Below are 115,343 nucleotides of genomic sequence, written 5' to 3'. Positions count from 1 at the left end.
TGGCCAATAATAAGGAAGGGACAATGGTGTAATAAAAGGAGGCATTCAGGATGAATATAAATGGAACTCCTGCCAGTACCCCGTTACCTATAAGAAACAGGATGGCTGCCAGTACACGATTCCCCTTGGAAAACACATATCCAAATACCCATACAAAGAAGGCCATTTCAATAGCAATGAGAACATGTAAAGGTCCCAACGGAAATCCAACGTATAAACTTGACAGCAAGTGTCCTCCCCCAGCAACGATTGCGCCCCATCTCCGATTGTAAAGGGATGCAATTAATAGTGCAGGCATACTATCTAAAGCAACCGTACCAATCACGGCAGGGATCTTTACCATTCCACCGATCGCAGAAAAACCCATAAACAAGGACAGTAATAAAAGAGTTTTAAGATTACTTTTCATTTTTTTTATGAACTTTACCTGTTGAAAATACGTTTGCGCTGCGAATATATTCGACACCTTTTACATTGCAGCGATAATTGATCACACGTGCCAAGGCAAAAAAGTAGTCGGATAAGCGATTGATATACTGCAATGTCACTATAGGAAAGTCCTCGTCCGTTTTTGAAAGTGACACCATGATTCTCTCTGCTCTCCTTGTAACCGTTCTCGCTATATGAATACTTGAAGAAGCTTTCACACCACCTGGTAAAATGAATTTTTCCAGAGGGGGCGCTTCCTTAGTGAAGCGATCGATCTTCTCTTCCAACGCCTGGACGGATTGGGGCTGGAGCTTGATCTTTTTATTTTTCGAAACGTTGGATAGGTCACCTCCGCAATCAAAGAGCTCATGCTGAATCGTCTCAAGATCCTCTAACAAATCTGTAAAACGCTCATCATGAAGTTCAGAAATGGCTTGTCCAACGAATGAATTAACTTCATCTAATGTACCATATGCTTCGACACGAATATCATCTTTATCTACTCTTCCACCGATTAAACTCGTTTGACCTTTATCACCAGTTCTTGTGTAAAGCTGCATACTAACCCTCTCCTTTATCCTTTTAATGGTGTAGCAAGTCCGTACCAAACCAGCCATACTTTCTGAGACATTTCCGCCAGATCTTGATAAACCCATCCTGTCATGTCCCGCCATTCCCTGGACAGCTTATCCATTGGGACAATCCCTTTCCCGATTTCTGAACCTATCCAGATTACCTTGCGATCAGGGTTTTCTTCTTCCCACTGCTTTAAGAATTGCATCAACATGGTCAAGGACTTTCTGATTTCAGACTCATTATTTAAAATGCTTGATCGAATTCCATACTCAAGTCCCTCTATTACAATGACAGATTTTGAAAAATCGATATCCTCCAGATGAATCCTTTCCCTATTAAATAATGAAATCCAGGTTGTATCAGTACTATTAAGATTAAAATGGACTTTCACCCATTTACTTTTCCCATTAAAGGAACCTCCCGTAACGAAGTACATGTTTGATTCCTCCAATCATTTTCTGTCTTCCATACAAATTCATACCCTTCCCCATGGTTGACCTCCCATTCCCAAAACGTTCTGTGAACATCTATAGGGGATAAAGTAGTTAATAGATGTCGAATGACTCCACCATGAGTAATCAGGGCATACCGCTTCCCATTATGCTCTTTTATCTGGGCTACTATCTGTGCCCAGGCTAAATCGACTCGTTTTCCAAATTGATCAATTCCTTCCCCATTTGGTGGGGGAATGGATGGGTCCAATAACCATTCTTGATAAACATCGTCATCCTTTAAGCTCTCATAGGTCAAACCTTCCCAGCCTCCGAAGTGTATCTCTCTTAAAAGGGATGAAGAGATTAATGGGGCATGAGGAAACAAAAGATGAGCAGTTTCTAAACAGCGATTAAGATCACTCGTAAAGCATCGTTCATAATTTTCAAAAAAGGTATTTCTCCTTTTAAGTGATTCGATTCCTTTTTTAGATAAACTAGAATTTGTCCAGCCGAGGTATTTCCCCTTTTCATTTTCATCTGTTAAACCATGGCGAATACATGCAACAACCATATAGTCATCCATAATAACAACTCCACTCCCTCTACACTGCCCCCGATTGTATCGCCGGTCATACCGCCAAACCATTTAATGGATCTGGAATAAACAAACCAGAATAAAGCTAACGTCACCAGGGTGAATAAAGCATAAAAATAAAAGCAATTTAAAAAGAAGCTGCCGATTCCACCCAGCATTAAACCAAAAACAATCCAAATAAAATCATAACGCGTCACATTCTTACTGAGACCATATCCCATTCCTGACGACTGGGCTGCAGGGATAAAGATTAGACTCGCCCCCATCATCATTCGACTTAAAAAGGGAATCGACACAAGGACCATACCCCTCAAAATTGGGGATTGGGATTGAAGGATGGTTTCATAAATAAATAAAAACCGGGATGAAAGCAATACCACCAGTGACAAAACGCCAAAGGCACCTACCCTTGGGTCTTTCATGATATCTAAACGCTTCTCCCTTTCTCTATAGGAAAAAAAAGCATCACTCGCATCCATATAGCCATCCAAATGGATACCACCCGTTAATACAATTGGCATTACCCAGATATAGAATGATATTCCCAAAGAGCTTATTTGGGTAAAAGAAGTCAGAAAAACATATCCTCCAAGGAGAATCGCACCTACAAATAAACCCAGCATTGGAAATGTACGAACCATCCACTTCATTTCCCTTTTCCCTATAGAGAATTCCTTTCGAATCGGCACAATCGTAAAAAACTGCAGGTTAAGGAGAAAACTTTTAAATAGGATCATGAGGCAACCGTCCTTCCTCATTCGGGCCCCTTTTTTTCACAACAGGGATTCCCGCCGTCATTTCAATTGCGACACATGCTTTCTTTACCATTCTTATATGTAATGAACCAAGTCGTTTCTGGAAAGTAAGAAGATCGTTTGAATCAATTGGAAGGTCAGAAACCAATTCATTACTAACCAGGATCAGTACATCAACTCTATTTAGTAACTGTAAGATAGACTGATAGATTTTCTCTTCTAGAGACTGACCTTTATTATCTCCATTCATATACATCTCATTTGTTAAGAGAGTAGTGAGGCAGTCCAACAAAACTACGGAGTGTCGAGGAATGTGATTGATTATCCCTTCTATCGAATTAGGGCATTCAATCGTCGTCCACTCCACAGTAGACGCTTGCCGGTCCTGCTGGTGTTTCAGGATTCTTTGCTCCATTTCCCTGTCAGTGTTCACTCCACAAGCAAGATAGACCAATGGAACATCAGACTTTTTCTTCTCTATTGCCCATTTTTCAGCAAAAGAGCTTTTGCCGCTTCTAACCCCTCCGGTTATAAAATATAGGGTTCCCAAGGCGATTCCCCCTCTCCACAATCACCCCTGTCATTGAAATAATTCTACTTTGTATGATCCAAATATCGTTGAATGGCTTTTTTCGTTACCTCATACACACCGCGGCCAATCAACTTCCCTATCGGTGTAATCGGCCCGGCAAACGGTTCAAGCTCACCTCTTTGACTGGAGGCTATCAGAATACTATCGGTCGGTGTACCGGTTGCAAGCTGACCTGTTCTTCTGTCCCTCACACTCATGTCTTGAAGGGCTCTCACTTTCGCTTCTGTTGAGGTTACAAGGGCTTCTATATATGCCTCATCTGATAGATTCCCATTGATGAAAACCCATGTATTAATCGTGCCCGGCCTTGAATCTATATCATATTGATAACTTGTTGAGACATCAATCGCATTCCCGACACCGGCTGTCACTACAACGAATACGGAATGACCCTGTACTTCGAAACGATCACATACCATATTATTTAAAGGAAGAGCTGTCATCATACCAACAGACAATGAGGGATCCAGCTGATTATGAACAAGAAATTCTTTCATATCCTCTTGATAATCCGGGCAATCATAATCTGCAGGGACTCTACGATTGATAAAGTGCTTATACCATCCTATTCCTGCACCAATAATCCCTAAAGACATACATTTTAGCGGATAAGGAGCAGAGAAGTATATGTACTCTGCCCCCACTCTGAGGTACCTTTCATCTAAAACAAAGTTCTCTGTCGCACTCTCCTCAGGAACTATCACCATTTGAGGTTTCGCCACTAAAGGATGAGCTTGTTTTTGAACCTTTGTATGATACACCTCTTCAATATATTTCTCTTTCAGAACCTCTTCCGGGTGATGGAGTAGTTTGGTTTTTCCTTTGTCTAAGAGAAGTAAGCGATCACAGTATAAACTTGCTAAATTCAAATCATGAAAGATCGCGATTACTGTTAATTTTTCGTGTACCGTTTGATTCTTAATTAAATCCAACAGTGACTTCTGATACGAAAGGTCAAGATGATTAGTAGGTTCATCAAGCAACAGGACTTGTGGTTCCTGAGCCAGGGCCTGTGCAAGGAACACCCGCTGCCGTTCTCCCCCGGACAACTCATGAAGGTAGCGGTGCTGGAAGGACGTAATGCCGGTTTGTTTCATAACCTTCTCGACGATCTCAATATCTCGTTCAGTCGTCCCTTTAAAAAAACCTTTTTGGTGAGCATATCTTCCGAGCATAACCGTCTCCCTCACTTCATATGAGAAGGATTCTGTCGATATCTGAGGAAGTACCGCTACTTCTGTGGCTAAATCTCTTGAAGAAAAATGATGCAGGTTTTTTCCTTTTAATGTGATATTCCCCTCCATTAATGGTAGGAGTCCCGTCATTGCTTTTAATAGCGTGGTCTTTCCACTGCCGTTAGGTCCAAGAATCCCAAAGAATTCTCCTTTGTCTATATGAAAATTCATGTCCTCCACGATTTTTTCATCGTTGTATCCTACTGTAACCCCGTTTATATCAATCATGGTGAAAGACCTCTTTTCTTTAGGAGAATATAAGCAAACATGGGAGCACCAATCAGGGCTGTTATCACTCCGATTGGAAGTTCTGTCGGTGCAATGATGGTTCTCGAGATAAGATCAGCCAGAACGAGAAAGCTTCCCCCTACTATGATAGACAAAGGAAGTAAGTGCCTATGATCATGACCCACCATCCTTCGCAGAAAATGAGGGACCACAAGACCAACAAATCCAATCGTACCTGAAACGGCGACAGCCGCTCCTGTCAGAATACTTCCAGCAATTAAGATGAAGAGTTTTCTCTTTTGTACGGATATCCCGATATGATGGGCTTGGTCTTCACCAAAACTCATGCCATTCAGTTCCTTGCTATTAAAGAACAACAAAATCACTCCAATGAGGAAAAACGGGAATATTATCGCAATGTAATCCCACCCTCTCATGGATACACTCCCAAGAAGCCAACCAATGATTTGTCTTAATTCTTCTCCAGTCAGGGCGATCATTAAGGAAATAAAGGACCCTAAAAAAGAGCTGAAAATAATTCCTGTTAAAATGATGGTTTCTACCTTCATCGTTCTTTCAACTTTTTGTGCAAACCATAATACAAGGAACACGGTAATAATCGAACAAAGAATACTGAGAAAAGGAAGCGTAAACTTTCCAATGAACGGAATGCTCCAATTAAAAAACAAGGTAATAACAGCGCCGACTGATGCTCCTGAAGACACGCCTAATGTATATGGATCCGCCAACGGGTTTCGCAAAAGCCCTTGAAAAGAAGCTCCGGCGATAGCTAAGGAGCTTCCAACCAATAATGCCAATAATACTCTGGGCAATCTAATTGAATACACAATGTTGGTAAACATGGGATCAATCTCTTCCGGTAGATGGTATCCAAACCATTTAGCTCCGACGATGAACAAAATGTCCTTTGGTGGGATTGAGATGGTTCCAATCGATATACCTGCGAGAAGAGTGAATAGTAAAAACGATACTGCCAATCCGTATGTTATCCATATCTTATTCTGTAAATAACTCCGGATAGATCGACTTTGCAATTTCCTCTACTCCTTCAACCAGTCTTGGGCCAGTACGTGTGACCAGGTCAGAATGAACGTCATGAACTTCTTCATTTTTCACAGCATTTACGTCTTTCCATCCTTCTCGGCCCATCACCTGTTTTTTAGGGTTTTCGCTGTAGTAACCGTATGTTGTAATGATGATGTCTGGATTTGAAGCGATGACTGCTTCTTGGTTTACTTGGACCCATCCCTCTTGGTCACTCATTACATTTTCGGCATTTACAAGTGATAGCATTTGATCGATGAATGTATTTTTACCAGTAGAATATATGTCAGGTGAAGGTGACACCTCTACATACACTTTTTTCTTCTCAGATACACCACTGACTTTTTCCTTAATGGATTCGAGATCAGCTTTCATCTCCGAAATGACGGATTCAGCTTCATCTTTCTTTCCGACCAATGTGCCGATGTTTTCCATCGTGGTGTACACTTCCTCAAAGCTATTGGCATCACGTACGATATATACCTTTACCCCTGCACTTCGAAGCTGTTCTAGCCCCTCTTCTGCCGAAACAGCTGTGGACTCATGAGCGAGAACCAAATCCGGATTCAGGCTGATGATCTTCTCGACGTTAAATTCCATTCCTCCTATTTTTTCTTTCGCCGCCGCTTCTTTTGGATAATTATCAAAATCTGAAACCCCTACAATTTCCTTATTCAACCCTAACTCGAATAAGATTTCTGTGTTGCTTGGAATCAATGAAACAATATGCTTAGGTTGCTCTTCCATCGTGACTTTATTATTCAGGGCGTCGTTTACTGACAAAGGAAAAGCAGATTGTCCCTGACTGACTTCACCGCTATTTTTTTTCTTTTCTACACTTTCACCATCAGTACCGCAAGCTGAAAGGAGTCCCAGGGATAATAGTAGTGCAAGAATGATTTTGAATGTGTGTTTCATACGTTTTCCTCCTGTAAATGAACTTATTCCCAGACAAAAAAACATCTCCAGTGGGACTAGAGATGTTGTGTAAAATGCATAAAAATGGCTTTCATACCGTCAGACATGCACATTACACCTTTCTATCCGCGTAGATTTGGTGCGAAAGACATTAGGCAGGTCTCCTGGCTCATGGTCATTGTTTGCTGCACCTTCCCATACCTATTGGTACAGTGGCATTCATACAGCTCACTTCCATTTACAGTGGCGGGACCGCGTTGGAATTACACCAACTTCCCTATTAAGAAGCTAAAAGTTTGCTACCGAAACTTCCGCTTCACCTAATCTCGTATCATATGTAATTGTTCCGTTCACATGAATTATACACAAGTTATCATCTTTAGTGAATTGATTTTTATGAATTTGTTGAAATTTGCAGAATGATTGAATCTACCTGCGTAATGCAAGTTGATTGTGTGCCCATGCCATAGAATAGGAAAATAGCTTCGGTTTATGTGGTTATCAATTACCCACTTAAAGTAATCCCTATAGGCAAGGAGACATTGAAGCTAATTGATTGTGGCTTCCCCCCATTCATGATAAAATCTGTTTCAAGCTATCGCCTTACTACTTTAGAGTGGCATATGTATAGGAGGTTTTCGCAATGAATGAAAAGAAAGAGGTCGCTACTTTTGCCGGCGGTTGTTTTTGGTGTATGGTAAAACCTTTTGATGAACTACCGGGTATTATTGATGTCGTGTCAGGTTATTCAGGAGGGCATCTTGAGAACCCTACCTATAAGGATATCAAAGCCGGTAACAGTGGGCATTTTGAAGCTGTTCAAATCACCTTCGATCCTGCTCTCTTTCCCTATGAAAGATTATTAGAACTATACTGGCCTCAGATTGATCCGACTGATGACGGAGGACAATTCCATGATCGCGGTGACCAGTATCGCACAGCCATTTTCTATCACAACGAGCAACAAAAACGCTTAGCAGAAAACACGAAGAAGGAAATAGAAGAAAGTGGCCGATTTAAAAAACCAATCGTCACACAGATCCTTCCTGCCTCAATCTTCTATCCGGCAGAAGAATATCATCAAAAGTTCTACAAAAAGAATCCCGATGAATATAAACAAGACCGGGCAAAATCTGGTCGTGACGAATTTATTGAGAGTCATTGGGAAAACCCAAAAGCTTAAGGACTTTAATAAATTTATCATTCCTGGAGAATGAAAAAAACTCCTTTTGCCAAACTAATTGGCAGAAAGGAGTTTTTATATGAAGAAAAATGATTTCGTCAAAGAAGATAAAGAGCAAGTCGTGGGATATGAAGGTCCAGGAAAACTGGTGAACTTTTTTGATCCCTATCCAGCTCAGGACGAGGCGAAAGTGAATAATTCGGATACGGTGGATAATCATAGTTCAGAATGAAAATATAAGGTGATGGTTATCATGCATCAAACCATCACCTTATATTTTTATCCAATAAAACGATTTACCTTCACTTGTTCTTCCAAGATCAATTCCGCTGTAAGCTGTCCGGAAAGAGTGACCATTGGCACCCCTCCACCCGGATGGGTTGAACCTCCCACAAAATACATATTTGAGAGCACTCTGCTCTTATTCGGAACCTTGAAACCTCCATTAAGCTTTCGGTCCGTGACCGTACCATAGATAGACCCACCATTAGCCCCGTAGAGACTTTTAAGGTCATTAGGAGTAAAAGTATATTCATATTCGATATGATCCCTTAAGTTTGTAACACCCATCTTCTCCAATTTATCCAGCACTTTGAAGCGATAGGATTCTTTGTATTGGGTCCAATCTTCCCCCTCTTTTAATGGAGGCACGTGTGTTAACACAAACATGTTTTCTTTTCCTTCAGGAGCCTGGGTGGGATCCGATTTGGAAGAAATGCCGATATAGACCGTTGGATCGTCCGCTATTTTATTTTCATCAAAGATCTGTCTGAATTCTTTCTTGGGATCTTTACTGAAGAAGAAATTATGATGAGCGAGATGTTCATATTTACGATCTACCCCGAGTAGCAGCACCAGCCCCGAAACTGTTGGAGCATATTTGCTTAATTCATCGACTTCTTTTGAAGATTCATGGTAATCAGCTAATAGGGATTTGTAGCAAGGGATTGCCTCTAAGTTTGATACAACGATGTCCGCCTTCAGCTCTTCTCCTATTTTCGTCCGGACTCCTTCAGTACGGCTGCCTGATGTAAGTATATCTTCCACTTCGCAATTTAAGCGGACCTCTACATCGAGTTCCTGCAACACCTTAGCCATTGCCTCAGCAATTTTGTACATTCCGCCCTTAACGTAATGGACACCAAGACCTAGCTGAACATGAGTGAGCTGTGACATGATGGCTGGCGCATGGTAAGGCGAAGACCCGACATACATGATAAGGAAATTAAATAACTGCTGTAAATGCTTGTCTTTAATAAATTTACGATTTGCAGCATCCATGGATTTCATTGGATCCATTTGCAGTAATTCTTTGACCGGATGCATTGAACGTAAGTCTTGCAAGCCATTGATGCTCTTTTTATAGAAGCTCTTCAATGTAAGTTCATACATTTTCCCACAGTAGCTTAAATAGTTAAAGAAGTTACTCGCATCCTCTATAGATGTCTTGTTCATTTCTTCAAGCATCGTCGGAAGATCCGATGATACATCCAGCACCTTCCCATCTTCAAAAAATGTCCTCCAGCCCGGTTCCACTCTCATAATATCTACATAATCATGAAGGTCGCGATTCGCATGGGCAAAGACTTTCTCCAGTACCCAAGGCATCGTAAGGATGGAAGGTCCTGTATCGAAAGAAAAGCCTTTTCCTTCTCTTTTATTTAATTTTCCGCCAAGCCTTTCCCCTTTTTCAACTATCGTAACGTCATATCCCTCTGAGGCAAGACGGATGGCTGTTGACATACCTCCTAAGCCGCCTCCTACTACTATTACTTTCTTCTTCATTTCATTTCCTCCCAACGAGAAAGATCGTTTTCGGCTGAATCGCCTATTCAGCTTTCCATTGTACCCATTTTGTTTAAATTCATACCATGAATTAACGTAGAAGGAATCAGCCCAAAACATCCTATCCTGAAGAATAAACGTATCACCTTCAACCAAAATGGTTAAAATGTCCATACAAATTAAAAGATTAGAGGGTGAAAATATGTATATTTGGTTATGGTCTGTTATTCTTACAGTTTTCCTTTTCACTAGAATCCCGACAGTCAAAAAGTCCATTCACGTTAGGAATAGCTTTCTCGTAAAAAAATGCTCCATCATCATTCCTGCCAGGAATGAAGAAAAGACGATAGGAAATTTATTATCGTGTATTCAGAAGCAATTTATTCAGCCAGTAGAAGTGATCGTTGTGAATGATGGATCAAAGGATCGCACGAAGGATATAGCTGAAGGATTCGGAGCAACAGTCATCGATTCCCCCCCTCTGCCAAGTGGGTGGAACGGGAAATCATGGGCTTGTTGGAATGGAGTGAAAGCATCTAAGGGTGAATTCTTATTGTTTGTCGACTCTGATACATGGTTTGAGCAAGCAGGACTGCTTAGAATATGCGAAACGTATCAACGACAGCAATGTCAGGGAGTTCTGAGCATTCACCCATATCATAGGATGAATAGTGGATATGAAACATTATCCATGATGTTTCATTTAATGGTGTTCGCTTCAACCGGTGTCACCCACCTCCTTTCAGGGTTGTTCAAACCTTCAGGTGGCTTTGGTCAGTGTTTCCTGTGTTCTAGAGATGTATATCAGCGAATCGGAGGCCACGAAGCAATCAAAGGAGAAATGGTGGAGCATTTTGCCTTGAGTCGACGTGCAAAAAAATGTGGTGAATCCGTAGAAGCAGTCAGCGGAAGAAATGCAATTTCCATGAGAATGTACGGTAACGGATTAAGTGAAGTATTCCGAGGGTGGTCGAAAAGTTTCGCTTCTGGGGCCAAATCGACAAATATCATATTATTGGGACTTTCTTCTTTGTGGATTGCCTCTCTCACTTCTTTCGTCATCCATTCGCCGGTAATGGTATGGACAAACCCATATACTTATATGATTCAGTACATTTTTTTAAGTGTTTACTTGTATTTCATAATTAGTAGGATAGGGAATTTCACCGTTTTTGATACGCTCTTATTTCCAATCCATGTCCTATTTTTCATTGTGACTTTTTCCCACTCCGTTTTGACTACATTTTTCACGAAAAACACGAAATGGAAGGATCGATATGTTTATATAGAAAAAGGGAAGGATGAAAAAATGAAATGATCATCCTTCTAAATATTTTTGCATGGGTAAGTATTCATTTATTTGTTTCCTATATAACTTCCAGAATGACCCCACATCAACTCCAGAAGTTGTCCGCCCCCTTTCAACCACTTCAAATGGAAGCGGGGGGTGGTATGTATAGGTTCGTAAGGATCCAAAAATGGAAGAAGCATATACCCGATGCAGGGGGATGGTTTCCGGGAGGATTGAATAAGAATGATATCGGGCTATTTTCTCATCAGGGTAGAGTTACCTTCCTTAACGAATTGAATCGTGCTGAATTATCTCACTGGCTGCAAATGTTACCGGCACCATTCTTTTATATTCTAAATAATGGCGTTGTGTCCTGGGTGATGTTTATATATGGAATTCTATTTAATCTCCCACTTATCCTCGTGCAACGCTACAATCGAATGAGAATTGTACAGATCATGGTACAACATGCTCTACCTGAGGAATTGAGACCACCAGGTAAGACTAAGACCCCACATTTTTAAGCATTTTTCAAATAGTGCATAAATTTATAAAAATTTGTCCATTTTAAGAAATAAGAACCGAGGAAGTCCTCCACTACAATAGGCCATAAATCGCCCGGTTTGCTCGGTTCCCTCATCCCCCCCACTCCTTCATCAATAAATCCCTTATGCAGAAAATTGTCGAACAAATAAGTCTCTTCTTTTTCTCATCAGTATGCTAAACTTACTTCATCAATTACGAGGGGGAAATAACATGCAAAAAACGTTCAAAACACTTTCATCTCAAGGAGGAGTGAACGTTTAGGTTCTTTAAACATGAAACGACGCTCCTTCTTCCAGGACATATAGTACAAAAATGGAAGTAGGAGAAATGAATGAATAAACAAACGATTGCATCCCATAATATCCGGATGCTATTTTGGATCTCTTTTTTTGGTACGATCAGTTTTCTTCAGCCGGTCTTAACTTTATTCTATTTTGAAAGAGGATTAACTTCTTCTCAAATTTTGATTCTGCTCATGTTTTGGAGTGGAGCTGTTTTAATTGGAGAAGTTCCAACTGGAATGTTTGCTGATCGGTTTGGGGCAAAGAATTCTTTTTTAGTTGGTTCTATGCTTAAAATCCTTAGTATTGCCCTGCTTTTATTCGCATATGAGCCATGGTTGTTTTTCTTGTACAGCTTTATGAATGGGTTTAGCGTGACTTTTTTTTCCGGTGCTGATGAGGCACTTATCTATGACTCACTCAAAGAATCCAATGAAGAAAATCGCATGGATCATGCAATGGGCAAAATTCAATCTGCCACATTTATCAGTATGTTGATTGCGGTTATAGTCGGTTCTTATTTAGCTAAAGATTTGGCTGACAGCCAATTTAATCTACTCATCGTCTTAGGTTTGGCATTCCATTTAATCGAGGTTATCTTCGTCCTCAAAATTAAGCAGCCCTCTAAGGACTCCTTCAAAAAGGAAAATCCTTTTTCTCAAATTAAAAGCGGTCTGCACGTGATTCGTCAAGCACCGGAGCTTTTGCTGATGTTTCTAAACGTAACATTGGTCTTCATTCCTGCAGGTGCTGTTTATCAATACTTTGATCAGCCTTTAATGAAGGAGGCAGGGTTGCCTGTTTATTTTATTGGTGTTTTTTATGCCATTTCAGCGGTCATGGGTTTTCTTGCTTCTAATTCCATTGGTTGGATGACTGCAAAGTTTTCGAGGGTGAAGCTTATGAGTGTATCTGGTTTTTTAGCGGTAGCGGGTTTACTACTATCCGCTATGTTTGGTTCATCTTTATGGATAGTTCTTGGATCCTTTTTCATATTAAGACTCGTTCGAGCCATCCGTTATCCGATATACTCTCAATTAAGCAATGATTTGATTCCATCCGGGATCAGGGCTACAACCATCTCCTTGCTATCCATTGTAGATTCCTGCTTGGACCTTATTGTGTTTGGAGTGTTATCCACAGTTGCAGTGACAGGATATTCCTCTGTATTGATTGGATGTGCCTTTATAGCATTAATCGGCACGCTCCTACCGATAAAACCTGTAAGAATTCATAAAGCCCAAAATAATGTGAAACACTCTGAATTGTAACATAAAGAAAGGAGTGCTGACAGATATGGTCAGTACTCCTTTCTTTACTCAGGGAGGGGCCATCCCCTCTGGCAAGCCCCTCGCTTTCTTTTTTACTTTTTCAGATAAGTCCAGCCTTCTTCTTGATAAACGCGGTTTTCTTTCATCAGTTTTCCAAGAGCCCGTTTAAAGGAAGCTTTGCTCATATTGAAGCGATCTTTAATTTCTTCCGGCAGACTCTTATCCCAATAAGGAATGGCTCCATTTCTTTGCTCCAGATACTCGAGAATGACCTCCGAATCATCCAGCATTTTGTCCTGCTTTAACGGTAAGAACGATACATTTAAGTTACCGTCATCCTTAACGTCGATGACTCTCCCTTCTACCAGCTCTCCCAGTCTTGGTTCCGCCTTGCGCTCATTTTCGTGAACAAAGCATCGATATCCCTGTTCGGATAAGAAGAAGGTTCCGACTCTCAGTAGTCGATACACCCGTCCTTGCACTTTTGCGTTCATCATTTCTGTAGATGCTCTTCTAGATACCTGTTCAATAATATTCTCAGTTGCTAATCGTCCGTACAATCGTTCCTGCTTATCTCGATTCAGAGTTAAAAACAGTTGATCACCCGGGTTTGGCCAAAGTTCCAGAAACTTTGGAAGATCATCTGCTGAAACCAGAATATCCTTAGGCAGACCAATGTTGACGAAAACGCCTAAATCCTCCCGTTTATCCACTACCTCAGCCCATCCGTAAGCACCTACTTGTACTTTAGGAATTCGCATTGTCGCTGTCAGGCGAACATCCTTATCATGATAAAGAAATACCTTCACAGTATCTCCTTCTTGAATTTCTTCTGTTATTTCAGAATGGTGAAGTAACACACGGTCTAAATCATTCGTTAGAAAGAAACCATACGGTACTTCATGATCAACGAATAAATCAACTACCGTACCTGGTTTTAAAGAAGACATTATTCTATTTCCTCCTATTTCAATTAAGTATTAACTTAAGTTCTCTCTACTCAACGTTTGTATTCACTAAATATAGCTTTTTTCAATGATTATGTATAGTACATGTGGCGATTTTAATAATAAACGATCAATTTAGAAAATAATGAATTCATGGACATTTTTTGCTTCCATTGACCTGATGAAAGTGACTTGATATGATGCTTCTAATTCAATTATAACAAAATCTCATACACCTTGTATAAGTTCAGGAATACGGCTTGAACGTTTCTACCAGCTACCTTAAATGGCTTGTCTACAAGAATAAAGTGATTCTTTCAGAATTATTTTATCCTGTGGACATAACTCTGGTTGCTTTTGAACCAGAGTTTTTTTATTTTTTCTACTTGGAGGGTTATTATATATGAAAACATTCTTTCAATTTGCTGAAAGAGAAACAACTTATAGAAAAGAAACTTTAGCAGGGGTAACGACCTTCCTTTCAATGGCCTATATTCTTGTTGTCAATCCAATCATTCTCAGCCAGGCGGGAATGGATAAAGGCGCTTTATTTACAGCTACTGCCCTTTCGGCTATTGTCGGGTCCCTTTTAATTGGAATTCTTGCAAACTTCCCGATAGGCATTGCACCCAGCATGGGACTAAACTCTTTCTTCACCTTTTCCGTATGCATAGGAATGGGAGTTCAATGGGAAATTGCACTGACAGGTGTATTTGTTGCTGGTATCATCTTTATGATCTTAAGTGTCATGAAAATACGCGAGAAAATCATCAATGTCATTCCACAGGATTTAAAATATGCGATTGCAGGTGGAATTGGATTCTTCGTAGCGTTTATAGGGTTTAAAAATGCCGGACTTGTTGTTGCCAATCCAGAAACCTTTGTTTCAATCGGAAATCTTTCTTCTCCTGCTACACTTCTTGCAGTCTTCGGATTCGTTATTACATTGATGATGTTAGTGAGAGGTATCCGAGGCGGAATATTTTATGGAATGGTCGCAACCACAGTCCTGGGTATGATCACCGGGAAGATCGACGTGCCACACTCCATTATTGGCAAGGTTCCCAGCTTAGAGCCTACATTTGGAGTTGTTTTTACTCATTTAGGTGACATTTTCACTCTTGAAATTATGGCGGTGATCTTCACGTTCCTATTTGTAGCATTCTTTGACACTGCAGGGGCATTGATTGCTGTTGCCAGTCAAGCGGGTATAATGAAAGACAATAAGATTCCGAATGCAGGTAGAGCTCTTTTAGCTGATTCTGCTTCAGGAGTCGCTGGAGCGATCTTTGGGACTTCAACGACAGCCTCCTTTGTAGAATCCTCTGCAGGAGTAGCCGTTGGAGGCAGAACGGGATTCACTTCCATAGTGATTGCATTATGTTTCTCTATTGCTCTTTTCTTTTCACCTATATTATCTGTTATTACACCTGAAGTGACAGCCCCGGCATTGATTATTGTCGGTGCTCTGATGGCCACTGAAGTAAGGCATATTAACTGGAGTCGCTTGGAAATCGTTATTCCTACATTTGTAACAATTATTATGATGCCTTTAACCTTCAGTGTTGCAACCGGGATCGCATTAGGGTTCATCCTTTATCCTTTAGCGATGATCTCGTTAAAAAAATGGAAAGATGTTCATCCGATCATGTACATCCTTTGTGCATTATTCATTGTTTACTTTGCTTTTTCTTAATGGGAAGAGAGTGATTGCCGGTTTATCACCTTTGCAATCACTCTCTCTTTTATTCTATGGAAGTTTATGAAAACTCCTCACCTTTTCGTCAGTAGGAAGCAGGAAGGTCACCATCCCTAGTAGTGGGAGAAAGCTGCAAAGGATCATGATGAAACGAATAGTGAAAAGGTCTGCCAATCCCCCGAAGATGACTGCACCGACAGCCCCCATACCGAAGGCAAGTCCAACGGTCAGACCAGACACCATTCCAATTTTCTGTGGTAAAAGCTCTTGTGCATACACAACGATTACACTAAAGCTTGAAGACAAGATGAACCCGATGCAAAAGATAAATGGATAGATAATACTTAATGATAAGTAAGGTAATGCAAGGGTTAACGGCGCTGAACCTAACATTGAAAAGAAAATGATATTCCTTTTTCCAAAACGGTCTGCAAGCGGCCCGCCCAAAAAGGTCCCCAGTACTCCCGCAAACATAAATACGAAAATGTATGCTTGTGCTTCTTTAATTGAAAGACCGTAATCTTCAATTAAATAAAACTGGTAGTAATTCGATAACCCGGCTCCATACCACGAACGGGCAAACACTAAAAACACTACTAATACCATTGCCCATTTAATTCTCGGATGAATCGGGATTTTCTTCGCATTTGTCTTGACATGACGTTTCATCTTTTCATTAGAACGTAATTGTTCAGAGTACCAATTGGATACATGAAATAAAACAATGACCCCTAAGATTGCTACAACGGAAAACCACAGTGCCCCTTTTTGGCCAAATGGAACAAAAATAAATGCCGTAATCAATGGGGCTAGTGACTGCCCTGAATTCCCACCAACTTGATATATCGATTGAGCCAGGCCCCTGCGGTTTCCGGCTGCCATATATGCTACCCTGGAACCTTCGGGATGAAAGATCGCAGAGCCGAACCCGATAAATAACACAGATAGAATGATCCAGATAAAATGACCGGATAATGCAAAGCCCACTAAACCGATTAAGCTTGAAAGCATTCCAAGTGGAAGTAGATAAGGTTTTGATCGTATATCCGCATAATAACCGAATACCGGTTGCAACAACGAAGAAGTCATATTGAGTGCAAATGCGATCCAGCCAATTTGGGTATAACTCAACTGCAAGGATTTTTCAATGATCGGAAACATGGCCGGAACAACTGCCTGTAACGTATCATTGATAAAATGACCGGAACTGATGGCTAATAAAATACCGTAAATGGTAGGATTCTGTTTGTGCAGGGTTTTCACAGCAGGTTGCGTCAAACATTGTCACTCCTCCCTATTATTTCGTTACTCTAAATAGTATACTGAATTCCCTGTCCATTTCCTACAGGCAAATAAAAAAAGCCGAAGCAATGTTCGACTTTTCACCATAGGATTATCCTCTGTTCGGAAATACCCGTTTCAGCATATCAGTAATTTCTTCTCCCAGACCCTCAATCGGTTTCCCATTCTCTGCTTTGTTCGCATAATCCCTCATGCGATCAGTGAAATCAGGATTAGTTGAAATATAAACATTATTTATATTTCCGTTTTGACTTTTCACTTGATCCGAGATCTTTTTCTCCAGGTTCTTTGAGACCTTTCCATTCATATTATCTTCAAGTACCGCTGCTACATATGCGTTTTGATCAGTTGTCAGCACATAAGCGCTTTTAACCTCTTTAAGACTAGCCACCTTATTCGCCTCTTTATCGGCAAGTGAATAATTCTCTCTCATTGTCCCGTCATTTACATACTCACGATTATTTACATAGTCACGATTTGCCTGATCATTTTTGTAGTTCACTTGTTCCAAATTACGCTCATTCATCTGTTGTCCTTCTTCGTTCATGTCATTCCCCATACCACAACCAGCTACAATCGTCATGAACATTATTCCCAAAAGGGAAATCAATAAATATTTTTTCATTTGATTACCTCCTAAATAGTATTCAACCTTACTATCCCCACACCTTTTTAAAACTATTCAGTGCTGGTCTTGTGTTTAATCCATCACACAATAAGGGAAAACTCAATACGAAGAATGTTTATGGAGGTGAAGAAATGTTCCAGGCTGCCTTATGGGGTGGGATTGCAAGTTTATCCTTACTAATCGGAGCTGTCATGGGGATTTACTTGCACATATCAAAACGAATTGTGGCCTATATTATGGCTTTAGGAACCGGGTTGATCATAGGTTCTGCCACCTTTGATCTACTAAGTGAGGCAGAGGGTAAGGCAAACCTGCTTCATCTAACATCCATGTTCTTATCAGGGGCCCTTTTATTCACTCTTTTCGAAATCTTCATTTCCAAGAAAGGTGGAAGTGAAAGGAAGAGGTCAAAGAAGAATCCCCATGGTCATTCAGGATTAGCCATTTATGGGGGAACCATCATGGATGCAATACCCGAATCGATCATTATTGGCGTCAGCTTTATAGGAGACCAATCAATACAATGGGTGTTTATCATCGCCATTTTCATCAGTAACCTTCCTGAATCATTATCAAGCAGCATCGGGTTCAAGCTAGACGATTATAGTACACGCAAAATTCTCACCCTCTGGGGAAGTGTTGTCGTTCTCTCCTCCCTTAGCTCCTTGTTAGGGTATATATTTTTACAAGATGCCTCAGAAAGCATCTCTTACATAATAGGCGCTTTTGGTGCAGGTGGATTATTGGCTATGGTTTCATCTACTATGCTGCCGGAGGCGTTTGAAGAAGGAGGGCCGATTGTTGGATTCCTATCGTCATTCGGTATAATCCTTTCTTTTATATTAACCCATATATCGTAGATACTTTGCTTAATTAATCCCCAAACTGAAAAGAAAGACGAACTGTAGCCAGTGCTTCAGTTCGTCTTTATGATTATTCATGTTCAATGGTTAATCCTTCTACAAAGCGCTTACTCATTTGTTTATCTTTCTTACGATTTTCTTTGCTGTTAAAAATGATATCAAAATCATAGTCATCTGGATATAATTCTTTGGCTGACACGTACAACTCCAATCGTTTATGATTAAGACTTCTTTTTTCTCCTTTTACTTGAACTGTGTAGTCTCCCTTTTCACCAGGTCCTTCATATACAATTCCGAACTCTCCATTCGGCGAAATTTTCACATTATCCCCTTTGTGAAATAATGGAACTGAACTGTTTCTCTTTGATGAATCGGATTTACTATGAAGCCTTTTTTTGTATTTATTTACAATAACCTGCTTCTCCATTTCTTTCTTCACATGATAATCAATTTCTCCAAAGTTATAGCTTTTCTTTTCTCTATAGGTGATTTCGTGGGCTTTTTCAATGATTTCAGGGTGCATTCCCAGTTTTAAAGCAATGGAAAATGCCTGACTTTCTCCTCCTTCCCCTACGATCAACCGATACGTTGGTTGCAATGTTTCAATATTAAATTCCATACTTCCATTCATAAACCCCTCGTGTTCTTCTGCAAAATGTTTTATTTCACTATAATGAGTAGTGGCGAGAATCGTTGCTCCCTTCTCATATAATTGATCCAGGATGGCGGTGGCCAGACCCATTCCTTCCAGGGGATCAGTACCTGAACCGAGTTCGTCCAACAGAACCAAGGTTCGATCATTTGTACCCTTTAGGATATCGATAATATTTTTAATATGGGAGCTGAATGTACTTAAATTTTGCTGAAGGCTTTGACCATCCCCTATATCTAAAAGAATATCTTGATAAATACTGATTGCACTTCCCTTTTCTGCCGGAATATGAAGGCCGCATTGGGCCATGAGTGTAAGAAGGCCCACCGTTTTGATGGCGACCGTCTTTCCTCCAGTATTGGGACCGGTTATGACTAATGCATGAAAGCCTTCACCCATCTGAATGGATAATGGTACTGCCTGTTTTCCAAGCAGGGGATGAACTGCATTTATCAAATGTATTTGATGATCTTCATTTACCATGGGGCTCACACCATCAATGGAACGGCTATATTTCGCTTTTGCGAATAATACATCATAATGTACCATTGTTTCAATCGCCAGTTTTAATTGTGGTTCATATGATTGAACCAATCCTGTTAATGTCCAAAGGATATTCTCGACTTCACGGTCTTCCTCCAGTTTATAAAACAATAGTTGGTCCTGCTGATTGCATAATTCCTCTGGCTCAATATATAAGGTTGACCCGGAAGCAGAAGTATCGAGTACCGCACCTTTCATTTTACCCCTGTATTCTTTCTTGATCGGGAGGACGTATCTGCCGTTTCTCTGGCTCACAATCGATTCTTGGAGGAACGATTTATACTTGGCAGACTTTACAATCGATTGGATTTTATCCTTTAAGCGGTCCTCTTGAATTCCAACTTGCTTTCTAATTCGCAGTAGCTCTTTACTTGCGTAATCATCTACTCTACCATTTCGGATGCATCGATTGATTTCTTCTCCAATTTCAGGGATATCTTCAATGGAATAGACATAAGAAGATACCCTAGGTGCCACCCATTGTTTATCCTGCATATATTTTTTCAGTTTTTTGCATGCATCCAGAAAATAATACAGGTTTGTAAGCTGATCCGGCCTTAAAGGTACTCCTTTATTAAGATTAGCTATAATGTTTTCTACCCCGTCCAGCGCATGAATCGGTATACTGGCACTCTTCTCCAGGATTCTAACGGCTTCTGTTACTTCATCTAAACGCATATCAATCTGGCGGATGTTTGTGGTGGGAATCATGTTCATCAGTACTGTTTTTCCTTCTTCTGTCAGAGCAAATCGGGTTAGCTCCTCTTTCACTGAGTTAAATTCTAATGTTTGAAACGTTTTTTCGTTCAATGTTTTCTCCTCCATATACAAAAATAGACCACAACGAACAATGTCCATTGTGGTCTTCCTTCACTCGTATACTAATTACCCCGTAATAGTAGCTTGTGCTTTGGCAAAACGTGTATCGTTCAAAACTCGAAGTTAGAAACGACTACATTGATTTCCCGCATTGTGCACAAAAAGAGCTGTGCACAAAGACACAGCTCTCCTAATAAAGGTTTGAGTATGCTATGACCATTGTTCTTAACTACACTTTGAAGGCACAACTAAATAAGCATTGATCAATAGCCTAATTTAAAGGCCACTGCCTACAAAATGTCCGTATTCATTTCACGGTTAGTTAAGAACGACACCTAACATATAACATACTCCCTTAATATACAGTATTTAAATTCATGATTAGTTTACGATGTATGGGATCCATTGTCAATAGGCTATTGCATAGACCGTTTATATTGGAACCTTTTCCATTGAAAACGGATAAAGCAACCGATACAGAATCCTGCAAGAGCAATTGATGCTGCCAAGAATACCATTCCTGAGAAAATATAAAAGCCTGTACTCCATCCAGCTAGAGTACTAATGATAGCTGCTCCTAGACAGCTCACGGCAATGATATTATTGAATTGCTGTTGATCAGCGTCTTCAGCTGGATAGGATGACAATTCTTTCTTTAAGAAATGCCTCCCTGTTTTTATGACAGGATTGAACTTGAATAGTACAGACGTCAATCCCACCAGGAATGGAAGTACTAAGAAGAAATCCATTTGAAATACCCATGAAAAGGCAACAGATGTAACGATAAACCATTGATTTAATTGAACGAGCGGTTTTGGTATTGAATTGAATGTATCCACTTTTAATCCATACCTTCCTTATTGGAATTGTTGTAATTATAGTGTAATGGATACAGCAGTAAAAATCAAAAGAAAAAACCGAAAGCAGCTGCCCATTTTTTGGCTACTTTCGGTTCTTATCATTTATAGGTTCCTTAGTATTTCTGCATGACGCTGTTCATCATATGCAGCCCTCATGAATCTGCGTTTGGCTCTTGGCTCGGTAAGGCGGTTTGAAATGGATAAATAAAAGGATACCGTATCACTTTCATCTTTAATGCTTTCTCTTATTCCTTGCCGGTAATTCGAGGGAAGGTCTCTTGGATTGACTAAATTAATGGAAGGGTAGCGACCGGTCAGTTGTAAATACGATTGTGTAAATCCATTAAAATGACGGATCTCATCTTGTCTTATTCCCAGGATCGCTTGTTTGGCTGTATCATTCGGAGCAAGCTCAGCCAGCTGTGTATAGTAAGAAATAGCTTTGAACTCATCATTAATGGCTTTTTGTATATCCCTTCTCAACTGTCGATCGATTTGACGGTCGTCATGATTTTCAAAGTAATATGGATATTGATTGTACATCATACATCTCCTCCTAAAGCATTGCCTTTTACAGACTATGATAGAAGCCCATCCATAGTGATGCTCTGCGTCATTTCTTTAACTCGTATCGATGCTGTAACTCTTCAGGAGCCATCTTCACCATAAGCTGAAGTACAAACGTAAACACTGCCAAATCATCAACAATCCCAAACAATATAAAAACATCGGGAATCAAATCAAACGGCAGCCAGAAATACCCCGCCACAAGCCCAACTGACAAGACCTTCTTAAATAGCGAAACCTCTTTAGACCGAAAAAAATCAACCAAAAAAGGAACCGACCTGCGAACATTAAAAAGAAACCTCACCCGCTTCACAAACCTCATCATTCGCTCTCATCACCTATCTTTTTTTATTAAGTTATCATAGCACAACAAACAATGGAAAGGTTTCAGCATTTCAGAAGAGTCTGCTAATATATAGCATCGATTTTTGGCTCATTTCCGCCAAGTGATAAAGATGCCCTGGCAAAAATGCATTTTTGCCAGGGCATCTTTATCACTTGGCGACCTTTCAGCTTTGCTGAAAGGCGAGGGAAACGGACGTTTCCCTCGAATGAGCCAAAAATCCTCCCATACAGAATAACTCTCTCAATAAAAAGTGCTACCACCCACCACAACCTCAACTTCCTTCTCTCCATTCCAAGTCCTTCATACCCTTATGTAAATAGCCGGTTAATTTATAACTGTTCCTCCCAATACTCTATCTTTTTAACGTACTCGCGTGTTATAATCTTTTAGATTGAGTATTAGGAGGTATATCACACATGATTCAAGTATCAGATGTAAGCTTACGTTTTGGTGATAGAAAACTATTCGAAGACGTGAATATAAAGTTTACTCCAGGAAATTGCTATGGCCTTATCGGAGCAAACGGTGCAGGTAAATCTACATTTTTAAAAATTCTCTCTGGAGAAATTGAAGCTCAGACTGGCCACGTATCGATGGGTTCTGGAGAGCGTCTTGCTGTATTAAAGCAGGATCACTTTGAATATGAAGAATATGAAGTGCTAAAAGTAGTGATTATGGGTCATACCCGTTTATATGAAGTAATGCAAGAAAAAGACGCCATCTACATGAAAGAAGACTTCTCTGACGAGGACGGTATGAGAGCTGCTGAATTAGAAGGAGAATTTGCCGAGCTGAACGGCTGGGAAGCTGAATCAGAAGCTGCAATCCTCCTAAAAGGCTTAGGGATCAACGAAGATCTTCACTCGAAACAAATGTCTGAACTAACAGGTGGAGAAAAAGTAAAAGTATTATTAGCTCAAGCACTATTTGGAAAACCGGATGTCCTTTTACTGGATGAGCCTACCAACCACTTGGACATTCAAGCGATTCAATGGTTAGAAGACTTTTTAATCAACTTTGAGAACACAGTCATCGTCGTATCCCATGACCGTCACTTCTTAAACAAAGTATGTACACATATCGCTGACCTTGATTTTGGTAAAATCCAAATCTATGTAGGAAACTACGATTTCTGGTATGAGTCCAGTCAATTAGCCCTTAAAATGGCTCAGGATCAGAATAAAAAGAAGGAAGAAAAAATCAAGGAACTTCAAGCGTTCGTTGCAAGATTCAGTGCTAACGCATCTAAGTCAAAACAAGCAACTTCCCGCAAAAAATCGCTGGAAAAAATCACATTGGATGATATCAAACCAAGTTCACGCCGTTATCCATATGTTCAATTCAAGCCTGAGCGCGAAATCGGAAATGACGTCCTGCGTGTAGAAGGACTTACAAAAACGATCGATGGAGTAAAGGTTTTAAACAATGTGAATTTCATTCTTAATAAGGATGATAAAATCGCATTAGTCGGTGCGAACGAGATTGCAAAGACGACTTTATTCAAAATCCTCGCGGGAGAAATGGAGCCTGACAGCGGCTCATTCAAATGGGGAGTTACAACGTCTCAAGCATACTTCCCAAATGACAACTCCAAGTATTTTGAAGGCAATGAGCCTTCACTTGTGGATTGGTTACGTCAATACTCACCAGAGGATGAGAGCGAAACATTCCTTCGCGGATTCTTAGGTCGTATGTTATTCTCAGGTGAAGAAGTATTGAAGAAGCCAAGTGTCCTTTCCGGAGGAGAGAAAGTACGTTGTATGTTATCGAAAATGATGCTAAGTGGATCAAATGTTCTTTTATTAGACGAACCAACAAACCACTTGGATCTAGAATCCATCACAGCACTAAATAATGGTTTGATTAATTTCAAGGGCGCCATGATTTTCGCATCTCATGACCACCAGTTCATTCAAACCATCGCTAATCGCATTATTGAGATCACCGAAGATGGTGTTATTGATAAAGAAACGACTTACGATGAATTTCTTGAAATGAAAGCTTCTATGAAAGCTTAATATACAATAAAAAAGCAGGTAGCCAGACGGCACCTGCTTTTTTTTATTCAGTCACTATTCCCATCACTGATGATGTCCGTGTTTGACCAAGTATCCTTTAATCTGAAAATAGCTTATTTTTTTAGGTAATTCCTCTTTAATGGGCTTTAAGAGGCCGGCCCCTACTTTCGAGACTGCATCTTCAATAAGTTCTTCTTCTTCTTCTGTAAAAAGGATATTCCAGTCATGCGTGATGCCTTCCTGATAGGAACGGATAATGTGATTTTCAATCGTTGCCGTGCTCATTCCCCGCTCTTTCGCAATTTTTTTTATATCCATATTATCTTTGAACAACTCATAACTGATTAAATGGGAAGCTGTTTCAGACTGACTTTTCTTCCGTGATCGCGAAGGCTTGGCGACATGAACTTGATGTTCAGGATTCTCCCGTAAAAAAACGGAAATTCCGTTTATGAATATTTCTCCATACCGACTCAGCTTGTTTTCACCTACTCCGCTAACCTGCAGGAATTCTTCTGATGTTTTCGGCATCTTCACACACATGTCCTGAAGCGACTTATCTGAGAAAATAACGAAAGGTGGGACTCCTTCTGAATCTGCAATCGATTTACGGAGTATCCGCAAGGTTTGGAACAAGCCATCTTCTTTAGGAGCGATGGAAGAAACAGTAGGCTGTACTTTTCTCGTAACGCTTCTTTCTCCCATTAACACCTCTTTGCCTTTTGATGAAACTTTCAGGATAGGAAAGCTGCCACCCTCTACTTGTATGACTCCCTCTGAAATCAAATAATCGATGAACAGGCCGACATCCTTCTGAGATTGCTCTTTCATTAGTCCATATGTGGAAAGACGGTCAAATCCCCACTCCAGGATCTTTTTATTCTTTGACCCCGTCAGTACACCGCTGATGAGTGAGGTACCGAATCTTTCATTCATTCGCATCATACAGGATAATACCATTTGTGCTTCTCTCGTTACATCCTCGGACTCCCTATCATCCAGGCAATTGCTGCAGTGACCGCATGCTTCCTCTACATGTTCACCAAAATACGCTAAAATGTAGTTCTGCAGGCATGCTTCTGTATGGACAAAGTCAACCATATCACGCAATTTCTGCATCTCATTATCATGTAATTCCTGATTTACGATATTCTGGTCAATGATATACCGCTGTGTCTGGATATCCTGAGGTGAAAATAACAGGACACATTCGCTGTTCACTCCATCACGACCTGCCCTGCCAGCCTCTTGATAGTATCCTTCCATATTCTTCGGAATTTGATAATGGATCACAAAGCGGACATTTGATTTATTTATCCCCATTCCAAATGCATTGGTCGCAATCATGATAGTAATGGAATCATTGAGGAAGGCTTCCTGCTGTTCCTGCCTGATAATGTCAGACAGCCCGCCATGATATTTCCCGACAGAAACTCCCTTTTTCTCAAGATATATATAAAGGTTTTCAACTTCCTTCCGTGTGGCACAGTAAATGATGCCGGAATGCTGATGATTCTTTTGTACATACCTTTCCACCCAACGCTTTCGATCTTCACCTTTTACAACTTGGAAGAACAAATTCGTCCGTTGAAAACCAGTTAATACTTTATATTGGTCTGGAATATGTAAATGATGAAGGATATCGGTTTGTACCTGTGGAGTTGCAGTCGCGGTCAGTGCAAGGATGGCGGGATTTGATTGTAGTTGTTTAACTGCTTTATAAATACCTAAATAGCTTGGTCTGAAATCATGACCCCATTGAGATAAACAATGCGCCTCGTCAACAGCTACAAGGGGGATTGGTAATGAATTGAGGAAACGAATAAACCCAAATGATTCTAATCTTTCAGGAGCAATGTAAACAAGCTTGTATTCACCTAAAGAAATCTCTTCCATTCTTGTCTCTACTTCACTATTCGATAGCGTACTATTAATGTAGGTTGCTTGAATTCCCTGATGAATTAACGAATCCACCTGATCTTTCATTAAAGATATGAGTGGAGAGATAACCAATGTTACTCCATCAAACATTAATGCGGGAATTTGGTAACAGAGCGATTTCCCCCCTCCCGTCGGCATAATTCCTACAGTATTTTTTCCATCAAGTATGTATTGGATAATCTTTGCTTGTCCATCTCTAAATTCGTCATATCCAAAGTATTGTTTTAATACTTGTTTTGCTTCTACGATCACATTTTTCCCCTCCAAGAAAATCATTCGTATTCCTTTATTGTATTCCAGAACGAGGAATGTGCCAATAGGAAGCTCTGATTTTTCAAACAAAAGGCTGTACAGTCGTATTCATACACGCATGTACAACCTTGCCATCAACTTAGAACCACTTAACTGTTTTTTCTTCTTTATTTACTTCAACAGGCTTTGACAGCTTCCAAAAGCTTTCCCATACGTTTTCTTTATTCTCAGTAGAAGTACTCTTGACTTCCTTCTCTTTCTTGTTAGACATGGTGCTCCCTCCCTTATTACATAAATACATTACATACTATTCAAATGTAAAAAAAGAGTTTAATATTTTTTTTAAAATCACACCATGAGGATGATGCTAGTATAGCTAGGTCAAGAAAAAAGAACCAATCAAATGATTGGTTCTTTACGACCCATTAGGAAGATTTCATTGTAGGATGTGGATTGTCTACAACTTGTAATACCTTAGTAGATGTCACCATATCTTCTTTACAAAGCGGACACTTAGGCGTATCTTCACTTTTGAAGTTATCTCTCATCCAGCCTTTACAATCTTCAGCGGAACAAGCCCAAATCTTTGTTTCCTCTGTTTTAATTTCTTCCTCAACTTGATTTCTACGACCAAAAGCCATTGAACGTCCTCCTTTAAGGTAAGTAGGATTTCCTTGCTATGCTTTCTAACAGGAAAATAATGATTGTGGTAATTTATGCTGCAGATAGTATGTGGTCAATTAGGTGTAGCCAGTATAATCGGAACAATTTCTACGATTGTTTCCATTATACCATACTTGACTTCAATTTAATATATGAACTCCTTAGTATAGGTAACAATCGCCTCATATGTACTGAAGGAAGGATGAATATCCTCCGTCATTTTTTCTTTCTGCTTCTAGAAGAAGGAGCCTTTACTCCACCTGATAATTCCTGGTTGGTTGTACCTTGTCCTTCTACTTGAGAAGAACCCAGAACAGCTTTCGATGGATCTTTTTTCTTGTTGCTCATCTGCTTCACCTCCACTCCTACCTTGCCCAATTCCTTTACAGTTTATGTATATATTTTCCCTTTTTCACTTCTTAGAATGAAGGACTTTATGTGATAAAGAATAGGTTTCATGGGAAGTCTAATCTTTAAATTAAGGTTTAGGGTGTTGATTCTGTGTTTAGACGTAGAGAAGTAAAAAAGGATATTGAGAACGGGTCGGCCCATAGCTTTGATATAGAGACGTTTCACAAAGAAGTACTCAGCCTGGTTAGCCATAGTGAGGATTTAGTATTTAGAATCATTACTATCGGAGAACAGAAACTCGCAGTGGTTTACTTTGAAGACCTGATCGATACAACATCGTTGCAGGATAGCATTATCCGGCCCCTTGAAGAAACTGCTGGAGAGCTAAATTATCTTATTATCCAAGATACGATTAATATTGCGAAACTTACACAGACAAATCAAATGAACGATGTAATAGATAATTTAGTAAACGGGACGGCCTATATCTTTAAACAAGGTGATACTCACGGTATTTTAGCAGATGTAGCTGATAAAGGAACACGTGCCTTAGAAAAAGCTGAAACAGAATCCCTAGTGTTTGGTCCCAAAATTTCATTCACAGAATCCATCACGAAGAATTTGAATTTAATCCGTTCTAATATTAACGATCCAAAACTTTGCGTCGAAACCTTTATGATCGGTTCAAGAACGAAGAAAAAAGTTCAAATGGTATACATAAAGGACATTGCTGAAGAAGAGAATGTAAATACGTTCAGACAGCGAATTACGGAAATTGAAGTCGATAGTATAGTGGATTCCACTGTGCTGGCTCAGATGATCGAAGATAATTCAATTACATTCTTCCCACAATTTATCACGACTGAGCTGCCTGATCGCTGTACCATCTCACTCCTGCATGGAAAGATCTGTTTACTTGTCGATCGCAGTCCTACAGCGATCATCGGGCCATCTACGTTTATGAATTTCTTTGAATCGACAGAAGACATTTATATGAGATGGAATATGGGGACATTCCTAAGACTAATCCGCTTTGTAGCTATTTTTTTCTCCATCCTTTTGACACCTGCCTATGTGGCGGTCCTGACGTTTCATTATGAAGTCATTCCCTCTGCTCTCCTTGTTTCTCTGGGACAGTCGAGATCTAATGTTCCATTCCCTCCCGTTTTCGAGGCAATTTTATTGGAATTCATCATTGAGCTGTTAAGAGAGGCGGGAGCAAGGTTACCAACAAAGGTTGGGCAAACCATGGGGATCGTAGGTGGTATCGTCATCGGTCAAGCGTCAGTTCAAGCCGGGTTCACCAGTAACATTTTGATTATCATCATCGCGATATCTGCCTTGGGCTCCTTCACTGCTCCAAGCTATGCAATCGGAACTGCCGTCAGAATCATCCGTTTTCCAATCATCATCATGGCGGGATTATACGGGGGTGTGGGAATCATGTTTTGCTTCTGTTTTATTCTCATTCACTTATTGAAAGTGACAACATTGGGCAGGCCTTATCTATCACCCATTTACCCATTTAGGTTTGCAGACTTCAAATACAGTCTATTCCGCTTACCTTATCAGTATTTAGTCCAACGTCCGACTTCCAACCACCCCATAGATCAGGGAAGAATCCCTGAGAAGAAAGCAAAAGAGAAGAAAGACGTTGATGAGTAAAGGATGAAATGTATGAATATTAATGTGAATCCAAAGGAACGGTTAATGTTTAATGCCTTCTTGATAATGTTTATCGTACACACGGCACAAACTGGAGTCGGGATTGCAGGACTGCCCAGGGTCATTTACATGGAGGCAAACAGGGACGCATGGATTTCTGTCCTTTCAGCTGGAATTCTCGTTTCGTTTGTTCTATTTCTCATGGTTAAAATGCTTGAAACATACGATAGTACCGATTTGTACGGCATCCATATGGACATTTATGGAAAATGGATCAGCAAAGGATTTAACGTCCTATATATCGGATATTATCTCAGTGTCACTTACGTGATTTTAATGAACTATATCGAGATGGTCCAGGCATGGATATTCCCTAAAATGCCTACATGGCTCTTGATGGGGTTACTGATTTTTTTAATGGTTTATAGCGTGTTAGGGGGCATCCGGGTTGTGGTCGGCATTGCTTTTTTGGGGCTCATCCTTGCATTCTGGTTAGTATTTATGATCTACACCCCTATTAAATATCTGGACTTCAATCATCTTCTGCCTGTTTTAACATCTTCCCCCAAAGAAATAATGATGGGTATATATAAATCAAGCTTTACCCTTATTGGATTTGAATTGGTGTTATTTGTGTACCCTTACATCAAGGAAAAGAAAAAAGTACTAAAATATGGCCTGATTGGTGCAGGATATTCCACTTTTCTCTTTACGATTGTGACCGTTGTCAGTATCGGGTTCTTCTCAGAAGATGCCCTTTTAAAGACCATCTGGCCAGTCCTGTCCATGTTCAAGATATTGAGGATCCCAAACTTGGAACGATTTGAATTCATTGCAGTCTCTTTCTGGATGCTGGTCATCCTTCCAAACATTTGTCTCTATTTTTGGTCAGCTTCAAGAGGAATGAAAAGAGTATTTAATGTTTCTCAAAAAAAGTCCATTTACCTTTTCGCCATCCTGCTATGGCTATTATCCCTATGCGTACAGGATCGTCTCACGATGAACGTCATTACAGACAAAGTCGGGACCTCCAGTTTTATTCTTTCCCTTGTCTATCCCTGCCTCTTATTCATACTGGTTAAATTGAAATACATTAGTAAGAAAGAAAAGGGTGTAGATGTATGATTAAAACCATCATGCTTCTTCTGCTTTGTCTTTGTACTTGTTTCTTAAGTAGCTGTGTGGAGCCAAGGTATTTAGAAAAGCTGGGATTGATTACAGCCGTTGGATATGATCAGGCTGAAGACGAGAAAATAACCGGCACAATGGTCCTGTATCAGTTTAATCCGGCAATGCAGGACGTTGAAAAGGTACTTATTAGTAAGTCTAAGACCAGTAAAGGAATCCGTCTGTCGCAGAATTTAGAAACCGACCATAAGCTTGTTTCCGGTCAGTTAAGGATTACTGTTTACGGAAGGGAGCTTGCGGAAAAAGGGATATCCCACTTGGTTGATACGTTGGAACGGGATTCCTCCATTGGGAATATGGTGTACTTAACAATTGCTGATACAACTGCCGAACAAATCCTGAATTATCAAATGACGGAAAGACCTTCGAATATGGGGACGTACTTATATAACTTGGTCAGGCAAAATGTTGAATCGGAGACGCTTGTTTCACCGACACTTCAAGAATTCATCACTGATTACGGAAGTGTTGGCAAAGACCCCATGCTGCCGTTGCTAAAGGCATCAGACGGGAAGGTTGGAGTAGATGGCTTCGCATTATTTACACGGGATAAATTCATTAAAGAGATAAAAAAAGACAAGATTTTTTTTATTCGATCACTTATGGAAGATTACGATGCCGGCAGCGTCGAAGTGGAACTGCCATTAGAAAAGTTCAAACCTTACTTGACAAGTCCTCATCTTGGACAAGAAAAAGATAAGGTTTATATTATGATAGATAGTATCAAATCATCTCATAAGATAAAAACAGAAAAAAAAGCAACACCAACCTTTGAAGTGAACTTGAAGATCGAATCACGTTTACTTGAAATGTCTGAAGAAATGAAGTTGTCCAATCCGAAAGTGTTAAGCTTACTTGAAAATGAGATTGGGAATTATATCGAAAAGAATATTAAAGAGATTATCTTGATGCTTCAAGAGGAAGGCACGGATCCGATTGGATTTGGCATGGAGTATAAGAGTATAAGGGGACACGAAGATTTATCAAGGGAAAAGTGGGATAAACTCTACAAAGATGCTTCTTTTCAAGTGAAAGTAGAGAATAAGATCATTCGGACAGGAGTAATTGATTAAAAGCCAAGGGTCCATCCAGTAAAGATGGACCTATTTTTTATTATTGTTGAATTCGATCTCTGATTTGATTGATGACGGACTCATCCTTCATTTCCATCGGTTGGTCATTTTCAAAAATGATCAATCCGTAATAGACCTGCAGATCATCGTCACACGCTTCGCAAAAAAATACTTCACCTGGGTCCCAAAACGCAATAGAGTGCATCTTCTTACTTTTGGACTTATGATGGGTATTACTCAGTCGTCTCATTTCCTCAAGAAACCTTCCAACCGCTTCATCCCTGCTATTAAATGTCCATTCATGAATGATATCTTTTTCCCAGCCTTCAAAAAACCACCAAGGCTCTGCATCACTCTTTGTTGTCATGACTCTCCATGTATTATTCAATGCTTCACCCTCCTTATTTCCATGTCCAAATTGTACATAAAATACGAACGAAAGAAAAATATTTAACTTATGCATCTTTTAAATTATTGACAAGTTCCCTCAAGTACAAGCATAGGTTTAATAGAAAAGACCTTGGTAAATCTACGCTAAATAGAAAAAGAGGGGGAAAACCATATGAATTTTATTGTGTTAAAAAAGGGTTCCATCATCGCAATACTGGTAACAATCATGCTTATTACTGTCGGGACGATATGGGCATTATCCTCTAAGAACTCCTATCCTACGGTCTCATTATCAGATAAAGAAAGAGAGAAACAAGTCATCCAGCTGGTCACTGGGGAATTCAAGTCTGAAACTGCCTCCGGAAAAAAGATTGAGGCCTATAGATGGGACCCTGGGACGATTGTAGTTGAAAAAGAGACGCCTGTGGAATTACGAATCTACGGAGTCAACGGCATGGAACATCCGTTTTATATTGAGGGAACAGACATTAAAGGTACGGTAAAAAAAGGGGAAGAAACTGTTGTAAACGTAACGTTTTCGAAGGAGGGAACGTATAGACTGATTTGCGAGACTCATGAAACCATTGATCGCAACGGTCCTATGATTGCATATATTGTGGTTGATTAATCCTTTTTCATATGATTATTTTACGGATCTCTAATGCGGGATTATTCCACGAAAGGGGTCCTTTTGTTTGGTATGACACCTTGCTAAGCTGCCATACCCAAGATGTACCCTGTCGCTCCAAATATGATTCCAATGATATGACTGCCAAAGAAATAAAATAGGCCCATTTTCATATTTTGTCGGAGAAGGCTTATCGTCTCCCAAATAAAGGTTGAAAAGGTGGTAAATGCCCCACACAAACCGACCCCGATAAAGAACATGGCGGTCTCTCCAGCACCGTTTCCAACCAATAACCCTAATAGTAAAGAACCAATCGCATTAACTAGTAGGGTCGCTTTCGGAAAACTGGAACTACTCCATTTTTTAACGCCATTTGCAACCAGGTATCGTCCAATAGCCCCCAAGCTTCCGCCCAATACAATTAGAAGTATGTTAATCTCCATGAACAAGCCTCCCTCTTTTTCTTCCTGCTACATAACCTGTCCAAGCCAATAGAAGGCCACCTATAGAAGTAAAGGCAAAATACACGAAGAATAGAACCAATTGTTTTTCTATTAAAAAGGTGACTAACTCGATACTCAGTGTAGAAAAAGTTGTAAAAGAGCCTAAAAACCCTGAAGCTATAAATAAATACGATTTTTCATATTTAGCAGACCATTGACTATAGAAATAGGCTAGTAGGAAACTTCCCAAGAGATTCGCCGTTAGGGTCGCGAACGGTAACCCGCTTTGAATGGTCCAGTGATAACTTATTCCCCACCTGCACAAACTTCCTAATGCTCCACCAATGCCGACTAATAAGTATTTCATTCTGTATAACATCCCTATTTTATAAGATTATATTATTGTGAAACCTATTGTTGACATATTCGTATGTACAATTACCATAGTTTCTTTTTCCATTTAGCAGTATACTTTAAATGGAATAGAGTTTATGATTCAACAATACATTTGATCAGTAAATTAAAGGAGTCTTCTCCATTGACATTTATCATTATACAAGACTTTATAGATTTTTACTTAAGCCCATTACATTTTAGTATAGTATTTCTATTTATAATAGCTTTGATTTTGGATCATTTTCCTGGAATATATCATTTATACGTACGACCTTATGATAAGAGCCTCGAAAGAACAAATTTCATTGTAACGTGCGTTACAGCGAATAAGATTATTCCTATAGGGCTGAGGTTCATTGCATGCATGAAATTTCAATTTTATCATACCGATAATGACGACGAAGCCTCTTCTGTATGTTTCTAATCATGAAGCATTTATACAGAGGAGGAATAATCATTGAAAAAAATTACATTCATCATGCTCTTGTCACTATTAACTCTTTCAGGGTGTCAAAGTGCAACAACTGAGGGAGCGTTTTTTCACGACTATCTTGTTAACCCATTTTCGTTTCTCATCCATGAAATAGGGACCTTCCTGGGTGGAAACTTTGGACTTGCGATCATTGTCATTACACTTCTTATTCGTCTCATTCTTCTTCCATTTATGCTTAACACGTATAAAAATCAACAAGAGATGAAAGGGAAAATGGCTTTAATCAAACCAGAAATGACGGAAATTCAAAAAAAGATAAAAGAAGCGAATGATAAAGATGAGCAGATGAAACTGCAAAAAGAAATGATGATGCTTTACCAGAAACATGGAGTGAATCCTCTTAATATGGGATGTTTACCTTTGTTAATTCAAACACCCATATTGATCGGGTTATACTATGCAATCCGGTCATCATCTGAAATCGCAAGCCACTCCTTTCTATGGTTTAATTTGGGGCAGCCGAATTATATTATGGCCATTATCGCTGGGGTGGTCTATTTAGCCCAGGCTCGGGTATCTTTAATAAATATGCCTGCAGAGCAGCAGGCCCAAATAAAAATAATGAGCTATCTTTCGCCCATTATGATTTTTATTTTTTCATTTAATGCACCAGCCGCCTTACCCCTATATTGGACAGCTGGAGGGGCATTTCTCATCTTACAAACGCTGATTGGTAAGACTCTTTATCATCATCAACCCTCTTTAGAAAAACAAGAAAGTCAATGAAAAAAGGGAGCCCAAGGGCTCCCTTCTTCCATTTAAGGGTTATTTCTTTACAGATCCTATTCGAACAATGGAAATTCCTATAATGAAAAGCAAAATCATGTATATAAAAAACGGATAAAAGAGGATTTGTTGACGTAACTCATCTTGGAAAAATAATTCTGTGCTTTTGCTCGAAGCAACTGCGTTTTTCTGTTTTACGGGAGATTTCATCACAGGATTGAGCTTTGTTGAAGCCATTTCTTCCTGCTCTTCATTATATAGTGTTAATATTCCATTTCGATCCAGGCTCTCAGTAATCTTTCCATTCTTAGACCGGGTATATTGGAAATCCTTATTAAGCTTAAAGGAAGTATCCTCATATTGAAAGACCGTATCCTTTGGAATATGGCTTCTAGTGAAACTGTTTAATCCATAATCAAGTAGTTTTCTGGTATCTGAGTAGGTGGCTCTCTTCGACTGAGCTTTCATCGTAACAGTGACCAGAGAAAGATTATTATTTTCAGCGGAAGTCACCAGCGTATGTTTGGATTCATCAATGAACCCATTCTTCCCTCCGGTCACTTCCGGATAAGGAAGTTCTCCTTTCACCATTTTATGATGATTATAAAGAGTAGTCTTCCATCCCTCAGTCGACCAATCTATGGATTTCAAACTAAATAGCTCTTGAAATTGTTTGTTCTTCAAAGCGTAGCTGGTAATCACTGCCATATCATAAGCCGTTGTATAGTGATTCTTACCGAACAGTCCATGAGGGTTTTCAAAATTTGTTTTCTCTACGCCAATTTCTTTTTTCAGAAAAACGTTTAATTTTTCCACAAATTGCTGAACGGATCCCTCAGTGTGTTCAGCAATGGCAACCGCTGCATCATTACCGGAGTTGACCATCAACCCCTGAAGTAACTGCTCCAAAGAAACCTTTTCACCTGCTTCCAAGTAAACGGTGGAGCCTTCTGTATTACTTGCTTTCTCACTTATTACCACCTTGTCATCAAGGTTTGCATGCTCGATGGCATAAATAGCTGTAGCAATTTTTGTAATACTTGCAGGGTTCATTCGTTTTGTCGAATTTTTTGAGTACAATATACTATTTGTTTTAGAATCTATGATAATAGCCGAATCACTAAATAAGTTTTTAGGTTTTTTTACAATATTTTCTTGAGCTGATACGATAGAGGTAGAGAAGCAGAAGAAGATCAGCACAATGAACCATTTTTTCATATATCCACACACCTGTCTTGTCAATGTACTAAACCATTCTACCAAAAATATTTCTTCTTTAATCATGAATGCGCGAAATGTTAAGAAATTGAAAGAATGATGTCAATTCCTGTAAACTTTTTCAGCCTGGGTAATAAAAATGGGTACAATATTTCCATTTCACCTTCATTTACAATAAAATAAGAATATGAATATGAAACTTTTTTGCACATTAAATCGTATTTAACGTAAGCATCTTTAATAAGGGGTAGATGAAATGAATACATTTCTTCAATTTTTAGTAAGAACAGTCATCTCATTCAGTATAGGGACCAGTAGTTTTATCGCCTACTTACTCCTATTTGACTTAGGATTTCCTCTTACATTCTTGTCAAGTCTCGGTACGGGTATTCTTCTTTTCTTCGTCGTAAAGGGACTGCAAAAGAGATGGTGGCTGAAAAAAAATGGACTTTCCTCACAGGAATTTCGATATATTAATAAGAATTTAAAAGAAGCGAAAGAAAAAGTAAAACGCCTTCAAAAACAACAATTAAGGGTAAGGTCACTTGGGGCATTTAAGCAAATCCTCGAATTGAGCAGATTGAGCAGAAGAATTTATCAACTGGTGAAGAAAGAGCCAAAAAGATTTTTTTCAGCAGAATCTTTTTTTTTCTACCATCTGGATTCAGTTGTTGAAATCACAGAAAAATATACGTTTCTTGCTGCACAATCAGGGAAAAACAAAGAAGCTTTCTTATCACTTCAACAAACCCGGACGACACTTGATGACCTGACAGGGTCATTGGAAAAAGACCTGCAGAACGTACTGGCTGATGATATGGATACACTACAGTTTGAACTAAACTTTGCCAATCAACATTTATCTCATAAAAAAGACTTAAAATAGATATCGGAGGTTTTACGATGGAGCAACGAAATGAACAATCTGAACTGGACCTTCTGCTTTCCAACCCGTTTGGAGATGAAATGCCTGCATTAAGTGAACAGACAAAATCTCCTTTGCTACTCGACCGCTTACCAAAAGAACAGCAGGAAAAGGCAAAACAATTGGCGGCGCAGATTGACTATAAAGACTATGAAGCGATATTGAAATATGGTACTGCCGCACAGACCCAGCTATCCACTTTCTCCCACTCCATGCTCGATCATGTACAAAAGCGGGACATCGGCCCGATTGGCGATGTGTTGGGAGATTTAATGAAAAAGCTCGAGCAAATGAATCCGGATGAGCTAAACACCAAGCAAAAAGGTGTCTTCAAGAAGCTATTTCGTAAAGTCTCTTCCTCCCTGCAGGAGGTCCTTTCCAAATATCAAAAAATCGGCTCACAGATCGATCGCATTTCAGTCAGACTCGAACATTCAAAAAAAACCCTGCTTGATGATAATCGACTATTGGAAACTTTATATGAAAAAAATAAAGACTATTTCCAAGCATTGAATATGTACATCGCAGCAGCTGAAGTTAAGCGTGAAGAGATTCAACATACACTGCTTCCTTCATTACGCAAGAAAGCTGAAGAAACGGATGACGAATTGATTTATCAGGAAGTCAATGATACCATGCAATTTCTAGACCGATTGGATAAGCGTATTCATGATTTAAAGCTGAGTAGACAAATGACCATTCAGTCTGCTCCTCAAATACGCTTAATTCAGAATACGAACCAGGCACTGGCAGAAAAAATACAGGCATCGGTGCTCACAGCCATTCCTCTTTGGAAGAATCAAATTGCAATAGCCTTGACTCTTTTGAATCAGCAAAAGGCTGTAGCCGCTCAGAAACAGGTTTCGCGCACCACCAATGAGCTCCTTCTGAAAAATTCAGAGATGCTTAAAACAAATAGTATTGAAACTGCGAAAGAAAATGAACGTGGAATCATTGATATTGAAACGTTGAAGAAAACACAGGAAAACCTTATTTCCACCATTGAAGAAACATTGGCCATACAAGCAGAAGGACGCCAGAAACGTCAGCAGGCAGAACAGGAAATGGTCACGATGGAAAACGACTTAAAACAAAAACTCATTGAAATCAGAAAGTAAAAGAGGAGCCGATTTGGCTCCTCTTTTACTATTTTTCCTCATTATGAACAATGCTATCGGTTATATCATCATATTCTTTTTCAGCGATGGAGCTTGTGATGATTTCTTCTTTTTCCAGTTTTGCAACAGCCTCATATTCTGCGTATAATGCGTGTTTTCTCAGTGTCGTAAGCTGATCTGCTTTTATGACCGGATTTTGTTCAAATAAATCATCCAACTGAGCTTTTAGCATATCAATTCTTTTTGTGTACGTATCGATAAGCTCATTTGATACAGGGTCTGTAATATAGAGCTTTTGTTTTACCCGATGGATTTCACCAATGGCTGTTTCATATCTGTGTAGTTGACTGAGCAATTTTTCAAATTCTGCATGTCCCTCTTCCTTTGGTTTAATACCTAATACATTGATTAGTGGTTTAATCGTTAATCCTTGAATGACAAGGCTGAATAATACCACACTGAATCCAAGAATAAGGACGTCTTCCCTGCCCGGAAAGTCTCTTGGCAGGCTAAGTACCAATGCAATGGATAGCGACCCTTTCAAACCTCCCCAATTCAAAATATGCTTCCATTTATGAGGAAAGTTCCCAATGAGAGATAGACTTGTATAGACGGCAATACTTCGTGCCAAGAGTACTAAGACAATGGCTGCGAAAATATAAGGCCATTTTTCAACTAGGTCAATCCTTGTTATTTCCAGGCCGACCATTAAAAAAACGAGTGAATTGGCCAGTAATGCGGCTACATCCCAAAAGCTATTAATATTCAACTTGGTCGTAGGACTCATACCGATTTTCCCGCCATAATTTCCAAATATAAGAGCCGCAATGACCACTGCGATAACACCTGAAGCATGCACACTTTCTGCAAGAAGGAATGAACCGTAAAACAAAATCACACTAAAAATAATTTCCAACGGATAGTCGTCGAAGTACTTCGTTAATATGGAAAATGCATAACCGAGGGAGCTTCCAATAATGACCCCCAGGGATACTACCCGGATGAACTCCCAAATCCCACTTCCAAGTCCGGCCCAGCCTGCATCGATATAGGATAGTAAATAGTAAGCTGAGATATTGAACAGTACCACGGCTAAACCGTCATTAAATAAGCTTTCACCTTCAATGACAACAGCAAGCCTCTTCTTTACCCCTACGCTTTTGAATATGGATAATACACTGACAGGGTCAGTCGCACTCATCAATGCCCCAAAAACAAATGCTGCCGGAATGGGAAAGTCAAAGAAGTAATAAGAGGTAAATCCTATTATCAAGAAAGAAATGAATGTTCCACCAAAAGCCAGGGCTATAATAGGCTCCTTGTTAGCACGCAAATGAGTAAAAGGCAGCTTCAAAGCTGCTTCTCCCAAAAGCGCTGGTAAAAATAATGTGATAATGACGAAATTAAATACTTCCCCTTCTGTTATAAAACCCTTGAGGGGCTCAAGAACTGGTATATTGAACAACCCGATAAGGGCACCTACAATAACAAGTGCAATTGGATACGGTTGTTTGAATTTCTTGGCTATCGCCGTTATGCCTGCTGCGATCATCACTAAAATAAGTCCCAGTTCAAAAATATGGTGCATATCCAACTCATGCAAAATCACCGTGACCTCCCTTATTCTATAAATTTTTCCTCATCTTATTATTCATTAACCTTCCCTTCATCATGAATACAACTCGTATTTATATGATTTTCACCATACAAAAAAGAATGACCTTCTACGATAAAGTGAGAATAATCATTCTTTTTATTATACATTTTTTTCCTCTCATAATGAATTTTTCACCTACAGATTTTTAGCAAACCATGGCTGTTTCTTAGAGGCTCTTTTTTGCCTCCACCCTTTTAGATTTAAGATATGATTCATTCTGTGATATTCTTGAATCGCCGCATTCATATCAGAAATATTGTTCATCCTACCCATCCCCTTTAATGTTATTACTTTTAGTATATTGCAGGTAAAGGGGATCCGAATGAGATGGATGATTGATTTTGTTTCAGTCTAAGGACTGATTTGAATTGCTCCTCTCCCAAAAAAGACGACTACATGTTTCCCATGTAATCGTCTTGGTTATTCTTCTATATACTTTTATACAGAAGCTTTCGTAATAAAGGAAACAACACCTCAGGGAGTTCTTCTACATCTGAAACAAGAATGCTGTAATTCCCATATATATTCTGAATGGTTTTTCTTTGCCCCTCATCTATCTCGCCGTTCGCTAGAAAGACGTTGATGACTTCTATCCCTTGTTTTCTTGCGTCTAAAACAGCCTCATGGGTATCAACAATCCCGTTTTGCTCATAATCCATGGCTGCTGGCTCACCATCAGAAAAGACAAGAAGGAATTTCTGTTTTTCGTTCCGTTTAATAATCCGTTCTGTCATTAACCGAATGGCAAAGCCATCCCTATTATCTTCTTCAGGCTGGAGCTGCATGATTTCTGAACCACTGTTAGGTTTTAAGGAAGAATAGAAATCCAGTACAGGATTCATATAATTGGGTTGACTGGTCTTTGTCGCCCTGTTAGTATCTTCCCAGAATCCCACTACCTCATGTGGTACACGAACCGATTTTAATGATTCATGAAATAACGTAATCCCCTGCTTCGTTTGATCCATTTTGTCATACATCGAACCTGAACAGTCCACTAATAATGAGAAAACAGCATCTATTTCAGATGAAGGGTTTTGCTTTTTATAGAAAAGTCTTGGGTTATCATCTGTGATAAAGCGCAATAATTTTTTGTTCAGCCTGCCGAAGTGCAAATCACTTCTGGGCTGAATTCGCTTATGCTCCAATGTTTTCTCAATCATTTTCTGAAGTTTCTTTTGATAAGGAGCAATAATGCCTTTGTTTAGGTTATACAAGTGCTTGTCTTCTGAGGATGGAACTGTTGGCGAAATAAAGTGAGGTACAGCAAAGCGATTATCCTTTCCATACTCAGCTTCCCCTCCACCAAGTTCTTCTCTTTCTTGCTCCTGTGCCTTCACATTTTGATACTGCTCCTGCTCCGTTTCTTTGGCTGAGCCCTGTACCATAGCCATTGCCTGGTCCCCATCATCTCCTTCACGGACACCTTTGCCCATAAGGTCTGATTGAGACCCTTGATCTAAGTCAAACTGAAGGAATGACTCCCCTTTGTCACTCGTTTCCCTGTGCCAAGTTCGGAATTCTTCATCTATCACTTCTTCCTCGCCTGTGCTCTCTTCTTCCAACACATCCTGATTAGCAAGAGGATCTTTTCTTTTTAAATCGTCAAATGTTTCAGTAAACATTTCCTCAGTGTCATATACATCTTCTGGTAGATGGAAGTATTCATTTAACATATCTTTTTTAACAATCTCATCTATTACTTCTACCATTTCCAAGCAAATTCTTACCACATCTTTTGTGTTACAGGTTTCAAAGAAGCGGGTGATTTGCCGATGCAAAAAGGGCATTGCTAAATCAATATCCTCATTTATCAGAACCGGTTCTTCTAATGGAGATTGGGCATGGAGAAGAAGGAATATAGAATTAAATAATGCATCTGTAAAAACACTTTTCGTTATATTCACTTTAAGTTGTGCTTCGAAATGCTGGCGATATAATTTTCTTCTCGTTTCAAATGATTTCTTTGTTCCGGGACGCTTTGATTTACAGATTTCCTCTAAGCGGGCCTCTTCACCAATGACAAAAAGCTGCTTGGCAAATCGGGGAACAGACGTGGCTTTCACCTTCTCAATATAATCGATAACCTCTTCGTTCATGGTTTCATGAAGATTACCGATCGTCCTTAAATAAATATCACTTTTCAATCCATGTATTTCTTCTTCTTTTTTCCGGTGATCCCAAAAATGACTGACATAAACCGTTCCTTCTTTATAATCGAGATAAGAAAACGGTCCGTATTTCAAGTTCATATCGGCATTTTTGGAAAGTGTTTTCGTCAAATCAGCCATTTCCATCACTAAAAAAGAGTCAATGGTTTCATCATTAAATTGGATAAATCGATGCATTACATGTCCCTCATTCAAATAATGTTTCAGCTATATTTTGAATAGCCGCCTTTTCTCGTTCGTCTTCCAGTTTATCAACGATTCCACGTTGTATAGCCCTTTTTGCCGGCAAGTAAACGGCTAAATCACAGGCATCTAAAAGAGCACGTATGGATGCCGCTTCTTCTGAAATTTGACCATTTTTCACTTGAACCAATAAATCCGAAGACAGAGCTACAAACTGAGTAATAAGCTTAGAATCGGAAAGCTTGCTTTGACTTTCAATCACACTCTTTAACGTTTCCCCTTCGATGTACGGTACATCGATTACAACAAAGCGATTTTTTAGTGCTTCATTTAATGGAACTGTGCCTACATATCCTTCATTAATTGCCGCTATCACACCGAATGTTGGTGCGGCTTTGACTATTTCCCCTGTAAATGGATTAGTTATACTTCTACGGTAATCCAACACACCATTTAAGATTGGCAGCGTTTCAGGCTTAGCCATATTGATTTCATCAATATAAAGAAGATGCCCATTTTTCATCGCTTGAATAACAGGCCCTTCGATGAATTCAATGACGTTTTTTCCGTCTCTCTCGCTGATTGTTTTATAGCCCAGTAATGCTTCTGCATCTAAATCAACCGAGCAATTTATACTGTGCATCGGTTGGGAGAAGATGGATGACAAGGTATCTGATAGCTTCGTTTTCCCTGAACCAGTGGGTCCCTTAAGAAGAAGATTTTTTCCTAATGACAGAGAGATGATACTATCTTCAATAATATAGTCTTCACTAGCAGTATACCCCCCTTCTCCAATTAATGAAGAATGCTCAGGAGAAGAGAATAATTGTTTTCTCTCGTTTATTATATAAGTAACCGATTCTGGTAATAACCGTTCAACATTCATGTTATGACATCCTTTCCATTTCACATACTAGACATTCTACATGTAATAACGCTTACACTGCAAAGGCTATGCCTAATTTTGTTTCAAAGCATTTATTTTAGTTCTGGATCAGCAACCAATAAATATCCCAAAATGTAAAAAAACACCCTTATATGGGTGTTTCAGCTTCTATACTTCTAAATCATATCGAGTGAACCCTCGATATACATACATTCCAGCCTTTTGATAAACAATGGTTGCGTCTGTATAGCTATCACTGTCGACTGAAAGAGCGGCTGTCGTCATTCCTTGCTCTTTCAATTTTGAAAAAGCATAATTGAGCAAATAATGGGCAAGCCCTTTGCGACGCCACTTTTTGCGAATCCCCAAATGAGTGATTTCCCCTAATTTTGTTTCATTGTTAACCGAACAAAAGACAAAACCTACCAGGTCTTTTTCTTCTCTTAATACAAACCAGAGATCGGGATCGAATGAGGGGCGAAGAAAACGTTTCATAAATTCTTCCAGACTTGATGGATGATAATCAAAGTGGTCCGAGAACACCTCTTCAAATACCTGATGAAGACTCTCCGCTTCGGTCTCTGGGTTGAAACTTGAAATACGATAAGATGAAGAGACTGATGCAACAGATAGATCTTTAAGGTCTTTTTTCATCTGAAACCAATATCGAGTTGGTGTAAAGCCATGTTTCTCAAAAGCCTTTTTCTCTTTATCAAGATTTGCAGATAGGATAATGGTTTTTGAGTCCGAATTCATTTCTTTCTTTCTCCTGGCTGATGTAAAAAGCTCTTCTGCCATCTCACCTATATAGAGCTCCATATGATCGTTAGGAAGGGCAAGGATTAACGAAGGTAAGCGGTGATCTTTTTCAGTAAGAATGGAGATAGCTACTAAATCCCCTTCATCCCAAAGCCCTCTTCGGTCAGGTTCAGGAATAGAATCCATCATTTCTTGAATTTCAGCTTCACTGGTTTGAACCTCTCCATATACTTCAGTTTCATAACTCTTGAAAAGGTTATTCAGAGATGCTTGGTCCTCCATAGAAATGATTCGCTTACTAAATGAGTGTTTCATTCTCTTTTCCCCATTTGCACCATATTTTAGTAGTATCAAAAAAGCCGGTTTCTCCTCATAAAAAGAAACCAGCCAGAAAGAAGTGGTTTATACCTCTTCAAAGTACACTTTGTAGAAGCCTCCCATTTTCCCACTCTCATCGATGACGAAGTAATACTCTTCAGATTCGTTTTTCACATCGTATTCTTTACCAATGGTTAAAACATTTTCAACTGTATATTTCTTAGCATCCGTATGTACACATTTTACCTTTTTTCCGGTATTGTTTTCCGTCCAAGTTTTGTGAATCAATTCAATAGCCTCCTTTTTGAATATACTATGCTAATAGTATATTCTTACAAAGCTATAAGTTCAACTACTATCTCATTTGTCAGTTTTCATATGATGTTCACATTCAACAAGGACATATGGTATATTATAGAAGGGATTTTCAGGAGAGGTTCGATTGTGATGGTGAGAAGCGCATTAAGTAGAATGGGGATATTCACGTTGATTTTGATGTTTTTTTACATGAGTACCCACCGGCCAAATGAAGAACAGTTTTATATATGGCTTCTAGATGAATACAATATTGAATGTAATAAATCCATAACATGTTCAAAGAAAATTGAGGGAAATACTTATTCAACTCTTATTGAAACAGGCTCTAACATTAAAAACGGTTACTTGCTATTTAATACTATCGGTAAAATATACGAGGATGAAAATGGCTCAAGAACCACAATTAAAGCTTTGGGTATACTCGGTAAGTATTTTACTATTATGAAAGACGAACAAGACAGATAGACTGATTAAAGGAGATGACTTCTTTGATCAGTCCTTCTTTATTTTCGATAACGGACTTTTTTCCATTTCGAGGCATTATGGGTTTTTTTCAATGTCAAAACAATACTGTACACGATAACCCCGATGAATAAAATGGAGAAAACAATTCCTGCCTTCACGCTCATTTCTTCCAACAATCCCTGAAAACTTTTTGGAAAGTATCTTCCAATCTGAAAATACGCAAATCCCCAAATAAAAGCAGATGGAAGCGCATATAAGAGAAACTTCATGAAAGAAATCCCTTTGGACGTTCCTGCAATATAAGGCATGAATAAACGAATGCCTGGTATAAAATAGCTGAAAGAAATTGCAAGCGGACCGTACTTTTTAATCCAATTTTCACCGTTATCAATGAGTTTTCTTGATTTATCTCCCTTCATAAACCGAGAAATTAATTTAGTTCCGAAATATCGTCCATTTAAAAAGGCGAAGATTCCATAAGAGATCAAACCACTATACATAAAGAAAAAGGAGGTATACGGGTTGAAATTTCTCCATTCAGATAAATATCCCGATAGTGCAGCAGCCAGCTCATTAGGAACCGGTAATCCTAAAAAAACAATCCAGCTAAAAAGAAACATGGCGATATATCCAAATTGATCAACCAATTGTAGTAAAATATCCATCCATTGTATCACTCCATTTCACTCAAAGAGACTATTTATTCGCGCTTTCAAAACTTGCCCGGGCTTTTCTATTCACTACCCAATATTGATAGGTTGAAAACGCTTGGAAGCCCAACCTCTTTAGAATGGGGGCTGAGTGGCCTACCCTGGCCTGACAGGTTACAAACCGACATTGCGCTCGTCTTGCCATTTTCAAACGATGCGCCACTAATGAAGAATATACCCCATCATGCCTTGCTTCTTGGAGCACCCCTCCTCCATTAAGGTAAAGGACTTCATGATCAGTGCTAAACCGATAATTTCCGTATCCAACGGGATGCCCCTCCTTATTGTAAGCCAATGTGAACCCACCATCCGGTCCCGATTTCCTTATAAACTCTTTTCTTTGTTTGAAAATTACCGGCTGATCTTCTTCCCTATACCCCCATATAGAGGAACTGATTTGTACAAGATCATGGATGTGAAGATCACTTTCAACTGTAATGACTCTATGATTAGTTGGAGGGATGAATGTACTCTGATTTAGATCAAATACAAGCCCCTCATACCTCTCTTCCATCATTCCATCCTTAGAATGGAGAAATTCCTCTTCTTGATCGATAAGCGGCTCCCTGATCCACATACTAAAGGATTCCTCCCCATAAAACGTTTCAATCTCTTTCCATTGCTCATGAAGTTCATGCATGTTGTTCGCAATGAATTTTGGTACCTTATTGGCAAATACATTTTTCAATTGTCTATTTTTAATGGCAACGATTCCATCACTGTGTAAACTAACCACTTCACTGGGGATCAGTCTGTCTGGATAGTCCCAGTGATGGGATTCTATTGCAGTAAATAATGTATGATCATTTACCATCATTTCTTCTCCTCCCGGGACTGGTCCAAGCATCTATTCGTCTTAGTCAAGAAGATTCTGTACCTGAACTTCTGTCATCCCTATTCCAAGTAATTGTTGCTGTAATTTTTCATGATAGGACTTGCTTACATGTGGTCGACTACCACGTAGAATCTCTTTTGCGTAATGTTCAGGGGGACACGTTTCCTCAAACTTACCTTTTACAATAAAGGTTAAAACGTCATGATAAAGCTTCCCGTCAATCTGTATGTCGATGAATGCTGCTCTATACCATCCAGGACCTACCCCCTCTCTTGTGAACAAGTATTCTACTGCTAGTTGAGGGATATCGTAGACTACCCCTTCCATTGTCCCTCCATCCTCGATGATATCTCCCCGGCCACCATCATGTACTTTAAAGAGATACTTCATGGAATATCCTTTTAACACTCCTGCACCAAGGCAGTTTTTAAAATGGTGATCTACTTGCGCTATTTTAAAACGCTCATCATCCATACACGAACCATACGCAAAATATAGTATTCTATCAGGCTTTTCATTTAGAAACTGATGTACTTTCCAATCTCCTGACAGAATTTCTTCCTTGAACAATTCTTCGTTCTCTGAATAATACACAAAAGCTTGCTGAGGTCCATCATCTGTGTCGACCAGCTTAAGCTTTCGTAAATAAAGGTTGTCTTCACGTTCTTCTATGAAATCCTCCAACTCATCCAACGGTGATAATATACTGGAGTTAATTTTATATAATTCGCCATAAGTGGTCCCATTGCCTTCTTTCAGTGCAGGAAATCCTCTTTTTGTATCGTAGAGAACACCTTCCACCCATGCTTGTTCCCTCACCAGAATAGCTTCCTTTAATAAAGAATGATTGCTTTCGTGTCTTCTTAACGTCCCATAAACAAAAACGTACACAAATAATCCCCTTCCTTTTGTTTACATAACTAAATTATTGTTTATTAACGAGTGAATCTTTCCTTTATTTTATCAAATAGTCTTTGGAAATTCAGTTATGTAATACTTCTATTATACTTCTATATCCGTAAGAAAAGGACATTCCCAATGAAATGGGCATGTCCTTTTTTAAGGAAGCGTTTTCAATTTATCGACTACTTTTAGGCAGAGCTGCTTCTTGCGCCTGCTCTCTTAAACGAAACTTTTGAATTTTCCCGGAGGCTGTCATTGGGTAGGAATCGGTAAACTCGATATACCTTGGAATTTTATGACGGGAAATCTTCCCTGTACAATATTCTCTGATCTCTTCTGGTGTTGACGTCTGACCTTCCTTCAAAATAATCCAGGCCATAACTTCTTCACCATAGACTTCATCAGGAATTCCAATGACTTGAACATCTAATACCTTTGGATGGGAATAAAGAAATTCTTCAATTTCTCTCGGATAAATATTCTCACCGCCTCGAATGATCATATCTTTTAATCTTCCTGTAATTCTACAATAGCCGTGTTCATCCATTACCGCTAAATCGCCAGTATGCAGCCAACCTTCATGATCTATGGCAAGCCTCGTAGCCTCTTCATTCTTGTAGTACCCTTTCATGACGTGATATCCACGAGTACACAACTCCCCCTGCACTCCATAAGGGACTTCCCGGTTTGAACCCGGCTCCACAATCTTCACCTCTACATTCGGTAAGGCTTTCCCTACCGTTTCTACCTTTAATTCAATCGGGTCATGGGTACGTGTCTGAGTAATGACAGGGGAAGATTCTGTCTGACCATATGCAATGGTTATTTCATCAGCCCCCATTTTATCCATGACGCCTTTCATTACTTCAATCGGACAGTTACTTCCGGCCATAATTCCAGTACGCAGATGGGACAGATCATACCCATCAAAATCCGGAAGGTTTAACTCAGATATAAACATGGTTGGAACCCCATGAAGGCCTGTACATTTTTCATCCTGCACCGTTTGAAGTACCTGTTTCGGATTGAATTCCTGTAGTGGAACCATTGTAGCCCCAACCGATACACATGCAAGAGTACCCAATACACATCCAAAACAATGGAAGAATGGCACCGGGATACATAAACGGTCTTCGTTCGTCAATCTCATGCACCCGGCAATATTATAACCATTGTTTACAATGTTGGAGTGAGTAAGCATGACTCCTTTAGGAAATCCGGTCGTTCCTGACGTATATTGCATGTTGATGGCATCATGGGGTGAAAGGCTCGAAAGTCTTTCATCCAACATATCTTCCTCTACTTCATCCCCTCTGTCCATAATATCCTGCCAGCTATATGTACCTGGATATGATTTCTCTCCTAAGACAATTACATTTTTTAAGTAAGGAAGCTTTGGACTCTCCAATTCGCCGGGCTGGGACGTTTTCAATTCAGGACATATTTCGTACAGCATGTCTATATAGGAAGCCCCCCTGAACTCTTCCATCAAGATAATCGTTTTACAGTCAGACTGCTTTAATAGGTATTCTAGTTCAGCGGTTCGATAATTTGTATTTACGGTTACCAGTACAGCTCCCATTTTGCCTGTTGAAAATTGACTTACTAACCATTCAGGAGTATTGGAAGCCCATATCGCGATATGATCCCCTTTTTTGACCCCAAGATCCATTAACCCTTTTGCAGCTTGTCTGCACCGTTGGTTAAATTCATGATAAGTCCATCTTAATCCCCTGTCTGCGTAGACGACCGCTTCAACCTCAGGCTGAATACGAGCTTTTTCTTCTAGTAATTCTCCTACAGTTACATGTAAAATCTCCGTCAAATGAATATCCCCCTTTATCTGTTTCCTATTACAGCCTGGAACATTTCAATATATGTTGTAGTCAAAGAGGTTAAAAATTGCAGTTCCTTATGCGTGTAATATTATCACAAAAATGAAAATTTTCAAACTAATTAACCGGGATTTTCTTTTGTCTTTTATCTAAAGGAATAGCTATTGACGGTAATGAGTTGACAAGTTTCTACATCTCCTGTAAGGTACAAACATTTTATATAGACAAAAAACATCTTCTCTAAACCTTTTTCTACATAATAACTAAAAATACTACTTTAGACGCAATTTATGAAAAAACCCTTTTCAAATGAGGAATTTCTATGTAGAATAAATAGAAAATATAGAAAATTCTATATTTTACACATTCCTGGGAGGTTGGTCATGAAAATCTTAAGTAATGAACAGTTGGTGGCAGCTTATCGTGATGCTGAGAAACAAGGGAATGATCAAGACTGGATTTTACTTCTTAAGAAAGAAATTCGTAACCGAGGATTGAAACCTTTTAGGAAATCTTAACAGTGGGAAAAAAATAAAACTAGCTTATCTCACCCCCTGAGATGCGATTATGGCGACAGACTCATTTTCACTTGAGTCTGTCTTTTTTCATTTTTAATCATACGTTAGTTATGCTTCTTACAATTTGCTCCATGGTATTCCTCGATTTGTTTGAATTGTTCATTATCCAGCAACCCCATTTTATGAAACAGATACGAATACTGAATCACTTTTTTTGAATTGAAGTTCTTCATTATTACATCCCCCCTTATTCATGTCCAAGAGTTTCCTTTGGCAAACTTTATTTTAGTTATCCATATTTTATTCTCCAGGTAAAAAAACGTGAAAAAAAAAGCTGATTCATACATCCATTAATGGATCTATGAATCAGCCAAACATTCATCTATTCTTGTTCAATCAGGACTACTTAACCTTCAAGCAATAAATCTTCCGGATTCTCTAGTAAATCTTTCACCATTGCAAGGAATCCTACTGCTTCTTTTCCATCAATGATTCTATGATCATATGATAAAGCAATATACATCATCGGACGATTTTCCATTGTATCTTTATCAATGGCCACTGGGCGAAGTTGAATCTTATGCATTCCTAAAATACCAACTTGCGGTCCATTTAAGATAGGAGTGGATAGTAATGAACCGAATACTCCACCATTTGTAATCGTGAATGAACCACCTTGCAGATCCCCAAGAGATAATTTATTGTTTCTGGCCTTTGTAGCAAGATCCATGATTTCCCCTTCGATTTCCGCAAAGTTCTTGCGTTCACAATCGCGGACAACAGGTACTACCAGTCCATCATCAGTAGATACGGCTACGCCGACGTCATAGAATTTCTTAAGGACAATTTCATCCCCATCAATTTCAGCGTTCACATATGGGAATTTCTTAAGGGCTGCTACAACTGCTTTTGTAAAGAAGCTCATGAAACCAAGTCTAACATCATGGTCATCAAAGAACTTATCCTTTTTACGTTTACGCAGTTCCATTACTTTACTCATATCAATTTCATTAAACGTTGTAAGCATGGCAGCTGTTTGCTGAACCTCGACTAAGCGTTTCGCAATCGTTTGACGACGGCGGGACATCTTCTCGCGAACCACTGGCTTTCCATCATCTTTTTTTGCAGGTGCCTTCTTTTCTTGAACAGAAGGTTTAGATGGAGCTTCTGCTGGCTTATTGCTATATGCTTCAATGTCCTGCTTACGAACACGGCCTAGAGGGTCTGTTGGCACATCGGAAAGATCGATACCTTTTTCACGTGCCAACTTACGAGCCGCGGGAGAAGCGATTGGACGATTTTTTTTGTCCTCTTTCGCCGGTGCTGCTTCCGTTACCTCTTCTTTCTTCTCTTCCTGTTTAGGGGCAGGTGCTTCCTCTTTTGTTTCAGAAGTAGCTGGGGCTTCTCCTCCAGCACCAACTATGGCAATAACTTGACCGACTTCAACCGTATCTCCTTCATCGGCTTTCAGTTCTTGTATCGTACCTGCTTCTTCTGAAATGACTTCAACATTGACTTTATCTGTTTCAAGCTCAACGATGTATTCGCCCTTTTCCACGTAATCCCCCGGCTGTTTCAACCATTGAGCAATTGTACCTTCTGTAATTGATTCTGCTAATTCTGGAACTTTTATTTCTGCCACTGTGATGTCCTCCTCTTTCTTATCGAGTTAACGCTTCATTAATAATGCGTGATTGTTCTTTTTTGTGTACTGTTGGTTCACCTTCTGATGGACTGGAACGTCTGCGACGACCAACATAATGCACTTCAACACCTTCAGGGGCAATGTCGCGGAGTCTTGATTCTGCAAAAGTCCATGCTCCCATATTCTTAGGTTCTTCTTGAATCCATACAATTTCTTTAAGGTTTGAATATCTTTCAAGAATGGCTGATATATCACCTTTAGGGAAAGGATAAATTTCTTCTACTCTAAGAATGTGTAACCAATCTTTATCATTGATATCTTGAAGCTTCTCTTCCAAATCAATCGCTATCTTCCCACTGCACAGGACAACCCGTTCAACAGAATCAGGATTCTCACCAAGCCCTTTTTGCTCCAGGACTGAATGGAATTCTCCATGAGCTAATTCTTCAGCTGTGACAGCTGCGAATTGATTTCGGAGCAAGCTTTTCGGCGTCATGATGACAAGCGGCCTTACTTCCTCTTTTTGTAAAATGGCAGCCTGCCGTCTAAGAATATGGAAGTATTGACCAGCTGTAGAACAGTTGGCTACCGTCCAGTTATATTCTCCTCCCAGTTGCAGGAATCGTTCTAGGCGAGCACTTGAGTGTTCTGGACCTTGACCTTCATATCCATGAGGCAGGAGCATGACAAGTCCGGTTTTTTGACCCCATTTAGCACGGCCTGCCGATATGAACTGATCAAACATCACCTGTGCCATATTGGAAAAATCTCCAAATTGAGCTTCCCAAAGAACCAGGGTTTCCGGTGCGAAGACATTATATCCATACTCATATCCTACAACTGCTGTTTCAGTGAGTGGACTGTTAAGGACAACAAACGAAGCATGACTGTCCTTCAGATTGTGTAAAGGAATGTATTCATCACCGGATTTTTCATCATGAAGAACCAGGTGGCGTTGAGCGAATGTTCCACGCTCTGAATCCTGTCCCGTTAATCGGATCGGCGTACCATCCTTCAGGATAGAAGCGAACGCCAATGTCTCAGCATGTGCCCAGTCAATTTTCCCTTTACCTTCAAATACCTGACTTCGTCTTTTTAGGATGCGCTCCAGCTTCTTGAACACATTAAACCCTTCAGGCCATTGAAGCAGTTCATTGTTTATATCTTCAAGCTTATTAAAATCAACACTCGTATTAATTTCCGGTAAGCCATTTGCTACATACTCAGGTGGAGCAAGTACGGTGTCAGGATCATCGTCTTTTGCAGGTACTTTATCGTAAGCCGCTTTTAATTCTTCTTCGATGCCGGCATCCATTTTTTCCACATCTGCTTCTGTGACGATTCCTTCTGAGATTAATTTTTCGGCATATAGCTTTTTGACATTCGGATGGTTTTGAATGACAGAGTACATTAATGGATTCGTCACCATCGGTTCATCCATTTCGTTATGACCAAAACGACGGTAGCCGATCAAATCAATGACAAAGTCTTTTCCAAATGTTTTACGATATTCATAGGCGAGCACCGCTGCAGCGAGACAAGCTTCGGGATCATCTGCATTGACATGGACAATCGGCACTTCAAAGCCTTTAGCAGTATCAGATGCATATTTGGTAGAACGAGAATCACGGCTTTCAGTCGTGAAACCGATCATATTGTTCGCAATAAGATGGATGGATCCACCCGTATTATATCCACGCAATTGGCTCATATTTAATGTTTCAGCTACAACACCTTGTCCAGGGAAGGCAGCATCTCCGTGAATCATGATGGCATAGGAAGATTCCGGTGATTGCTCTGGATAGCCTCTATCTTCACGAACTTCTTGTGCAGCACGTGTGTAACCAGCAACAATCGGGCTCACAACCTCTAGGTGACTTGGGTTATTCGCCAGAGTGACACGTGCTCTCGCTGTTGACGACTGTAGAGGTGAGATTTCACGATCAGCACCTAAATGATACTTAACATCACCTGTCCATCCAAATGTGATTCCAATTGATCCTTCTGAAGGAATCAGATCCTTGCTTGGAGCATGTTGGAATTCCGCAAAAATCATTTCATACGGTTTACCGATGACATGGGCCAGCACGTTTAAGCGCCCCCGGTGTGCCATCCCGATATTGACTGTTTTAGCACCTGATTCTACTGAATAACGAACCATTTCATCCAGTAAAGGCACCATAGAATCCAATCCTTCAATTGAGAAACGCTTTTGACCAACGAACGTACGGTGAACATATTTTTCAAATCCATCCACTTCGGCAAGTCGTTTCAACAACGCAAGTTTCTTTTCGTTAGAAAGTGGAGTGAAATAGGATTCTGATTCAATCTTTTCTCTTAACCAATTCTTCTCTTCCAACTCATGAACATGTGCATATTCAAATGCCAATTTTTTAGTATAGACCTGTCTTAAATGATTGATTGCCTGCAATCCATCCTTTATGTGAGAAGGTGCATTCGGGCATAAAAAATCAACAGGTATCTGCTTTAAATCATCTTCAGATAAATTAAACTCAGTTAGTTCAATCCTTCTAGTGTCTTTGTTTCGGTCATTAAGGGGATTAATATCCGCAGCTAAATGACCATATGTACGAATATTGTCTGCCAATTTGACTGCAGCTACCATTTTGCTTAACGCAGTAGGTTGTGCTGGTAAAGTGAATGATGTATCCCCATGCTGAGCGCTTGCGATTACTTGTACGTCTTCAGCTGTAGGAGGGCCCCATTGTTCGAATAATTCTTTCAATTCAGGATCTACGTCTGTTGGATCCTCCAAGAATTGTTCATAAACCTCCATTACATAACCTAGGTTCGGTCCGTAAAACGATTGCCAAGGTTCCCCTTTTGCCGATTGTTTTTTCATTGTGAAAAACCTCCAACTATTTTGCCAGTTAGTATAATTTGGGTATCATGTATTCTTACAATTCCAAAGTCATATTTCATTATGCAAGAATAGTAATTTCAAACACATAAAAACGCTTACAAGGACATTTTATCACTGTGCAGTAGTAAGATAAAGTCTTTATAACAAATTTCTCAAAATTTTGTTTTTCGTATTATGCATATGGATATTACTTATATTCCCATAATAAATTACAAGAAAACCTTTTTGTGTATCGACTATTCTGAAATAATATTTTATTAAGCGCTTTCTCTTTCACCTTCTTGTATCCCTGATATGAGGGTACTTTTTTCATAAACCATCTTACTACTGTTACTAAAAAAAACCAAATATTTTTTGTTGTTTTTCATAAATTTTTATAGATTATAAGATTTTCAGAATGACAAATAAACCTTATGTACTTTATTTCTTCCATTTTGTAAATGAACTCATCGCCCATCCATTGCATACAATGTAACAATTATGACGTTGGTCTATATAGATATAAGCGAGGTGGTTCACATGTTCCCATGGAGTTTATTTCCTTTCAATAAAGACATGAAAGATCAAATGAATCAGATGAATCCAAAAGAAATGGATTCCTATATACAAGGTATGATGAAAAAAATGTTACCGGGCGGATGGGAAGGTATGATGAATCCGAATGATATGATGAGCGGGGCGCAATCCTTTATGAATCCAATGGGCAATCAAGGGCAGAAATCCCAGCGGGGTCAGTCTTCGCCTTCTACTAATTCAATATCTGCAAACGTTTTTGAATCATTTGAGGATATTTACATCCGGTTTCAGGTTCCTAGTGAAGAGTGGATGAAGCAATTGAAAATTTTCCACACGTCGAACCAGGCAATTATCGAAAACATCCCTGAGAAGGGGGATAGACAGGTCATTACACTCCCTTGTCTAGTGAAAAAAAAGGGCGCAGAGGCTCAATACAAGGACGGCATATTAGAGCTGAAAATACCTAAGAGCATCGACATGCAATACACAGAAATAGACGTCTCAGATAAATATTGAGACGTCTTTTACTTGTAGAGAACATTTAATGAGCGTACTTAAGAGTGATGCGTATAATGGTACCTGCAGGTTCATTCCTTAAGGCTTTAATTTCACCGTCGTAGTTTTGAATGATCTTCGATGCAATCGCCAACCCCAATCCATACCCGCCTTTTTCACGACTTCTTGCTTTATCCACGCGGTAGAACCGGTCAAAGATTTTTGGAAGATCTTCTTCTGGAATACCTATCCCTTCGTCTTTCACCTCGATCATCACTTCTTCTTCACGATTTGTTAACGTTATAACAATGTTTGAATGCTTTTCAGAGTATTTGACAGCATTATCTAACAGGATGATCATAATTTGTTCCAGATGCCTTGGCATAATAGTCACCATCGCTTTGTGATCCAATTCATCCATGCAAAAAAATGTGTGTTCTTGATGTAGAAATTTAAAGTCCCTAATAACCTTATCAACCACTTTTTGTGGATTGGCACGAGCTTTTTGAAGGTCAAATGTCTCCCGGTCCGCCCTGGAGAGTTCTAACAATTCACCTACAAGCCTTTTCACTCTTTCAAGTTCTTCCAATGACACCTGTAAAGATTCTTCTAGTATCGTCGGATCTTTTTTTCCCCACCTGTTCAAAAGAGCCAGATGCCCTTCTAATACCTGTATAGGCGTTCTTAATTCATGTGATGCATCTTCAACAAATTGCTGTTGTTGCTGAAACGATTTCTCAATTTGGCTCATCATCTTATTAAATATTTGCGATAGGTCACTGATTTCATCATGGGCCTTCACAATCTCTACTCTTTCGTGAAATCCTTTTCTTTCAATGGATCTCATTGTTTCAGAAAGCTTATTTAATGGACTCACAAAGTTTCTGGCCATGAAATAACCGATAACTGCACTGATCAAGAGGGCTAATACCCCCGTGATGGTCATCATCCAGAACAGGTTCTTCATAATCTTTTCATATCGGTTTAAAGGCTGGATAATTTCAACATATCCGTTGAATTGACTTGATCGTATCGGTGATCTTCCAATAAGCATTTGTATTCCCTCAGATTCAATGAGTGTAACAGACTTATCCCTAACAGGTTGAAAAGGAACGTAAAAAGCCGATTCATTTTCACCCCTGATTTCCAATACTTCATTCCCCTGACCACCTAAAATGCGTATAGTCTGGTCCTTTTCAGCTATTTGTTTCAAATAATCCCGACTATCATATATGTCCTGAAGCTGTATATTGGGCCCACTTTGTTTAAAAAACACCGTAATTTCATCCAGCACACGGCTAAAATTCTTTTCTTCTTCATCCACCATCCACTTACTGATTGCATGATATTGAAAAAAGCTAAATAAGAAAAATGCGAGGAATATGGCTGATCCAGCGGCTAATGCCCACTTCACTTTAAGGGAAGTGGGTTTTAAACGATTCATGAATGTATTCATGTCCTCATCACATATCCGGTACCGCGTACAGTTTGGATATAGCTATCTTCGTCAGGTGAGTCAATTTTATTTCGTAAGTATCTTACATAAACATCCACTACGTTCGTTTCAACCTCAGTATCATACCCCCACACTTTATTGAGAAGGACTTCACGGGTTAATACAATATTTATATTTTCTAAAAAAGCGAGCAAAAGGTCATACTCCCTTTTCGTAACCTCGATTTCATGATCAAGCTTAAATACTTGCCGGGACTCCTTTAGAACGGTGATATCACGGTAATGATAAGTTGTTTGATTAGAGGCTGCTTCATCATTTCCAGATCGTCTGAATACGGCCCTCAACCTAGCTAACAGCTCTTCAATAGCAAAAGGCTTTACAATATAATCATCTGCACCGCTGTCCAATCCTGATACACGGTCCATTACGCTATCCCTTGCCGTGATCATGACAATCGGAATAGCTTTCACTTGCCGGATTCTTCTGCATACCTCAAGTCCATTTAAATTCGGCAGCATTAGATCCAATAAGATTATGTCCCAATCTTCGTTTAAAGCTTTCTCTAACCCCCCTCTTCCATCATAGGCAAGACCCACTTGATATCCTTCATATTTAAGTTCAAGTTCAATGAACCGGGAGAGATTTTTTTCATCTTCTATGACTAATATCCTTTTCACATAAATCACCTGCTCTAAATGCTTAATACGTCTTATTTTATTTTACTTTTGCTGAAAATAAAATCATTAAGCGCTTGAAAGATTTCAATGCCTTGATACGTCATTAATGTAATGGCAGTAAAACTGAAAAATAAAATAGGAATTATTCGAATCCACATGGTTCTTACCTCCCTTTTATCAATACTGCCATTTTCCTCCTCTTTCATTAAAATCGGGTGAGAAAGAGATAAAGCTTTAGTTAGAAAAGATAAAATTCATCAGTTTACATAACGATATTACGGTCAAATAATTTAATAGTATGAAATTGCTCCTGTTGAAGAAAATAAATGTGTATAAATAAGAATGAGGTGCACGAAATGGAGAGTAAGAAAAAATTAGATTTACTGGCATTATCCTCTATTCCTTTAGTCATGACACTCGGGAATTCAATGTTGATCCCTGTTCTTCCTCAATTGGAAAAGGAGCTAAATATTACGGGATTCCAATCAAGCTTAATCATCACCGTATACTCTATAATTGCTATTCTTTGCATTCCAATTGCCGGTTATTTATCCGATCGTTTCGGAAGGAAAAATATTCTGATACCCAGCTTGATCATTGCAGGAATCGGTGGCCTCATTTGTGGATTTGCTTCAATTTACGGTTCGAATGCTTATATTTTTGTTATTGTAGGAAGGGTTGTTCAAGGAATTGGAGCAGCCGGTGCTTTCCCGGTCGTCATTCCTACAGTGGGAGATCTATACGAGGATGATGATCAAATCACCAAGGGATTGGGCTTAATCGAAACATCCAATACATTCGGCAAGGTGCTAAGCCCGATACTCGGTGCGTTATTTGCTGCATGGATCTGGTTTATACCATTCTTTTCCATACCTGTATTTTCAACTCTTTCGATTCTTCTGATTGTCGTCTTTGTGAAAGTTCCACCAAAAAAAGGAGAAGATGCGAAACAATCAATTAAGGAATTTATTCATGAGGTGGGAATCGTCCTTGGGAAGGAAAAGAAATGGATTTTTGGCATCTTCATCATCGGAATCATTTCCATGTTCATCTTATTTGGCTTTTTATATTATTTATCAACCAGATTAGAGCAAGCTTATGGAATTAACGGAGTAATAAAGGGACTATATTTAGCTATTCCACTCCTTTTTTTATGTCTTACCTCCTATATAACGGGAAAAGTGATTGGTAAGAGTAAAGAAAAGATGAAGTGGGTCATCGTCTTTGGTTCCCTTATGAGTTCTGTTGCATTCCTTCCTTTGATTTTCACTGAAGGCAAATGGGTTATACTGAGTATTTTTTCTATTGCAGGAATTGGGATGGGAGCAGCCCTGCCTTGTTTGGATGCATTGATTACAGAAGGGATTGAAAAAGAACATCGTGGAACCATCACTTCTATTTACAGTTCAATGAGGTTTACAGGTGTCGCTTTAGGGCCGCCTATAGTAGCATTAATTGAACCTTTGAGTACCTTTGTCCTTTTCATTGTCCTAAGTATCCTATCCAGCCTTGTAGGAATGTTTTTCATCAGGATTCCAGAAACACCCCAACAGGCAGTCTCACCTAAAAAGGCTTAGGGAGACCTGTATCTAAAAAGGAGCTGAATCTCAGCTCCTCTTTTTCATTACATATCCGCCTGAATAAAATAACAATATCCCATTCTTTATTATCCTCACATGTTTATTTCCATTCATAATGTGGTAGATATATCCATAAACATGATAGGGATTGTAAAGGAGGAATATGTATGACTTGGATAATCGTGATTGTTTCTCTTTTTGTATTTCTCGTTCTGGCTGAAGAAATCATTAATTTTTTTTTACGCACAAGAGTAATAAACCATCACATTAAAACTGAAAGAAGCGATAGAAAGCTGAAATCCATGTATCATAAAGTAAAGCTGAAGCTCACTCATTCACAGTTAAGCGATCGTACATAGTTTAAAAGGTGGAGAATATTTCTCCGCCTCTTTAATAAATCAGTTCTTTGACACCGAATGCTGTGTTTCATTCGATTGATGTAATAACATGTCTTTAATCACTTCAGGATATATTTCTAGTGTTGAAAGTTCCTCGATTGGAATCCATTTGTACAATAGACGGTCCCCTTCCAATCCATGAAAAGCGCCTTTTTGAAAAATAGACCGACCTGATGCTTTCACACTGTAATAGAAGCCGATTTCATGAAAATCCCATTCCTTAAACGTAAAGAAATTTTCATTCACCATTACTAATTGTTCCACTTTAACATCAATACCTAATTCTTCTCGCATTTCTCTCTTCAAACTTTCCTGTGACGCTTCTCCGATAACGACTCTCCCACCAGGCAATGACCAATAAGTGTCTTCCACTTGTTTATGTAATAAAACATGTTCATTTTCCATCCATACGGCAACCACCCTATAATTAAAAACGTCTTTGTTATGTTTGAACACAATATCCATAAAACCCCTCCATTCCTTTCATTCTAATCCCAAAAAAACTACTTTTGTTAAATTACAAAAAAAATAGGAGACAAAAGCTTCAGCAAGACTTTTGTCTCCAAAGGAAAGAAATTAGAATGGGTCTTACATAATAAAGATTTAAACAAAAAGAAAGCTACCCCACTTTCTTTTTGTTTAGGAGTGATAAATCCTTATTCATAAGCAAGATTCATTGTAACCGGTGAAAAAGTGAACTCTATTAGAACAAGATTAAAATTTGATGAGAAAATCACTTCTCACTGACTCTCCACTACTCTATCAGAAAAGCATCCAAATTTAATTTGTGATATGATAAATAAGAATTCAGAATGTTACAATACATTCTAATGGATGAAAGGATGGAAAAATGAAAATCGATTTAAACTGTGATTTAGGAGAAAGTTTTGGTACATATACTATCGGACAGGATGAAGAAATGATGAAATTCGTTTCCTCCGTCAATGTCGCTTGCGGATTTCATGCAGGAGATCCCCTCGTAATGAAACAAACCGTTTCAAATGCTTTAAATCATAATCTAAAGATAGGTGCTCACCCCGGGTTGCCTGACCTTCAAGGGTTTGGAAGAAGGGTGATACATGTAACCACTGAAGAAGCATATGCCCTTGTACAATATCAGATTGGCGCTCTCCTCGCTTTCGTCAAGGCACAAGGAGGCAAGTTGTCACATGTTAAGCCTCATGGTGCTCTCTATAATATGGCTGCAAAGGATTCCGAACTGGCTGTATCGATTGCTAAAGCAGTATATAACCTTGACCCTGAATTAACATTGTTCGGCCTTTCTCAAAGTGAACTGACAAAAGCAGGAGAAGAAATCGGATTGCGAGTCGCTCATGAAGTATTTGCCGATCGAACCTATCAATCTGACGGCTCACTCACTCCTCGTTCGCTTCCCAATGCCGTCATGCATGATGAAAACGAAGTGGAAAAGCAGGTATTACGAATGGTGGAGAAGCAAGAGGTAGTTTCAACAGATGGTGAGGTATTGTCAATTAAAGCGGATACCATTTGTCTTCATGGTGACAACACAGCTGCGTTAAACCTTGCTAAGAGATTGCATGAAAAGTTAAGTTGAATTATAAAAGGGCTACACCAGCCCTTTTTCATACCTTTACATAAATATTTATATTTCTTTAGAAGATAGGAGTATTTTCTGATGAATAAGACGTTACTACTGGAAGGGTTCCGCTGGATGTTCATCTTACTTGTTTCCTGCGTTATTATTTTATATGGCTATCAGCGCTTCCTATTACACTCAAGCATTGAAACCTCTCTACAAACTGCAGTTCCCGATTCTACCATTATCGGCATCATTCAGACTCATACCACTGACAATAAAGAAAAAGTGTATGAAGCTCTATACAAGACAAAAGACGGAAAATGTTTCAGGGCTTCTTTCAAACGTAAAAGCCATATTTTCATAGGAGATCAAGAGGAATCCTGTTGAGAAAAAGGGGTATAGTGTGATGAATGAGCCATTCATATTTTCCTTCAACTTGAATCAGCAGCTGACAGAAGAGTCCACGACCCATTATGGGATATAATCCTCCTCATTTTAAACCCGTATTTCCATTCCCGCTAAGTATTTGACAGGTTTTAACGAAGTCATTTAGTGGAATAATTTTTACATTGAAAACAGAAAGGGGAATGGTACGATGAAAACACTTACAATAGATACAAAGAAACGAGATGAAATGATTGATATTACCACTTATGTCCAGGATATCATCACCAAAGCAGAAATGAAGGAAGGTCTTGTGGTGGTTCAATCCCTGCACACAACAGCCGGAATCACGGTGAATGAAAATGCCGATCCGGATGTGAAAACAGATTTTCTACGTCGATTAGATGAGATGTATCCATGGGAACATACTCTGGATCTTCATGGAGAAGGCAACACAGCCGCTCACTTAAAGACTAGTACGGTCGGCCACTCCCAAACAATCATCGTTACCAATGGTGAACTTCATTTGGGAACCTGGCAAGGTATTTACCTTTGTGAGTTTGATGGACCGCGTTCAAGAAGAAAAGTTTCGGTTAAAACGATTCAAAGTCACCAATCTTAAAAAAGCGGAATCGACCTGGAAATGGCAACAATAATGATAAATTTATATACGAAAAGACTCGAGGACGTTCCTCGAGTCTTTCTATTCTATAAAACGATCTCTCATGTTTTGCGAAGGAAGCATACAAGATTCTTGTTTTCCGAACCACCTATATCTATTTCCGGCAATCCACCTGTAGACCCTGTCCCTTAGGGGCTTGGGAATGATCATGCAGACAACGAAAAGCTTCCAGGGCCATGTTAGACGAGAGCACACCTTTAAAGCCGCAGTTGATTCAATATACGCTTTAGGATCGTCGATCAAAACGAAGCTATCTGTAGTTTGAGGAATGTTATGCTTCTTTAATAATTCTTGACCAATCTCACTTTGTAAGGAAGCAAATTGAAAGAAACCCTTTGGATCGCGATTAATAATGAACTGGACGCTACTATTACAGAAATTACATATACCATCAAACAAAATAATTGCCAATAAAATCACACCATTCACATCTATTTATACTAGAATTCTTTACATCCCTTTGATGAGGTAAACGCTCCCGTTCTCACTCACATCTTTATGCATGCTCCGATAAATGACTTACTTCATTATAAGAATGGACATTCCACCCTCCATTTGTGAAATGGAGATTGGTAAGGCAGCCGTTAAATAGTTTCACGTGTCTCTCACCTACCTCCTCTTTATGAAACTCTCGCAATATTGTGCTGATGATCGCACCGTGAGCAACCAGCAATACCTCCTGCTCAGGAAACTGATTATAAATCTCTTTCAGTCCCTCTTGGACCCTATCTGTCAACACTTCGTACGTTTCCATATTCGGAAAGATGAAATCAGGATATTGTTTTTCTCTTTCTTCACGAGACATCCCCTCCCCATCTCCAAAATAGCGTTCCTTGAAATGGTCCATCTTAACAATCGGCAGTTCCAAGGCTTCATTGATAATATCTGCCGTTTTGCTGGCTCTCACCAAAGAAGTGGTGATCAGCACATCCCAATGTGATTTCTTTAAAAATTCTCGGCATTCTTCTGCTTGAAGTTTTCCTGTTTCATTTAATGGAATATCCGTTTGACCTTGTAATTTCCCTTCAAGATTCCAATCAGTTTGACCATGGCGTACTAAACATATATGAGTCATTTCATTTGCTCCTTCTTTTGAAAGCTATAATTCTTATAGAATTTATGATATACTATATTACCATTAATAGAGATTATTTCGAAAGTTTTATATAAATAAGCAGTATAAGGAGTTGGCTGAGGAGAATGAGAGATGAATTGGTGTATCTAGGACAAGAAATTGTTGCACATAAGTCCGATATTGCTCAGGGTGTGATTGAATATCAGCAAAAACAGTATTCTGAACAACTAAAGTTCTCTGGAGTGAAAATGGAGCAAGTTACAGAATGGAGAATTGAGTTGATTAAAATGCTGGGAGAATCTTTACAAGAAGAGCAAAAAGACTCTCTCATTAAGATAAGCGAGTGGACTCAAAAAGTGGGAAAAATAGCAATTGAAAAAGGCATTCCACTAAATGAATCCATAAAAACACTATCAGCATTCCGTACTGCTATTTGGGATATTTTCACCAAACAGATCAGTGAGAATCAAATAGCAGCTTCTCTTATGCTGCAAGTAAACAAAAAGATTAACCCATTACTGGATGAAATTGCATATCTTTTCAATGAGTTATTTGTAAATCAGCAAAAAGATCAGTTAGCTCTTATTCATACTGCTATGGATGAACTCTCGGCACCGATTGTGCCAATTGCAAATAAAATTGCGATCCTCCCTCTAATTGGTGAAATTGATACTCATAGAGCCAGCTCTGTTATGGAGACGGCTTTAAAGAAAAGCTCTGATTTAGAATTGGACTATTTATTTATTGACATATCCGGCGTGGCAATAATGGACACTATGGTTTCTCATAATATCTATCAAATCATCAACGCTCTTAAGATGATGGGCGTACAATCGGTACTGACAGGTATCCGACCTGAAGTTGCCCATACTTTAGGAAATCTCGGCATTACCTTCGACGATTTAAAAACAAGCTCTAGCTTAAAACAAGCCCTTGAAGACATCGGATTCACTCAATATGAAGTGATTCTTCCTCTATAATGTAAAACCAGAAGCCCTATATAAAATGGTTTCTGGTTTTTTCATTACTTCTATCCATTAGTTACCTCCCCTCTTTATTTTATGATGAAATAATAGTTGAATACTTTGGACGGCCATGTATATTGGAATGGACCAATACATTTCGTATCCTTTATCGAAATGAAAAAAGCCAATCTTTACCGTAAACCATTCCATCAATAGAGAAAAAGATGTCCAAATCAATAGATAAGCAAGATTCATGATCCCCCTTATCTTTAACTTCTTATAGATGTATATGAAAAAATAACTGTAAGGACCATACATGATATAACTAATAAAATCGATCGCCTGGTATGCTGAACTATCATTTACATCATAAAAATCCCAAGGTGGAATACTGATTGTATGGTCATAAAACATGCCTATTGCAATGCCATAAATAAAGTAACTTAGCCCTTCAAGGAATGAGAATATTTTTGGAGTAATCCAAATTAAAATAAGGAGTGCAAGAAGACTGATAATGATAAACCATTCGTTTAAGTCAAATGATCTTTCATATATTTTGTCCACTACTTCCCTCCTCCTTTTTCTGCATATGATATAGCACCTTGCCTATCCCAATACAAATGATTAAATAGATAATATTAATGATGGTTGTATTTAATAGGCTCCATTGAGGATAATCAAGCGTTTTAAAGTGAATATGCAGGACATCCAAAACAGTGATAAAGAATAAAAGGCTTAAGAAGAATATGATTTTATGAGTTCTATGTCCGTAATTCAAGTAACCATTTATCATGATGATCCCAATCAATGGTAAAATACATTCCCGATTGATCAGTAAGCTAATGAATTGAGTGACGTCCTGTGAAGCCCTTATAAACTCCAGCTTGGTAGTCATAATCGTAATATAATTCGTTGAAACAATCGATAACAACATAAATTGTATGGAATTTGTGGTGAATGAAAGCTTTCTTCGCATGAAAATCACGATATAGATCAGGATAATTAATATTGATATAAAGAAAGGAAGCGCCATTGTTTTCTCCTTTATCTTTTCTCTATATCCTTTCCTTAATCGCCTCATCACATAACCATTTTCTCGGTTGGAGAGTTTAGATGTTTGGATTATTTTGCAAGGGGAAAAGAGTTAAGGAGAATAAAGGAGGAAATTGTATGAAATTTGAATCTTCTATCACCCCCAATGCAAAAGATGAAATAAAAGAAGTTTTTGTCGATGGTTTACAGCGAGACCTATCACCTGAAGAAGAAGGACTTATCACAGAATGGACTCAAACCTTTAACAAAAGCGAACGTGCCACCATCATAAATATGCTAAAAGAACTACTAAACAAACATAAAAGACATGACTAAACCAAAAGCGGAGGCGGCTTGAACAGAGGCGACAAGCATAAGACGGGACTACCGGAAAGGCGCTCTTTGCCTTTTTGGTAGTCCTGACTTATGACCTCAAGCCTCTAGCCGCCGGAGCTGGATGAAACCAAAAGCGGAGGCGGCCCTGAACAGAGGCGACAAGCATAAGCAATCTGTTCATTGATGCAAGCAAAAAGAAAAGGCAAGCCCTGACACAGGCTTGCCTTTTCTTATTTATGGTAAAGTTCTTCTTACATATCACTCGTCAAATCTAGTAGTTTATCAATGTCGACGCAATAGATTGGGCGATTTATATCCTCTTGTCCAAGTTCTACGGTATCTTCTAGTACATCATCGATATTCATACTTTTAAATACCTCCCAAGTTGTGTGTTAAATCAGAATGTCATTGATCCTCGCCGATCATTCTTATCATAGAATACGAATGAGTGATTTTTTTCTTGGGGGTTCTTTTCAATAATTTTTTGCTAACAGTAATTGTATGTAATAATCAGAAAGTTGAATCAAATGAGCCACTATGATATGGTTAAACAACTATTGATTCTACTTAAATAATAATAGATGGGTAGAATAGCTTTCTCCTCAAAGGAGGCATTCCATTGAAACGATTTTCTATGCTTCACGTACCTAAGGATTTCAGGCATAGAGGGCGTCCGGCTGTTACCGTTCACGTTCTACCTGTTCATAAAGAATTTTTCGCGATAGGTAAATCATTAAAAGGTAACGGAAAAGCTGCAAACAACAACGAAAAACTAGCCGCATATTATGCGTATCTAGATACTTTAAAATAAACGCTTATCTCTATAGAATAAATCATAAAAAAGCTGATCAGATAAAGCCTGATCAGCTTTTTCCATCTTCAAATGTTCTATTGCCCTTAAGAATTTATACATTCACTTTTATATAAACATTAATGCTTTTTAACTAAAATGGGGTAGTGGCTGGCTTCACAATCTTTATCTATAACACTACTCATCCATAGGTATGTATTCATGTTGTTCGAAGTCATCTAACATGCGCTGGTGACTTCTCACCAGAGTATCAGGTAATTCTTCAAAATGATAAAACTTCAGTTGAATGGATTCAGAGTGTTCTGCTTCCATTTCTCCATCGTAGTCATCTGTAAAGTAGGCTGTGGTGACTACATAAAACTCATCTCCATTTTCAGCTTTAATGTATTGATCCGCACCAGAATACACGTTTAATAAATTCAATTTACCTAAAGTCAGATTCGTCTCTTCCTTCACTTCTCTTCTCGCGGTCTCTTCCGTTGATTCTGCCAGTTCCATTAATCCACCAGGCAGTCCCCATGAACCATTTGGAAACCTCCTTTGCTGCAGAAGTACTTGCTTTTTCTCATTCAAGATAATGACGACAGACCCGACTAAAATAAGGGGACGGGTTCCAACCACTTCTCTTATTTCTTCTATGTAGCCCATTGATCAATCTCCTCACTGGATCTGATTATGTTATGAGACTCGGACCGAATTAGAACGTTATATACTGACAAGCCTCAAAACCATTTCCATCTAAATCCCAGAACTCAAAAAATGTAACCTCCCCATCCTCTTGTATCTCCCCAACCTTCACTTCTTTTTCCACAAGCTTTAATCGGGTCTCTTCCAACGCATCAGAAAAGAGAATCGGCTTGACGGATGAGCGACGCACCTCTCCCTCTTGAATGGTGAGAGTAGTGTCTCCTTGGCCTATCTGAAACACAACATAATTACCTGAATCAAAAATCTGCTCAAACTCCAATACTTCTATATACCATTGATTGGACTTTTTTAAATCTTTTACACGCATATGTATTGTATCCAGTTTAGAAAACAATGCGATACCTCCTTCTGCTTAACTAGTTTTTTAATAGGGTTAAATGGCCCACAAGCACTTTTGCTTCAAACTTCCCCATTGGTGGTAGTGCCACGACGGTTAAGGATCCCTCTTTAATTTCAGTTAACCCGCTATCATGAATGCTGAAATATCCATCAGCCTCTAATTTCTCCAGCTCAACGGCTTTTCCCTTTAGGACAATTTTTTTCATTCCTGTTTGGACCCATTCCACAAAGTCTGCTTGTCGATCTTGAAAAGGTGAATCAGAAGACAGCATTGTCAGCGTGCTAAGAGTAGCAGCATGTGCCACTTGTGCTGCTGTTTTCCCCTTTGACATATTCAGTTCCTTATTAACAATAAAATATTGAACGAGATCCCGCTTATTCATTCGTTTAATCATCCCTCTATATTATTTAATACCTGTTATTTTACCATGGAAAGTGCCCCAGGATTATTTACTTCCTTCTTAGTTTCACATAATTATTTTCAACTGAAACGATTTTGACCTTCTCTCCTATTTTAAAATCTAAATACTGATCACAATCCACTTTATAGGTGTGGCCGTTATCAAACTTCATAGAACATGACGGATCGCTGTTGTTTTCATCTATAACCTCACCTGATTTAATTCCTTCCGCTCCTTTTCTATCATTCGCAGGAAAATACTTTTCCTCAATCATTACCCAATCTTCATGACTGATAACCACCAGCTTCAGAATAAAGAGCCCCACAAGCAAGACAAGTAACAGAATAAGTATCACCAATTTAGCCCGTAAGCCTATCATGTATATCCCTTTCCTTTCATATAAAATCAACAGATGATTATATGTAAGCAATCTGAAATACATTCGACCATACTAAAAAAAGAGGATTATTTTTCCCCTCTTGCATTTATTAAAAAATGGGTTTAAGATAAAACTAACGACCGTTAGTTAGTTTCAAAAGAAGGTGACTGGATTTGAAGAATGACAATAAACAACTCATCAAAAATGTTGCATTGGATTTATTTGGTCAAAAAGGGTATGAGGATACCTCGTTAAAAGAAATTGCAACCGCGGTGGGTATTAAAAAACCATCTATTTACAACCATTTCCAAAGCAAAGAGGACTTATTTATGGAAGTAATTGAGGATTTAAGTGTGTCTGAAGTAACGGCCTACAAGAGCATCGAGGAAGAAATGAACCCACAAGAACCGCTAACGAATATAAAAACACTCTTTGACTTATTTTGTCAACGATTAGTAACAACAAAAGAAGCACTTTTATGGAAAAGAGTCACATTCTTTCCTCCAGAAGTGTTTAAAGACCTTATTCAAAAACAATTCATTTATTTTGAACAGGTTACAACAGCCATTTTGGTATCCATTTACCAGGAAGGCCTAAAACAAGAACTGTTTAGTGAAATAAAGGAGGATGAATTTATTGCCTCCTTTTTATGTCTAGTTGATGGTGTTTTTTTAGAGCATCACTATTACACAGAGGAAATTTTCAGGCAACGAATCGAATCGGCTTGGAAGGTTTACGAACTAGGTATATCAAGTCGTAAAGGAGAGTAGCATCATGGGTTGGATTTACGTTATTATTGGAGGAATTTTGGAAATAGGCTGGGCAACCGGGTTATCCCTTTCAGAGGGGTTTACAAAACCTGTCACAAGTATTGTCACTGCAATTCTCATCTTGATCAGTTTTTATTTTTTCTCTAATTCGATAAGATTGTTGCCTATTGGAACTGCTTATGCTGTCTTCACAGGTATTGGTGCAGCTGGAACTGCCATAGTGGGGATGGTATTTCTAAATGAGGGAATTAGCATCATGAAAGTTGCTTTTATCACACTACTCATTTTCGGAGTGATTGGTCTCAAAATGAGTGATAAAGATAAGCAAGAAAAAGGGAGGTCATACTAATGGCATGGATATTTCTTATTTTTGCAGGATTTTCGGAAGTTGTCATGGTAACGTTCATGAAGCTCTCTGAAGGCTACAAGAAACTGGCCCCTTCCATCATAAGTTTTGCTGCTGGAGCTCTGAGCTTTTATTTATTATCCCTTTCACTACTTGACATTCCAGTGAGTACAGGATATGGAATTTGGACAGGTATTGGTTCTGCAGGAGCCGTGATCATCGGAATGATCTTTTTCAGGGAAACAAAGGATCTGAAGAGATTGTTTTTTATTACTTGCATTATAGGGAGTATCATTGGATTAAAGATTGTTTCATGACCTCATAACAATGTCCAGCCGTTGAGTAATGCAGTACTCAAAAGCTGGACATTATTTGTTTACTTACACATTGATTTTTACTTACTGGCTTTTATCACGAAGGGTGAACCCCTCTAAGAAATCTTAATTAATCTAATGACCAGGAATCTATCAATTGATTATTCCATGACCAACAATGTCCACTTCTATCGTAGGTGTAATCGTAATGGTGGGGTATTTTTCCTCCCAGTCAAGCTTTTCCCAGGTTTTTGGGTGATGTGCAATCAATTCTCTGCCAATACCAAATAAATCTGAATTAGCCAGTTGAATTTTTTCAATCATCTTTTCGGCATCTTCTGTTAAGCGTTTGGAAATTTGTTTATTCAGTTTCTTAAGTTTTTTCTTGTCGGTTAATTTATCTTCTGGATATTCTACAACAGATACATCTGTCTTTACATTTATTACTACTTGTATATTACTTGGTGAGTCAGAAATAATTTTAAGCTTTGATTTTGAATTTGATATATTGTACGTAATATAATTTTCAATATTCATTTTCTTATTCTCTTCAATTTTGGATACTAATCGCATCCGCTTCGCCACTTGGTTGCTCATCATTAGATACATTGATGTTTCCTCAAAGGTCAAAGTACCTGACATAGAATTCTTATGGAAAATGCCCGTACCACTTAACACCACTTCATCATTCTCCAGTTTGATGAGGGGGAGGGCAAAATCCTTCCCCTTATCAAACATAAACGTACAGACGGTTTGTAAATTTTGTTTAGGGATACCCGTGGATGATTCTGCGCTTTTGAATAGTTCGATGATAAATTCTGAAATCAATACGTTTTTTTCACTTAATTTAGTAAGGATCTCCCCACCCTCTCCTTCTACAATGGCTAATTTGGCAGAAATGGAGCTATTGGGGTCCCGGTAGAAAATATCTAAAAACTTATAGATATCTTTTTTTGCTAATTCTTCCCCTAATAAGAACACCCGATTCTTTGATGGCTCGAAAACCCCGGAAATTTTCCGGTCCATATGCATTCTTGTCTCACGTATGGTCTTCCCTTCCCCTTGTACGACAACATTGGTCGGTGTCTTATCTTGGAAATCACGGATAATGGCCGTAGCTTTTATGGTTTCATCATCAACTAAATCAAAGGCAGAGGAAAAGACCAACCTACCGTCTTTCAACAATCGTTGATCCCAACAGCCCGTTAATGTTAACAGAATGAGAAATAGAACCGAGACTAAGATGAGTTTTTTCTTCATGCGCTCTTCCCTCTTTCCTTTTTCTTGAAAACAAAGGAGATACTTAATAAAAGCAATGGAATGACAAGTATGAATAGATAGGATGTATTAATCACCCATTTGTTGTACAACTCCATTTCTGCTTCTTTATTGGGAAATAACGCAATGATAAAAGATAAACTGCCAATGGAAATTGTAATGACAGAACGTTTGATTCGTTTAAAGGTATGCGCGATTCCCTCCGTCGATAAGAAAAGATAGCTGGTTAAAGAAGTAATAACACTTACCACCCAAAGTGAAACAAACACCAAATCAATTCTTTCGACAACCTGCAAATAGAGGGATTTCACATAATATAGAACCGGCTGAGGAACAATGACTAATTCCTCTGGACTGAACGTTATAAGACTGACAATGGTAAGAAATGTATAGGTCAATGTCACAAAGAGATTTGCCATTGATGCTGAGAATAGGACGGACCGTTCCCCATTATGCTGAAAATAAGGAAAAAGAAACAAAAGCAATTCAAAACCTAGCATGGAAAAATAGGCTTCTTTTATCCCTTTAAAAATATTGATTGCACCTGAGTGCCCAATCGGAAGTAGATACCTCCAATCAACAGGGTAAACGATCAATACTACTACAGATATCAAGATCAGAAAGAAAATAAGCCCCGAAACCATAACATAAACGTTGCAGATGTCAGATAATAATTCCCTTCCTAAATATACTGCAGTCCCCATCAATAGAAACATAATGATCCATTTTGGTGTAAGTGTCAGCACCCAAGTTTTGATGATGGCAGTTGAATACATCAGAATAAGGCTGGTTACAAGCATTCCATAAAATACATAGGACATATTAATGCATGTCCCCCCTGCTTTTCCTACCAGCTGTATTGAATATTGGAAAAGCGATTTAGCAGGGAATCTTCTGCCCAAGACCCACAAAGTCGTTATAAGCAATTGAACAACAATCCCAGCCAGTAATACTGAAATCCAAGCATCACCTTTAGATACGGAGAATACGCTGAATGGCATGCCAAGAACCCCTACACCAATTTGTGTTTGAATAATGAAGAACGTCAATTGAATGAACGTAAGATTAGTCTGATTCTTCATTTTTTTTCCATCCTCGGGGATCCGTCGTCTTCCACTTATACTGGGGCTTCAAATCCTTTGGTCTTTCTTTCATCAGCCATATGGGTACACGGATAAAAGTGTCCTTGAGTGACTTAAAATCCAAAGGTGCAACAGGATACAAATAATATTGACCTAATGATTTAAGCGTCGACATATGTATTAACAGTAACATCAACCCGATCACGATTCCGAGAACTCCGAATAAAGCAGCAAATATCATTAACGGAAATCCTAATACCCTAACGGAAGTACTCAGTTCATTAGAAGGAATGACAAAGGAAGATATAGCGGTAATCGCAACTACGATAACCATTGTATTTGAAACCAAATTCGCTTCAACAACCGCCGTCCCAATGACAAGTCCCCCCACTACCCCTATGGTTTGAGCGATAGGATTCGGTAATCGTATCGCAGCTTCACGAAGTAATTCCAAGGTCAATTGCATAATGGCTGCTTCAATCAATGGAGGAAATGGAACATACTCCAGGGAGCTTTTAATCGAGAATATGATTTCCACCGGTATGATTTCATAATTATACGAAATGACAGCGATATAAAAAGCGGGTAAGCAAAGGGTTGCAATAAAACTGATTAATCTTATGAATCGTATAAATGAACCGATGAATGCCCGATTATTATAGTCCTCTGACGTTTGAAAGAAGGAAAAAAAATTCACAGGCAAGATTAAGACGGTAGGGCTGCCTTCCATCACCAGCGCAATTCTGCCTTCCATTAGATTTCCGGCCACCCGATCCGGTCTTTCCGTATTCAAAATCTGTGGAAATGGAGAAAACGAATTATCTTCCAAAAATTCTTCAAAGTATCCAGGCGACTGAACCGAATCTGCATGAACATAATTGATTCGGTCCTCAATCGTTTTCAATAATTCAGGATTTGTTAAATGAGATAAATAAACTAAAGCGTACTTCGTTCTCGTTGTTTCTCCTACACTTGAATATTTCACTGTCAGTTTGGGACTGGAGACTCTGTCTCTTATAAGATGCACATTTTCTGTGATATTCTCACTGAACCCTTGATGAGATCCTCTAATCACCTTTTCATTTATTGGCTCAAAACGATTAGTCAGAATTTTAGGCATATCGATAAAAGTCAGGATTTCACTGTTTTCCATAATTAAAAGGCAGTGCCCATCCACCATTGCACTGAGTGCCTCATCTAAATGCAATGTTTCTTTGATACTATTACTACTTACTACATCACGTATTTCACCGGAGCCTTTCTCTAATAAAGGCTTGATAATATACGTCTGTAAGCTCCTATTATCAATGACAGAATCAATAAACATAATGGTCAATATTTTATTATTAAAAGTTAATTCTCTTATTTTCAGATCATCTGTATTAAATAGACCATTTCGAAAATAAGAGATTTTCTCTTCTAAAGTGAGAAATTCAGGCACAACTTCTTCTTTTTCTGAAAGCAGCTGCTTTGGTATTCTTCTATTCCTTTTATTAAACGAATTCATCTTAGCCACCTTCAGTCAGAGTCATTTTTTCCTATACTTCCCAAAGTAGCTTCATTTATGCATGTCCACTGCTCGTGTTAACGTTCCTTCACGGCTAAATTGACACCCCATACCTCTTCTAAAATGGATATGAACGTTTCATTAATTTTCCCCCATTGATGATAGTCATTGCTATGTGATTGCTCCAGACCCCTGTCTAACTTTAGTAAGCTCCCCATTATATAGTCTTTTAAATGTTTCAGGTTATGAATCTCCTTCCCTCTTGATGTAACCATTGAAGTAATCGTACTTTTTATATCTCCATTCATATTAAGGTGCCCCATCATTTCGTTGATTCCATTTGGTGGAAATGTCCGATGCTTCATAATCCACTCGTAAGCAAGCCATGGCCTGATGATGGTCATCCATTTCTTCGTACTGAATGGTTCGTCTTTCAACTTCTCCATATTGCGTTTTGTCATGTGATAGTAATGAATTAGACAACGGTTTGGAGAAAAAGTCAGATCTCGCAGCTTCCTTATTACCCCCATGGTAGGGTGCTCAATATACACGTTCTCATCGGTTAACCACTCCAGTAGAGAGGGGTTTGATTTACGAAGAAGTTTCAGAGATTTACTCAGGTCCCATCCACTGTATTCAATGGCATGGTGTGTAGTTTTTTCAATGACGTCCTTTGTCTCTTGAAGGTCTAGATACGCGGTTGTCTCTCGTATATATATAAACCTGACATCATAATCGCTATCATCTGTATGATACCCCCATGCGCGACTACCAGCTTCCACGGCATACAATATCTTGATCCCCTCTTCAATTTCTATACACCTTAGACCTTCTAATATAATGCTTCTCAAAAATAATTCTCCTTCCCTTTGTATATTAGTAGGGTTTTCCTTTTTATTTTTGATATACTTATTCACACAAACAAGTCAATAGGTAGAGGTGAATAGCTTGACCAAGAAAAAGATGTATTCGTGGAGCTTACAAATTCTTATTATTCTTACCATTATTTATGTTTCAACCAAAATTTCATTTTTATTTGAACCGATCGTCGTATTTGCTTCAACATTATTTTTCCCCATCATCATTTCAGGGTTTCTGTATTTTTTATTGAATCCATTAGTCAATCTCCTGGAGAAAGCAAGACTGCCGAGAACCATCGCCATTATTGTGCTTTACGCTGCTATCGTTGGTCTGATGGTGTTGATAATAGGAAATATCGCTCCTATTCTCTCAAAGCAAATAACAGGTCTGTTCAATGAACTTCCGGAGTATGCAAGACAAACGAGGAATTTTATCGAATATTTATCTGAGACTCAACAATTCAAATGGATGATGAGTCAAGATTATGTGTCACTTAAAGATGTGGAAAATCAGTTAGTGGAGTTTGCCAATACGTTACCGGATAATATCACCACTGCACTTAAAGGATTAGTAAGTGTTCTGACCAGTATTACGATCCTGATTGTAACCGTACCTTTTCTATTATTCTTTATGTTTAAAGACGGCCATAAATTTCCCAAGGCCATCTCAAAATTCCTTCCTCCTGCCTACCGGGAAGAAGGAATCAACACGTTAAAGGATACAAGTGATACACTTGCTGCCTACATACAAGGACAATTAACGGTTGCTTCATTTGTAGGGACGCTTACGTTTATCGGGTATTTGATCATTGGTCTGCCATATGCACTGGTTATGGCATTAATAGGTGCCGTCACCAATATCATTCCTTTTATTGGACCGTTCATCGGTGCTGCGCCGGCTATCATAGTAGCATTGTTCGATTCACCAACAAAGGCCATATTGGTCGTGGTGGTTGTAACTATCGCTCAGCAAATTGAAGGAAACCTTCTGTCACCTCTAATTTTAGGAAAGCGTTTGGATACACACCCAGCGACCATAATCATTTTATTACTTGTTGCAGGAAACTTAGCTGGTATCCTTGGAATGATTCTGGCCGTCCCATTTTACGCCGTCACGAAAACCGTTGTATTAAATTTAGTGAAGTTTATTAAATTGAGAAGATCTACGATTCAGAATGATTAAGAAAAGACAACCGGGCAAGCCCGGTTGTCTTTTCTTGGAGTGTGGCATAAGAGTATCGTTTAGATACTAAGATGGTTTTAGTGACTATCTATGGAATTAGGACGGAGATGCAGGAGATGAGTATAAACATCATCCATTCCCGTCCAGCCCTTACACTCAAACCATCTGTTTATACATTATAACATGAGGCCCGATTGGCTCTATTTCAAATACGTCCCCCAATTGGGTTAAGCCCAATTTCTCATAATAAGGACCCGCAGAAGTTCTGGCATTGCACCACCACAATTCACAACCTTTTTCATTTAACACTTCCTCACTGTATGCAATGAGTTGCTTCCCTACGCCTTTCCCTCTATAATCGGGAAGCGTGGCCATCCCTCTTAAACGGTAATGCAGATGACCATTCAACTCTTTACGTGCTTCCTGATAAAAGGAACCGATGCTGATCAGTAACTCTCCATCAAAAACTCCGACGTGAAAGGAACTCTCGGCTGAATCCCCTTCATACTGACACTCCTCTATCGATTGAGTCGGCCTTAAGATCTTTTTCCTTATCGTATATGTATCAGTAGCTGAAATAAAACAAATATGATTCACCATTCTCCCCCCTTGTTTTGATTCGGATTTTTTATTAGTTTCCTAGATATTCCGTCGATAAGACTGTTTCATGCATACCTCCTTCTCTCTTTTCAACCCAATAGGCGGAAGCTCGTTCCCTGGAACTTACTACTTTATATAGATTTTCATCGATAAAATGTAAAGCGGCACCATCATCCACTCCAAAGCCGGCTTGTAGTTTCCCTTTGTCAATAAACGAATGATAAAGGGGACGCCGTTTTTCTTCACCGTCATAATGCGGGGAGTGACTTCCCTTAACCATTCCTAAACCTTTGATCTTATCTAAGTCTTCTCCATAGGAATCAGTAATTCCTTCTTCAAACCAACAGATCGAACCTGCGCTCAAACCTGCAAGAATGGTCCCTGCTTCCCACGCTTTTCTAAGGATGGAATCAATCCCCCACTCTCTCCAAAGGGCAAGCATACTCTTTGTATTGCCTCCACCCACATAGATAACATCCTTATCAAGAAGGAACCCCTCCAAATCCCGTGTAGGCAATTTGAATAACGATAAATGTGAAGGCTCACACGGAAGCGAGTGAAAAGCTTTATAAAATCGCTCTATATACCCATCTGCATCTCCACTGGCTGTAGGCAAAAAACAAACCTTTGGTTTTGACTCCCCAGCCTGATTTAGAATGTATTGGTCTAATAGCAGGTTCTCTGGCTCCATAGAAAACCCGCCTCCACCCATTGCGATAATCTGTTTCATTGAATCACCACTCTCCCTCTATTCAAAATTTTCCGATAGATATCTTAATCCTATCAAAATCATTGACGATGGAGTACATTTTTTTCAATCAATCAAAAAACCCAATTGAAAAACCCTCTATACAGTATAGAGGGCTCTTGATTTAGAATATTTCTTTTCCCATTAATAAAATCACTTACCAGTACCAGACGTTTTGTTCTTTTTCATTTTCATCTCTTTCTGGAATGAAAGAATCAATCCATATGTCATGACAAATAAGATGATGCCTAATGGTAAGGCGGTGATGATGGTGGCGGCTTGCAATCCGCTGATTCCACCAGTCCCCATTAAAATCGCTGCAATGGCAGCTAATACTATTCCCCAGCTGAACTTCACGAAGAATGGAGGATTCAAACTTCCATTAGACGTTTGCATCCCCAGCACAAATGTTGCCGAGTCAGCGGACGTCACAAAGAAAGTGATAATCAAGAAAAGGGAAATAATCGACAGGACTCCACTTAGAGGCATTTGATCATAAACATAAAATAATGCCGTCTCCAAACTTTGACCGGCTACATCTATACCTTGAACAAAGTCGTAATACAAGCCTGTTCCTCCGAATACTCCAAACCAGAGGGCACAAACAATCGTAGGCACAATGATGACTGCGATGATAAACTCTCTGACTGTCCTTCCTTTTGAAACCCTGGCAATAAATGTTCCCACAAAAGGTGTCCATGAGATCCACCAGGCCCAATAAAAAATAGTCCAATCCTTCACCCACTGGTTATTCTCCACATTAAATGGTGAAAAGCGTAAACCCATACTAGGAAGGTTCTGAACATAGCTCCCAAAAGTGGTCAAAAACAATTCCAGAACAAATTGTGTGGGTCCTACTATGAGAAAGACAATGAATAATAAGACCGCCAATACCATATTGGCATTGCTCAAATATTTAATACCCTTTGATAATCCAGTAGCAGCAGAAGTAATGAATAGTACCGTTGCAACTCCCATGATGATAAGCTGAACTCTAAAGTCAATGGGGGTTCCCATCAGGTAATTGAGTCCGCTGTTAATTTGTTGTGCCCCAATCCCAAGTGAAATTGCTACACCAAAAATAGTGGCAAACACAGCGACAATATCTACAATATACCCTATAGGTCCTTTCACTCTATCTCCGATGACAGGATATAACGTGGCGCTCATTAGTCCTGGCATGCCCTTTCTGAATTTATAATAGGCAAGGGCCAAAGCAACAACTGCATAAATTGCCCACGCATGGAATCCCCAGTGAAGATAGGTATAGCGCAAACCGATCTTAGCTGATTCAATGGTTCCACCTTCTCCGTATGGTGGAGTGGAATAATGAGAAACAGGTTCCGAGACCCCGTAGAAAAGGAGTCCGATTCCCATCCCTGCACTAAAGAGCATGGCAAACCATGTCAAAGTGGAATATTCCGGTCTGTCAGTGTCTTTTCCTAAACGAATCTTTCCGTATTTGCTAATTGCAAAAAAGATAGCGATTATAAAAAAGAACGTAGCCGAAAATTGGTAGAACCATCCAAACTTGTCCAGAAGTACTCCTTGGGTATTGGTCATAATATCGATCAAAGCCTGAGGAAAAATAACTCCCCAAGCCACAAATATTACTCCGATTGAAATCGCAATCCAAAACATTGGTGTGAAATTCTTCAACTAGCTTCCCCCTTAATACGTCGTTGATGTTATTTACATGCAGAATGAAGTATGTAAAGAAAATAAATGCACGAACTTAGTAATACCCTCCAAGTCCTGGCGTTAAACTAGTAAGTAACTGGAAAGAGAGAGGGACGGACCTTGAAATGGTCCGTCCCTCCCTCCTTTGACATATAATCAAACGGGGACTGTTTAGAATTAAAAGTTCCCATATTAAATTTATTTTTTACGTATCTTTTTTTCATTTCCGGGCAAATTATTGTAGACGGAGGTGATAAAGATGACAAACAATAACAACAAACAACCACAACAAAAAAACGAAGCAGAATTTGCTCAAGAGCAAAACGCTGCTGAAAGAGCTAGAAAAGCTGCTAAACAACAAAATCAACAAAACCAACAAAATAAATAATAACATAGTGAGCCAATTGAATACTTACAAAGAGACTAGTCTACTGACTAGTCTCTTTCCATGAGTCCCTCTTAACGTTGGAACCCCCATCTATGACAACGCTCCTTTTCATTGATTACTCCCCTTTTGTACCGTTGAATGGAAAATAAAATAGATTTCCATATATAGTAATGAACATTTCTCCTATAATATCTTTAACAAGAAAAAACCTCCCCGGATTGTTCCGGAAAGGTTAGTGTGATAGCTTATTCATACTGGTACTAAATGTGCACATATACAGAAGAAGATAAATTCATTATATGAAGGATAGAAAAAAACTCCAACGATACAACCTGCCTGGTTAAGTCTGATTTTTCTTTTTAAATGGTTTATACGCAACAAAAATCGCAAATACTGCGGATGCAACATTGATAGAGGTCCCGATAACGGGAGACCCTTTAAAACCATCATTATGATACAAATTTGTTAAGATCAGACCAGCAATAAGACTTAGAATGATATTACTCCCTATAAAAACTCCAATAAACACAAAAAATTTCTTAGCGTTTTTCCACAAAATTCAGCACTCCAATATATAAGATATCGTTTAATAGTACAATAACAGTGATATTTAGGAAAGGATAAGAAGCGAGTATCCACGTAAAGGTATGAAGTCGTAAAAAAACAGAGTACGTCAGCTGACGTACTCTGTTTGGAGTTTTACAATTGAATTACTTTTGAACGTTGGCTGCTTGTGGTCCACGAGCACCTTCAACGATTTCAAATGTAACGTCTTGACCTTCTTCTAATGATTTGTATCCTTCACCTTGGATAGCAGAGAAGTGAACAAAAACATCGTCTTGACCTTCAACTTCGATGAAACCGAAACCTTTTTCAGCGTTAAACCATTTAACTTTACCTTGTAACATAAAACAAGTACCTCCTAGTGCAGTTGCACATAAAAATATTTATATTCCTGCTCTGATTAAGATTCAAGACGGATGTTCATCAATCATGTATATTAACCGAACAAAAATAACTATCCTTACTATAACAGATTCTAACGCGAAACTCAAGAAATGATTGGGTCTATTTGTAAAATGCAAAGGTAAATCTACTCTACAATTGTAGGATTATGTTCTTTTGCATAGAGTTTTTTGATCATACGAATTTGCCCTCTATGATTGATCTCATCTTCAAATACATGAAACCATTTAAAAAAGTTATTTCCTTTTTCCCCATACCACCAATCGGTTTCTTCATACAACCAGGGTTCATCAAGTTGTTTGAACTGCTCCACGGTTTTGGACCTGGTTATCTGTAAATTCTTCAGGTAGAATTCAACTGTATTTCCTTTTATCACTTCAGCTGCTCTACTGCCTAAGCTTAACGCAGGTTCCAGGGTGTCTGCATATTCTTCAATTTCATCATCACTTAATTTCTCAAAGGTAAGTACCTGATAAATTTTTTCAACTGCATCAAAATGCGCAAGAAGCATCCCTATTGAATTTGCTTCATCGTGACATCGGTAGTCGAGCACTTCCACCGGTAAGCCCTTCACTTCGCTAATAGAAGTGAACCGTGCATAGTCCATCATTGAAAGGAGTAAAGAAAAGTCTTTTTTCATTCCATTTTTTTCTTTAATTAAATACATTGAGTTGATTTCCATGTTTCTCCTCCTCCAGTTCTTCTCTCTACTATATATTGGATAAATGATGGGAATCTCCTTGTTTATTTTGTCGATTATCCATTTATTGAGGACTGTGCCGGGAATCCTTCAATAAATCTCGTATCTCTTTAAGCAGCTCTTCCTTCTGATCGACCTTCACTTCCGATTTGATCTCTTCTTTGCGTTCCATTTTCTTATATAGCCGTACAATAAAGAATATGACGAGGGCTATGAGGAAGAAATCCACTACGTTTTGCATGAACACTCCATATGTAATGACAGCGTCTCCTACCGTTACTTTTAAATTCGTAAAGCTGATGCCACCAAGCACTATACCTAAAAGTGGCATAATGATATCATCCACAAGGGATTTGACGATTTTACCAAAAGCAGCACCTATAATGACGGCCACTGCAAGATCTATGACATTTCCTTTCACAGCAAACTTTTTAAATTCCTGCCACATTCGCATTCTCCTTTTGTTTATAAATATGTACAGGAACTTGGCCTGTCAGGATTTAGTTTGCCACAATTATACAATTTTATATGATAGGGAGACGTTCTTTCTTCTGCATCAGTGTTTCAGTATTACTAGGCAAAAGGGGGGTTTGCATATTGCATCCAATTAGAATTAAGCAGGAAGCCTTCATCGGAGAATGTTAAATCATAAGCAATGATCTATTTTGCAATGTAACTCGTTAGCTACATGCCTATAATCGGTCCGCTTATGTTACGATGGATGAAACACAATGGGAGGGAATCATTTCATGTTTACGAAGATACCAAAAGAACAGAAAGACACAATGATTGAAAAAATCCAGACATTTTATTATGAGCAGACCGGGGATGAAATTGGAGATTTAGGTGCTGAGAATTGGTTTGATTTCTTTATGAAAGAAATCGGTCCCTATCTCTATAATCAGGGAGTGATGGATTCTAAAGATGTACTGATGGATAAGATGCTTCTTCTCGAAGATGATTTGTATGCCTTAAAAAGACCGGTCAATACTAGATAATCAATACATGCAAAGGAGCAGGACATTACGCCCTACTCCTTTGTTACGTTATGAAGAACTCGATCATCAATTCGACCATTATCATTAACAAGTTCAATCGTGACGGCTTCTTCCTCTTTGTCCTTTATTTCACTTATCAACTTGTCAATCTCTTCCGGTTTTTTTATGTCTATTGTTTTCTTAACCTCAAACTCTTTTGGTGATTCTCCCTGTTTCCGGCTCTTTAGCTCCTCATCTATATAAATCAAATCCGTTCCCAAGGCGCTTTTAATCGTGGTTCCCTGCAGGAAGAAACGGGTTTGAAACGGAGTATTCGGTTCAAGTGCTTTGTCTGTGAGCACTCCTCTGAATGTAATCGTATTGGCCTTTTCATCTATTGTCACTCCACCATCCACGACCATTTCAGCAGCATTCCGGTTACATGCACTTAATAGAACGGCCATAAGAATTCCGGCCATGATGACTACTTTTTTCCCTTTCACTAAGGTGTCCTCCTTATATGTATGTGCTACTTCATTTTACCAAATGTTAAATGCAAAGCGCCAGAAACAATTGTTCCCGGCACTTTCCTTCCTGATTTTTTTATGCAAGAGAAGTGGAATATAATGATAGGGGATTTTATGAAAATGTTAAATAGAGATAGATCAGGGGGAATAATTAAGGTGAGGTGTAAATTTTTTTCAGAAATTAAAGGCTGGTGCCGAAAGTTAGACATCAGATTTTAATGTTTTAATCACAATATAAAAAACACTTGGTGGCTGGATCAAAAGTCGCCAAGTTCACTCTTGGTTTCAGCACACAGTCACAGTGTGTACTGATTTTCGATAAGCTTTTTTGGATCTTCATTTTCGGTTTGATCTTACCACCAATCGATTACATCCAATAAATTCTACCTTACGATCGTTATGTTAACGTTAGATCAATCATTACTAATGGACAAGCAAAGGAATTTCAGATGAACGGGATAGGAATTCAGTTTTATATTGGCCTGATGACTTCACGAACTTGGTGAAATTTGAATTTTTAAATAACATAAAAAGAACTCCTATTCTTTACTTTTTGAGATGCTTATTACATACAGCTTTAAGGATAAACAATTTTTCCTGTACACTTAACATTCTCCAGCATTTAGCACGAATAATCATTATTATTTCCCCTCTCCTTAATTTCATCTTTTACTTACTTCTCTTTACCTCCATTCAAACCATTACAAACACTTCAATTTGCTACATATTTACAAACAAAAATACTTTCTCCGACATGTTGCCCTATCGAAAAAAGTATTAATTGAAAATGAATGTCAATACGTATAGGTAATTGTAGAATTTCTTTTTAGAAAGAATATGTTTAAAGTTGAAATCATGTTTAAAGAAATTAGTCGTTTATTTCTGCTCCAATCAACTTTCTAAGCATGATGTTTTGTAAATCCACTTTTAGAATTCCGCTTATTAAAAGGACGAATTACGAAAGAAGTTTCACAAAATGGTGAAGGACTCTTGCTGTTAGCCCCCATATGACTTTGTCTTCGTAATAGTAAAAATGTTCTTTCATATTTCTTGCCTGCCAGTTGTAATTTTCTCCACCCGGGATTTGTTTGAACGGAAAGCTCTCTTCTGGCTCCATCTTGAACTTTATGTTATACAAGTCCGGTTCCCTTTCCTGAAGATACGTTAACGGTGTAGTAAAGATTTCTTCCACCTCGGCTTGATTGGGTTTTAATTCTTTTAAGGATACATTTATCTTGCCTACATATGGATAAATGATCGTCCCGAACGGAGATACAATATAATCGAGTGGATAAACCTCAGTTATGGTATCCGTATGAATTCCAAGTTCTTCTGATGTCTCCCGAATAGCTGCTGCTTTCTCATCTGAATCGCTTCGGTCAATCCGCCCTCCCGGAAAACAAATTTCTCCTGGTTGTCTTCTCATGTTTAAGGAACGGACTTCAAATAAAACATGCGTTTGGCCGTCGACCTCAATCAAAGGAAGTAGAATAGCATATTCAGAAAATGTTTCGCTTCCAAGTACTTTAGGAGTTCTTTCTTTAATTAGCTGCAGTATCTCATTCACATCCATCCTATCCCCCCCTTTAATATAATCTATTCTATGATTTTCTTTATTATAGTATGAACAAGATCCAAGACCAAACTATACGTATTCCCATTCACCTATTCGTGTTTACCCAGTTCTATCTATGACTCTATCGTGCCATGAATGCATCTTAGAAGAATGCTTATTGATTTTAATTCTTAACGAATAAACATCCTGCCGAATTTTCGGCAGGATGTTTTGTTCCTTATTGAAGTTCCGGACTACTGCGTTTCCATTCCTGAATTCCATCATCCTCAATGATCCCCAACGTTACGTCCGCAATATCCGGATCACTCATTAATTTATCCTGTATGGCGAACTTAATATCATCTGCTTCTGAAAGTGGTAATCCTCTTTTCAGTTCAAGATACGATTCAACATGATAGTATCGTCCTTCCTGAGTGATCCTCAGTTTAAAGATATCAATTACTGCTTCGTGCTCAAATATCGTACGTGCGATTCGGTCCTCGACTTCCTTCGGGGCAGCAACTCCTATCAGACCGACCATGTTGTCATAACCGACCCTAAAGGCCACTCCTACCATGAGGAATCCAATGACAATGGTGACGATTCCATCCAAAAGCTGATAGGCAGTGAAGTAGGACACCAATACAGCCATCAGGGCTAACATAGCCCCTGAAACAGCAACCAAATCTTCATAAAATACGAGCCTTGTCGGTGGTGAAGCACGCTTTACGTTTTTAAACGCTCCTGAGAAAATTCCCAAACCCGTGCTTTCTGCCCTTGCTTCCTGTCCAATTTCCTTCATTACTTTATAAAGAATGGCACCATCGATTAGGATATTCAGTAATAATACCGACACATTCAACCAAATGCCCTTTACCTCAGCGGGATGTTTTAGTAAATGAATCCCTTCCCGTATGGTTTCATAGGCCATAATGGAAACAACGATAACCGCAACCATACAAAAAAGATTGATGACCCTTCCGAATCCGGTCGGAAATTTCTCCGTTGGTTGCTTCTCAGAAAGAACACTTCCAATGAATACAAAGCCTTGATTCACTGCATCAGCCAATGAATGCATAGCCGAGGCGAACATTGCTCCACTTCCACTAATGAAGTAAGCAATCCCTTTTGCAATTGCCAGGATCCCGTTCCCCACCATGGCGAAAAACGATGACTTGTTTCCTTTCTTCACCAAAGAAAAAAATGAATCATTACTCACTTAGCACACCACCTATTTTTAATGCCTATGTAAGTAGTATCTCACCAGAAATAACTTTCATAAGTCAATTGACGAACCTTTTCAGCTTTTCTATACTGAACAATGAATGTATAGATGATTACATAAAGCGAATCTATTTAGGTCAGGAGAACAAAACATGGATTTTACAATTCAAAACCTTTCCTTCTATTTAATACAAGTGGAGGGTAAAGGCGAAGAAGCCGATAAACGGCATAAGCATTTTCAGACGTTAACTGGAACCGAGTATGAAGAAAGTCCATTAAAAAGCTTTTTAGATGGGGAACTAACCAAAATTGTGAAGCGGAAAGTAGACCGGCATTCAAAATCAGAGTCTGCCCCAACAAAAATTGGACGATTTGTAGTGGAACCAGGTCATGAACTGACTTCCAATCCAAACTATAATTTATTTCACCGCACACGTTATGCAGAGAACAAAGAGGATTTTCGCGAAGCCTGCGATCAAATCGTTCAAATGTACATAGAAGCCAGTGCTATCCGCGGTGGTGCATTCCTCGTTGCTACTGCAAAGCTCACGAAATTTTTTGATGATCCGTTTGTGTTCATTATGAAATGTGATTTCGAGCCTAAGGTTGCAACCATTACCGATGAAGCGACTCTGATTCACAATGTCGAAATGGCAATTACCACCAAGAATATGAAATCCATTCAATATCCCTATATGCCTGAAGAAGGAATGATGGACTCTGCAGAAATCAAAATCCATCAAGCTTCACACGCCAGATACTTTGAAGATTTCTTGAAATGGGTGGAGTATGAAAAGTCTATGCCTGAAATCGTCAAATCCCAAGTTTATGGGATGGTGAAGGAACATATTTCAGAAACCTATGCTGAAGAAAGTGATGAACGTGTTGAATTTGAAGAAGCGGTGGAAGAATGGGCAATCAGCCCAAAGCGGGAGCTTCAGGAAAGATTCACGACGGAACAAGTGGTGGAAGCCACCTCCCAAATCGTCGAGCAGTCACCAGAAGTCGAACTGAAGGTGAAACTTGATCATGTCTCCGTTAAAGCTCTTCTTTCCGACTTTGGTGACAGCATTCATTTGGCGAAAGTGAACGGCCGATATGTACTGATGATTGAAAGCGAGTCCGTCATGTTCGAAAAAGGCTTCTCCCCGCTGGAATTTTTAAAACCTGATGAGCTGCATGAAGTGATACAGCGAATACAAGAAAAAGAATAAGCACGACCCATGTACACGGGTCTTTTTTTCATAAAAACCTTGTGTGGATGAAAGAATTTTCATAAAATTTAGTAAGGGAATTCTTTTCATTTTGATTAATTGGAGATGAAACATGCTTACTTCAAAACAGCTTCAAGACATTAAAAACCTGCAGATCGTCTGTGAAAAACACGAAGATATTCATTTAAAGCTAAACTGGGATATGCTTAAAAACCGTACAAACAGCCTGGATGATTTCCTTCACTACAAAGGGGATCATCTGATTGGATTTTTAGGTTTGTACGGCTTTGGTGAAACCTATGAATTATGTGGGATGATTCACCCGGATTACCGTAAACAGCGGCTATTTCAAGAACTACTCCAGGAAGCCATACAGTCGCTAAGATCACGATCTGTTCAAAAGCTCTTACTTAACGCTCCCGGCTCATCGACTTCCGGAAAAGAATTTGTTGAGAAAATAAAAGCCTCTTATGATTTTACAGAATATGAAATGAAGTGGAATAAGAAAAGCTTGTCTATAAATGCTGCTGATGTCCAACTAAGAAGTGCCACTAAAGAGGATATTGAAACCATCATTGACCTTGATGCAAAATGCTTCCAGGTTGTAAGATCTGATGCTGAATCCTATACCAAGAGATTGCTTGAAGAATCAGGGGAAGGCAACTTAATGATTGAATATAATGGAACAACCGTAGGGAAGATTAGAATTCAACGAGTGGATAATCAAAGCTTTATTTATGGCTTTGCTATCCATCCCTCCCATCAGGGAAAAGGCATCGGTAGAAATGCCCTGTCTAAAGTCGTCATGATGGAATCCGAATGGTCCAGCGATATTTACCTGGATGTTGCCGCTACGAACAGGAATGCACTCAAGCTTTATGAATCGAGTGGATTTCAAACCTTCTATAGTCAGGATTACTACCAGTATCCTTTATAAGGTTAGGGTCATAGTAAAGTGTAGAGCACAGAGGTTAACACCCCTGTGCTTTTTTAACGGTAAAATTTATGTTCTATTTTCCAAGTGTCTTCAATGGTCAAAACACCGTGGGAGAAGTAAGGGAGTTTACGTTTATCCGTGGGAGAACCGGGATTAAACAAAAAGACCCCTTTCATATAGCGGGAATATGGGATATGCGAGTGACCAAATATAATCAAGTCAACTTCATCAGGTTGGAATGCTTCGAGGGCTCTTTTTTCCGTTGTTTTTCCCATGCCGTCTCCATGCACCACCCCAATCTTAAGTCCTTTTTTCATAATGATTCTTTTTTGGGGAAGTAACGCCTGAAGATCTGGATCATCAACATTTCCTACAACGGCAACCAGTTCTCCGTACTCCATAAACTCGTTATAAACATCAAGGGTTTGAAAATCTCCTGCGTGAATGATTAAATCACTTTTCTTGAGGTCTTCCTTCAGAATTTCTGGAAGCCCTCTCCTAATTTTAGGCATATGAGTATCTGACACGACTATAATCTTCATTTCATGCTCCTTTTGGTTTCACTCGGCTTTCTCTTTCAAATGATTCCTTTCCATCTCAATTCTCTCAAGGTCAATTCGATTGAATAATGGTGTGGTCGCTTCAATGCTGAGCTCCACCGGCAAAGATACCGGCGCCCATCCTATTTGACTGGCCATCCCCAGCTGAACTGCCAGTTTTGAAGAAGTGAAGGGTAAAAACGGCTGAATAAGAATCCTTACATTACATAATACGTACAGGAATTCTTCCAGTACCTTTTTCCCTTCCTCCCAATCCTCTCTTATAACATTCCACGGTTTCTTTTCATCAAAACGCTTATTCGACCATCGAATAAATTCGAATGCTTCTTCCAGTCCCTGTCGAGTTTTTCCTTCTTCAATCGCTTGACCGACAGAAAGAAACGTATCTCCTATTTTTTGCTTAATTTCATTTGGGACAACAGAAAGTGTAAGTTCCTGACCAAATTCTTTCCCATAAAATTTTAACGTTCGTTGAACCAGATTCCCCAGAGCCCCCAGCAGTTCACTGTTATGACTATAAATGAATTCTCTCCAGGAGAAATCTGCATCTCTCTTTTCCGGTGCATTAATGGTGAGAAAATACCGAATGGAATCTGGATGATAGTCGTTGAGAAGATCCTTCACCCAAACAGCCCAGTTCCCGCTCGTTGAAATTTTCCTTTTTTCAAGCGTCAGGTATTCATTTGAAACAATATAGTCAGGAAGATTCCTTTCGCCAATTCCTATAAGAATGGCCGGCCAGATAATACTATGAAAAGGGATATTATCTTTCCCATGAACATAATAGGACGTGGTTTCCTCCTGCCAAAAGTCTTTCCAATCACGCTGGTGATCCCTCGCCCACTTTTTTGAAGCACTCAAATAGCCACTCACTGCTTCTATCCATACATAAATTTTCTTATCTTGAAAACCTCGAATCGGGACACTAACACCATTTTCTAAATCCCTTGTCACCGGTCGGTCATGCAAGCCCTCTTTTAAATAGCGACTTGTGAGCTGAAGAGCATTATCTCTCCATCTAGTACCGTTATCCTTCAGTAATCGTTGTAGAGGCTCCTGCAATCTTGAAAGGGAGAAATATAAATGCTTTGTCGTTTTAAGAACCGGTTCATGACCACAAAGCTTACAGCTTTTATCGATTAAATCAGTGGGGTCTAAAACCGTCGAGCATTGATCACACTGATCACCTCTTGCCCTCGAGCCACATACGGGACAGGTTCCTTCCACAAACCGATCCGGCAAAAATTGATGATCATGCTCACAATACGTTTGCTCCACTTCTTTTTCATAAAGCCAGCCCCGTTGATAAAGGGTGGTAAAGATGTTTCGAACTTCTTCATGATGATGTGAGTGATCAGTTCTTGTATACTCATCATAACTAAAGCCTAAGGCGTGAAAACACTCCAGGAACTCGTAATGATATCGATTCGCGACCTCTTCAATACTTGTTCCTTCCTGTCTGGCCCGAATACCAATGGGGGTCCCATTACAGTCACTTCCTGACACATAGAGAACATCCTCTCCTTTTAAACGGTAATATCGTGCAATAATGTCCCCTGGCAATAGGGCTGCGATATGCCCTAAATGTAACGAGCCATTTGCGTATGGCCAAGCGCCACCAATAAATATAGTCATGACCTTTTCCTCCTCCTGAACAATATAAAAAACCCCTCGTCCTAAGATATCAATCGACATCTAAGGACGAGGGGTTGAACTCGTGGTACCACCTTAGTTTATAGCTTGCTCACACAAGTCTATCTCAGCAAGTACGGAGCATAAAAAAGCTCTTATACCGTGACAAGGATAACGGATGCCCACTCCCGTCCTACCCTACACCAAAGTGGTTCGAATAGAATGCTCCGAGACCATTTTCCATAACGAGTTACCCTGCTTCTTTTCAGCTTCCGAAGCTCTCTGATAAGGGGCTCATCCATGTACTCTTCTCATCAACGCAAATTAGATTTGTTTATATTATGCCACTTTTTCAAAAAATTGCAACATTACTTTCGAGGTTTTATTTGTGTCTATTAGTGGAAAGGTGAATAGACGATACTATTTTTATTAGAACAGATTTCTGCAAAAGAGGTGATGCCCTGTTGTTTTCATTACAAAAGCAATTCAAGCGTCCGAATGGATTGCTTGGCTGGTTAGTCGGAAAAGTAATGGAATTTGATAATCGAAAAATTAACAATTGGTCCATTAAGCAATTATCCATTAAAGATGGCGATCATATTCTGGAAGTAGGCTATGGACCTGGATATTGTATTCATCGGATTTCCAGTCGTTTTCCTAAATCGCTTGTAGATGGGGTTGATATCTCTGAGACAATGAAGAATGCTGCACAGAATAAGAATGAAAAAGCCATTGAGAACGGAAGAGTTCGCTTATTTGTTCATGATATTAGTCAATTTGAATTGAACAACGTAGCGTACGATCGGATCTTTTCCGTCAATAACTACCCCCTTTGGAAGGACCAGGAAAAATCCCTTTCACATTTATATAATATGCTAAAAAAGGGCGGCATCCTTCTCATCACCGTCCAACCACGTGGGGATGAAGAAAGGGATAGCCGGGCGAAACACTATGGAGAAAGTATTTCTGAAGCATTGCATGAAGCTGGCTTTAAAGATATCACTCTTTCTTATAAGAATGTTAAACCCGCTTTAACGGTATGTGTGAAGTGTGTGAAGTAAATTTGCAAATATAAAAACCTCCTGAAGAACGAACAATTCTTCAGGAGGTTTTTTCTATACTGTTTACATGTTTTTAATCAACATTAACCCGTACAAATCATTAATAAATTCCCGTTGATATCTCTAAAGTTAAAATAAGAAAAGGCGGGAAACGTGATGATCCCAGATTCAATTGTGACTTTCTTTTCGTGAAGGTCTTCTCTTACTTTTTCAATTTGAGTGCTATGAAAATTAAAGATTGGAACATTAGAAGCAGGTGGAGTAAATCCTTTTTCCTCTTCTAGAGTTAGGGATGTTTCCCCCATCTGAAAAGTATAAACGGGAAGGTCCTCAATTTCACTATACTGCACGGGATCGATTTCAAAACCTAGCACTTTTTCGTACCAATCCACAGACTCCTTTAGATTAGCCACGGGGATAAACACTGTATTCAGTTTTCTTTGAAGCATATAATTTCCTCCTTATGTAGCCGGCTTTTCCATAAAATGAAAATCCTTTTATTTATCGTGAACTTGAAGTGGGGCTCGAATCCCTATATTGTCAGATTAATAGAAATAATTGTATATTACAACCTAATCCTCCGCATTTCTGTCCAAATCTAAAACAGTCAGCCCGCATAGGGCTGACTGTTACCATTTTACTCTTCAGTGTTGCCTTCTTCAGTATTACTTTCTTCTTCCATGTTTTCTTCCGTTTCAGTACCTGTGTCTTCCTCTGTGTCTCCACTGCATCCGGCTGCAAATGTTACTACTGATAGAGCTGTCATTAACATTAATAACCACTTTTTCATACTTTTCATTTTAATAGCCTCCTGTTATGATGCTTTGTTTACTACATCTCTATCATACTGATTTCAGGAGGAAAAAGAAGGCTATTTACCTTTATTTAACACACATTTAGAATCTGTTAATCTAGGCGTTCATTTATTTACGAATCATTCAGTAATCTTTACAAATTTAATGCTTTAGCCTTTGAAGCATTGATTAATTCTTTTATTTCATCAAATGATTCATGCTGAATCAAATCGATTATTTTGCTTCCAACGACCACTCCATCACAGTACTTACTCATAGTACGCACATGGTCAGGGGTGGATATTCCAAACCCGGCAAGTACTGGGACTTGACTGTTTTCTTTCAATTTATTCAGGTGGGCTGAAATAGTGTTGCCAAATCCTTCTCTACTTCCAGTAATACCATTAATCGTAACCGCATAAAGGAAACCTTCAGTAACGGAAGCCAATTCCTGGATTCTCTCTAAAGGACTTGTTAGCGTTGCTAATTGAATAATAGCGATTCCATTTTCTTGAGATGGTTCCCGGACCAAGTCATGATGTTCAAGCGGCAGATCAGGAATGATCACACCGTCCACCCCTGCATTCTCACAATCTAGAAAAAAACGCTCTACTCCATATTTGTAAATGGGGTTAATATAGGTCATAAAGACTAACGGGATGCCTATTTCCTTTCTGCTTTCCTTTAGCACTTCAAACACTTTTTGCAGTGTCGTCCCATTCTCAAGTGCCCGCTTCCCTGCCTCCTGGATGGTCGGGCCATCGGCAACGGGATCCGAGAACGGGATCCCGACTTCTATGGCCGTCGCCCCTCTTTCTTCGAGCATTTTCAGGGTCGTTATCAAGGTCTCTATCCCCCCATCGCCTGCCATCACGTAAGGAATGAATAGTTTGTTCCCTTTACCCAGTTCAGCTTTAAACGTATTTTCAAGAAATGATTTACCCATGTTGATTACCTCCCAGTAACTCTTTCACTTGTTCCACATCTTTATCTCCTCTGCCGGATAAACAAATCACTACTGACTCCTCTTCTCTCATTTTCCCAGCTAACTTCACCGCATAGGCGACTGCGTGTGAGCTTTCAAGTGCTGGTATAATTCCTTCTGTCTGGGACAGCTGCTTAAATGCATCTAATGCTTCCCCGTCTGAAATAGACGTATATTCCACTCTATCAATGTCTTTCAAATAGCTATGCTCCGGCCCGACACCAGGGTAATCAAGGCCAGCTGAAACAGAGTGGGCTTCCTGAATCTGCCCTTCATCATTTTGCAGCAGGTACATCATGCTGCCATGAAGAATGCCGACGGACCCCTTTGTTAATGTGGCTGCATGTTTGTCGGTTTCAACCCCGCTTCCAGCCGCTTCTACGCCGTATAAGTCAACTTCCCTATCATCAATGAACGGGTGGAACATCCCGATGGCATTGCTCCCGCCTCCAACACAAGCGACGATTGCCTTTGGCAGGCATTTTTCCTTTTCGAAGAACTGTCGCTTTGTTTCTTTTCCGATTACACTTTGAAAATCCCGTACCATTTTAGGGAATGGGTGTGGCCCTAACACGGAGCCGATAATATAGTGTGTGTCCTCTACATTTGCGACCCAGTAGCGCAGGGCTTCATTGACTGCATCTTTTAGCGTGGCGCTTCCCTGGGTTACACTTACCACTTTCGCTCCCAGTAGCTCCATTCTGAAAACGTTGAGCTTCTGTCTGCGAATATCTTCCTCCCCCATAAAAATGACGCAATCCAGGTTTAATAGGGCGCATACGGTTGCCGTTGCGACACCATGCTGCCCTGCTCCAGTTTCCGCCACGATTTTTCTTTTGCCCATCCGTTCGGCGAGCAGGGCCTGACCGATTGTATTATTGATTTTATGAGCACCCGTATGATTGAGGTCCTCACGTTTTAAGTAGATTTTCGCTCCCCCCACCTGTTTGCTCAGATTTTCAGCAAAGTAGAGAGGATTTTCTCTTCCTACATAATCCTTTAAGTAGCTTTGAAGTTTCGCTTGGAATTCTTCATCCTTAGAGGCTTCATCATAAGCCTTTTCCAATTCTTGAACAGCCCTCATCAATGATTCCGGAACGAACCTTCCCCCGAATTGTCCGAATAACCCTTTTTGATCTGGTTGTGCGTATATCATCTCAATTCCTCCATTCATTTATTAATCAATCGTTATACCGACTTCGCCTCTCGAATAAATGCTTCTATCTTTCTTCTATCCTTCTTCCCATCCGTCTCCACACCACTAGAAACATCCACCATATAGGGACGGACCTTTGTGATGGCCTCCCGAATATTATCCCGATTCAATCCACCGGCAAGAATCAAGCGCTGAGGGGTGTTTAGTGCATGGACATAATCCCAATTAAACGTTGTCCCATTCCCTCCACGATGAGGCCCCTTTCCACTGTCCACCAAAATCATCTCTCCGCCAAAGTGTTCAATCCCATCTAAGTCTTCTTTTTCCTTTATCGAAACCGCCTTGATAAAAGGAAGATCGAGATTATTACAAAATTGAACTGATTCATCGCCATGAAGCTGCACGTAATCTAGATTTACTATTCTGGATATTTCTTCCATATTCTTTTTAGATTCATTTACAAACACGCCAATTTTTAATACATGAGAAGGTAGTGAAGCACTTATAAGTGCTGCTGATTCCACGTCAATTTTTCTTTTACTTTCTGCGAATACGAATCCTATCGCATCAACTCCTGCTTCAAGTGCCCAGAGAGCCTCTTCTTGCCTTCTTATTCCACACACCTTTACTTTGGTCATTTCACCACGCCTTTTCTTACTTGTAAGGAAGCAAGCTTAGTTGCCGGGTCATTACTTCTCATTAACGTCTCTCCTACCAGGACCCCATCCGCTCCAGCGTTTACGACTCGATGACAGTCTTCTACATTTCTTATTCCACTTTCGCTTATGAACACGATATCAGTTCCATTTACCATGGAGCTGAGAGTTTCTGTGATCAGAAGATTGACTTCAAATGTTTTCAGGTTACGATTATTCACACCAATTATAGTTGCCCCTAATTCCATAGCGACATTCATTTCTTCTGCATTATGAACTTCTACAAGAACTTCCAGGCCAAGCTCCGTTGCATAAGAATATAATTCTTGTAATCTGTTTACATCTAAAGCAGCCACGATAAGAAGAATGACATTTGCCCCAGCGTCCTTGGCACGATCTATCTGAATTTCATCGATTATAAAGTCCTTACAAAGAATTGGGATGGATACTTCTTTTCGAACATTTGCGAGATCCTCCATACTTCCTTTAAAGAAAGGAGCATCGGTTAATACCGATATGGCACAGGCTCCCGCTTCTTCATACTTCTTTGCTTGGATCACGGGATCCACATCTGTCCGGATATCTCCTTTTGATGGAGATGCCCGCTTAATTTCTGCAATCACCTGTAATTTGGAAGCTGATTTTAATGCTTCATATAAGGAATGACTGGGACTTCCATTATAATAATGGGATTCATACCCTCCATTCTTTAACACTTTCACTTCCTCTTTCTTTTTTTCAAGAATAGTTTGTAGAATGGTAGACACTTAAATCACCTGCTTTCGACGTTGTTGACTATAACGAACTAATGAGTGGAGCTTTTCTTTTGCACGGCCGCTCTCAATACTTTCTCTGGCAAGCTCTACACCTTCTACAAAGCTGGCCGCCTTGCCATGAGCGTACAGGCCGATTCCGGCATTGAATAACACCGTATCAGTGTAAGCCCCTTCCTTCCCATTCAATACTTCTTCTAAGATGATGGCATTGTCTCCCGCGTCCCCTCCACGTATCTCTTCCAGGGAATAACTCGGAAGGCCGACATCTTCTCCCGTTAAAGTGAGTGAAGTAATTTCCCCTCCATCCAGCAGAACGAGATGATTCTCTCCTGCTAATGAGGCTTCATCCATGTAATCAGCCCCATTAAGCACAATCGCCCGTTTTCTGCCCAGTGCATGTAAAACATGGGCCATCGTTTCTAATTTATCTCTTCTATATACCCCAAGGAGTTGAGTTTCCAGATGAACCGGATTCGTTAAGGGACCAATGAGATTAAAGATGGTAGGAATCTTTAATTCTTTCCTAACCTTCATTATCTTTTTTAAACCTGAGTGGATATGGGGTGCGAATAGGAAAGCTATATTGGTTTCATCCAGTAAACTTTCAACCTCATGAGATTGAAAATCAAGTGCCACCCCCAAATGTTCTAACACATCTGCACTACCTGTTTTACTGGAAATACTTCTGTTACCGTGTTTCGCAACCTTCACCCCGGCCCCGGCAAGAACAAATGCACTCGTTGTACTAATATTAAAGCTCTGGGATCCGTCTCCACCTGTTCCACAGTTATCCAAGATTCCTGTTAATGTGCTTTTAATAGGCATCGCTTTCTCCCTTAAAACTTCAACAAGAGCGGTAATTTCATCTACAGTTTCCCCCTTCATTTTTAACAGGGTCAGGAAACAGGCGATTTGACTATCCTTTGTTTCTTCAATGAACAATTTTTCTACTGCCTCTCTCATCTCTTCTCTCTCTAATGAATGACCGTTAGATAACTTCTGTAGATAGGGTTTCACGGTTATTCTCCTTTCTCATCTGAACTAAAAAGTTTTGAATGATTTTCTTTCCTGTTTTCGTACCGATGGATTCTGGATGAAATTGAAGCCCGTACATCGGATACTTCATATGCTTTATCGCCATGATCTCTCTATCATCCATGGACAAAGCGACAGTCTCTAATTGTGTCGGCAGGGTCCCATTCTTAATCACCAGGGAATGATATCTCATCACCTCTAATGGTTGCGGCAGATATTCGAATACTCCGCTGCCATCGTGTTTAATGAGGGATGTTTTTCCGTGCATGACTTTCTCAGCCACTTCAATGGTTGCCCCGAATGCTGCCCCGATTGCCTGATGCCCTAAACAAACCCCTAAAATCGGCACACTAGCGTGAAGATTCTGTATTATCGAGATGCAAATACCCGCATCTTCCGGTTTCCCTGGACCAGGGGATAAAATGATTCCCGCAGGATTCAATTCCTTGATTTCCTCTAATGAAATAGCATCATTCCGTTTCACGGTTACTTCTTCACCGAGCTCTTCTATATATTGATACAGGTTATACGTAAAAGAATCATAGTTATCAATAAGAAGGATCATCCTGTCACCTCCAATAATGATTTAGCCTTATTCATGGTTTCTTCATATTCACTGGCTGGGTCTGAATCATAAACAATACCGGCACCGGCTTGAACATATGCCGTTTGATCTTTAAGAACCATCGTCCGGATGGCAAGGGCAAAATCCAAATTCCCGTTCACCCCGATATACCCGACGGCACCTGAGTACACTCCGCGCTTTCTGGTTTCAAGTTCATTGATGATTTGCATCGCCCTGATTTTCGGTGCTCCGCTGACCGTACCTGCCGGTAAGCAGGTTGTTAATGCTTCCAGTGGTGTTATTTCTTCTTTTAATTCACCCTTTACTTCCGAAACGATGTGCATGACATATTTATATCTTTCAATCGTTAAATACTTTGAAAGGTAAATCGAGCCGACCTCACAGACTCTGCCTAAATCATTTCTGCCTAAGTCAACCAGCATTCGATGTTCAGCGATTTCTTTTTCATCTGAGAGTAATTCCTTCTCTAGCTCCCTGTCCAGATCATGTGTTTCTCCCCTTCTTCGCGTTCCTGCAATCGGGTTGGTGGTGATTTCCCTCCCTTGCACTTTCAGCAAGCTTTCTGGTGATGCCCCCATTACGACATAATCCTCGAAATCAATGAAGAACATGTAAGGGGACGGGTTGGATTTCCTCAAGCTTCTATAGAATGAAAATGGATCCCCGGTAAAGGACGCCTTTAGTCTTTGAGAGAGCACGACTTGAAATATCTCACCTTCTCCTATGGATTGCTTTGCCCTCTCCACCTTTTTCATGAATTCGTCTTTTGAGGTTTGAGCATGGAAGGAAAGGCGATCTAGTTTCTTTTTATCAGTTTTCAAATACACATTGTTCAACTCAGCCTCGACTTCCTTCACCTTTTTATCCAGATCCCCTTTTTGATCCTCTGTCCATTCATTCATGATTACAATAAACACTTTGTGTTCCAGATGATCAAACACAATGACTTTTTCATAAAACATGAGATGAATATCCGGCATTTCCAATTCATCTTGAGGAGTAATACCGATGTCTTCGTAAAGTCGAATAACGTCATATCCCAGATATCCAATCCCCCCACCTGTAAAAGGAAAAGGCGCAGCTTTTAGTTCGTGGGTAGGAATAAGGCTTTGTATGATTTGGATGGGATTGCCCACAATTTCATTCATTTCATTTGCAGATGATTTTTTTAACTGTACGGTATTTCCGTATGCTTTACATTCTAAAAATGGATCACTCCCCACAAATGAATACCTACCGGATTGTTCATGCTTCAATGAGCTCTCCAATAAAAATTTCTTCTTACCTTTTAACGATTGAAAAAGTGAGATGGGTGTAAATATGTCTCCGTTTAATTCTTTCACCACATAATCCAATGCTTGCTGTTTCATCATTTCATGCCTCCAATTTATGTTCCATCCTTAAAATCCATAAAAAAAGTCCCCTATGAACAGAAAAATCCGTTCATAGAGGACGATGCTGACCGCGGTGCCACCTCTGATTGGGATACAATGTATCCCCTCTTGCTTCAAGTACGGGGTCTATCACCCGATACTCTATCCTGTTAACGGTGGAATTCCGTACGATCCTACTTCCATTCAGATCATCTCTCATAAGTCCATTCCATACAAGCTATCATGCCAAGGTCTCACCATCCTCAGCTCTCTGTCATGCATCACTTGAATGTACTCCTCTTACTCAACGATTTATCATTATTCAGTTATAAAAAAAGGGCATCTCGATCCATTTACATCATGTAAAGGACGAGATACCCGTGGTGCCACCTTTGTTGACTGCCTGAACAGTCCACTCAATCGTATCGAAGCGGTTTGCTTGAATACGCGTCTTTTGTAACGATAAGACATTCGCCAAAGCCTACTCCCTAAGGTTTCGGTTTGGAGGCTCAGAAGTCCATTCCCAAAGATCGTTCACACTGGTTCTCACCAACCACCAGCTCTCTTAAGTGCCGATCAGAGGTACTCTTCTTCGTCAAAGCCATTCGCTCATTTAATTAATTGTTTATTATACTAATTGCTTTCCTTCACAATGTCAACTATTTATATAAAATAATATTCTGATATTGATCAAAAGGTTCACACAATGGAGATCATCATGGAATCACAAACGGGATTATAGCCGATTTCCATATAAATCTTGTTGGAGGTGGGATTATCCAGGTCCGTATAAAGGGAACAAAAGGAGTGGTCCTTCAACAATAGATGGCTCAGCTCTGCTACAACAGAAGATGCGTATCCTTTTTTCCTGTATTCTGTAGGGGTGTATACAAAATTTACGGTAATGCCGTTTTCCGTTCTTCTTGCCCCCCGTGCCATGGAAACAGGCTTTCCGTCCACTTCCCAAAAAAACACATATGGTTCATTTTCAATCATATCCGTCGCTCTTTCAAGAGCCTCTTCACCCGACATGTGTATCACTTCTGTATCCTCGATAAACCCAAGTAGCCACCGGGCTAAAAGCCCTTCCTGGCCCTTCCGTACGGGAACCATTTTCCCATCGCTTAACGGAATATCATTCACCTTATTCAATTGGTAAATACGTTGCCTCATACGGACGTAGAAACTCTCTCCTGTAACGTGACACCATGCATGAGTCAATTGAAGTGCGGTTTCCTTTTCAGCAACAAAACCGGGAATTGTGATATTGGTATTCTTGCAAAACGTTATGAGCTGTTCAGCTATTCCTTGAATCTCTTCCCTTCCTACTTTCAGTGTACTGACAAGGTAGTGAGGAGGAGTCATGATGAATGATCCCGCTACCATACCATCCCCATTTTCCACTAAAAGAAGAAGCGGATCTTTATACTTGTCACTCGTTTTCATCGTGTTCAACAAACCCAATGGCAGGTTATTCGCTGCTTCATCTTCCATTAAAAGCGAATTGACCTTATCATGGAAGGCTGTCGGGTCCTTATACTGTGTCAGCTTATACATATTATCACCCCATTCCCAGAATTCTACATCATCATTTAACTTTCCTCCTTACTTCTGAAGTTTTCTGCCTGTTATGGAATGAAATACATGGTAAGCACTTACAGATACACCGATGGTCCCTGCTCCTGGAAAGACTGAGTCACCACATACCCACACGTTTTCCAATGTGGTTCTGTGGGAAAGACTTTTGAAGAGAGCATGGTCATTAGATTGAGGAAATCCACCGACAATGCCCCCGGGCCTACCCGTATACCGTTCCCAGGCTTTAGGTGCTCCAGGGTAAATGTCTACGACGCCATCTCTTATAGTGGGAATGACCGACTCTATGGAATCGAGCATCTTCTCCATAAGATTCTCCTTGTAAGAATCATATCTTTCTTTTGTTTGCCATTTTTCTAATTTTGTATGGGTTGATACCGTTAAGGTACGGAATCCTTCCGGTGCACGTTGACGGTCATTTGGATGGGATAGCGATAAGAAGAGATGATCCCCTTCTGTCATATTTCCATTTGGACTTGTACAAATTTGGGAATACAAGGGGTAGGAATCTGGGAGTGATTCATCTTTCAGCAACATATAAAGGGACATGGTTCCCCAAATAGCTTCATTTTCTTTTACACTTAAATACTTATCAAGATTTGTTTTGTAGCGGAGGGGAAAAAGATTTTTTAAAGACTGCACCGGAAAGTTGCATATAACATGATTTGCACGATATTCATTACCCCTATGATCAAGTATGATCCATTCTAGTTCATGATCATCACGCTCGATGCGAACTGCCTTTCTGCCTAACGTGGCTTTAACCCCTATAGACTCTGAAAATCCGACCAGGCTTTGAGCTATTTGGAATAATCCACCTTCCAAATAGAATGCACCTTCATGATAAACATCCATAGCCAGGCATCCCATCAATAATGAACACTGCTCGCTGGTCACCTGCATACTATCTATCAGTTGTCCATCGATAAAATGCTTAAATGAAGAGTGTTCGCTGAGTCTATGTTTCTTTAATAAATCAAGCATTGTTTTCTGAAAGGCAGGGAGTAGTGTCAGAGATCCGGGTTTTAAACTTAACGTGAGCTCCAGCCAGTCTTTCACCGTTTTAGGCGGGAGTATGGGCAACGCGACCATCAGCTTTCGTATTTCTGCAGCTATCCTGTACACTTCTTCATAAAAAGCGCTCAGCTTTTCCTGTATTTCTGGATACGCTTTCTTCAACTCATTCACATGTGTTTCCCTATCTCGGTAGAATATCAGGGTCTTATCAGAAAGGTGAATATCCATAACCTGATCAAGCATAAGAGACTTAGGCGGTTCTATCCCTAAATAGTCAAAAATACGCTGATGGATGCCTCCTTTTTCAAACCCCATGCCAAGAGTGGCTCCAACAGGAAATAAGGCTTTCCCCCTTTGGAATTTACCCGCGCAGCCTCCCCACTCCCTTGAAGCTTCAATAATCCTGACACTGTAACCCTCACGTCCAAGGAGTGCAGCTGCCGTCAGCCCTCCAATCCCCCCACCTATTACAACTACTGAATTTTTCATGATTCCGTCACCCTATCCATTCATTCTTACCATACAATGTACTCTTTTCACCTCATAAAAACAAAGATGGATGGGTTAAACCCATCCATCTTGTCGATATTGTGCTTGAGTAAACAGGGAAACGAGTACATACATGAAAAAAGAAATGACAATTGGAAAGATGACCGTGTGCATATCCAGAAAGTTAGGTGCGAAACTGTGAAATAAGATGTACGCTACCAGTCCTGAGATCATAGAAGCAATGGCACCATGGGCATTTCCTTTTTTCCAATACAGACCTAATACAATTGGCCAAATAAATACAGCTTCAAGGCCTCCAAATGAAAATAAGTTAAGCCAGATAATTAATTCAGGAGGACTTAACGCCATAAGAAAAACGAGAATTCCCGTTATACTTGTCACCCAAAAGCTAATTCTTTTTACTTGTTTTTCCTTTGCATCCTTATTGATGAAATTCATATATACATCTTTCACAATAGCCGAGGATACAATCAATAATAATGAATCCACTGTCGACATGATCGCTGCCATCGGAGCTGCCAGGACCATCCCTGCAAGCCATGGTGGAAGAACTTCTAAAGCGAGAAGGGGCATGACTTTATCAGCCACTTCTATTCCCGGGACCACGACCCTTGCAAGCACACCGATTAAGTGCATACCGAGCATAATGGAACCGACGACAATTGTTCCGATTATGATGGCTCTGTGCAAGGACCTGGAATTCTTATAGCTCATGGCCCTGACTGCGACTTGAGGCAATCCGACCACACCCACACCCACTAAAATCCAGAAAGACGAAATGTAGCGGGCACTTAATTCTCCATCATGACCATGAGGACTTAATAAGTCAGGATTTTCCGCTTTCAATCCCGTCATGATGTTCTCCATTCCACCTCCGGCTATAATGGTGGCAATCAATAGAATAATGGTTCCCCCAAGCATGACCACCCCTTGGATCGCATCCGTGATGGCAACCGCACGAAAGCCTCCGATAATGACGTAAACAAGAACCGATACGGCAAACAGGAAAAGAGCACTCTCGTAGGTTAACCCGGTCAATGATTCAATGAGCCGTGCTCCACCTACCCATTGAGCAATCATGGCTGAGAATAAAAAGATGATGATACTAATGGCAGATAGGATGGTAATCTTATTGCTGCCATATCTTCCTTGTAAATAATCGATCAAAGTAACAGCCCTGTACTTGCGGGCCATAATCGCAAACTTTTTCCCGAGTATAAGGAGGACAAAGTAGCCTGTTGCCACTTGTGACATGGCTAAAAGAACCCACGATAAACCATATGTATATGCTGCGCCGGGTCCCCCGATGAAACTGCTGGCACTTCCATAGGTCGCTATCATGGTCATCGCCAAAATAAATCCACCAAGCTGACGGCTCCCCAAGAAGTATTCCTGGACGAATGAATCTGCTCTACTTACATTTCGAGCTGCATATATTCCCACAACAAAGATCAAGATCAAAAAAGCAAATAAGGGAACTAATGCCACACTATTCATGATCCTCCCCCTCCTCGTCAAAAGGTATATCAGTAAGCAGATACTTTACGACGATAATCACTAAAAATACCATAAGGAAAAAGCCAACGATGCAGCTGTAAAAAAACCACTCAGGCATCCCGAGGATCCAATCGTAATCTGAAACCGGTTGACCACCTAATCCGAACGCAAAACCATACCACCATAAGAAATTTATAAGAACAAGTGCTACTCCTATCAGTGCCTCGTGACGTGCAACCCTGAACCGTTTATCTTCTTTATGATCCACTTACATTTCCCCTCCTTAAATAACACATTCTTTAACAATTTACGACAGGAAGAAATGAAATGCAATATAAAAAGACAGACCCGAAGCAAATGCTTCGGGTCTGTCTTTTTATATCTAATAAAGGGGGTTTTTCATGAACCATTCTCTCTATTGAAAGAGGGGGAAACTCTTTTGTTCAAATGAGAATGATTTTCAATATCATTGTAATCCCTCTTTTATTAAATGTCAACATAATACTCTTATTTACCGAAGGAAATATTTGGTGCCTCCAAATGTGAATTGTGGTAAAATTCTAAATTGAGCTCATATTATAGAGATAGAGAATAGAGGGGGATACGTTTGAAAGCGAAATTCAAATCATTTGGAATACCTTTAGTGTTAATCGTTCTGTTTATAGGAGCATTATTTCTCCACCAGCTGTTACAAGTGAAACAACTACCACAGCCTGACTGGAGCAGATCCATCCCGTTAAACTACACTTCTGAAGAACGTCCTGTCATCTTTAATGGAGAGGAAGGACTCTTCTTGGCCAGCAAAGGGAAAATAACGGGGTTTAAGGGATCATTGGGTTCTATCAAAGAAACAACTCTAAACACCAGCGTTACACGTGGCCATCCTTTTTGGACAGACGCTACAAAAGTCATTCAGATCAAAGATGACAAGTTAATCTCTACAGTGAGTAATGAAGTAACGACGATTGCTGAGGAAGCAACAGGAATCAGCACGGCAATGAACTCTGTGTATTTCTGGAATAAAGAAAACCTTTTTTCTCTTAATCCCATTGAGTTATCAATGAAGGAGGTTTTCAGCTTTTCTAATGAAATCCAGGACGTCTATATTGGAAATAATGGCAATGCCGTAGTACAGGTAAGACAGGATGACGGTCACTCTCACCTGTACTATATGGATGATACGTTACAAGTAGTGAAAGATCCCTTTGCCATCGTAAACACAGCAACGAATCATCAAATTAATGGATTGACATTTACCACAGAAAATAATCAATTAACTCTTCTTTACAATGAAGAGTTGCGAGCCCAGGGAACATTGTCATATAAAATTTTCAAGCTGCAAACAACGATAGATGAAATAGGATCTTCTATTTTGAAGCCTACAAAAATTGATTTTACGAACGAAATGTCAGGGGGTAAACTTGAAAGTCCAAGAACCGCACAACTTCTTTCTATTAATGGAGAAAAATCCATCCTCTTCACAGCTGAAGGTCATCGGGTCGGGGATGATAATGCAATTAGTCTATATGTAGCACCTTTCAGTGACTCTGATCAATTAAAAGCGGCTCCAGTCAGTACAACCAAACATTTTTCTTATTCTCCAGTTCAGCTTACCAAGTATAGCATTGCCTGGTTGGATTATGATGGGGATTCTTATGAATTATTTGGTGCTTCACAGGATGCACAGGTTATCGCCAAAAGCACCGAATGGTCGAAACGAAGTGTCAAAGAAGCCGTAAACAATTCCGTTCTTATGATATTCAGCAGCTTAATCACAATCATGGTTTCATTCTATTGGGTACTTCCATCTCTATTTCTTTTAATTCTGCTTTATATTTTTAAACCCAATATATTTGAGAAGGAAGAAATCAACTGGGTCGAATATGCTTCCATCATTATGTTTCTAGTAATGCCACTAACCTTTATCACTAAAGCGATGGGCGATTACTTCCACTTTGCTGCACCCGGATACCTGATGTTTTCAGGAAGTGAGTATGTACTATTACTCGTGATCAGCGTCATTACTACATTTCTATGGAAATTTGGAAGAGACCCTGACTGGGGTACTTTCGGTGGAGTGTTCTATTTCATGGGTATTTACATTCTTCTTTATGCCACTTCCATTGGACCCTATATTTTTAATTTGTTTTAATGTTAGTAAACAAAGCGCCCAGAAGAATTTCAGGGCGCTTTGTTTACATTCAATTCTTATTTTCTTTCCAATGTTTTCGTTTATGAAAGTAAGCATAAATGACGATACAAAGCGTCAACCATGCACCTCCCGCAGTAAACCCTCCAAGAATGTCACTGGGATAATGGACTCCTAAATATACCCGGCTGAGCCCAATCAGTAATACAAGAAAGCTGACCGCAATGACACTTGCCCACTTATACCGTTTATAATCCAATGCCCGAAACAATATAAATGCAAGGGTCCCGTAGAAAATAAAGGAACTCATGGAATGACCACTTGGAAAGCTATAGCCGCCTTGCTCGATCAGTGCTTCAATATCTGGGCGCTCACGTTTAAAAATCCATTTAAGCAGCCAATTAAACCCTGCCCCTGTAGTGATGGTTATTGCTACAAATAGAGCAAGTGGATACTTCTTGAGATACAAAAGTATGACCACCACACTGATTGTAAAAATTGTGATTCCTTTCACGCCCCCTAAAAATGTAATCGACGTCATAAAGGTTGTCAATTTAGGGGAGATGAACCCTCTTACAATCTCAAAAACACCATTGTCAAACTGGGCGATTTCATTCTCCTTCCACTCCTCGACAATAGTGACGAATCCCCATGTAAATGCAATCAAACAAATGAGTGATACCGCAATGAATACTCCTTGTTTTATATGTTTCTCCTCCAAAACTTGTCCCTCTCTTTATTAACGACTATTGAGCTTTTTTCTTTGACGTCGTTTTCTTTTTGGTTTGTTTCTTCGCCTTTTTCGGCTTGGATGAATCAATAGAGGCCTGAAGTGCGGCCATTAAATCTGTAACATTTTCCCTAGGCTCTTTTTCTTTCGCTGTTACAACCTTTTCCCCTGTTTGCTTCGATTCAATCAATTGACTTAAGCGTTCACGGTATTGATCTTTATAGTTTTCCGGTTGGAATTCAGTGGTTAATTGATCGATCAGCATCGTCGCCGTTTCTAATTCTTTGTTCGTTATTTCATCTTCTTCTGGAACATTCGGAACATCACCGGTGCCTCTTACTTCATCTGGGTAATGTATGGTTTCCATTACAAGAGTATTTTCATACACCCGAACAATCGAGAGTTGTTCTTTCGACCTCATCGTGATTTTGGCGATACCTACTTTCCCTGATTCCTGAAGGGCTTTTCGTAATAATGAATAAGCTTTTTTCCCTCCATCATTAGGTGAAACGAAATAACTTCGATCAAAGAATATCGGGTCGATTTCCTCCATTTTGATAAAGTCTACTATTTCCACAGCTTTATCCCCGTTCGCTTCCTTTAATTCCTTTAATTCTTCCTCTTCAAGAACGACAAATTTCCCCTTCGTTACTTCATAACCTTTTACAATGTCATCATGGTCGATTTCTTTTTCACAAGCGGGACAAACCTTTTCATATTTAATCGGTGTATGACACTCTTTATGAAGTGAACGCAGCTTTATATCTCGATCTTCTGTAGCAGAATGAAGTTTAATGGGGATGTTCACAAGTCCAAAACTGATAGAGCCTTTCCAAATCGTATGCATATATCAATACCCTCCTTCACATAAACTAATCCCTTATCTTTATCATTTAGTTGTCATACTTTCCCCATCCCTTTAAACATTTGGAAATAAAACAGCATCCATTGGTCACACTAATACTAAAAATCTTAGGTGAATAGATATGAAACCGATGCTTCCTACCTTATATGACGAGTGCCCTGCAGAAGGGGATTGGGTTTATGAAGTGAAATATGATGGATTTCGCGCCATTCTCTCCATCCATTCTCAGGATAAGATAAGCTTACTAAGTCGAAACGGGAAGGAATTGCTTCCACACTTCCCGGAAATTGAAGAACAGATTAACGCATTATTCAATGAAAAAAACGTTCCCACCCCTCTCGTATTGGATGGGGAGGTTGTGCTATTACGCTCCTCCTGCAGCAGTGAATTCTTTGAGCTGCAGGTAAGAGGCAGAATGCGAAACAAGCAAAAGATCCATCTTGCAGCGACAAAGAGGCCAGTGAAATTTGTGGCATTTGACTTACTTCAATATGAGAAAAAATCATTTATCCAACTACCTTATATTTCAAGGAAAGAAAAATTGAAAGAAGCATTTACTCTTTTTCAATTACCGTTAGAACCTACTCCTTCTCACCCATCTACCCTGCAAATGGTTCCCTATTTCAAGGATTGCAGGGAGATATGGGAGGTAGTAGAGAAGGAAGAGGCTGAGGGGGTCATCGCCAAGAGGAAACATAGTAAATGGGAATCGGGCAAACGAAGTACAAGCTGGATAAAAATCAAGAATTGGAAGAACTGTCAGTGTTTCATCACTGCCCTGGATGAAACGAACGATTATTTTCATATTGGGGTATTCGAAAATGAACAGATAATGCCTGTTGGCTTATTTCAGTTTGGTCTCTCTCCAGAAGAGAAAAAAACACTAAAAGCAATGATTAAAAAGAATAGTACCAAGAAAGAGCACTCCCTTTATTACATAGACCCGGCTATAACTGTGGAAATTTCATATTTAAACTGGTATGAGGGGCAATTGAGAGAACCACATTTTCATCGATTTCTTTTCTCCACTTCTCCAGAATCCTGCACATTGGAGCAATTCAAGCTGGACGAAGCATCCCTTCCAAATGGGGTTGAAATCACTCATCCAGATAAGGAATTGTTTCAGAAAGTCTCAATGACTAAGCTTGATTACGTTCGGTACCTTCGGAAAATGTCCGTCGCTATTTTGCCTTTCTTGAAAGATAGGCCATTGACATGTATTCGTTTTCCTCACGGGATCTTTGGTGAATCATTTTATCAAAAGAACACGCCTGATTATGCCCCTTCATTTATTGAAACCTACAAGGAAGACAACATCGACTATACGATATGCAATAACCTGGAGACATTGATTTGGCTTGGAAATCAGCTTGCATTAGAATTTCACGTTCCTTTCCAAAGGACAAAGGATACATCCGTCAATGAAGTGGTCTTTGACTTAGATCCACCAGGCAGGGATCAATTCTCCCTGGCGGTTAAAGCGGCTGTCATTATTAAGGAACTATTCGACCGACTCAACCTGCATAGTTTTGTTAAAACGTCGGGGAATAAGGGACTGCAAGTGTATATTCCCATACCACCGGGATACACATGGAAGGACACCGGTTTGTTTACTGAATTCATCGCTCACTACCTTGTGACCAATTATCCAGATGATTTTACGATCGAGCGTTTAAAAAAGAACCGAAAAGGCAGATTATACGTGGACTACATTCAGCACGGAGAAGGAAAAACCATCATTGCTCCATATTCCTTGAGAGGGAATGAAGATGCTTTGGTCGCTACTCCCCTTTGGTGGAATGAAGTAAATGAGGACCTTCATCCAGAACATTTTACAATAGATGTTGTTTTGCAGAGATTCAAGCAGATGGGTTGTCCCTTTGCAAAATTCGAATGGGTAAAAGAACTCCAGCCCTTTGATAACGTGATTGATTTTTTGAAACAGCAATCTAAAGAAAAAAAGGGTGTCCCAAAAGCTTAGCTTTTGGGACACCCTGGCCTGCGCTTACACAAGCTCAGGCTTTTGCTCCTTTAGGCACTCATAAATACTTTACTATCAACAATTGATTTCGCATGATTTTGGAGTAGTTCGTATGTTCCTTCTTCAGTGAAGTCCTGTCTGGATAATTCACGAAAGCTTTCCGGATGTGAGATAGACAATTCGATTTGAGATTGATACAGATACGTTGCATTTCCGATCAGCTCCATATTGTATTGCCCATCACTTAATCGGTTCACGACCACCCGTACTTTTCCGCCATTATTATAGACATCAATTTCCTTACCAAACTCATTCTGGTTGAGTAAGCACGTTACAAGACTGGAGGCAGACATAGCCGTTCCACAAGCATTTGTAAAGCCCACTCCTCTTTCGAAGGTCCTGACATAGATGGCACCTTCCTCCAATGGATGAACAAAGCTCACGTTCACACCATCAGGAAAGAAATTATTGGGGCCATTCACCGTTTCAGCAATCGTCTTCTGCTCATTTGAAAGAATGTGTTCTGTATTAACGACACTGATCAAATGAGGGTTGGGCACCGCTAAGGCAGTGAATGTTAATCGATCTGAAATTTCAGGAATACTCTCATCCACTAATGTTTCACGATCCATATTCATCGGTAATTTGTCCAATTCAAATAATACAGGCGAGATTTCAACATTATACGTTGGGATATTTTCATAAATAGCCTCTTGAGCTGAAACACGCAGATCCGCTTTCATCGTCTGGATCACAATCGTTGTTTTGTCGAGAAGCTCACATACATATCGTCCCACACACCGAAGGCCATTCCCGCACATGGATGCTTCAGAACCATCTGCATTGAATACCCTCATTTGCGCATCGCAACGTTCACTCGAAAGCACAAACAGGATCCCATCCGCTCCAAGACCCGTTTTTCGATCACATAATGAAAGAGCAAGGTTTTGTCTCGCTTCTTCCGTAAATTCGTATCCATTCGTCATCTCATCAATCAGTAAAAAATCATTTCCTGAGCCATGACATTTAATTAGATTCAAGTTCATCGTGAATCCCTCCACGGTAATTTACTAGTAAACTATTCTTAATAGTCTTAGCTTGCCACAAACAAGCTCTTTTCGCAATCATATCACCCTATTTTATTGAAAGTAATCCCCATTGTGTGACTTCAGGCAACTTAAAAGTTGAATTGTTTCGTCCATTTAGAGACAATGAGATAGGTGATGTTTATGAAGGATGAGTATACTTTTCGATTTCAAGTTCAAAAAGTTGAAGAAGCGTATGACGAATACCAGTCACGGGTCGTGACGGTATTGGGCCGTGTACTGAATGACAAAAAAGACCTTGTACATGAAGGTCTCTTTCGTGTGCGTTTCAATCAGATCGGAATCTATCCATTTCCTGCAGACGTAGCCCGCCAGATATATTCAAAACATCTCCAGCGTTTAATCATCGTTGAATTAAAAAGATATATAAAGCCTCAAAGAAAATATCTGTCTCCAGGGGAATATAAACCTGTGTGGTAACTGACTTTTATTTTTTCTCCTTCATTATGGTTTAGGGTGACCATTTACAATTTCCAATAGAAAAACTCAAGCAGAATTACCATCACATACGATTAAAATCGTCATGATGTACAATTCTACTTGAGTCGTTTTCTGCTTTAATGAATCGAATGAACAAAAAAGTTCATAAGGAACAATGCAGCAATAATATATAGAGGAATGGATACTTCTCTCGCTTTACCCGTAGCCAATTTCAAAACTGGATAAAGAATAAAACCGATGGCAATTCCGTCAGCAATACTGTACGTAAACGGAATCATTGCAATAATGAAGATTGCAGGAAATGCCTCTGTTAAATCACGAAGATCCATATGTCTTATATTTTGAATCATAAGGCCGCCAATGATGATCAGTATGGGCGCGATGGCATGGTCAGGAATCCACTTCAAATATGGAATAAATAATACGGATCCTAAAAATAATACTCCAGTAGTCAAAGATGTTAATCCTGTTCGACCACCCGCTGTCATGGCTGCAGCACTTTCCACCGTCGAAACTGTCGGACTCGTTCCGAAGAAACCTGATGTAAATGCAGAAAAAGCATTTGCTTGAAACGCCTTAGAGTATTTATGTGGTTGATCGATCATATCCGTATGTCCATGAACGAGACCAATGTTTTCAAATACGAGCACCATCGTGACGGAAAAAACCGCAATCCAAAACGGGATTTCCAAAATGGCACTAAAAGATATTTGACCGAAAACCTGACTGTATTCACTTAATTGGAAAGAGCTCGATTGAATGGATGGCTCAATTCCAAAAATGAATCCCAGCATTGTCCCGAAAGCAATACTCCATAAAAATTGACCTTTCACATTGCGTATGAAAAGAAATATCGTAACCAGGAAAGTCAGCACAGTGGCCAACACCTTTAATTCCCCAAAATCACCAATCATGATAATGGCACTCTCTCCTCTTTGAATGAGACCGCCTTTTTCAAGACCGATAAACATTAAAAACATCCCTAATCCTACAGTAATGGCTTCTTTTAATGTTTTGGGTATGGCTTCTGATAATACTTTTGAAAGCTTTGTAAATGCAATGATCATAAAGAGTATTCCTGAGATCACTACGACAGCAAGAGCTTCCTGCCACGTTAAACCGGATGATTTTACGAGTGTAAACGTAAACATCGCATTAATTCCCATGCCTGGAACCAGAAGGATCGGCGCATTTGCCCAAAAGGCCATCACCAAACACCCTACGAAGGAAGCCAGTATCGTTGCCAAGACCGCTCCTTCAAATGGAATTCCAGCTTCAGAAAGAATTAAAGCATTCACAGCGATGATGTACACAATCGTGAAATAACCGATTGCTCCAGCCATCATCTCCTGCTTCATCGTGGTGCCGTGATCCTTTAACTGAAAAATATCTCCACGTGCTTTCATATTATAATCTTCCTATAAAACTGCCCTCTCCCTACCCGCTCCTCCCATATTAAGGGGAGCCACAAAATACTATTTTAGCAAAAGGTCTGACGTTTGCCAATATGTATTTTGATGGGTACAGGCGGCGGAATTTTTGCTAGTTTATCGAGAATACGGCCGAAAAGTTGCATAATCCAGCGGCTTTTGTGAAAAATCCTGCCGTTTTCTGGCTTAATCCAGCCGAAATCACCAGGAATCCAGCCGATTTGGAGAATAATCCAGCCGATTTACAAATTTACCCACATATTCCCCAGGTCCGTCCCTCAAAAAAAGAAGTCTCCCATAATAGGAGACTCGTCAATACGATTTTATTTATCTATCTCACGGATCAAATTGGCCATTTCAATGGCTGAGACCGCTGCTTCCCATCCTTTGTTCCCAGCCTTTGTGCCGGCTCTTTCGATGGCCTGTTCGATTGTATCTGTTGTCAGTACTCCAAAGATGACGGGTACATCTTCCTGCAGGCTTAGATTGGCCACTCCTTTTGCAACTTCTCCGCTTACGTATTCAAAATGAGCGGTTGCTCCGCGGATGACCGTTCCAAGTGTAACAACGGCATCATATTTCCCTGAACGGGCAAGCTTTTTGGCGATCATAGGAATTTCAAACGCCCCCGGAACCCAAGTGACAGAAACATTTCCTTCTTCCACACCGTGTCGCTTTAACGCATCTTCAGCCCCACCCAGAAGTTTTGATGTAATGAACTCATTGAAACGGGATACGACAATTGCAACCCTTAATCCTGATCCGACTAAATTACCTTCATAAATTGTTTTCATTGTATATTCCTCCTAATTAAAATTTAAGTAAATGTCCAAGCTTGGCATGCTTTGTTTTCAAATACTTTTCATTTTCAAATTTGGCCGGCAATTGAATCGGCACACGATCCACAATTTCCAATCCATATCCATTGATGCCGGCAATTTTCCTTGGATTGTTGGTGAGCAGTCTAATTTTTTCTATATTTAGGTCTCTGAGGATTTGTGCGCCGATTCCATACTCCCGCAAGTCAGCGCCAAAACCCAATTTGTGATTGGCTTCAACCGTATCATAGCCCTGTTCCTGAAGCTTATATGCTTTCAATTTGTTGATCAGGCCAATTCCACGGCCTTCCTGCCTCATATAGAGGAGTACACCTTTACCCTCTTCTTCAATCTGTGTCAATGCTGTGGCAAGCTGAGGTCCACAATCACAGCGGTTGGAACCGAATACATCCCCTGTCAGGCATTCTGAATGTACACGCACTAGCACGTCTTCATCCTCAGTCCATTGTCCCTTCACAAGTGCGATATGCTCTTTTCCCGTAAGGTCTTCTGTGTAAGCTACCGCTTTGAAATTTCCGTATTCGGTTGGAAGTTCAATTTCAACTTCCCTCGTCACAAGCTTTTCTTTTTTGCGTCTGTATCTGATCAGGTCTTCAATTGAGATGATTTTAAGATTCCATTTATCAGCGAGTTTCATCAATTCAGGTACCCTTGCCATCGTGCCGTCTTCATTCATGATTTCACAAATGACGCCTGATGGCTGTGCCCCTGACAGAACAGCCAAATCGATGGCCGCTTCTGTATGTCCTGCCCGTTTTAGTACTCCTCCTTTTTTAGCGACAAGGGGAAAGACGTGACCAGGTCTTTTAAAGTCCTCGGGCATGGAGACCGGGTTCAATAATTCCTGTATGGTATTCGATCTCTCAAATGCACTAATTCCAGTAGTAGCTGATTTATGATCGACAGAAATCGTAAAGGCCGTTCCATGAGGATCCGTATTTGACATCGTCATCGGTGCAAGCTTTAGTTTTTGTGCAATCTCCTCTGTTATAGGGGCACAAATTAAGCCTCTTCCTTCTTTAGCCATAAAATTAATGACTTCAGGAGTAGCCTTATCCGCTAGGGCGACAAAGTCCCCCTCATTTTCACGGTTTTCATCATCCACAACGATGACAACTTTACCTGCTTGTAAATCTTCCAGAGCTTCTTCAATCTTATTAAACATGGGGCAACCCCTCCTATTAGTCAGCGAAACCATTTTGAGTTAAAAAATCATAGCTGATGCCGCTTGAAGTACTCTTAGATTGTTCCTTTGCTTCATAGAAGCGATGAAAATATTTCGCCATTACGTCACATTCGATGTTGACGCGGTCCCCTACTTTCTTTTCGCCAAGAACCGTATCACCTCTCGTTTGTGGGATCAACGAAATCGTAATGGTGTTATTTTTCACATCAAACACAGTAAGGGAAGTGCCGTCTATTGCAACAGAGCCCTTCATGATAAATAAATGGCTTTGATTTTCCGGAATGGTAATATCCATATACCAGGCATTTTCAACTTTCTCTACCCTCACAATCGTCCCTACTCCATCGACATGCCCATTAACGAAATGCCCTCCGAAACGACCATTTGCAGCCATCGCCCTCTCCAGGTTGACTTTAGAACCGTGGGACAGGTTTCTGAGCGTTGTACCTTCAAAGGTTTCAGGCATCACATCCACTTGAAATTGCCTGGAGGTGAATGAAGTAACCGTTAAACAGACACCATTCACACTGATGCTATCTCCAATATGAACGTCTTCCAGAACACGCCCTGCTGTTATCGTCAGTTCCATGGATGAGGAGGATTTTTTCATGCGTTCAACTGATCCGATTTCTTCAATGATTCCAGTAAACATCCCTTTCTCCTCCTTTCAAAAAGGTTAACTCTTAGGCAGAGCAACAATTTTAATGTCCTCTCCTACCCGTTCAAGGCTCTTAATCTCCACTTCAAGACCTTCTGCAATGGTCGGGAAACCTTCCCCTCCAAAACTGGTGAAGGCAGAGCTTCCGCCTACAAGCTTGGGAGACATGTACATAACCAATTCCTGAAAGGCTTTTTCCTTTAAAAAAGAGGAATGAATAGTGGATCCACCTTCTACATAAAGGGATCCGATATGCCGGGCACCCAGTTCTTTTAATACTGTGTGAATGTCTATCCTTTCCTCTGAAAGGGTGATGATTTCACAGCCTGATTCCATATATGGCTTCTTCTGTTCTTCATTGACAGAACTGCCCGTGAAGATGAGCGTCCTGCTTTCTGGGTCTTCCACTACATGGGAGTGGAGAGGTGTCCGTAAAAAGGTATCTAATATAATTCGAATGGGGTTTTTTCCACCTTGGGGCAAACGGGTGGTAAGGTGTGGGTTGTCCTGAATAACGGTATTGACTCCTACTAATATCGCGTCATGCCGGTGACGATCATAGTGGACATCTGTGCGTGAAGCTTCTGAGGTGATCCATTTACTATCCCCTGAAGCTGAAGCTGTTTTCCCGTCTAATGTAACTGCTGTCTTTAGGGTTATATAAGGCGTGCCGTATTGGATGAAATGGAAAAAGTGCTTATTTAGTTCGAGGGCTTCTTCTTCAAGCTCTCCAACCCTTACTTCTATGCCAGCATCCCTCAACTGTTGAATTCCTCTTCCCGCGACTAGGGGATTTGGATCTGTACTTGCAATATGGACCCGACTCACTCCGCTAGAAATCAGAAGCTCTGAACAGGGAGGTGTTTTACCGTAATGAGAACATGGTTCCAGCGTGACATAGACGTCACTCCCCTGCGCCTTGTCTCCTGCCATCTTTATGGCATGAACCTCTGCGTGATCTTCTCCTGCTTTGAGGTGTGCACCCATCCCAACGACTTCACCATTTCTCACCACGACCGCTCCAACGGCAGGATTGGGTGATGTTTGACCTTGGGTGGTCTTTGCCATTGAGAGGGCAAGCTTCATATATTGTGAATGGTTCAAGCATTGTACCTCCCCTCTATAATCACTATTATTTTAAAATAAATAACCCCAAGTAAGTTTTTACTTGGGGGAAGTTGGCATGACTAAATAAAGCATCTACATGATTTCTTTTTTTGGAAACACAACTCCCAAAAAAGAGAGACTTCTCGCGTCTGCATCAAGTAAATACTGCCGTTCCTTCTCCCATCCAGACTTTCACTGTCGGCTTTGGAATTCCACCAAATCCACCGTCTAATTTTCATTAGACGGGTCACGGACTGAGAGCATGCGCTCATCACCGCCGGTAGGGAATTTCACCCTGCCCCGAAGGAAACCTATTCGATTATCATTATTCTATCATAGTTTTCTAAATGAAATCATGTAAGGAGCTCTAAAAATTTATTTTTGTACTGATTTTTTGAATATAATAGTAAAAATATCTCTCTATTCCTGACTGCAAGCACCAAGAAAATGCTACAAGGATAAAAAGAATGCCTCTACTTAATAGAAGCATCCTCCATTTATTATGCTAATAGCTTCCTGCATTCTTCCGCACATTCAAAACAGGCTTTTGCGCAGTCCTTACAATGTTGCTGGTCATGAGAATTGCATTCTGTTCCGCATGCATCACAGATATCTGCACAGACGACCAGAATTTGTTGAACAAATTTACTGCTTCGCTGCATGGCGTTAATAGCATATGAACAGATACCTGCGCATTCCCGGTCCAGCTCTATGCACATCATCATCGCTTTTTCTTCCTTCAGGGATGCATGGTAGCAAATATTACATGCTTCAAGACATCGTTGCAAAGCCGTTAAACATGGTTTGTAATCGGCATTCATCATCTCACCTCCACGAACATTCCTATTTAGCTTTCCCAACTGGGGGAAAAGGATGACTATGCTGTAAGAAAATAATCGCTGTCTACATACCATAGAAAAATAAGAAGCCAATCAAGTTCTTCGCTATATGCTTCATAAAATGAAACATAGCTATGATGAT

The 115,343-nt window shown here is 39.6% G+C and carries 125 protein-coding genes, 3 riboswitches and 3 other annotated features (2 of these 131 only partly in view); of the genes, 38 read left to right on the top strand and 87 right to left on the bottom strand.

The window, feature by feature from the left end:
- The 9 genes in view from TV75_RS01530 to TV75_RS01490 are tightly spaced (at most 55 nt apart) and all read right to left on the bottom strand, a layout consistent with a single transcriptional unit that may run on beyond the window.
- Positions 1-343 carry the 5' portion of an ECF transporter S component gene (locus TV75_RS01530; protein WP_253275452.1) on the bottom strand. Its footprint begins 77 nt before the window's first position, so 343 of the gene's 420 nt are visible here — the first part of the coding sequence; the start codon lies at positions 341-343; its stop codon lies off the left edge, out of view.
- A gap of 55 nt (positions 344-398) precedes the next feature.
- The gene (locus TV75_RS01525; RefSeq protein ID WP_044336830.1) at positions 399-989 is read right to left on the bottom strand and encodes a cob(I)yrinic acid a,c-diamide adenosyltransferase; all 591 of its coding nucleotides are present in this window, start codon (positions 987-989) and stop codon (positions 399-401) included.
- Between the two features lie 14 nt (positions 990-1,003).
- The gene (locus TV75_RS01520) at positions 1,004-1,441 is read right to left on the bottom strand and encodes a bifunctional adenosylcobinamide kinase/adenosylcobinamide-phosphate guanylyltransferase (protein ID WP_044336828.1); all 438 of its coding nucleotides are present in this window, start codon (positions 1,439-1,441) and stop codon (positions 1,004-1,006) included.
- Positions 1,393-2,022, bottom strand: coding sequence for a histidine phosphatase family protein (locus tag TV75_RS01515; protein ID WP_044337953.1), 630 nt, complete (start codon positions 2,020-2,022; stop codon positions 1,393-1,395). Before TV75_RS01515 ends, TV75_RS01520 begins: the two co-directional genes overlap by 49 nt.
- Positions 1,980-2,771: an adenosylcobinamide-GDP ribazoletransferase gene (locus TV75_RS01510; RefSeq protein WP_044336826.1), complete on the bottom strand. Its 792-nt coding sequence runs from the start codon at positions 2,769-2,771 to the stop codon at positions 1,980-1,982. Before TV75_RS01510 ends, TV75_RS01515 begins: the two co-directional genes overlap by 43 nt.
- On the bottom strand, positions 2,758-3,339 hold the full coding sequence (locus tag TV75_RS01505) for a bifunctional adenosylcobinamide kinase/adenosylcobinamide-phosphate guanylyltransferase (RefSeq protein WP_052504387.1): 582 nt from the start codon (positions 3,337-3,339) through the stop codon (positions 2,758-2,760). The genes TV75_RS01510 and TV75_RS01505 overlap by 14 nt, the downstream gene beginning before the upstream one ends.
- 44 nt (positions 3,340-3,383) lie before the next feature.
- Entirely contained in the window at positions 3,384-4,844 is a 1,461-nt protein-coding gene (locus tag TV75_RS01500; RefSeq protein WP_044336823.1) for an adenosylcobinamide amidohydrolase, read from the bottom strand.
- Positions 4,841-5,899 (bottom strand): FecCD family ABC transporter permease, encoded by a 1,059-nt coding sequence (locus tag TV75_RS01495; protein ID WP_044336821.1) that lies wholly within the window; start codon positions 5,897-5,899, stop codon positions 4,841-4,843. Before TV75_RS01495 ends, TV75_RS01500 begins: the two co-directional genes overlap by 4 nt.
- On the bottom strand, positions 5,862-6,827 hold the full coding sequence (locus TV75_RS01490; RefSeq protein WP_044336819.1) for an ABC transporter substrate-binding protein: 966 nt from the start codon (positions 6,825-6,827) through the stop codon (positions 5,862-5,864). Before TV75_RS01490 ends, TV75_RS01495 begins: the two co-directional genes overlap by 38 nt.
- Before the next feature lie 137 nt (positions 6,828-6,964).
- Positions 6,965-7,166: riboswitch (cobalamin riboswitch) on the bottom strand.
- Between the two features lie 304 nt (positions 7,167-7,470).
- Between TV75_RS01490 and msrA the strand changes: the two genes are divergently transcribed.
- Together msrA and TV75_RS21725 are read left to right on the top strand one after the other, a co-directional pair.
- Positions 7,471-8,010, top strand: a complete 540-nt coding sequence (msrA, locus tag TV75_RS01485; RefSeq protein WP_044336817.1) for a peptide-methionine (S)-S-oxide reductase MsrA — start codon at positions 7,471-7,473, stop codon at positions 8,008-8,010.
- Positions 8,011-8,089: 79 nt separating this feature from the next.
- Entirely contained in the window at positions 8,090-8,242 is a 153-nt protein-coding gene (locus TV75_RS21725; protein ID WP_156142300.1) for a hypothetical protein, read from the top strand.
- Positions 8,243-8,289: 47 nt separating this feature from the next.
- On the opposite strand, the gene TV75_RS01480 is transcribed toward TV75_RS21725, so the two are convergent.
- Positions 8,290-9,795: a phytoene desaturase family protein gene (locus TV75_RS01480; RefSeq protein ID WP_044336815.1), complete on the bottom strand. Its 1,506-nt coding sequence runs from the start codon at positions 9,793-9,795 to the stop codon at positions 8,290-8,292.
- 202 nt (positions 9,796-9,997) lie between these two features.
- Between TV75_RS01480 and TV75_RS01475 the strand changes: the two genes are divergently transcribed.
- The 3 genes from TV75_RS01475 (at position 9,998) to TV75_RS01465 (ending at position 13,184) form a co-directional block, all read left to right on the top strand.
- Positions 9,998-11,113, top strand: coding sequence for a glycosyltransferase (locus TV75_RS01475; protein WP_044336813.1), 1,116 nt, complete (start codon positions 9,998-10,000; stop codon positions 11,111-11,113).
- Positions 11,110-11,610: a hypothetical protein gene (locus tag TV75_RS01470; RefSeq protein ID WP_044336811.1), complete on the top strand. Its 501-nt coding sequence runs from the start codon at positions 11,110-11,112 to the stop codon at positions 11,608-11,610. The genes TV75_RS01475 and TV75_RS01470 overlap by 4 nt, the downstream gene beginning before the upstream one ends.
- A 353-nt stretch (positions 11,611-11,963) precedes the next feature.
- Positions 11,964-13,184: an MFS transporter gene (locus TV75_RS01465; protein WP_044336809.1), complete on the top strand. Its 1,221-nt coding sequence runs from the start codon at positions 11,964-11,966 to the stop codon at positions 13,182-13,184.
- Between the two features lie 92 nt (positions 13,185-13,276).
- Here the strand turns inward: TV75_RS01465 and TV75_RS01460 are convergent, their stop codons facing one another.
- The gene (locus TV75_RS01460; RefSeq protein WP_044336807.1) at positions 13,277-14,134 is read right to left on the bottom strand and encodes a CvfB family protein; all 858 of its coding nucleotides are present in this window, start codon (positions 14,132-14,134) and stop codon (positions 13,277-13,279) included.
- A gap of 214 nt (positions 14,135-14,348) precedes the next feature.
- Positions 14,349-14,449: riboswitch (purine riboswitch) on the top strand.
- An 85-nt stretch (positions 14,450-14,534) separates the two neighbouring features.
- Here TV75_RS01460 and TV75_RS01455 point away from each other — a divergent pair.
- Entirely contained in the window at positions 14,535-15,827 is a 1,293-nt protein-coding gene (locus TV75_RS01455; protein ID WP_044336805.1) for an NCS2 family permease, read from the top strand.
- A gap of 54 nt (positions 15,828-15,881) precedes the next feature.
- On the opposite strand, the gene TV75_RS01450 is transcribed toward TV75_RS01455, so the two are convergent.
- On the bottom strand, positions 15,882-17,093 hold the full coding sequence (locus TV75_RS01450) for an MFS transporter (RefSeq protein ID WP_044337951.1): 1,212 nt from the start codon (positions 17,091-17,093) through the stop codon (positions 15,882-15,884).
- Between the two features lie 130 nt (positions 17,094-17,223).
- Positions 17,224-17,757, bottom strand: coding sequence for a YhcN/YlaJ family sporulation lipoprotein (locus TV75_RS01445; RefSeq protein ID WP_044336803.1), 534 nt, complete (start codon positions 17,755-17,757; stop codon positions 17,224-17,226).
- Positions 17,758-17,891: 134 nt separating this feature from the next.
- Between TV75_RS01445 and TV75_RS01440 the strand changes: the two genes are divergently transcribed.
- Positions 17,892-18,620, top strand: coding sequence for a ZIP family metal transporter (locus TV75_RS01440; protein ID WP_044336801.1), 729 nt, complete (start codon positions 17,892-17,894; stop codon positions 18,618-18,620).
- Between the two features lie 73 nt (positions 18,621-18,693).
- Here the strand turns inward: TV75_RS01440 and TV75_RS01435 are convergent, their stop codons facing one another.
- The 4 genes from TV75_RS01435 to TV75_RS01420 all read right to left on the bottom strand — a co-directional run bounded on the left by TV75_RS01435 (position 18,694) and on the right by TV75_RS01420 (position 22,389).
- Positions 18,694-20,628: an endonuclease MutS2 gene (locus tag TV75_RS01435; RefSeq protein ID WP_044337950.1), complete on the bottom strand. Its 1,935-nt coding sequence runs from the start codon at positions 20,626-20,628 to the stop codon at positions 18,694-18,696.
- Positions 20,629-21,053: 425 nt separating this feature from the next.
- Entirely contained in the window at positions 21,054-21,476 is a 423-nt protein-coding gene (locus tag TV75_RS01430; protein WP_044336799.1) for a DUF4395 domain-containing protein, read from the bottom strand.
- A 123-nt stretch (positions 21,477-21,599) separates the two neighbouring features.
- Positions 21,600-22,043 carry a ferritin-like domain-containing protein gene (locus tag TV75_RS01425; RefSeq protein ID WP_156142298.1) on the bottom strand — a complete coding sequence of 148 codons (444 nt, stop codon included), beginning with the start codon at positions 22,041-22,043 and terminating at the stop codon, positions 21,600-21,602.
- Positions 22,044-22,110: 67 nt separating this feature from the next.
- Positions 22,111-22,389, bottom strand: a complete 279-nt coding sequence (locus tag TV75_RS01420; RefSeq protein WP_044336797.1) for a YkvA family protein — start codon at positions 22,387-22,389, stop codon at positions 22,111-22,113.
- A gap of 437 nt (positions 22,390-22,826) precedes the next feature.
- On the opposite strand from TV75_RS01420, the gene TV75_RS01410 reads away from it, so the two are divergent.
- Complete coding sequence (locus tag TV75_RS01410; protein WP_044336794.1) at positions 22,827-24,428, top strand: ABC-F family ATP-binding cassette domain-containing protein; 1,602 nt, start codon at positions 22,827-22,829, stop codon at positions 24,426-24,428.
- A gap of 63 nt (positions 24,429-24,491) precedes the next feature.
- On the opposite strand, the gene recQ is transcribed toward TV75_RS01410, so the two are convergent.
- The 4 genes from recQ to TV75_RS21720 all read right to left on the bottom strand — a co-directional run bounded on the left by recQ (position 24,492) and on the right by TV75_RS21720 (position 27,632).
- Positions 24,492-26,621 (bottom strand): DNA helicase RecQ, encoded by a 2,130-nt coding sequence (gene recQ / locus TV75_RS01405; RefSeq protein WP_156142297.1) that lies wholly within the window; start codon positions 26,619-26,621, stop codon positions 24,492-24,494.
- A 139-nt stretch (positions 26,622-26,760) separates the two neighbouring features.
- Entirely contained in the window at positions 26,761-26,892 is a 132-nt protein-coding gene (locus TV75_RS22455) for a hypothetical protein (RefSeq protein WP_301280405.1), read from the bottom strand.
- 154 nt (positions 26,893-27,046) lie between these two features.
- Positions 27,047-27,262 (bottom strand): cold-inducible protein YdjO-related protein, encoded by a 216-nt coding sequence (locus tag TV75_RS01400; RefSeq protein ID WP_034758928.1) that lies wholly within the window; start codon positions 27,260-27,262, stop codon positions 27,047-27,049.
- Between the two features lie 238 nt (positions 27,263-27,500).
- A complete protein-coding gene (locus tag TV75_RS21720) occupies positions 27,501-27,632 on the bottom strand; it encodes a YuzL family protein (RefSeq protein ID WP_156142296.1) in 132 nt (43 codons plus the stop codon).
- Positions 27,633-27,785: 153 nt separating this feature from the next.
- Here TV75_RS21720 and TV75_RS01395 point away from each other — a divergent pair, with 153 nt between their 5' ends.
- From TV75_RS01395 to TV75_RS01385, 3 genes are read left to right on the top strand one after another with little or no spacing between them, the layout of a single operon-like run.
- Positions 27,786-29,300, top strand: coding sequence for a spore germination protein (locus TV75_RS01395; protein WP_082051103.1), 1,515 nt, complete (start codon positions 27,786-27,788; stop codon positions 29,298-29,300).
- 12 nt (positions 29,301-29,312) lie between these two features.
- A complete protein-coding gene (locus TV75_RS01390; RefSeq protein WP_044336790.1) occupies positions 29,313-30,425 on the top strand; it encodes a GerAB/ArcD/ProY family transporter in 1,113 nt (370 codons plus the stop codon).
- The gene (locus tag TV75_RS01385) at positions 30,422-31,561 is read left to right on the top strand and encodes a Ger(x)C family spore germination protein (protein WP_044336789.1); all 1,140 of its coding nucleotides are present in this window, start codon (positions 30,422-30,424) and stop codon (positions 31,559-31,561) included. Before TV75_RS01390 ends, TV75_RS01385 begins: the two co-directional genes overlap by 4 nt.
- A gap of 40 nt (positions 31,562-31,601) precedes the next feature.
- Here the strand turns inward: TV75_RS01385 and TV75_RS01380 are convergent, their stop codons facing one another.
- Positions 31,602-31,949 carry a DUF1033 family protein gene (locus TV75_RS01380; RefSeq protein ID WP_052504385.1) on the bottom strand — a complete coding sequence of 116 codons (348 nt, stop codon included), beginning with the start codon at positions 31,947-31,949 and terminating at the stop codon, positions 31,602-31,604.
- 174 nt (positions 31,950-32,123) lie between these two features.
- Here TV75_RS01380 and TV75_RS01375 point away from each other — a divergent pair, with 174 nt between their 5' ends.
- Entirely contained in the window at positions 32,124-32,579 is a 456-nt protein-coding gene (locus tag TV75_RS01375) for a cupredoxin domain-containing protein (protein WP_044336786.1), read from the top strand.
- An 83-nt stretch (positions 32,580-32,662) separates the two neighbouring features.
- Here TV75_RS01375 and TV75_RS01370 read toward each other — a convergent pair whose 3' ends face one another.
- Both TV75_RS01370 and TV75_RS01365 read right to left on the bottom strand, forming a co-directional pair.
- Positions 32,663-33,022: a fluoride efflux transporter FluC gene (locus tag TV75_RS01370; RefSeq protein ID WP_044336784.1), complete on the bottom strand. Its 360-nt coding sequence runs from the start codon at positions 33,020-33,022 to the stop codon at positions 32,663-32,665.
- On the bottom strand, positions 33,012-33,389 hold the full coding sequence (locus TV75_RS01365; protein WP_044336782.1) for a fluoride efflux transporter FluC: 378 nt from the start codon (positions 33,387-33,389) through the stop codon (positions 33,012-33,014). Before TV75_RS01365 ends, TV75_RS01370 begins: the two co-directional genes overlap by 11 nt.
- A 507-nt stretch (positions 33,390-33,896) precedes the next feature.
- Here TV75_RS01365 and yidC point away from each other — a divergent pair.
- The gene (yidC, locus tag TV75_RS01355) at positions 33,897-34,637 is read left to right on the top strand and encodes a membrane protein insertase YidC (RefSeq protein ID WP_156142337.1); all 741 of its coding nucleotides are present in this window, start codon (positions 33,897-33,899) and stop codon (positions 34,635-34,637) included.
- 39 nt (positions 34,638-34,676) lie between these two features.
- Here yidC and TV75_RS01350 read toward each other — a convergent pair whose 3' ends face one another.
- Entirely contained in the window at positions 34,677-35,855 is a 1,179-nt protein-coding gene (locus TV75_RS01350) for a D-alanyl-D-alanine carboxypeptidase family protein (protein ID WP_044336776.1), read from the bottom strand.
- A 256-nt stretch (positions 35,856-36,111) separates the two neighbouring features.
- On the opposite strand from TV75_RS01350, the gene TV75_RS01345 reads away from it, so the two are divergent.
- On the top strand, positions 36,112-36,741 hold the full coding sequence (locus TV75_RS01345; protein ID WP_044336774.1) for a 5-bromo-4-chloroindolyl phosphate hydrolysis family protein: 630 nt from the start codon (positions 36,112-36,114) through the stop codon (positions 36,739-36,741).
- Positions 36,742-36,758: 17 nt separating this feature from the next.
- Positions 36,759-37,898 carry a toxic anion resistance protein gene (locus tag TV75_RS01340; protein ID WP_044336772.1) on the top strand — a complete coding sequence of 380 codons (1,140 nt, stop codon included), beginning with the start codon at positions 36,759-36,761 and terminating at the stop codon, positions 37,896-37,898.
- A gap of 28 nt (positions 37,899-37,926) precedes the next feature.
- On the opposite strand, the gene TV75_RS01335 is transcribed toward TV75_RS01340, so the two are convergent.
- From TV75_RS01335 to TV75_RS01315, 5 genes are all read right to left on the bottom strand, one after another.
- Positions 37,927-39,501 (bottom strand): cation:proton antiporter, encoded by a 1,575-nt coding sequence (locus TV75_RS01335; RefSeq protein ID WP_156142336.1) that lies wholly within the window; start codon positions 39,499-39,501, stop codon positions 37,927-37,929.
- 482 nt (positions 39,502-39,983) lie between these two features.
- Positions 39,984-41,903: a vWA domain-containing protein gene (locus TV75_RS01330; protein WP_044336770.1), complete on the bottom strand. Its 1,920-nt coding sequence runs from the start codon at positions 41,901-41,903 to the stop codon at positions 39,984-39,986.
- A gap of 10 nt (positions 41,904-41,913) precedes the next feature.
- Positions 41,914-42,795 carry an ATP-binding protein gene (locus TV75_RS01325; protein WP_044336768.1) on the bottom strand — a complete coding sequence of 294 codons (882 nt, stop codon included), beginning with the start codon at positions 42,793-42,795 and terminating at the stop codon, positions 41,914-41,916.
- 168 nt (positions 42,796-42,963) lie between these two features.
- Positions 42,964-43,869, bottom strand: coding sequence for a GNAT family N-acetyltransferase (locus TV75_RS21050; RefSeq protein ID WP_156142295.1), 906 nt, complete (start codon positions 43,867-43,869; stop codon positions 42,964-42,966).
- An 87-nt stretch (positions 43,870-43,956) separates the two neighbouring features.
- A complete protein-coding gene (locus TV75_RS01315; RefSeq protein ID WP_044336767.1) occupies positions 43,957-44,160 on the bottom strand; it encodes a DUF6501 family protein in 204 nt (67 codons plus the stop codon).
- Between the two features lie 156 nt (positions 44,161-44,316).
- On the opposite strand from TV75_RS01315, the gene TV75_RS01310 reads away from it, so the two are divergent.
- Positions 44,317-44,655, top strand: coding sequence for a hypothetical protein (locus TV75_RS01310; RefSeq protein WP_044336765.1), 339 nt, complete (start codon positions 44,317-44,319; stop codon positions 44,653-44,655).
- A 38-nt stretch (positions 44,656-44,693) separates the two neighbouring features.
- Here TV75_RS01310 and TV75_RS01305 read toward each other — a convergent pair whose 3' ends face one another.
- From TV75_RS01305 to TV75_RS01290, 4 genes are all read right to left on the bottom strand, one after another.
- Entirely contained in the window at positions 44,694-45,320 is a 627-nt protein-coding gene (locus TV75_RS01305; RefSeq protein WP_044336763.1) for a DedA family protein, read from the bottom strand.
- A gap of 31 nt (positions 45,321-45,351) precedes the next feature.
- Complete coding sequence (locus TV75_RS01300; RefSeq protein ID WP_044336761.1) at positions 45,352-46,182, bottom strand: GNAT family N-acetyltransferase; 831 nt, start codon at positions 46,180-46,182, stop codon at positions 45,352-45,354.
- A 39-nt stretch (positions 46,183-46,221) separates the two neighbouring features.
- On the bottom strand, positions 46,222-47,091 hold the full coding sequence (locus TV75_RS01295; RefSeq protein WP_044336759.1) for a gamma-glutamylcyclotransferase: 870 nt from the start codon (positions 47,089-47,091) through the stop codon (positions 46,222-46,224).
- A gap of 187 nt (positions 47,092-47,278) precedes the next feature.
- Positions 47,279-48,919 (bottom strand): AMP-binding protein, encoded by a 1,641-nt coding sequence (locus TV75_RS01290; protein ID WP_044337943.1) that lies wholly within the window; start codon positions 48,917-48,919, stop codon positions 47,279-47,281.
- Positions 48,920-49,321: 402 nt separating this feature from the next.
- Here TV75_RS01290 and sda point away from each other — a divergent pair, with 402 nt between their 5' ends.
- Positions 49,322-49,456 carry a sporulation histidine kinase inhibitor Sda gene (gene sda / locus TV75_RS01285; protein WP_044336757.1) on the top strand — a complete coding sequence of 45 codons (135 nt, stop codon included), beginning with the start codon at positions 49,322-49,324 and terminating at the stop codon, positions 49,454-49,456.
- A gap of 104 nt (positions 49,457-49,560) precedes the next feature.
- On the opposite strand, the gene TV75_RS22450 is transcribed toward sda, so the two are convergent.
- The 3 genes from TV75_RS22450 to TV75_RS01275 form a co-directional block, all read right to left on the bottom strand.
- Positions 49,561-49,689, bottom strand: a complete 129-nt coding sequence (locus TV75_RS22450; RefSeq protein ID WP_301280404.1) for a hypothetical protein — start codon at positions 49,687-49,689, stop codon at positions 49,561-49,563.
- A 173-nt stretch (positions 49,690-49,862) separates the two neighbouring features.
- A complete protein-coding gene (gene odhB / locus TV75_RS01280) occupies positions 49,863-51,098 on the bottom strand; it encodes a 2-oxoglutarate dehydrogenase complex dihydrolipoyllysine-residue succinyltransferase (RefSeq protein WP_044336755.1) in 1,236 nt (411 codons plus the stop codon).
- A 19-nt stretch (positions 51,099-51,117) separates the two neighbouring features.
- Entirely contained in the window at positions 51,118-53,964 is a 2,847-nt protein-coding gene (locus TV75_RS01275; protein ID WP_044336754.1) for a 2-oxoglutarate dehydrogenase E1 component, read from the bottom strand.
- Between the two features lie 540 nt (positions 53,965-54,504).
- Between TV75_RS01275 and TV75_RS01270 the strand changes: the two genes are divergently transcribed.
- Positions 54,505-55,017, top strand: coding sequence for a spore coat protein (locus tag TV75_RS01270; RefSeq protein WP_044336752.1), 513 nt, complete (start codon positions 54,505-54,507; stop codon positions 55,015-55,017).
- A 25-nt stretch (positions 55,018-55,042) separates the two neighbouring features.
- Here the strand turns inward: TV75_RS01270 and TV75_RS01265 are convergent, their stop codons facing one another.
- The 3 genes from TV75_RS01265 to TV75_RS22445 are packed head-to-tail and all read right to left on the bottom strand — an operon-like array spanning position 55,043 to position 57,287.
- Complete coding sequence (locus TV75_RS01265) at positions 55,043-56,452, bottom strand: HAMP domain-containing sensor histidine kinase (RefSeq protein ID WP_044336750.1); 1,410 nt, start codon at positions 56,450-56,452, stop codon at positions 55,043-55,045.
- On the bottom strand, positions 56,449-57,129 hold the full coding sequence (locus TV75_RS01260; protein WP_044336747.1) for a response regulator transcription factor: 681 nt from the start codon (positions 57,127-57,129) through the stop codon (positions 56,449-56,451). The genes TV75_RS01265 and TV75_RS01260 overlap by 4 nt, the downstream gene beginning before the upstream one ends.
- A 32-nt stretch (positions 57,130-57,161) precedes the next feature.
- Positions 57,162-57,287, bottom strand: coding sequence for a hypothetical protein (locus TV75_RS22445; RefSeq protein ID WP_262481760.1), 126 nt, complete (start codon positions 57,285-57,287; stop codon positions 57,162-57,164).
- Between the two features lie 198 nt (positions 57,288-57,485).
- On the opposite strand from TV75_RS22445, the gene TV75_RS01255 reads away from it, so the two are divergent.
- Positions 57,486-58,706, top strand: coding sequence for an MFS transporter (locus TV75_RS01255; RefSeq protein ID WP_044336745.1), 1,221 nt, complete (start codon positions 57,486-57,488; stop codon positions 58,704-58,706).
- Positions 58,707-58,876: 170 nt separating this feature from the next.
- Complete coding sequence (locus tag TV75_RS01250) at positions 58,877-59,068, top strand: hypothetical protein (protein WP_044336743.1); 192 nt, start codon at positions 58,877-58,879, stop codon at positions 59,066-59,068.
- A 39-nt stretch (positions 59,069-59,107) separates the two neighbouring features.
- On the opposite strand, the gene TV75_RS01245 is transcribed toward TV75_RS01250, so the two are convergent.
- Positions 59,108-59,572 carry an NUDIX hydrolase gene (locus tag TV75_RS01245; protein WP_044336741.1) on the bottom strand — a complete coding sequence of 155 codons (465 nt, stop codon included), beginning with the start codon at positions 59,570-59,572 and terminating at the stop codon, positions 59,108-59,110.
- Positions 59,573-59,957: 385 nt separating this feature from the next.
- Here TV75_RS01245 and TV75_RS01240 point away from each other — a divergent pair, with 385 nt between their 5' ends.
- The 3 genes from TV75_RS01240 to TV75_RS01230 all read left to right on the top strand — a co-directional run bounded on the left by TV75_RS01240 (position 59,958) and on the right by TV75_RS01230 (position 61,674).
- Positions 59,958-60,683, top strand: a complete 726-nt coding sequence (locus tag TV75_RS01240; RefSeq protein WP_044336739.1) for a LamB/YcsF family protein — start codon at positions 59,958-59,960, stop codon at positions 60,681-60,683.
- An 81-nt stretch (positions 60,684-60,764) separates the two neighbouring features.
- Positions 60,765-61,055, top strand: coding sequence for a hypothetical protein (locus TV75_RS01235; protein WP_044336737.1), 291 nt, complete (start codon positions 60,765-60,767; stop codon positions 61,053-61,055).
- 208 nt (positions 61,056-61,263) lie between these two features.
- Positions 61,264-61,674, top strand: coding sequence for a secondary thiamine-phosphate synthase enzyme YjbQ (locus tag TV75_RS01230; RefSeq protein WP_044336735.1), 411 nt, complete (start codon positions 61,264-61,266; stop codon positions 61,672-61,674).
- A gap of 81 nt (positions 61,675-61,755) precedes the next feature.
- Here TV75_RS01230 and TV75_RS01225 read toward each other — a convergent pair whose 3' ends face one another.
- The gene (locus TV75_RS01225) at positions 61,756-62,154 is read right to left on the bottom strand and encodes a thiol-disulfide oxidoreductase DCC family protein (RefSeq protein ID WP_437176700.1); all 399 of its coding nucleotides are present in this window, start codon (positions 62,152-62,154) and stop codon (positions 61,756-61,758) included.
- 76 nt (positions 62,155-62,230) lie between these two features.
- Positions 62,231-62,809 carry a histidine phosphatase family protein gene (locus TV75_RS01220; RefSeq protein ID WP_044336733.1) on the bottom strand — a complete coding sequence of 193 codons (579 nt, stop codon included), beginning with the start codon at positions 62,807-62,809 and terminating at the stop codon, positions 62,231-62,233.
- A gap of 125 nt (positions 62,810-62,934) precedes the next feature.
- Between TV75_RS01220 and TV75_RS01215 the strand changes: the two genes are divergently transcribed.
- Positions 62,935-63,789, top strand: a complete 855-nt coding sequence (locus TV75_RS01215) for an STAS domain-containing protein (protein WP_044336731.1) — start codon at positions 62,935-62,937, stop codon at positions 63,787-63,789.
- A 57-nt stretch (positions 63,790-63,846) separates the two neighbouring features.
- Here TV75_RS01215 and TV75_RS01210 read toward each other — a convergent pair whose 3' ends face one another.
- Both TV75_RS01210 and TV75_RS01205 read right to left on the bottom strand, forming a co-directional pair.
- Complete coding sequence (locus TV75_RS01210; protein ID WP_044336729.1) at positions 63,847-64,338, bottom strand: hypothetical protein; 492 nt, start codon at positions 64,336-64,338, stop codon at positions 63,847-63,849.
- On the bottom strand, positions 64,322-64,807 hold the full coding sequence (locus TV75_RS01205) for a hypothetical protein (RefSeq protein ID WP_044336727.1): 486 nt from the start codon (positions 64,805-64,807) through the stop codon (positions 64,322-64,324). The genes TV75_RS01210 and TV75_RS01205 overlap by 17 nt, the downstream gene beginning before the upstream one ends.
- 137 nt (positions 64,808-64,944) lie before the next feature.
- Between TV75_RS01205 and TV75_RS01200 the strand changes: the two genes are divergently transcribed.
- Together TV75_RS01200 and TV75_RS01195 are read left to right on the top strand one after the other, a co-directional pair.
- Positions 64,945-65,142: a hypothetical protein gene (locus TV75_RS01200; protein ID WP_052504383.1), complete on the top strand. Its 198-nt coding sequence runs from the start codon at positions 64,945-64,947 to the stop codon at positions 65,140-65,142.
- A gap of 619 nt (positions 65,143-65,761) precedes the next feature.
- Positions 65,762-65,953 (top strand): hypothetical protein, encoded by a 192-nt coding sequence (locus TV75_RS01195; protein WP_044336725.1) that lies wholly within the window; start codon positions 65,762-65,764, stop codon positions 65,951-65,953.
- Positions 65,954-66,130: 177 nt separating this feature from the next.
- Here the strand turns inward: TV75_RS01195 and TV75_RS01190 are convergent, their stop codons facing one another.
- From TV75_RS01190 to TV75_RS01175, 4 genes are all read right to left on the bottom strand, one after another.
- Positions 66,131-66,601: an NUDIX hydrolase gene (locus TV75_RS01190; RefSeq protein WP_044336723.1), complete on the bottom strand. Its 471-nt coding sequence runs from the start codon at positions 66,599-66,601 to the stop codon at positions 66,131-66,133.
- Between the two features lie 49 nt (positions 66,602-66,650).
- Positions 66,651-66,995, bottom strand: coding sequence for a VOC family protein (locus TV75_RS01185; RefSeq protein ID WP_044336721.1), 345 nt, complete (start codon positions 66,993-66,995; stop codon positions 66,651-66,653).
- A gap of 22 nt (positions 66,996-67,017) precedes the next feature.
- Complete coding sequence (locus TV75_RS01180) at positions 67,018-67,383, bottom strand: aminoacyl-tRNA hydrolase (protein ID WP_044336719.1); 366 nt, start codon at positions 67,381-67,383, stop codon at positions 67,018-67,020.
- Positions 67,384-67,450: 67 nt separating this feature from the next.
- Entirely contained in the window at positions 67,451-67,780 is a 330-nt protein-coding gene (locus tag TV75_RS01175; protein WP_156142294.1) for a hypothetical protein, read from the bottom strand.
- Positions 67,781-67,953: 173 nt separating this feature from the next.
- On the opposite strand from TV75_RS01175, the gene TV75_RS01170 reads away from it, so the two are divergent.
- From TV75_RS01170 to TV75_RS01160, 3 genes are read left to right on the top strand one after another with little or no spacing between them, the layout of a single operon-like run.
- Positions 67,954-68,550 (top strand): TetR/AcrR family transcriptional regulator, encoded by a 597-nt coding sequence (locus TV75_RS01170; RefSeq protein ID WP_044336715.1) that lies wholly within the window; start codon positions 67,954-67,956, stop codon positions 68,548-68,550.
- A gap of 4 nt (positions 68,551-68,554) precedes the next feature.
- A complete protein-coding gene (locus tag TV75_RS01165; RefSeq protein WP_044336713.1) occupies positions 68,555-68,899 on the top strand; it encodes a DMT family transporter in 345 nt (114 codons plus the stop codon).
- A complete protein-coding gene (locus TV75_RS01160; protein ID WP_044336711.1) occupies positions 68,899-69,213 on the top strand; it encodes a DMT family transporter in 315 nt (104 codons plus the stop codon). Before TV75_RS01165 ends, TV75_RS01160 begins: the two co-directional genes overlap by 1 nt.
- A 150-nt stretch (positions 69,214-69,363) precedes the next feature.
- On the opposite strand, the gene TV75_RS01155 is transcribed toward TV75_RS01160, so the two are convergent.
- The 4 genes from TV75_RS01155 to TV75_RS01140 all read right to left on the bottom strand — a co-directional run bounded on the left by TV75_RS01155 (position 69,364) and on the right by TV75_RS01140 (position 73,928).
- A complete protein-coding gene (locus tag TV75_RS01155) occupies positions 69,364-70,470 on the bottom strand; it encodes a Ger(x)C family spore germination protein (protein ID WP_044336709.1) in 1,107 nt (368 codons plus the stop codon).
- Entirely contained in the window at positions 70,467-71,570 is a 1,104-nt protein-coding gene (locus TV75_RS01150) for a GerAB/ArcD/ProY family transporter (protein WP_044336707.1), read from the bottom strand. The genes TV75_RS01155 and TV75_RS01150 overlap by 4 nt, the downstream gene beginning before the upstream one ends.
- Positions 71,554-73,077 carry a spore germination protein gene (locus tag TV75_RS01145; RefSeq protein ID WP_044336706.1) on the bottom strand — a complete coding sequence of 508 codons (1,524 nt, stop codon included), beginning with the start codon at positions 73,075-73,077 and terminating at the stop codon, positions 71,554-71,556. Before TV75_RS01145 ends, TV75_RS01150 begins: the two co-directional genes overlap by 17 nt.
- A 77-nt stretch (positions 73,078-73,154) precedes the next feature.
- Positions 73,155-73,928, bottom strand: coding sequence for a nucleotidyltransferase domain-containing protein (locus TV75_RS01140; RefSeq protein WP_052504382.1), 774 nt, complete (start codon positions 73,926-73,928; stop codon positions 73,155-73,157).
- 97 nt (positions 73,929-74,025) lie between these two features.
- Between TV75_RS01140 and TV75_RS01135 the strand changes: the two genes are divergently transcribed.
- Positions 74,026-75,120: an AI-2E family transporter gene (locus TV75_RS01135; RefSeq protein ID WP_044336704.1), complete on the top strand. Its 1,095-nt coding sequence runs from the start codon at positions 74,026-74,028 to the stop codon at positions 75,118-75,120.
- A 156-nt stretch (positions 75,121-75,276) separates the two neighbouring features.
- Here TV75_RS01135 and TV75_RS01130 read toward each other — a convergent pair whose 3' ends face one another.
- The 3 genes from TV75_RS01130 to TV75_RS01120 all read right to left on the bottom strand — a co-directional run bounded on the left by TV75_RS01130 (position 75,277) and on the right by TV75_RS01120 (position 78,127).
- Positions 75,277-75,720, bottom strand: a complete 444-nt coding sequence (locus TV75_RS01130; RefSeq protein WP_044336688.1) for a GNAT family N-acetyltransferase — start codon at positions 75,718-75,720, stop codon at positions 75,277-75,279.
- Between the two features lie 31 nt (positions 75,721-75,751).
- On the bottom strand, positions 75,752-76,450 hold the full coding sequence (locus TV75_RS01125) for a peptidase E (protein ID WP_044336686.1): 699 nt from the start codon (positions 76,448-76,450) through the stop codon (positions 75,752-75,754).
- 171 nt (positions 76,451-76,621) lie between these two features.
- Positions 76,622-78,127 carry a glycine betaine uptake BCCT transporter gene (locus tag TV75_RS01120; RefSeq protein ID WP_052504381.1) on the bottom strand — a complete coding sequence of 502 codons (1,506 nt, stop codon included), beginning with the start codon at positions 78,125-78,127 and terminating at the stop codon, positions 76,622-76,624.
- A 280-nt stretch (positions 78,128-78,407) separates the two neighbouring features.
- Between TV75_RS01120 and TV75_RS22440 the strand changes: the two genes are divergently transcribed.
- On the top strand, positions 78,408-78,536 hold the full coding sequence (locus TV75_RS22440; RefSeq protein WP_301280403.1) for a hypothetical protein: 129 nt from the start codon (positions 78,408-78,410) through the stop codon (positions 78,534-78,536).
- Between the two features lie 710 nt (positions 78,537-79,246).
- Here TV75_RS22440 and cspD read toward each other — a convergent pair.
- From cspD to mscL, 3 genes are all read right to left on the bottom strand, one after another.
- A complete protein-coding gene (gene cspD, locus TV75_RS01110; RefSeq protein WP_032088076.1) occupies positions 79,247-79,444 on the bottom strand; it encodes a cold-shock protein CspD in 198 nt (65 codons plus the stop codon).
- 185 nt (positions 79,445-79,629) lie between these two features.
- The gene (locus tag TV75_RS01105; RefSeq protein ID WP_082051096.1) at positions 79,630-80,184 is read right to left on the bottom strand and encodes a DinB family protein; all 555 of its coding nucleotides are present in this window, start codon (positions 80,182-80,184) and stop codon (positions 79,630-79,632) included.
- A gap of 82 nt (positions 80,185-80,266) precedes the next feature.
- Positions 80,267-80,650: a large conductance mechanosensitive channel protein MscL gene (mscL, locus tag TV75_RS01100; RefSeq protein ID WP_044336658.1), complete on the bottom strand. Its 384-nt coding sequence runs from the start codon at positions 80,648-80,650 to the stop codon at positions 80,267-80,269.
- Between the two features lie 301 nt (positions 80,651-80,951).
- Here mscL and TV75_RS01095 point away from each other — a divergent pair, with 301 nt between their 5' ends.
- On the top strand, positions 80,952-81,200 hold the full coding sequence (locus TV75_RS01095) for a DUF2164 domain-containing protein (RefSeq protein ID WP_044336656.1): 249 nt from the start codon (positions 80,952-80,954) through the stop codon (positions 81,198-81,200).
- 32 nt (positions 81,201-81,232) lie between these two features.
- On the opposite strand, the gene TV75_RS01090 is transcribed toward TV75_RS01095, so the two are convergent.
- The 3 genes from TV75_RS01090 to TV75_RS01075 form a co-directional block, all read right to left on the bottom strand.
- Positions 81,233-81,682, bottom strand: coding sequence for a hypothetical protein (locus tag TV75_RS01090; RefSeq protein WP_044336654.1), 450 nt, complete (start codon positions 81,680-81,682; stop codon positions 81,233-81,235).
- A gap of 979 nt (positions 81,683-82,661) precedes the next feature.
- Positions 82,662-83,279 (bottom strand): NUDIX hydrolase, encoded by a 618-nt coding sequence (locus TV75_RS01080; RefSeq protein ID WP_044336651.1) that lies wholly within the window; start codon positions 83,277-83,279, stop codon positions 82,662-82,664.
- 220 nt (positions 83,280-83,499) lie between these two features.
- Positions 83,500-84,480, bottom strand: coding sequence for a cation diffusion facilitator family transporter (locus TV75_RS01075; protein ID WP_044336649.1), 981 nt, complete (start codon positions 84,478-84,480; stop codon positions 83,500-83,502).
- 157 nt (positions 84,481-84,637) lie between these two features.
- On the opposite strand from TV75_RS01075, the gene TV75_RS01070 reads away from it, so the two are divergent.
- A complete protein-coding gene (locus tag TV75_RS01070; RefSeq protein WP_044336647.1) occupies positions 84,638-85,699 on the top strand; it encodes a DUF3900 domain-containing protein in 1,062 nt (353 codons plus the stop codon).
- A 112-nt stretch (positions 85,700-85,811) separates the two neighbouring features.
- Positions 85,812-86,636, top strand: coding sequence for a GNAT family N-acetyltransferase (locus TV75_RS01065; RefSeq protein ID WP_044336645.1), 825 nt, complete (start codon positions 85,812-85,814; stop codon positions 86,634-86,636).
- Between the two features lie 53 nt (positions 86,637-86,689).
- Here the strand turns inward: TV75_RS01065 and TV75_RS01060 are convergent, their stop codons facing one another.
- Together TV75_RS01060 and metG are read right to left on the bottom strand one after the other, a co-directional pair.
- A complete protein-coding gene (locus tag TV75_RS01060; RefSeq protein ID WP_044336644.1) occupies positions 86,690-87,178 on the bottom strand; it encodes a metallophosphoesterase family protein in 489 nt (162 codons plus the stop codon).
- Between the two features lie 18 nt (positions 87,179-87,196).
- The gene (gene metG / locus TV75_RS01055) at positions 87,197-88,891 is read right to left on the bottom strand and encodes a methionine--tRNA ligase (protein ID WP_082051095.1); all 1,695 of its coding nucleotides are present in this window, start codon (positions 88,889-88,891) and stop codon (positions 87,197-87,199) included.
- Positions 88,891-89,155, bottom strand: a binding site (T-box leader). (Overlaps the previous gene by 1 nt.)
- A 137-nt stretch (positions 89,156-89,292) precedes the next feature.
- Here metG and TV75_RS01050 point away from each other — a divergent pair.
- Positions 89,293-89,889 carry a class I SAM-dependent methyltransferase gene (locus TV75_RS01050; RefSeq protein ID WP_253275451.1) on the top strand — a complete coding sequence of 199 codons (597 nt, stop codon included), beginning with the start codon at positions 89,293-89,295 and terminating at the stop codon, positions 89,887-89,889.
- Between the two features lie 83 nt (positions 89,890-89,972).
- On the opposite strand, the gene TV75_RS01045 is transcribed toward TV75_RS01050, so the two are convergent.
- The 13 genes from TV75_RS01045 to TV75_RS00990 form a co-directional block, all read right to left on the bottom strand.
- Positions 89,973-90,338 carry a VOC family protein gene (locus TV75_RS01045; RefSeq protein ID WP_044336640.1) on the bottom strand — a complete coding sequence of 122 codons (366 nt, stop codon included), beginning with the start codon at positions 90,336-90,338 and terminating at the stop codon, positions 89,973-89,975.
- A gap of 188 nt (positions 90,339-90,526) precedes the next feature.
- Positions 90,527-90,688, bottom strand: coding sequence for a hypothetical protein (locus tag TV75_RS21710; protein ID WP_156142293.1), 162 nt, complete (start codon positions 90,686-90,688; stop codon positions 90,527-90,529).
- A gap of 149 nt (positions 90,689-90,837) precedes the next feature.
- The gene (gene trpA, locus TV75_RS01040) at positions 90,838-91,629 is read right to left on the bottom strand and encodes a tryptophan synthase subunit alpha (protein WP_044336638.1); all 792 of its coding nucleotides are present in this window, start codon (positions 91,627-91,629) and stop codon (positions 90,838-90,840) included.
- Positions 91,622-92,824, bottom strand: a complete 1,203-nt coding sequence (trpB, locus tag TV75_RS01035; RefSeq protein ID WP_044336636.1) for a tryptophan synthase subunit beta — start codon at positions 92,822-92,824, stop codon at positions 91,622-91,624. Before trpB ends, trpA begins: the two co-directional genes overlap by 8 nt.
- Before the next feature lie 32 nt (positions 92,825-92,856).
- The gene (locus TV75_RS01030; RefSeq protein WP_044336634.1) at positions 92,857-93,462 is read right to left on the bottom strand and encodes a phosphoribosylanthranilate isomerase; all 606 of its coding nucleotides are present in this window, start codon (positions 93,460-93,462) and stop codon (positions 92,857-92,859) included.
- Positions 93,459-94,247, bottom strand: coding sequence for an indole-3-glycerol phosphate synthase TrpC (trpC, locus tag TV75_RS01025; RefSeq protein ID WP_044336632.1), 789 nt, complete (start codon positions 94,245-94,247; stop codon positions 93,459-93,461). The genes TV75_RS01030 and trpC overlap by 4 nt, the downstream gene beginning before the upstream one ends.
- Complete coding sequence (gene trpD / locus TV75_RS01020; protein ID WP_044336629.1) at positions 94,248-95,273, bottom strand: anthranilate phosphoribosyltransferase; 1,026 nt, start codon at positions 95,271-95,273, stop codon at positions 94,248-94,250.
- On the bottom strand, positions 95,245-95,856 hold the full coding sequence (locus tag TV75_RS01015; RefSeq protein WP_044336627.1) for an anthranilate synthase component II: 612 nt from the start codon (positions 95,854-95,856) through the stop codon (positions 95,245-95,247). Before TV75_RS01015 ends, trpD begins: the two co-directional genes overlap by 29 nt.
- On the bottom strand, positions 95,853-97,250 hold the full coding sequence (trpE, locus tag TV75_RS01010) for an anthranilate synthase component I (RefSeq protein WP_044336625.1): 1,398 nt from the start codon (positions 97,248-97,250) through the stop codon (positions 95,853-95,855). Before trpE ends, TV75_RS01015 begins: the two co-directional genes overlap by 4 nt.
- A gap of 72 nt (positions 97,251-97,322) precedes the next feature.
- Positions 97,323-97,567: a binding site (T-box leader), on the bottom strand.
- 45 nt (positions 97,568-97,612) lie between these two features.
- Positions 97,613-97,858, bottom strand: a binding site (T-box leader).
- A gap of 91 nt (positions 97,859-97,949) precedes the next feature.
- Entirely contained in the window at positions 97,950-98,807 is an 858-nt protein-coding gene (locus TV75_RS01005; RefSeq protein ID WP_044336623.1) for a GNAT family N-acetyltransferase, read from the bottom strand.
- A 48-nt stretch (positions 98,808-98,855) separates the two neighbouring features.
- Complete coding sequence (locus tag TV75_RS01000; RefSeq protein WP_044336621.1) at positions 98,856-100,352, bottom strand: NAD(P)-binding protein; 1,497 nt, start codon at positions 100,350-100,352, stop codon at positions 98,856-98,858.
- A 75-nt stretch (positions 100,353-100,427) separates the two neighbouring features.
- The gene (gene panF / locus TV75_RS00995) at positions 100,428-101,870 is read right to left on the bottom strand and encodes a sodium/pantothenate symporter (RefSeq protein WP_044336619.1); all 1,443 of its coding nucleotides are present in this window, start codon (positions 101,868-101,870) and stop codon (positions 100,428-100,430) included.
- Complete coding sequence (locus TV75_RS00990) at positions 101,863-102,138, bottom strand: YhdT family protein (RefSeq protein ID WP_044336617.1); 276 nt, start codon at positions 102,136-102,138, stop codon at positions 101,863-101,865. The genes panF and TV75_RS00990 overlap by 8 nt, the downstream gene beginning before the upstream one ends.
- 339 nt (positions 102,139-102,477) lie before the next feature.
- Here TV75_RS00990 and TV75_RS00985 point away from each other — a divergent pair, with 339 nt between their 5' ends.
- Positions 102,478-104,022, top strand: a complete 1,545-nt coding sequence (locus TV75_RS00985; protein ID WP_044336614.1) for a hypothetical protein — start codon at positions 102,478-102,480, stop codon at positions 104,020-104,022.
- 49 nt (positions 104,023-104,071) lie between these two features.
- Here TV75_RS00985 and TV75_RS00980 read toward each other — a convergent pair whose 3' ends face one another.
- Together TV75_RS00980 and TV75_RS00975 are read right to left on the bottom strand one after the other, a co-directional pair.
- Positions 104,072-104,740 (bottom strand): phosphatase PAP2 family protein, encoded by a 669-nt coding sequence (locus TV75_RS00980; protein ID WP_044336612.1) that lies wholly within the window; start codon positions 104,738-104,740, stop codon positions 104,072-104,074.
- Positions 104,741-104,765: 25 nt separating this feature from the next.
- Positions 104,766-105,596 (bottom strand): Ku protein, encoded by an 831-nt coding sequence (locus tag TV75_RS00975; protein ID WP_044336610.1) that lies wholly within the window; start codon positions 105,594-105,596, stop codon positions 104,766-104,768.
- A 139-nt stretch (positions 105,597-105,735) separates the two neighbouring features.
- Here TV75_RS00975 and TV75_RS00970 point away from each other — a divergent pair, with 139 nt between their 5' ends.
- Positions 105,736-107,595, top strand: coding sequence for a DNA ligase D (locus tag TV75_RS00970; RefSeq protein ID WP_044336608.1), 1,860 nt, complete (start codon positions 105,736-105,738; stop codon positions 107,593-107,595).
- 50 nt (positions 107,596-107,645) lie between these two features.
- Here the strand turns inward: TV75_RS00970 and dapF are convergent, their stop codons facing one another.
- Positions 107,646-108,641 (bottom strand): diaminopimelate epimerase, encoded by a 996-nt coding sequence (gene dapF / locus TV75_RS00965; protein ID WP_044336606.1) that lies wholly within the window; start codon positions 108,639-108,641, stop codon positions 107,646-107,648.
- 183 nt (positions 108,642-108,824) lie between these two features.
- Between dapF and TV75_RS21045 the strand changes: the two genes are divergently transcribed.
- On the top strand, positions 108,825-109,121 hold the full coding sequence (locus TV75_RS21045) for a hypothetical protein (protein WP_052504380.1): 297 nt from the start codon (positions 108,825-108,827) through the stop codon (positions 109,119-109,121).
- Positions 109,122-109,258: 137 nt separating this feature from the next.
- On the opposite strand, the gene TV75_RS00955 is transcribed toward TV75_RS21045, so the two are convergent.
- From TV75_RS00955 to TV75_RS00925, 7 genes are all read right to left on the bottom strand, one after another.
- Positions 109,259-110,548, bottom strand: a complete 1,290-nt coding sequence (locus tag TV75_RS00955; RefSeq protein WP_044336604.1) for an NCS2 family permease — start codon at positions 110,546-110,548, stop codon at positions 109,259-109,261.
- A gap of 347 nt (positions 110,549-110,895) precedes the next feature.
- Positions 110,896-111,366, bottom strand: coding sequence for a 6,7-dimethyl-8-ribityllumazine synthase (gene ribH, locus TV75_RS00950; protein ID WP_044336602.1), 471 nt, complete (start codon positions 111,364-111,366; stop codon positions 110,896-110,898).
- Between the two features lie 16 nt (positions 111,367-111,382).
- Positions 111,383-112,576, bottom strand: a complete 1,194-nt coding sequence (locus tag TV75_RS00945) for a bifunctional 3,4-dihydroxy-2-butanone-4-phosphate synthase/GTP cyclohydrolase II (RefSeq protein WP_044336600.1) — start codon at positions 112,574-112,576, stop codon at positions 111,383-111,385.
- A 16-nt stretch (positions 112,577-112,592) separates the two neighbouring features.
- Positions 112,593-113,249 (bottom strand): riboflavin synthase, encoded by a 657-nt coding sequence (gene ribE / locus TV75_RS00940; RefSeq protein ID WP_044336598.1) that lies wholly within the window; start codon positions 113,247-113,249, stop codon positions 112,593-112,595.
- Positions 113,250-113,273: 24 nt separating this feature from the next.
- Positions 113,274-114,359, bottom strand: coding sequence for a bifunctional diaminohydroxyphosphoribosylaminopyrimidine deaminase/5-amino-6-(5-phosphoribosylamino)uracil reductase RibD (gene ribD / locus TV75_RS00935; protein WP_044336596.1), 1,086 nt, complete (start codon positions 114,357-114,359; stop codon positions 113,274-113,276).
- A gap of 171 nt (positions 114,360-114,530) precedes the next feature.
- Positions 114,531-114,674: riboswitch (FMN riboswitch) on the bottom strand.
- Between the two features lie 188 nt (positions 114,675-114,862).
- Positions 114,863-115,186: a four-helix bundle copper-binding protein gene (locus TV75_RS00930; protein WP_044336594.1), complete on the bottom strand. Its 324-nt coding sequence runs from the start codon at positions 115,184-115,186 to the stop codon at positions 114,863-114,865.
- A 53-nt stretch (positions 115,187-115,239) separates the two neighbouring features.
- A protein-coding gene (locus TV75_RS00925; protein ID WP_044336592.1) for a hypothetical protein crosses the window boundary here: on the bottom strand, positions 115,240-115,343 show its final stretch. 592 nt of this gene lie beyond the right edge of the window; 104 of the gene's 696 nt are visible here — the last part of the coding sequence; its start codon lies off the right edge, out of view — the gene reads right to left on this strand; the stop codon is at positions 115,240-115,242.

The organism is Rossellomorea aquimaris (assembly GCF_000935355.1).
Classification (GTDB): Bacteria; Bacillota; Bacilli; order Bacillales; family Bacillaceae_B; genus Rossellomorea; species Rossellomorea aquimaris_B.
This window is presented reverse-complemented; position numbering and strand designations above follow the sequence as displayed.

Excerpts from the sequence above, each read along its gene's own strand:
- TV75_RS01525 (WP_044336830.1), bottom strand. The coding sequence starts at position 989 with ATGCAGCTTTACACAAGAACTGGTGATAAAGGTCAAACGAGTTTAATC.
- TV75_RS01520 (WP_044336828.1), bottom strand. The coding sequence starts at position 1,441 with ATGTACTTCGTTACGGGAGGTTCCTTTAATGGGAAAAGTAAATGGGTG.
- TV75_RS01515 (WP_044337953.1), bottom strand. The coding sequence starts at position 2,022 with ATGGATGACTATATGGTTGTTGCATGTATTCGCCATGGTTTAACAGAT.
- TV75_RS01510 (WP_044336826.1), bottom strand. The coding sequence starts at position 2,771 with ATGATCCTATTTAAAAGTTTTCTCCTTAACCTGCAGTTTTTTACGATT.
- TV75_RS01500 (WP_044336823.1), bottom strand. The coding sequence starts at position 4,844 with ATGATTGATATAAACGGGGTTACAGTAGGATACAACGATGAAAAAATC.
- TV75_RS01490 (WP_044336819.1), bottom strand. The coding sequence starts at position 6,827 with ATGAAACACACATTCAAAATCATTCTTGCACTACTATTATCCCTGGGA.
- msrA (WP_044336817.1), top strand. The coding sequence starts at position 7,471 with ATGAATGAAAAGAAAGAGGTCGCTACTTTTGCCGGCGGTTGTTTTTGG.
- TV75_RS21725 (WP_156142300.1), top strand. The coding sequence starts at position 8,090 with ATGAAGAAAAATGATTTCGTCAAAGAAGATAAAGAGCAAGTCGTGGGA.
- TV75_RS01480 (WP_044336815.1), bottom strand. The coding sequence starts at position 9,795 with ATGAAGAAGAAAGTAATAGTAGTAGGAGGCGGCTTAGGAGGTATGTCA.
- TV75_RS01475 (WP_044336813.1), top strand. The coding sequence starts at position 9,998 with ATGTATATTTGGTTATGGTCTGTTATTCTTACAGTTTTCCTTTTCACT.
- TV75_RS01470 (WP_044336811.1), top strand. The coding sequence starts at position 11,110 with ATGATCATCCTTCTAAATATTTTTGCATGGGTAAGTATTCATTTATTT.
- TV75_RS01465 (WP_044336809.1), top strand. The coding sequence starts at position 11,964 with ATGAATAAACAAACGATTGCATCCCATAATATCCGGATGCTATTTTGG.
- TV75_RS01460 (WP_044336807.1), bottom strand. The coding sequence starts at position 14,134 with ATGTCTTCTTTAAAACCAGGTACGGTAGTTGATTTATTCGTTGATCAT.
- TV75_RS01455 (WP_044336805.1), top strand. The coding sequence starts at position 14,535 with ATGAAAACATTCTTTCAATTTGCTGAAAGAGAAACAACTTATAGAAAA.
- TV75_RS01445 (WP_044336803.1), bottom strand. The coding sequence starts at position 17,757 with ATGAAAAAATATTTATTGATTTCCCTTTTGGGAATAATGTTCATGACG.
- TV75_RS01440 (WP_044336801.1), top strand. The coding sequence starts at position 17,892 with ATGTTCCAGGCTGCCTTATGGGGTGGGATTGCAAGTTTATCCTTACTA.
- TV75_RS01425 (WP_156142298.1), bottom strand. The coding sequence starts at position 22,043 with ATGATGTACAATCAATATCCATATTACTTTGAAAATCATGACGACCGT.
- TV75_RS01420 (WP_044336797.1), bottom strand. The coding sequence starts at position 22,389 with ATGATGAGGTTTGTGAAGCGGGTGAGGTTTCTTTTTAATGTTCGCAGG.
- TV75_RS01410 (WP_044336794.1), top strand. The coding sequence starts at position 22,827 with ATGATTCAAGTATCAGATGTAAGCTTACGTTTTGGTGATAGAAAACTA.
- TV75_RS22455 (WP_301280405.1), bottom strand. The coding sequence starts at position 26,892 with ATGTCTAACAAGAAAGAGAAGGAAGTCAAGAGTACTTCTACTGAGAAT.
- TV75_RS01400 (WP_034758928.1), bottom strand. The coding sequence starts at position 27,262 with ATGGCTTTTGGTCGTAGAAATCAAGTTGAGGAAGAAATTAAAACAGAG.
- TV75_RS21720 (WP_156142296.1), bottom strand. The coding sequence starts at position 27,632 with ATGAGCAACAAGAAAAAAGATCCATCGAAAGCTGTTCTGGGTTCTTCT.
- TV75_RS01390 (WP_044336790.1), top strand. The coding sequence starts at position 29,313 with ATGAATATTAATGTGAATCCAAAGGAACGGTTAATGTTTAATGCCTTC.
- TV75_RS01385 (WP_044336789.1), top strand. The coding sequence starts at position 30,422 with ATGATTAAAACCATCATGCTTCTTCTGCTTTGTCTTTGTACTTGTTTC.
- TV75_RS01375 (WP_044336786.1), top strand. The coding sequence starts at position 32,124 with ATGAATTTTATTGTGTTAAAAAAGGGTTCCATCATCGCAATACTGGTA.
- TV75_RS01370 (WP_044336784.1), bottom strand. The coding sequence starts at position 33,022 with ATGGAGATTAACATACTTCTAATTGTATTGGGCGGAAGCTTGGGGGCT.
- TV75_RS01365 (WP_044336782.1), bottom strand. The coding sequence starts at position 33,389 with ATGAAATACTTATTAGTCGGCATTGGTGGAGCATTAGGAAGTTTGTGC.
- yidC (WP_156142337.1), top strand. The coding sequence starts at position 33,897 with ATGCTCTTGTCACTATTAACTCTTTCAGGGTGTCAAAGTGCAACAACT.
- TV75_RS01350 (WP_044336776.1), bottom strand. The coding sequence starts at position 35,855 with ATGAAAAAATGGTTCATTGTGCTGATCTTCTTCTGCTTCTCTACCTCT.
- TV75_RS01345 (WP_044336774.1), top strand. The coding sequence starts at position 36,112 with ATGAATACATTTCTTCAATTTTTAGTAAGAACAGTCATCTCATTCAGT.
- TV75_RS01340 (WP_044336772.1), top strand. The coding sequence starts at position 36,759 with ATGGAGCAACGAAATGAACAATCTGAACTGGACCTTCTGCTTTCCAAC.
- TV75_RS01330 (WP_044336770.1), bottom strand. The coding sequence starts at position 41,903 with ATGCATCGATTTATCCAATTTAATGATGAAACCATTGACTCTTTTTTA.
- TV75_RS01325 (WP_044336768.1), bottom strand. The coding sequence starts at position 42,795 with ATGAATGTTGAACGGTTATTACCAGAATCGGTTACTTATATAATAAAC.
- TV75_RS21050 (WP_156142295.1), bottom strand. The coding sequence starts at position 43,869 with ATGAAACACTCATTTAGTAAGCGAATCATTTCTATGGAGGACCAAGCA.
- TV75_RS01305 (WP_044336763.1), bottom strand. The coding sequence starts at position 45,320 with ATGGATATTTTACTACAATTGGTTGATCAATTTGGATATATCGCCATG.
- TV75_RS01300 (WP_044336761.1), bottom strand. The coding sequence starts at position 46,182 with ATGATGGTAAATGATCATACATTATTTACTGCAATAGAATCCCATCAC.
- sda (WP_044336757.1), top strand. The coding sequence starts at position 49,322 with ATGAAAATCTTAAGTAATGAACAGTTGGTGGCAGCTTATCGTGATGCT.
- TV75_RS22450 (WP_301280404.1), bottom strand. The coding sequence starts at position 49,689 with ATGAAGAACTTCAATTCAAAAAAAGTGATTCAGTATTCGTATCTGTTT.
- TV75_RS01275 (WP_044336754.1), bottom strand. The coding sequence starts at position 53,964 with ATGAAAAAACAATCGGCAAAAGGGGAACCTTGGCAATCGTTTTACGGA.
- TV75_RS01270 (WP_044336752.1), top strand. The coding sequence starts at position 54,505 with ATGTTCCCATGGAGTTTATTTCCTTTCAATAAAGACATGAAAGATCAA.
- TV75_RS01265 (WP_044336750.1), bottom strand. The coding sequence starts at position 56,452 with ATGAATACATTCATGAATCGTTTAAAACCCACTTCCCTTAAAGTGAAG.
- TV75_RS22445 (WP_262481760.1), bottom strand. The coding sequence starts at position 57,287 with ATGTGGATTCGAATAATTCCTATTTTATTTTTCAGTTTTACTGCCATT.
- TV75_RS01255 (WP_044336745.1), top strand. The coding sequence starts at position 57,486 with ATGGAGAGTAAGAAAAAATTAGATTTACTGGCATTATCCTCTATTCCT.
- TV75_RS01250 (WP_044336743.1), top strand. The coding sequence starts at position 58,877 with ATGACTTGGATAATCGTGATTGTTTCTCTTTTTGTATTTCTCGTTCTG.
- TV75_RS01245 (WP_044336741.1), bottom strand. The coding sequence starts at position 59,572 with ATGGATATTGTGTTCAAACATAACAAAGACGTTTTTAATTATAGGGTG.
- TV75_RS01240 (WP_044336739.1), top strand. The coding sequence starts at position 59,958 with ATGAAAATCGATTTAAACTGTGATTTAGGAGAAAGTTTTGGTACATAT.
- TV75_RS01235 (WP_044336737.1), top strand. The coding sequence starts at position 60,765 with ATGAATAAGACGTTACTACTGGAAGGGTTCCGCTGGATGTTCATCTTA.
- TV75_RS01230 (WP_044336735.1), top strand. The coding sequence starts at position 61,264 with ATGAAAACACTTACAATAGATACAAAGAAACGAGATGAAATGATTGAT.
- TV75_RS01220 (WP_044336733.1), bottom strand. The coding sequence starts at position 62,809 with ATGACTCATATATGTTTAGTACGCCATGGTCAAACTGATTGGAATCTT.
- TV75_RS01215 (WP_044336731.1), top strand. The coding sequence starts at position 62,935 with ATGAGAGATGAATTGGTGTATCTAGGACAAGAAATTGTTGCACATAAG.
- TV75_RS01205 (WP_044336727.1), bottom strand. The coding sequence starts at position 64,807 with ATGGCGCTTCCTTTCTTTATATCAATATTAATTATCCTGATCTATATC.
- TV75_RS01200 (WP_052504383.1), top strand. The coding sequence starts at position 64,945 with ATGAAATTTGAATCTTCTATCACCCCCAATGCAAAAGATGAAATAAAA.
- TV75_RS01190 (WP_044336723.1), bottom strand. The coding sequence starts at position 66,601 with ATGGGCTACATAGAAGAAATAAGAGAAGTGGTTGGAACCCGTCCCCTT.
- TV75_RS01180 (WP_044336719.1), bottom strand. The coding sequence starts at position 67,383 with ATGAATAAGCGGGATCTCGTTCAATATTTTATTGTTAATAAGGAACTG.
- TV75_RS01175 (WP_156142294.1), bottom strand. The coding sequence starts at position 67,780 with ATGATAGGCTTACGGGCTAAATTGGTGATACTTATTCTGTTACTTGTC.
- TV75_RS01165 (WP_044336713.1), top strand. The coding sequence starts at position 68,555 with ATGGGTTGGATTTACGTTATTATTGGAGGAATTTTGGAAATAGGCTGG.
- TV75_RS01160 (WP_044336711.1), top strand. The coding sequence starts at position 68,899 with ATGGCATGGATATTTCTTATTTTTGCAGGATTTTCGGAAGTTGTCATG.
- TV75_RS01155 (WP_044336709.1), bottom strand. The coding sequence starts at position 70,470 with ATGAAGAAAAAACTCATCTTAGTCTCGGTTCTATTTCTCATTCTGTTA.
- TV75_RS01150 (WP_044336707.1), bottom strand. The coding sequence starts at position 71,570 with ATGAAGAATCAGACTAATCTTACGTTCATTCAATTGACGTTCTTCATT.
- TV75_RS01145 (WP_044336706.1), bottom strand. The coding sequence starts at position 73,077 with ATGAATTCGTTTAATAAAAGGAATAGAAGAATACCAAAGCAGCTGCTT.
- TV75_RS01130 (WP_044336688.1), bottom strand. The coding sequence starts at position 75,720 with ATGGTGAATCATATTTGTTTTATTTCAGCTACTGATACATATACGATA.
- TV75_RS01125 (WP_044336686.1), bottom strand. The coding sequence starts at position 76,450 with ATGAAACAGATTATCGCAATGGGTGGAGGCGGGTTTTCTATGGAGCCA.
- TV75_RS22440 (WP_301280403.1), top strand. The coding sequence starts at position 78,408 with ATGACAAACAATAACAACAAACAACCACAACAAAAAAACGAAGCAGAA.
- cspD (WP_032088076.1), bottom strand. The coding sequence starts at position 79,444 with ATGTTACAAGGTAAAGTTAAATGGTTTAACGCTGAAAAAGGTTTCGGT.
- TV75_RS01105 (WP_082051096.1), bottom strand. The coding sequence starts at position 80,184 with ATGGAAATCAACTCAATGTATTTAATTAAAGAAAAAAATGGAATGAAA.
- mscL (WP_044336658.1), bottom strand. The coding sequence starts at position 80,650 with ATGTGGCAGGAATTTAAAAAGTTTGCTGTGAAAGGAAATGTCATAGAT.
- TV75_RS01095 (WP_044336656.1), top strand. The coding sequence starts at position 80,952 with ATGTTTACGAAGATACCAAAAGAACAGAAAGACACAATGATTGAAAAA.
- TV75_RS01080 (WP_044336651.1), bottom strand. The coding sequence starts at position 83,279 with ATGGATGTGAATGAGATACTGCAGCTAATTAAAGAAAGAACTCCTAAA.
- TV75_RS01070 (WP_044336647.1), top strand. The coding sequence starts at position 84,638 with ATGGATTTTACAATTCAAAACCTTTCCTTCTATTTAATACAAGTGGAG.
- TV75_RS01065 (WP_044336645.1), top strand. The coding sequence starts at position 85,812 with ATGCTTACTTCAAAACAGCTTCAAGACATTAAAAACCTGCAGATCGTC.
- TV75_RS01060 (WP_044336644.1), bottom strand. The coding sequence starts at position 87,178 with ATGAAGATTATAGTCGTGTCAGATACTCATATGCCTAAAATTAGGAGA.
- metG (WP_082051095.1), bottom strand. The coding sequence starts at position 88,891 with ATGTCGATTGATATCTTAGGACGAGGGGTTTTTTATATTGTTCAGGAG.
- TV75_RS01045 (WP_044336640.1), bottom strand. The coding sequence starts at position 90,338 with ATGCTTCAAAGAAAACTGAATACAGTGTTTATCCCCGTGGCTAATCTA.
- TV75_RS21710 (WP_156142293.1), bottom strand. The coding sequence starts at position 90,688 with ATGAAAAGTATGAAAAAGTGGTTATTAATGTTAATGACAGCTCTATCA.
- trpA (WP_044336638.1), bottom strand. The coding sequence starts at position 91,629 with ATGGGTAAATCATTTCTTGAAAATACGTTTAAAGCTGAACTGGGTAAA.
- trpB (WP_044336636.1), bottom strand. The coding sequence starts at position 92,824 with ATGATATACGCACAACCAGATCAAAAAGGGTTATTCGGACAATTCGGG.
- TV75_RS01030 (WP_044336634.1), bottom strand. The coding sequence starts at position 93,462 with ATGACCAAAGTAAAGGTGTGTGGAATAAGAAGGCAAGAAGAGGCTCTC.
- TV75_RS01015 (WP_044336627.1), bottom strand. The coding sequence starts at position 95,856 with ATGATCCTTCTTATTGATAACTATGATTCTTTTACGTATAACCTGTAT.
- trpE (WP_044336625.1), bottom strand. The coding sequence starts at position 97,250 with ATGATGAAACAGCAAGCATTGGATTATGTGGTGAAAGAATTAAACGGA.
- TV75_RS01005 (WP_044336623.1), bottom strand. The coding sequence starts at position 98,807 with ATGTATAAGCTGACACAGTATAAGGACCCGACAGCCTTCCATGATAAG.
- TV75_RS01000 (WP_044336621.1), bottom strand. The coding sequence starts at position 100,352 with ATGAAAAATTCAGTAGTTGTAATAGGTGGGGGGATTGGAGGGCTGACG.
- panF (WP_044336619.1), bottom strand. The coding sequence starts at position 101,870 with ATGAATAGTGTGGCATTAGTTCCCTTATTTGCTTTTTTGATCTTGATC.
- TV75_RS00975 (WP_044336610.1), bottom strand. The coding sequence starts at position 105,596 with ATGCATACGATTTGGAAAGGCTCTATCAGTTTTGGACTTGTGAACATC.
- TV75_RS00970 (WP_044336608.1), top strand. The coding sequence starts at position 105,736 with ATGAAACCGATGCTTCCTACCTTATATGACGAGTGCCCTGCAGAAGGG.
- dapF (WP_044336606.1), bottom strand. The coding sequence starts at position 108,641 with ATGAACTTGAATCTAATTAAATGTCATGGCTCAGGAAATGATTTTTTA.
- TV75_RS21045 (WP_052504380.1), top strand. The coding sequence starts at position 108,825 with ATGAAGGATGAGTATACTTTTCGATTTCAAGTTCAAAAAGTTGAAGAA.
- TV75_RS00955 (WP_044336604.1), bottom strand. The coding sequence starts at position 110,548 with ATGAAAGCACGTGGAGATATTTTTCAGTTAAAGGATCACGGCACCACG.
- ribH (WP_044336602.1), bottom strand. The coding sequence starts at position 111,366 with ATGAAAACAATTTATGAAGGTAATTTAGTCGGATCAGGATTAAGGGTT.
- TV75_RS00945 (WP_044336600.1), bottom strand. The coding sequence starts at position 112,576 with ATGTTTAATAAGATTGAAGAAGCTCTGGAAGATTTACAAGCAGGTAAA.
- ribE (WP_044336598.1), bottom strand. The coding sequence starts at position 113,249 with ATGTTTACTGGAATCATTGAAGAAATCGGATCAGTTGAACGCATGAAA.
- TV75_RS00930 (WP_044336594.1), bottom strand. The coding sequence starts at position 115,186 with ATGATGAATGCCGATTACAAACCATGTTTAACGGCTTTGCAACGATGT.